81 protein-coding genes, 1 tRNA gene and 1 pseudogene are annotated in these 97527 nt (G+C 61.9%); 56 read left to right on the top strand and 27 right to left on the bottom strand.

The window, feature by feature from the left end:
- Nucleotides 1-167, top strand: a 167-nt coding sequence (locus HMPREF0307_RS13495) for an IS3 family transposase (protein WP_148139452.1), incomplete at its 5' end; no start/stop codon positions are given.
- Between the two features lie 36 nt (nt 168-203).
- Here HMPREF0307_RS13495 and HMPREF0307_RS00400 read toward each other — a convergent pair.
- Nucleotides 204-452, bottom strand: a pseudogene (locus HMPREF0307_RS00400) (transposase); the annotation flags it as partial.
- Nucleotides 453-1071: 619 nt separating this feature from the next.
- Here HMPREF0307_RS00400 and HMPREF0307_RS00395 point away from each other — a divergent pair.
- Nucleotides 1072-1305: a hypothetical protein gene (locus tag HMPREF0307_RS00395; protein ID WP_066484705.1), complete on the top strand. Its 234-nt coding sequence runs from the start codon at nt 1072-1074 to the stop codon at nt 1303-1305.
- 155 nt (nt 1306-1460) lie between these two features.
- Here HMPREF0307_RS00395 and HMPREF0307_RS00390 read toward each other — a convergent pair whose 3' ends face one another.
- From HMPREF0307_RS00390 to HMPREF0307_RS00375, 5 genes are read right to left on the bottom strand one after another with little or no spacing between them, the layout of a single operon-like run.
- Nucleotides 1461-3233 (bottom strand): ABC transporter ATP-binding protein, encoded by a 1773-nt coding sequence (locus HMPREF0307_RS00390; protein ID WP_066484702.1) that lies wholly within the window; start codon nt 3231-3233, stop codon nt 1461-1463.
- Nucleotides 3226-4974 carry an ABC transporter ATP-binding protein gene (locus tag HMPREF0307_RS00385; protein WP_066484697.1) on the bottom strand — a complete coding sequence of 583 codons (1749 nt, stop codon included), beginning with the start codon at nt 4972-4974 and terminating at the stop codon, nt 3226-3228. Before HMPREF0307_RS00385 ends, HMPREF0307_RS00390 begins: the two co-directional genes overlap by 8 nt.
- A 7-nt stretch (nt 4975-4981) precedes the next feature.
- Nucleotides 4982-6451, bottom strand: coding sequence for an ABC transporter ATP-binding protein (locus HMPREF0307_RS00380; protein WP_066484694.1), 1470 nt, complete (start codon nt 6449-6451; stop codon nt 4982-4984).
- Nucleotides 6448-7173, bottom strand: coding sequence for an energy-coupling factor transporter transmembrane component T family protein (locus tag HMPREF0307_RS12395; protein ID WP_071407493.1), 726 nt, complete (start codon nt 7171-7173; stop codon nt 6448-6450). Before HMPREF0307_RS12395 ends, HMPREF0307_RS00380 begins: the two co-directional genes overlap by 4 nt.
- Nucleotides 7170-7805 carry an MptD family putative ECF transporter S component gene (locus HMPREF0307_RS00375; protein ID WP_066484691.1) on the bottom strand — a complete coding sequence of 212 codons (636 nt, stop codon included), beginning with the start codon at nt 7803-7805 and terminating at the stop codon, nt 7170-7172. The genes HMPREF0307_RS12395 and HMPREF0307_RS00375 overlap by 4 nt, the downstream gene beginning before the upstream one ends.
- Before the next feature lie 869 nt (nt 7806-8674).
- Here HMPREF0307_RS00375 and HMPREF0307_RS00370 point away from each other — a divergent pair.
- Nucleotides 8675-9271 (top strand): GNAT family N-acetyltransferase, encoded by a 597-nt coding sequence (locus tag HMPREF0307_RS00370; RefSeq protein WP_070539562.1) that lies wholly within the window; start codon nt 8675-8677, stop codon nt 9269-9271.
- On the opposite strand, the gene HMPREF0307_RS00365 is transcribed toward HMPREF0307_RS00370, so the two are convergent.
- From HMPREF0307_RS00365 to HMPREF0307_RS00350, 4 genes are all read right to left on the bottom strand, one after another.
- Nucleotides 9268-11397, bottom strand: coding sequence for a YhgE/Pip domain-containing protein (locus HMPREF0307_RS00365; protein WP_066484686.1), 2130 nt, complete (start codon nt 11395-11397; stop codon nt 9268-9270). The genes HMPREF0307_RS00370 and HMPREF0307_RS00365 overlap by 4 nt on opposite strands.
- Nucleotides 11390-13873 (bottom strand): YhgE/Pip domain-containing protein, encoded by a 2484-nt coding sequence (locus HMPREF0307_RS00360; RefSeq protein WP_231724968.1) that lies wholly within the window; start codon nt 13871-13873, stop codon nt 11390-11392. The genes HMPREF0307_RS00365 and HMPREF0307_RS00360 overlap by 8 nt, the downstream gene beginning before the upstream one ends.
- Before the next feature lie 247 nt (nt 13874-14120).
- Nucleotides 14121-17414: a UvrD-helicase domain-containing protein gene (locus HMPREF0307_RS00355; protein WP_066484680.1), complete on the bottom strand. Its 3294-nt coding sequence runs from the start codon at nt 17412-17414 to the stop codon at nt 14121-14123.
- Complete coding sequence (locus HMPREF0307_RS00350) at nt 17415-19922, bottom strand: PD-(D/E)XK nuclease family protein (protein ID WP_066484674.1); 2508 nt, start codon at nt 19920-19922, stop codon at nt 17415-17417.
- 100 nt (nt 19923-20022) lie between these two features.
- On the opposite strand from HMPREF0307_RS00350, the gene HMPREF0307_RS12765 reads away from it, so the two are divergent.
- A complete protein-coding gene (locus tag HMPREF0307_RS12765) occupies nt 20023-22326 on the top strand; it encodes a hypothetical protein (RefSeq protein ID WP_141759146.1) in 2304 nt (767 codons plus the stop codon).
- 56 nt (nt 22327-22382) lie between these two features.
- On the opposite strand, the gene HMPREF0307_RS00335 is transcribed toward HMPREF0307_RS12765, so the two are convergent.
- Nucleotides 22383-22676 carry a hypothetical protein gene (locus HMPREF0307_RS00335; RefSeq protein ID WP_066484660.1) on the bottom strand — a complete coding sequence of 98 codons (294 nt, stop codon included), beginning with the start codon at nt 22674-22676 and terminating at the stop codon, nt 22383-22385.
- 208 nt (nt 22677-22884) lie between these two features.
- Between HMPREF0307_RS00335 and HMPREF0307_RS00330 the strand changes: the two genes are divergently transcribed.
- Both HMPREF0307_RS00330 and HMPREF0307_RS00325 read left to right on the top strand, forming a co-directional pair.
- Entirely contained in the window at nt 22885-23709 is an 825-nt protein-coding gene (locus HMPREF0307_RS00330; protein WP_066484654.1) for a chymotrypsin family serine protease, read from the top strand.
- A 10-nt stretch (nt 23710-23719) separates the two neighbouring features.
- Nucleotides 23720-24292: an HD domain-containing protein gene (locus tag HMPREF0307_RS00325; RefSeq protein WP_066484651.1), complete on the top strand. Its 573-nt coding sequence runs from the start codon at nt 23720-23722 to the stop codon at nt 24290-24292.
- Between the two features lie 6 nt (nt 24293-24298).
- Here the strand turns inward: HMPREF0307_RS00325 and HMPREF0307_RS00320 are convergent, their stop codons facing one another.
- Entirely contained in the window at nt 24299-24982 is a 684-nt protein-coding gene (locus tag HMPREF0307_RS00320) for an IclR family transcriptional regulator (protein ID WP_066484643.1), read from the bottom strand.
- Between the two features lie 50 nt (nt 24983-25032).
- Here HMPREF0307_RS00320 and leuC point away from each other — a divergent pair, with 50 nt between their 5' ends.
- The 6 genes from leuC (at nt 25033) to HMPREF0307_RS00300 (ending at nt 31877) form a co-directional block, all read left to right on the top strand.
- Nucleotides 25033-26463, top strand: a complete 1431-nt coding sequence (gene leuC / locus HMPREF0307_RS00315) for a 3-isopropylmalate dehydratase large subunit (RefSeq protein WP_066484630.1) — start codon at nt 25033-25035, stop codon at nt 26461-26463.
- 14 nt (nt 26464-26477) lie between these two features.
- Nucleotides 26478-27062, top strand: a complete 585-nt coding sequence (gene leuD, locus HMPREF0307_RS00310; protein WP_066484628.1) for a 3-isopropylmalate dehydratase small subunit — start codon at nt 26478-26480, stop codon at nt 27060-27062.
- 1252 nt (nt 27063-28314) lie between these two features.
- Nucleotides 28315-28452, top strand: coding sequence for a hypothetical protein (locus tag HMPREF0307_RS12760; RefSeq protein ID WP_154666909.1), 138 nt, complete (start codon nt 28315-28317; stop codon nt 28450-28452).
- Between the two features lie 71 nt (nt 28453-28523).
- Nucleotides 28524-29540 (top strand): ATP-grasp domain-containing protein, encoded by a 1017-nt coding sequence (locus HMPREF0307_RS12755; protein ID WP_156435887.1) that lies wholly within the window; start codon nt 28524-28526, stop codon nt 29538-29540.
- Nucleotides 29527-30576 carry a SagB/ThcOx family dehydrogenase gene (locus HMPREF0307_RS12390; protein WP_156435886.1) on the top strand — a complete coding sequence of 350 codons (1050 nt, stop codon included), beginning with the start codon at nt 29527-29529 and terminating at the stop codon, nt 30574-30576. The genes HMPREF0307_RS12755 and HMPREF0307_RS12390 overlap by 14 nt, the downstream gene beginning before the upstream one ends.
- Before the next feature lie 113 nt (nt 30577-30689).
- A complete protein-coding gene (locus tag HMPREF0307_RS00300; protein ID WP_066484621.1) occupies nt 30690-31877 on the top strand; it encodes an MFS transporter in 1188 nt (395 codons plus the stop codon).
- Here the strand turns inward: HMPREF0307_RS00300 and HMPREF0307_RS00295 are convergent.
- On the bottom strand, nt 31874-32872 hold the full coding sequence (locus tag HMPREF0307_RS00295; protein ID WP_066484618.1) for an NUDIX hydrolase: 999 nt from the start codon (nt 32870-32872) through the stop codon (nt 31874-31876). The genes HMPREF0307_RS00300 and HMPREF0307_RS00295 overlap by 4 nt on opposite strands.
- Before the next feature lie 145 nt (nt 32873-33017).
- Between HMPREF0307_RS00295 and HMPREF0307_RS00290 the strand changes: the two genes are divergently transcribed.
- The 6 genes from HMPREF0307_RS00290 (at nt 33018) to HMPREF0307_RS00265 (ending at nt 38521) form a co-directional block, all read left to right on the top strand.
- Complete coding sequence (locus tag HMPREF0307_RS00290) at nt 33018-34016, top strand: NAD(P)H-dependent glycerol-3-phosphate dehydrogenase (protein WP_066484614.1); 999 nt, start codon at nt 33018-33020, stop codon at nt 34014-34016.
- 11 nt (nt 34017-34027) lie between these two features.
- Nucleotides 34028-35107, top strand: coding sequence for a D-alanine--D-alanine ligase family protein (locus HMPREF0307_RS00285; RefSeq protein ID WP_066484610.1), 1080 nt, complete (start codon nt 34028-34030; stop codon nt 35105-35107).
- A gap of 63 nt (nt 35108-35170) precedes the next feature.
- Nucleotides 35171-36061, top strand: a complete 891-nt coding sequence (locus HMPREF0307_RS00280) for an ABC transporter ATP-binding protein (protein WP_369799401.1) — start codon at nt 35171-35173, stop codon at nt 36059-36061.
- On the top strand, nt 36062-36820 hold the full coding sequence (locus tag HMPREF0307_RS00275; RefSeq protein WP_066484599.1) for an ABC transporter permease: 759 nt from the start codon (nt 36062-36064) through the stop codon (nt 36818-36820). It abuts the gene before it with no gap.
- An 11-nt stretch (nt 36821-36831) separates the two neighbouring features.
- The gene (locus HMPREF0307_RS00270) at nt 36832-37935 is read left to right on the top strand and encodes a sensor histidine kinase (protein ID WP_141759147.1); all 1104 of its coding nucleotides are present in this window, start codon (nt 36832-36834) and stop codon (nt 37933-37935) included.
- A complete protein-coding gene (locus tag HMPREF0307_RS00265) occupies nt 37928-38521 on the top strand; it encodes a response regulator transcription factor (RefSeq protein WP_066484590.1) in 594 nt (197 codons plus the stop codon). The genes HMPREF0307_RS00270 and HMPREF0307_RS00265 overlap by 8 nt, the downstream gene beginning before the upstream one ends.
- On the opposite strand, the gene HMPREF0307_RS00260 is transcribed toward HMPREF0307_RS00265, so the two are convergent.
- Entirely contained in the window at nt 38518-39423 is a 906-nt protein-coding gene (locus HMPREF0307_RS00260; protein WP_066484587.1) for a DUF3515 domain-containing protein, read from the bottom strand. The two genes, HMPREF0307_RS00265 and HMPREF0307_RS00260, sit on opposite strands and share 4 nt — an antisense overlap.
- Nucleotides 39424-39428: 5 nt before the next feature.
- Here HMPREF0307_RS00260 and HMPREF0307_RS00255 point away from each other — a divergent pair, with 5 nt between their 5' ends.
- The 8 genes from HMPREF0307_RS00255 to HMPREF0307_RS00220 are packed head-to-tail and all read left to right on the top strand — an operon-like array spanning nt 39429 to nt 46479.
- Nucleotides 39429-40412, top strand: a complete 984-nt coding sequence (locus HMPREF0307_RS00255; protein ID WP_082723153.1) for a thiamine-phosphate kinase — start codon at nt 39429-39431, stop codon at nt 40410-40412.
- Complete coding sequence (locus tag HMPREF0307_RS00250; RefSeq protein ID WP_066484584.1) at nt 40412-41014, top strand: uracil-DNA glycosylase; 603 nt, start codon at nt 40412-40414, stop codon at nt 41012-41014. Before HMPREF0307_RS00255 ends, HMPREF0307_RS00250 begins: the two co-directional genes overlap by 1 nt.
- A gap of 11 nt (nt 41015-41025) precedes the next feature.
- Nucleotides 41026-42363 (top strand): DAK2 domain-containing protein, encoded by a 1338-nt coding sequence (locus HMPREF0307_RS00245; protein ID WP_066484578.1) that lies wholly within the window; start codon nt 41026-41028, stop codon nt 42361-42363.
- Nucleotides 42364-42367: 4 nt separating this feature from the next.
- Nucleotides 42368-44440 carry an ATP-dependent DNA helicase RecG gene (locus HMPREF0307_RS00240; protein ID WP_066484568.1) on the top strand — a complete coding sequence of 691 codons (2073 nt, stop codon included), beginning with the start codon at nt 42368-42370 and terminating at the stop codon, nt 44438-44440.
- 27 nt (nt 44441-44467) lie between these two features.
- Nucleotides 44468-44695, top strand: coding sequence for an acyl-CoA carboxylase biotin carboxyl carrier protein subunit (locus HMPREF0307_RS00235; protein ID WP_066484565.1), 228 nt, complete (start codon nt 44468-44470; stop codon nt 44693-44695).
- Nucleotides 44692-45273: a 16S rRNA (guanine(966)-N(2))-methyltransferase RsmD gene (rsmD, locus tag HMPREF0307_RS00230; RefSeq protein ID WP_066484562.1), complete on the top strand. Its 582-nt coding sequence runs from the start codon at nt 44692-44694 to the stop codon at nt 45271-45273. Before HMPREF0307_RS00235 ends, rsmD begins: the two co-directional genes overlap by 4 nt.
- Complete coding sequence (coaD, locus tag HMPREF0307_RS00225; RefSeq protein WP_066484558.1) at nt 45266-45739, top strand: pantetheine-phosphate adenylyltransferase; 474 nt, start codon at nt 45266-45268, stop codon at nt 45737-45739. The genes rsmD and coaD overlap by 8 nt, the downstream gene beginning before the upstream one ends.
- Entirely contained in the window at nt 45739-46479 is a 741-nt protein-coding gene (locus tag HMPREF0307_RS00220; RefSeq protein WP_066484555.1) for a sulfite exporter TauE/SafE family protein, read from the top strand. The genes coaD and HMPREF0307_RS00220 overlap by 1 nt, the downstream gene beginning before the upstream one ends.
- 318 nt (nt 46480-46797) lie before the next feature.
- On the opposite strand, the gene HMPREF0307_RS00215 is transcribed toward HMPREF0307_RS00220, so the two are convergent.
- The 4 genes from HMPREF0307_RS00215 to HMPREF0307_RS00200 form a co-directional block, all read right to left on the bottom strand.
- Complete coding sequence (locus HMPREF0307_RS00215) at nt 46798-47562, bottom strand: amino acid ABC transporter ATP-binding protein (RefSeq protein ID WP_066484552.1); 765 nt, start codon at nt 47560-47562, stop codon at nt 46798-46800.
- Entirely contained in the window at nt 47563-48486 is a 924-nt protein-coding gene (locus tag HMPREF0307_RS00210) for an amino acid ABC transporter permease (protein WP_066484544.1), read from the bottom strand.
- Nucleotides 48479-49360 (bottom strand): ABC transporter substrate-binding protein, encoded by an 882-nt coding sequence (locus HMPREF0307_RS00205; protein ID WP_066484539.1) that lies wholly within the window; start codon nt 49358-49360, stop codon nt 48479-48481. The genes HMPREF0307_RS00210 and HMPREF0307_RS00205 overlap by 8 nt, the downstream gene beginning before the upstream one ends.
- A 97-nt stretch (nt 49361-49457) precedes the next feature.
- The gene (locus HMPREF0307_RS00200) at nt 49458-49745 is read right to left on the bottom strand and encodes a hypothetical protein (RefSeq protein WP_066484536.1); all 288 of its coding nucleotides are present in this window, start codon (nt 49743-49745) and stop codon (nt 49458-49460) included.
- A 66-nt stretch (nt 49746-49811) separates the two neighbouring features.
- On the opposite strand from HMPREF0307_RS00200, the gene HMPREF0307_RS00195 reads away from it, so the two are divergent.
- Nucleotides 49812-51371, top strand: a complete 1560-nt coding sequence (locus HMPREF0307_RS00195; protein WP_066484527.1) for a hypothetical protein — start codon at nt 49812-49814, stop codon at nt 51369-51371.
- Here the strand turns inward: HMPREF0307_RS00195 and HMPREF0307_RS00190 are convergent.
- Both HMPREF0307_RS00190 and HMPREF0307_RS00185 read right to left on the bottom strand, forming a co-directional pair.
- Nucleotides 51368-52180 (bottom strand): DUF368 domain-containing protein, encoded by an 813-nt coding sequence (locus tag HMPREF0307_RS00190; protein ID WP_066484525.1) that lies wholly within the window; start codon nt 52178-52180, stop codon nt 51368-51370. The two genes, HMPREF0307_RS00195 and HMPREF0307_RS00190, sit on opposite strands and share 4 nt — an antisense overlap.
- A gap of 287 nt (nt 52181-52467) precedes the next feature.
- Nucleotides 52468-52541 (bottom strand) — tRNA-Leu (locus HMPREF0307_RS00185).
- Between the two features lie 99 nt (nt 52542-52640).
- Here HMPREF0307_RS00185 and polA point away from each other — a divergent pair.
- Both polA and HMPREF0307_RS00175 read left to right on the top strand, forming a co-directional pair.
- Nucleotides 52641-55316 carry a DNA polymerase I gene (gene polA, locus HMPREF0307_RS00180; RefSeq protein WP_066484518.1) on the top strand — a complete coding sequence of 892 codons (2676 nt, stop codon included), beginning with the start codon at nt 52641-52643 and terminating at the stop codon, nt 55314-55316.
- Nucleotides 55300-56235 (top strand): DNA glycosylase AlkZ-like family protein, encoded by a 936-nt coding sequence (locus HMPREF0307_RS00175; protein ID WP_066484515.1) that lies wholly within the window; start codon nt 55300-55302, stop codon nt 56233-56235. The genes polA and HMPREF0307_RS00175 overlap by 17 nt, the downstream gene beginning before the upstream one ends.
- On the opposite strand, the gene HMPREF0307_RS00170 is transcribed toward HMPREF0307_RS00175, so the two are convergent.
- Together HMPREF0307_RS00170 and HMPREF0307_RS00165 are read right to left on the bottom strand one after the other, a co-directional pair.
- Nucleotides 56232-56657: an RDD family protein gene (locus tag HMPREF0307_RS00170; protein WP_066484507.1), complete on the bottom strand. Its 426-nt coding sequence runs from the start codon at nt 56655-56657 to the stop codon at nt 56232-56234. The genes HMPREF0307_RS00175 and HMPREF0307_RS00170 overlap by 4 nt on opposite strands.
- A gap of 11 nt (nt 56658-56668) precedes the next feature.
- A complete protein-coding gene (locus HMPREF0307_RS00165; RefSeq protein WP_066484504.1) occupies nt 56669-57409 on the bottom strand; it encodes a class I SAM-dependent methyltransferase in 741 nt (246 codons plus the stop codon).
- Between the two features lie 287 nt (nt 57410-57696).
- Between HMPREF0307_RS00165 and rpsA the strand changes: the two genes are divergently transcribed.
- From rpsA to coaE, 3 genes are all read left to right on the top strand, one after another.
- A complete protein-coding gene (gene rpsA / locus HMPREF0307_RS00160; RefSeq protein ID WP_066484734.1) occupies nt 57697-59154 on the top strand; it encodes a 30S ribosomal protein S1 in 1458 nt (485 codons plus the stop codon).
- A gap of 341 nt (nt 59155-59495) precedes the next feature.
- Nucleotides 59496-61562, top strand: coding sequence for a glucose PTS transporter subunit IIA (locus HMPREF0307_RS00155; protein WP_066484727.1), 2067 nt, complete (start codon nt 59496-59498; stop codon nt 61560-61562).
- Between the two features lie 85 nt (nt 61563-61647).
- Entirely contained in the window at nt 61648-62247 is a 600-nt protein-coding gene (gene coaE, locus HMPREF0307_RS00150; RefSeq protein WP_066484502.1) for a dephospho-CoA kinase, read from the top strand.
- Nucleotides 62248-62384: 137 nt separating this feature from the next.
- Here coaE and HMPREF0307_RS00145 read toward each other — a convergent pair whose 3' ends face one another.
- A complete protein-coding gene (locus tag HMPREF0307_RS00145; RefSeq protein ID WP_066484499.1) occupies nt 62385-63770 on the bottom strand; it encodes a DUF4185 domain-containing protein in 1386 nt (461 codons plus the stop codon).
- Between the two features lie 399 nt (nt 63771-64169).
- On the opposite strand from HMPREF0307_RS00145, the gene uvrB reads away from it, so the two are divergent.
- The 3 genes from uvrB (at nt 64170) to HMPREF0307_RS00130 (ending at nt 67375) form a co-directional block, all read left to right on the top strand.
- Nucleotides 64170-66281: an excinuclease ABC subunit UvrB gene (uvrB, locus tag HMPREF0307_RS00140; RefSeq protein WP_066484494.1), complete on the top strand. Its 2112-nt coding sequence runs from the start codon at nt 64170-64172 to the stop codon at nt 66279-66281.
- A gap of 149 nt (nt 66282-66430) precedes the next feature.
- Nucleotides 66431-66874, top strand: a complete 444-nt coding sequence (locus HMPREF0307_RS00135) for a universal stress protein (RefSeq protein WP_066484488.1) — start codon at nt 66431-66433, stop codon at nt 66872-66874.
- 60 nt (nt 66875-66934) lie between these two features.
- Complete coding sequence (locus tag HMPREF0307_RS00130; RefSeq protein ID WP_066484484.1) at nt 66935-67375, top strand: universal stress protein; 441 nt, start codon at nt 66935-66937, stop codon at nt 67373-67375.
- A gap of 115 nt (nt 67376-67490) precedes the next feature.
- On the opposite strand, the gene HMPREF0307_RS00125 is transcribed toward HMPREF0307_RS00130, so the two are convergent.
- The 4 genes from HMPREF0307_RS00125 to HMPREF0307_RS00110 form a co-directional block, all read right to left on the bottom strand.
- Entirely contained in the window at nt 67491-68528 is a 1038-nt protein-coding gene (locus HMPREF0307_RS00125; protein WP_066484478.1) for an App1 family protein, read from the bottom strand.
- Between the two features lie 45 nt (nt 68529-68573).
- Nucleotides 68574-70862 carry a HelD family protein gene (locus HMPREF0307_RS00120; RefSeq protein WP_066484473.1) on the bottom strand — a complete coding sequence of 763 codons (2289 nt, stop codon included), beginning with the start codon at nt 70860-70862 and terminating at the stop codon, nt 68574-68576.
- 146 nt (nt 70863-71008) lie between these two features.
- Entirely contained in the window at nt 71009-71947 is a 939-nt protein-coding gene (locus HMPREF0307_RS00115; protein WP_066484467.1) for a DoxX family protein, read from the bottom strand.
- A 106-nt stretch (nt 71948-72053) separates the two neighbouring features.
- Nucleotides 72054-72656: an MBL fold metallo-hydrolase gene (locus HMPREF0307_RS00110; RefSeq protein ID WP_066484466.1), complete on the bottom strand. Its 603-nt coding sequence runs from the start codon at nt 72654-72656 to the stop codon at nt 72054-72056.
- A 113-nt stretch (nt 72657-72769) separates the two neighbouring features.
- On the opposite strand from HMPREF0307_RS00110, the gene uvrA reads away from it, so the two are divergent.
- The 21 genes from uvrA to tyrS all read left to right on the top strand — a co-directional run bounded on the left by uvrA (nt 72770) and on the right by tyrS (nt 97226).
- Nucleotides 72770-75613 carry an excinuclease ABC subunit UvrA gene (gene uvrA / locus HMPREF0307_RS00105; protein ID WP_066484464.1) on the top strand — a complete coding sequence of 948 codons (2844 nt, stop codon included), beginning with the start codon at nt 72770-72772 and terminating at the stop codon, nt 75611-75613.
- A 27-nt stretch (nt 75614-75640) separates the two neighbouring features.
- A complete protein-coding gene (locus tag HMPREF0307_RS00100; protein WP_066484454.1) occupies nt 75641-76684 on the top strand; it encodes a serine hydrolase in 1044 nt (347 codons plus the stop codon).
- Nucleotides 76685-76903: 219 nt separating this feature from the next.
- Nucleotides 76904-77473, top strand: a complete 570-nt coding sequence (gene infC / locus HMPREF0307_RS00095; RefSeq protein WP_141629043.1) for a translation initiation factor IF-3 — start codon at nt 76904-76906, stop codon at nt 77471-77473.
- Nucleotides 77474-77511: 38 nt separating this feature from the next.
- Entirely contained in the window at nt 77512-77706 is a 195-nt protein-coding gene (rpmI, locus tag HMPREF0307_RS00090; RefSeq protein ID WP_066484451.1) for a 50S ribosomal protein L35, read from the top strand.
- A gap of 57 nt (nt 77707-77763) precedes the next feature.
- Nucleotides 77764-78147 carry a 50S ribosomal protein L20 gene (rplT, locus tag HMPREF0307_RS00085; RefSeq protein WP_066484446.1) on the top strand — a complete coding sequence of 128 codons (384 nt, stop codon included), beginning with the start codon at nt 77764-77766 and terminating at the stop codon, nt 78145-78147.
- A 374-nt stretch (nt 78148-78521) separates the two neighbouring features.
- Nucleotides 78522-79331, top strand: a complete 810-nt coding sequence (locus HMPREF0307_RS00080; RefSeq protein WP_066484439.1) for a TrmH family RNA methyltransferase — start codon at nt 78522-78524, stop codon at nt 79329-79331.
- A 250-nt stretch (nt 79332-79581) separates the two neighbouring features.
- A complete protein-coding gene (gene pheS / locus HMPREF0307_RS00075) occupies nt 79582-80628 on the top strand; it encodes a phenylalanine--tRNA ligase subunit alpha (protein ID WP_066484436.1) in 1047 nt (348 codons plus the stop codon).
- 29 nt (nt 80629-80657) lie between these two features.
- On the top strand, nt 80658-83192 hold the full coding sequence (gene pheT / locus HMPREF0307_RS00070; RefSeq protein WP_066484428.1) for a phenylalanine--tRNA ligase subunit beta: 2535 nt from the start codon (nt 80658-80660) through the stop codon (nt 83190-83192).
- A 259-nt stretch (nt 83193-83451) separates the two neighbouring features.
- Nucleotides 83452-83931, top strand: coding sequence for a hypothetical protein (locus HMPREF0307_RS00065; protein ID WP_141629045.1), 480 nt, complete (start codon nt 83452-83454; stop codon nt 83929-83931).
- A 149-nt stretch (nt 83932-84080) separates the two neighbouring features.
- Nucleotides 84081-85127, top strand: a complete 1047-nt coding sequence (gene argC / locus HMPREF0307_RS00060; protein ID WP_066484421.1) for an N-acetyl-gamma-glutamyl-phosphate reductase — start codon at nt 84081-84083, stop codon at nt 85125-85127.
- A gap of 58 nt (nt 85128-85185) precedes the next feature.
- A complete protein-coding gene (gene argJ / locus HMPREF0307_RS00055) occupies nt 85186-86340 on the top strand; it encodes a bifunctional glutamate N-acetyltransferase/amino-acid acetyltransferase ArgJ (RefSeq protein ID WP_066484418.1) in 1155 nt (384 codons plus the stop codon).
- A 13-nt stretch (nt 86341-86353) separates the two neighbouring features.
- Nucleotides 86354-87289, top strand: coding sequence for an acetylglutamate kinase (gene argB / locus HMPREF0307_RS00050; protein ID WP_066484410.1), 936 nt, complete (start codon nt 86354-86356; stop codon nt 87287-87289).
- Nucleotides 87286-88479, top strand: coding sequence for an acetylornithine transaminase (locus HMPREF0307_RS00045; RefSeq protein WP_066484408.1), 1194 nt, complete (start codon nt 87286-87288; stop codon nt 88477-88479). The genes argB and HMPREF0307_RS00045 overlap by 4 nt, the downstream gene beginning before the upstream one ends.
- Before the next feature lie 3 nt (nt 88480-88482).
- Nucleotides 88483-89406 (top strand): ornithine carbamoyltransferase, encoded by a 924-nt coding sequence (gene argF / locus HMPREF0307_RS00040; RefSeq protein WP_066484406.1) that lies wholly within the window; start codon nt 88483-88485, stop codon nt 89404-89406.
- A 21-nt stretch (nt 89407-89427) separates the two neighbouring features.
- Complete coding sequence (locus tag HMPREF0307_RS00035; RefSeq protein WP_066484402.1) at nt 89428-89907, top strand: arginine repressor; 480 nt, start codon at nt 89428-89430, stop codon at nt 89905-89907.
- A gap of 219 nt (nt 89908-90126) precedes the next feature.
- Nucleotides 90127-91341: an argininosuccinate synthase gene (locus tag HMPREF0307_RS00030; RefSeq protein ID WP_066484400.1), complete on the top strand. Its 1215-nt coding sequence runs from the start codon at nt 90127-90129 to the stop codon at nt 91339-91341.
- A 6-nt stretch (nt 91342-91347) separates the two neighbouring features.
- On the top strand, nt 91348-92787 hold the full coding sequence (gene argH / locus HMPREF0307_RS00025; protein WP_066484398.1) for an argininosuccinate lyase: 1440 nt from the start codon (nt 91348-91350) through the stop codon (nt 92785-92787).
- Between the two features lie 219 nt (nt 92788-93006).
- Nucleotides 93007-94515 (top strand): amino acid permease, encoded by a 1509-nt coding sequence (locus HMPREF0307_RS00020; protein ID WP_066484395.1) that lies wholly within the window; start codon nt 93007-93009, stop codon nt 94513-94515.
- Nucleotides 94516-94576: 61 nt separating this feature from the next.
- Nucleotides 94577-95605, top strand: a complete 1029-nt coding sequence (locus HMPREF0307_RS00015; RefSeq protein WP_066484716.1) for an ornithine cyclodeaminase — start codon at nt 94577-94579, stop codon at nt 95603-95605.
- Nucleotides 95606-95717: 112 nt separating this feature from the next.
- On the top strand, nt 95718-95900 hold the full coding sequence (locus tag HMPREF0307_RS00010; RefSeq protein WP_066484388.1) for a Trm112 family protein: 183 nt from the start codon (nt 95718-95720) through the stop codon (nt 95898-95900).
- Nucleotides 95901-95966: 66 nt separating this feature from the next.
- Nucleotides 95967-97226, top strand: a complete 1260-nt coding sequence (gene tyrS / locus HMPREF0307_RS00005) for a tyrosine--tRNA ligase (RefSeq protein ID WP_066484386.1) — start codon at nt 95967-95969, stop codon at nt 97224-97226.
- Nucleotides 97227-97527: the final 301 nt, after the last annotated feature.

Genomic DNA, 97527 nt, shown 5'->3' with positions numbered 1-97527 from the left:
GCAAATGCCTAGGAACAAAACCCGGGGCACTTCAGTCTGTCAAAGAATTTACCGCTGCGGTAGACGCGTACATCGACTGGTACAACGCGGAAAGACTCCAGCTGGGACTTGATGGTTGCACCCCGATGAAATACCGGGATAAGGCCCTTAAGACGTTAGCCGGGTAGGATTACCCCTAGTCCAACTTTCGGGGGCAAGTTCAGTTTCAGTTCGCGGTTTTCTCGACGCAGGCGCCTGAGTTCTTCTTCCATTGTTTCGCCGCCTGAAGCGTCAGAACTATCGTGTACTGAAGCGCTGTCACGGTACCAAGCCCGCAACGTGTGGTGGGATACTCCAAGCAGCTCACCGACCTCCGTGTAGGCGCGTTGCAGTGAGCAAGACTCCAGGCGGACCATTTCGATGATCTGATGGACCGCCTTCTCCTTGAACTCGACGGAATACTTTCTAGGCATAGTTCAATCCTTCCTTAGCTGAGGTAGGAACTAAACCCAGGACGCTTCATTCATCATGCCTTCCACGCTTTCCACGAGTAAACCGTATTCCGCGGAAAATAACGCGCAGCAGCCTTTGGTGTGTGGGGCGCGGTGATTTCCGGTGCGGCAGCGGTCGGACCGCTTGCCGATGGTGCACTGACGGAATGGGTGTCCTAGTATTCGCGATTATCGAGGGCCTGGCCTAGGCTGGTGGGAGCCCCAATCCTCATTCAGCTTCTTTGGCTGGACCTGATTCGAAAACGCGGCTATTTCACCGGTTCCGCTAGGGCTCGCGATCTCGGCCGTGGGCTTCGCGCTTTTTATCAGGTCGGAAGAGCACCGCGAGCGGGGTCACCGCTCGGCGCTGTTGTATCTTGAATTGTTTTTCTTATTCCACGTTCTCGTGGGGCAATATCACCGCTGGTGCGGTAGCAATCGGCGAGTTTTCCATCATCTTCGTGTTGCCGCTGTACCTGATTAATACTTTGGACCTCTGCACGACGTGGTCTGGCCTGGTGCTGGCAGCCATGGCAATCGGTGCATTCTTCTCCGTTGCATCAGCCCTCATGTCGCGGCACGGTACGGGGCGTCTGGCACCGTGCTCATTGGGCTCGGCTTGGAAGCCGTCGGCGTCCTTAGCTTCGTCCTGCTTATGGGGCCGGATACGAATGATTGGATCATCGCCGCGCCGCTGACCCTGTACGGCTTGGGCCTGGGGTTCGCCTCCACGCAGCCGACCGGCACGATGCTGTGGGATATTCCCGTCGATGACTCCAGGCAAGCCTCCGCAACGCAAACCACCGTGCGCCTGGGGCAGTGGTGTAGACCTTAAGCGAAGGCATGGCCAACGCCGCGCAGTGGTCGCTCGTAGCCGCTACCGCATTCTTCGCTCTGAGCCTTGTCGGTGCACTTAGGGTGCTCCGTGCTGCGGGGGAGAGGGGGAGAGAAGGGTGTCCCCCGCAAACAATGCCGATCTCGGTGCCCGCGTTAATCGCGTCCCGAACTGATTTTCCACCCGCTTGCTGCTTTGCGTTGCTGCCAGAAGTGACGGTAGATACCGGGGACATCGGAAAGCTCAGAATGCGTGCCCAGCTGGCTGACTTGCCCGTGTTCATCCAAGACTACGATTTGATCAGCAGATTTGATTGTATCCAGCTTATGGGCGATGACAATAAAAGTAGATTGCTCCCGTAGCTCGTCCATCGCAGCAAGAATGTTTGCCTCATTTTCTGCATCGAGCGCGGAGGTAGCCTCATCAAAGAGTACAATCGGCGCTTGCTTGAGAAGCGCGCGAGCTACAGATACGCGCTGGCGTTCACCACCGGATAGAAGCCGCCCGCCTTCACCAACAGGAGTATGCCACCCTAGGCGGTTGGCAATAGAAGTCACGCCTGAAAGATCAGCTGCGCGGAAGACTTCCTCATCGGAGGCGTCGGGACGACCAACGCGGATATTAGCGATTAACGAGTCGTCGAAGAGGTAAACGTCCTGAAAGACCATGGACAGCCTGGACATTAACTGTTCGGTTCCAAGCTCGCGGATATCTACGCCGTCAACCATCACCGCCCCGGAATCTACATCCCAGAATCGCGAAATAAGGCGCGCAATTGTGGTCTTTCCGGAGCCAGAAGGACCGACAATGGCGGTAACGGTGCCTGGTCGAGCATGGAAAGTGACATCTACCAATACTGGCTTATCGCCGTATCCAAACGTGACATTAAGAAGCTCCACATTTCCCGAACCATCGCCTAGGCGCGGAGTAGTGGGTTCTGGCAGGGAAGGAGCATCGGTGATGAGCTCAGTTTCTGCGAGCGCGATACGGCCGGCATCTAAACCGACGAAAGAAGAACCCAGCTGCTCAAGCGTGCGGGTAAACCTCAAGCTGATTCCGATGATCGCAATTGTTTCTAGTGGCGATAGGGCGCCTTCAACGGCAAGATCCGCGGAGACCATAATGAGAGCCACAATGAAGATCTGCACTACTATGCCGTTGAGTAGCAAAGCTAATGTGGATACCCATAGCTCGCGTATTCGTGCTTTATGGTCGATTTCTAGCGCTTGCTCTAGTGGCGCAAAAACTTGTGATTGTCCTGCCGCGCGCAGGGCTGGTTGACGGTTAGCAAATTCTACGATGCGCTGGGAGAGCTCTTTACTCGGCCCCAGTGCGCGGTTCGATGCTTTCTCACGAATCCATGCAGCCAACTGCATCACCACGAGCGCCAATGGTGCGATGATAAGAAGGACCAAGCCCAGCTTCGAGTTCCAGAAACACGCTCCTACTAACAAGGTGACAAGTGCCGCGCTATCGCGGTATATCGTTCCTTGAATATGCGCAATGGTCTCGGCCGCCACCATAAAGCGATCTGAAACGAGGCGAGATAGGCCGCCGGTATTAGCCGGTACGAACCAGCCGAGCGGTAGCGTTGCTAATTTATCGCCCACAGTCGTGTGCGCGGCTCGGATGAAATCCAAGGCCGTGTGGTAAGAGGCCATGGTTGCGAAAAATCGTAGCGCAAAAGCTACGAGCGCAATTGCCAAAAGCGTCCACATCCATGGTGCGATCGTCGTATCCCCATCGAGTGCCTTTGTAAGTGGCACGAGCGTGAGAACGGCGAGGCCATCAAGCACGCCAACGATAAGCGATAGACAAGCATACCTTTTATTGAGCTTATGGCCTACAGGACTTTGCAGCTTTTTGACACTGCGAGTGAGTAGCGGATCACGAAGACGCGAACTAACAGGCGTAGTGGCATTAGACATGAGAATTATCCTTCATAGGCTTGAGGCAGATTATTTGGTCTGCTCCTTGGATGGACTCCGGCTTGTGGGCGATGACTAAGACGGTCTTGCCTCTGACGAGTGTGGCTAGAGCTGCTTGAATTTCTGCTTCGCAGTCAGGATCAGTTGCCGCAGTAGCTTCATCCAGGATCAAGATTGGGGCATTGGTAATAATTGCCCGGGCAATAGAAATGCGTTGCTGTTGTCCACCGGATAAAGAGGTGTCCTCACCAACAACGGTGTCGAGCCCAGCCGGTAAAGCGCGAATATCAGCAGCTATGTGCGCAGCCTCTGCGGCTTGCCAGATCTCTTCATCGCGGGCTTCTGGGCGTGCAAGGCGAATGTTTTCCCGAATACTCATACGCAGTAAGTGAGGGTCTTGTAAGACGAAAGCCACAATGCGGTACAAACTGTCGAAAGTGAGATCACGGATATCCACGTTGTTGATAGTGATTGTGCCCGAATCTGGATCCTGGAAACGCGCCAGCATCGTTGCTGCTGTGGATTTGCCAGACCCGGAGGGGCCAATCAATGCCGTGACAGTGCCTGCATTTAGTTGCGCAGAAAAGTCTTGGAGGACTGGTGTGTCTGGGGCGTAGCTAAAGCTGACCTTATGGAACTCCACCTCCATGTCTTGACTACTGGCATCGAGGCTCTTTTGGCCTTCTTTCACATGGGAAATTGTCATGACTTCATCAAGGCGCAACGCCGCATTGCCAGCGAGCTGGTAAGACCACATCATTTGGCCGACGGTTTGAATCGTGCCCGGGAGCACCAGCGCAATTAACGTTGTTGCGATGACTTCAGCGACCGTGACATAGCCACCAGCTATCAGCAGGGAACCGACTCCTAGATTGATAAGGATGAGGACAGGAACCGCCACCACAGACTCTGAGATTGCGGAAACACGCAGAAGCGGACGTACCCACTCGTAATAGAATTCCGCGAATTTTTGGGCAGCTTCGCGATATCGAGCGTGGGCTTTGCCAACGGTGCCGAAAGCCTTGACGACGGAAATACCTTCGGAGAACTCCACCGCAGTCGCAGAGACCTCACCCAGATAATTATCCATTTCCGCAGTTTTTGTGCCCATATCTTTCATTGAATATGCTTGGATTGCTAGGAAAATGGGCACAGTGGCAATAGAAAGTAGACCAAGGCGCCAATCCAAGATAAAGGCATAAACCAGAAGCGCGAGGGGCGTAAAGATCGCGGCGACCTTCTCTACAGGAGCATGGGCTGTCAGGGTGTGCAGAGTTAACGTATCGTCCTCGACGGCTTTGCGGACTTTGCCGGAATTAGTCTGGCTAAACCACGAGAGTGGTGCTTTCGCAATAGCGGTAATAATTCGGCGCCGGTTAATCCCCACCAGCTTTGCATCAGCGAAGTGGGTGATTACAAGGGCAAGGAAATAGAAGAATAGCTGGCCCAAAAATGCAGCAAGTAGCCATTTCACAATGGACGCGACGTCATCAGTATTGCCGTCGATTAGAGCATTTCCCAGTGCCACCAACGCGACGTAGGGTGCTACGGCGAGTACCGAGGATATAAGCGCGAGAAACTGTGCGAAGTAGATGGTTGTTTGCACTGGGGCCAGTAGTTTTTTTAGAGCGACCTGGCCGGCTTTTAGTTTTGCGCGAGCCTCTTCTTCCGGTGACGCACCGTGTGATTCTGGTGCGTGGGTTCCGCTTGATTCTGTGGAACTTTGTTTTAGTTCAGACATTTCTTTCTCAATTCTTGTTGATGTCAGTCATATCGATGATTCTGGTGACTGATTCTTGGATGAATTCGTGGTCATGGGTGATGACGATGACCACTGCTCCGCTTGCTGCAAGAGATCGAAGTAGCGCAGAGATGGATTGCAGTTGGCGCCAGCCCACGCCAGAGGTAGGTTCATCGAAGATGTAGATCGCTGCTTGCTCGGCTTGGGCTGAAGCTATGGCTAAGCGTTGCCGTTGCCCACCGGACAGAGACTGCGGATGCCGTTGGGCCATTCCTGCCAGATCGAGGCGATGGAGAATCTCATTGACATCGATGTGGTCCCGCTTCTTCTTTGCCAGTCCGAGCGTGACTTCTTCTTCGGTGGTGGCTGCGAATAATTGGCGGCCAACATCTTGCATCACCATATACGCGGCACGTCTGCGGGCAGCCGCTCCTACTCGTTTGCTGTTCAAACGGAGACTACCGCCGCGTTTGGGAGAAGCAAGACCACAAATGATCCTGGCGAGGGTGGTTTTTCCAGCGCCGTTGGGCCCGATTAAGGCGGTGACTTCGCCGCTGGGGAAAAATGCGTGGTCAATGTTTAACACCTCATGTGCGCCATAAGAAAAACAGATGTTGCTTAGCTCGAGTCCGCTCCGCTGGGGATCGGCGTTTTCGAGCGTGGGTGGTACCGGCACGCTCGCGGGCAGGGGAACATGGTGTAAGCTGCGTAGCCCCAATTGTTTGCGTTCGGGTTCGTCTAAGGCATAAAACTCCTGAGCGCGGAAACTCCGCGTTATTTTTCCCTGAGTCAAGTAAATAACTTGGTCAGCGATATCTTTTAAGAAAAAGAGACGGTGATCAGCGATAATGATCGTTGTGCCTAATTCCTTCAAGCGGTGTAGCACGCGTGCAAGAATATCGATGCTTTCCATGGAGAGATTGGACGTGGGTTCATCGAGAAGCACGAGACTGCCCGGGGACACAAGCGCGCATGCGCATGCCACGGTTTGTAACTGCCCACCGGATAATTCTTTGAATCGCCGGCCCCGAAGATCCTTAATGCCTAGTAGCTCGACCGCTGATTGAATCCTCGACTCAATTTCTTTGGGATCTACACCAAGGTTTTCTAGCCCGAAGGCCAATTCTGCATTGACGCTTTCAGTGAAAAATTGTGTCCTTGGATTCTGGAATACTGAGGCGCTGAACTCGATGGCTCGGGACAGCGGTTCTTCCGCAGGGTTAAAAGCCTGGTCATCCTTTATAATAGTGATGGTGCCTAGTAGCTCTCCTGGATTGAAATGGGGGATGAGTCCGTTGATCAACTTGAGTACCGTGGACTTTCCCGATCCGGAATCACCGGTAATCAGTAGACACTGTCCTGGAGAGACAGAAAAAGACACATCAGATACACCTTGAATGCCTGGCCGAGCGCCCAATGGATATGTAAAAGAAACGTTGTGGGCGTCTACACTGGTTGCGATACTGCGTTCGTTCATAAGTGGACCTCCGTGGGAAGCCAGACAGAGGCAACAACGAGGCCCAACCCAGCTAGTGCAGTTGCATCGACAAGCTTGAAGGAAAGATCGGCGGTGGTGGTTGGGCGTGCGGGTCCTCCCAATCCCCGGACAAGAGCAGAGGCAGCGAGCTCATCACCAGCGCGGACGACGGCACCTAATAAGGGGATGATCAACATCGCGGACGATTGTGTGGGCTGTGTGATCCAGCTTTTTACTCCAGGCTGGAGACCCCGAAGGACCATGGCATCGCGGATGGCTTTGGCTTCTGCCACGATGATCGGCAAAACGCGCAGGAATACCGCCGGTGGAATGGTGACCCAGCCTGGTAAACGCAGGTCCCGCAGTGCTGAGGTCAACGTGGATGGTGTGAGAGTGAGCAAGCCGAATGCGCCGATGGACATGCTGATGACAAAACGGCTTAGCCACGAAAAAATTGCCGCTGAAAAAGCGAAAAATGTGGAGCCAGGAAGCTGTAATAGGCCCCAATACCCTAGATAGGATAATGCAAAAGCGAACAGACATATAAGACCATAGTGTGGCTTTACTGTAGCTAGTGCGATGGAGCTGAAGGCGATAGAAATCAGCAGTGTCGGTAGGTGGCCGTGGCTGAGAGCTACCGCATTGATTACTAGAACAGAAAGCAGCACGGTCCGTGGATCGATCGAAAATCGACGAAGCACGCCCTGTTTTTGCAGGCTCACAGGAGACCAGCGCTTTCAAAGTGTTTGCGGCTGACGCGAACTCCGACCTTTCCTCCGATAAAGCCGACGATGAGCGCACAAATGGCCAGTACTCCAATGGTCCATGGCTGGAAGATATCCGACATAGCATCGGCATATTCTTGACCCATTTGGTCTGCGATATCGACGTAGTATGAGTCCGTATCCAGAATTAGCGGGAGAAAAGGCAAAGAAATCCAGACGCAGAAGACGCCGTAGGCAATAGGGAAGGACTTGGCAATACTGAGGTGGCTTTTTGTAATAATCAAATCCGCGATAAACCCAAGAATTATGCTTCCTAGCAAGGTCCAGAAGTAGTGTCCGGTGAGCATGAATGCTAATCCGTTAATACCACCGACGAGGGTGAAAGCACCCATTTTGGACGTGCGGACGGCATAAAGCGCTAGCACGATTCCGTTTGCGATTGCCGCGATAAACCATCCAATAAACATGAATTGTGGTCCTGCGAATCCAATCATTCCGCTTACAAAGGTGATTACAAAGTAAAGTGCAGCAAAGATACCAGCGTTGATGAGATCTCTGGTGTTTAAACGTGCCGTCGACCCACTGGATGAGCTTGTACTCCGTGCGGGCGTAGAGGACTGTTGGGTCATCGTAAACCTCGATTCATGAACAGCTGGAAAGGAAAGGCTTACCTAATACAGATAGTGCTGTATATAAACTATTTCTAGTTTTGATCTGAAGATTCACCCTTAATGGGGGCGAATGTAGATAAGCGGACATCAAACCATCATTGGATTTGCTGGAGACGCTGCTTCCATCCCGAAGCGTGTATCGGCTTTTAGCACCACATACCCTGCGCTGGCCGCGAGTGCGGGCACGCTCATTGCAAGGATTCCGAAGCTTCCCAAGCCGGTTCGCGAGAACGCAAGCAAAGGTGTTTATAAGCAGTGGGATTACCTCGTTAAGGAAGGCGCAACTCCCGAAAGCCTTCTCCGCCTGATGAAGGGAGGGCGGGTGAACCTCGACAAGTTAGCGGGATATCGCCAGCGGCCGGGACATGTTGCAACCCCAGCTGTGGAGTTTATGAAAGATGGCCGCGCAGGCGAGGACTATCTCAAGCTCATGCTCGTGAAGAAACGACTCGTGAGGAAGAATATTGAGCCCTCAACCCAGGTCGTGCTGCGGACGTCGGAGTGCGTTGAGGTGTGCAACCGGGCGGTGCGGCGCGTGGATGTTTTCGCTGACGGAATTGCCCACGAATCGAAAGTGGGGCCGGTGGTGCTCACGGAGTCTATTAGAAGGCAAGTCGAATCTGATGCTTACCTCATAGAAACCGGACAGATCAAAGGAGCAACGTGGCACTTTTCCCCAGCGCCGTATCAAATCAATTGGGTCCGAGCGAGCCCCTTCTCGAATTGCTCGAGAGCAAAGGGATTAAGTACAGCATCGCCTTGCCTCGCTAAACCGGCCCGCTGCTGTCCGCTGCACACGGGGGCGCTCTTCGCTATTGTCGAGACGTATGAACATTCGTGCTGTGACAGAATCCGATATTCCAGGTGCGGCTGCCGTGTTGGCGGCGGCCTTTGCGAACGACCCGTCTTTCGCGCGGGTGGTCGGAAAGCTCGAGGACCCAGAGGAAGCGCTCGACGCGTTGTTTCGGGCGCAGCTGCGCACGCAGTATATTCCGCGCGGCGTGGCGGATATCTGTGAAGACGAGGACGGGGAGGTGCTCGGGGTAGCGCTCTGGGAGCGCCCGGGCACGACGTTTGGGGCGGGGTCGTATTTGCGGCTGGCGAGCGAATTGGCGCGCGTCTTTGGCACCGGATTGGTCAAGCTCGCGGTGAGCGAAGCACAAGCGGCGAAGTACCATCCAGAATTCCCGCACTGGTACCTCTATACGCTCGTGGTAGCGCCAGGAGCGCAAGGCCAAGGCATTGGTTCTCAGCTGCTGGAGCATGGATTGACGCGCGCAGGAGACGATGCGGTGTATCTGGAAGCCACGACGCAGGGGTCGGCGCGGCTGTATACGCGGTTGGGGTTTGTTCCGCTCGGGGAGATCCCCAGCAAGGACGCAGGCCCCAACGAGCTGGCCATGTGGAAGCCGCCGGTGGTCTAGCTCGCCATGACCTTGGTGCTCGCAATCGCCGCACTGAGACGCTCGTGATAGCCGTCCATGAGGCGACGCAGCCAGAGCCCCAGGATGAGCGCGGGGATGGTGAAGAGGACCAGCAGACCGAGTTCCCGCCACAAGTCGCCCTCATAGGAACCGGAGATGGCCGCGCGCAGCGCGCTGATGGCATGCGTCGCAGGCAGCCAGGGGCTAGCTTTCTGGAAGAACTCGGGCAGCAGCGGCAGGGGGTAGGAACCGCCGGCGCCAGAGACTTGGATGACGAGGAGGACGACGGCGATGGCCTTGCCCGCGTTGTCGAAAGTGACGACGAGGGCGTAGACAAGCATCATAAACACGAGTGCGATCACCCAGCCCACGACGATGAGTTGTATGGGGTGCTGTGGGGCGATCTCGACGAAGAAGATAAGGCCCGTCGTCACGAGCGTGGACTGGATAAGTGCGATAAGCGCCAAGGTGAGAAAGCGGCCGAGGAAGATGGCGTTGCGGCTCATCGCGGTCTCGCCGCGGCGGTAGGTGCGCTCCGCGTTGGCATAGATGAACACACATGCAATGAGCGCGCCCACCCACAAAGCGAGCGTGGTGTAGAACGGCGTCATCGCCGCGCCAAAGGACTTGACAGCGAAGACAGCTTCGCGGTCCAGCCCCAGGGGCGAGGCCAAGCGGGAGGCGGTGAGCCCCGGATCGTCGCCGACGACGCGCGCGAGCTTATCCAAGTCGCCCGTCTGGCGGGCGTCATCGAGCGCGGAATTGATGCGCTCGAACTCGGCCGACTGTGCGGCGAGTTTGTCCGCGAGCGCGCCTACTTCGTCACGCGAGGATTCCAGGCGAGAGGCCAGTGAGTCTGCACCCGCGGCATTCGCGCGGGCGGCATCGAGATCGGAACGCACCGTGGCGACGTCGTCGGCGACCGCCTTGATGGACTGTGACAGCTCAGCGACCTGTGGCTTGAGATCCGTGGTGTAACTCGTGCGGGCGTCTTCGACAGCGCGCGAGGCGCGATCCACGGCGTCGCGGGCGCGTTGCGCTGCGGCCGAGGTGTCCTGTGCACCGGTCTCGAGGGCGGTGGCGGTCGTGTCCAAAGAGTCGGCCATTGCGCGAGCCTGGGCGGCGGCGGTATCGAACTGCGTGGTGGGCAGGGCCAGGCCGGCAAGCGCGCCGCGCGCGGTGTCGAGACCTTCCGCCTGGGAACGGACTTGCTTGGCAAGGTCGTGTAGCTCATTCGGATTGAGCGCGTTGGTGCCCGTCGCGTCGTCGAGGCGGGCGCTTACCGTGCCGAGGCTGGAGGAAGCAGCGGTGAGTGCGGAAGAGAGGGCATCGGCAGACTCGCGCAGCGTCGCGTCGAGATTGACGGGAGAGGATGACTGCGTGGCGGGTGCGGTGGAATCACTCGTATTGGCGCGCGCGAGCAGCGAGTCCGCGCTCGTAGCCAGGGGAATCGCGCCATCGATGAGCCCGGTGAGCGAGCGGACGGTGGCGGACGCCGAGTTGAGGCGTCCGCTGGTGGCCTGCATGCGGGTTTGGATGGTGCTCAGGGCGGACTGCGTGTTGTCCTCGTTGAGGTAGTCATCGAGCGAGGAGAGCAGGCCCAGCCCGACGTCGGACAGGACCTCGGCGAAGCTTTCGTCAATATTATTCGTCACGCCGGTGGCGACCTTGGACGTAATGGATGAGCTTAGCGCGTTCTTCTTCTGGTTTGTATAGAGGTCGAGGCGGGTGGGCTCGGCGCCGTCGAGGTAGAAGGTGAGCATGTCGTCGCTGAAGGACTCGGGTAACACGATGGAGGCGTAATAGTCGCCGGACCTCGTGCCCTCCACGGCGTCGGCGCTGTCTGTGATGACCCAGTCCACGGAGTCGTTGCGCGCGAGCTGGGAAAGCACCTGGTCGCCCAGGTTGACGTTGAGCTTGCCCACATCGGTGACGTGGCCCTTGTCGTTACTGGCCACGGCGATACGGAGATTGCCCGTGTTGCCGAAGGGATCCCAGGAGGCCAAGACGTTGAACGTCGTAAAGATGAGCGGGATGATGAGCACGCCAAAGACGATGAGCGCCGTGATGGTGTTCGTGCGGATGGCGCGCAGGTCGTCGCGCAGGATGGTCAATGCGTTACGCATGGGTATCGCCCTCCGGTAGGGATTCGGCGCGCAGATGGCGGCGCAGTTCGTTCTCTGGCAGGCGCGCGAGGTCTTCGGCGCGGGCGAGGGATTGCTTGACGTATTCGAGCGTGAGGATGACGCCGAGGGCTACGAGAGTAACGAGGAGAGAAAGCCCGAAGTAGAGCGACTTGTTGCCAGCATCGAAGTGCGCGATGACGCCGAAGGCGACGATGAGAAGGAACCCCGTCGCGATGGTGATAGTGACGACCTGCGCGTAGTGCCCGCGCACGCCGCGCCAGCGCCCGCCCAAGCCCTCGGTAAACGCCGTGCGGTCCTGGAGAACCACGAGGAGGTCTGCCAGCTTGTAGCGCGAGCCTTGCGCGTGGATTTCCTCGTTCGTGATGAGGCCGCCCGCGGCGAGTTCCTCGTTCACCATCGTGTTGACGTGTGCAAGGCGGCGACGCAGGATGACGCCCGCGATAAAGGCGAGAAGCGCCATGCCGGCGAGCGCTGCGAGGTCGCGCCAATAATGCAGGCTGTAAAAGCCGCCCACGGTCTCGCGCATCATGGAAATGCCGTAGCTAACCGGCAACCACGGGTAGAGCTCGCGGAAGAAGCTGGGCGTCATCTCGATGGGATAGAGCCCGGACGCGCCGGGGATCTGGATGAAAGCGAGCACGACGGCGATGACGCGCCCGATGTGCCCGAACGTCGAGACGAGGAAGAAAATAATGGACAGATACGCCAGCGCGATGAGCGCGGCGGTCGCCACGTAGGCGGCGGGGGAGACGGTCTCGACGCCGAAGGCGAGGTTGCCCACGGAGACGATGAGAGCCTGCGCCACGGCCATGATGCCGAGGAAGAGGTACCGCGCCGTATAGGCCTGTCGCACCGTACGCGCCCCGTCGACCTCCGAGCGGTAGATGATGAGCAGCATGAACGCGCCAATCCACAGCGCGAGGTTGGTAAACAGCGAGCTCATGCCCGAGCCATAGTGCTCGACGGGAAAGACCGAGTGGCTATCGACCTGCGCCGGCGCGGCCAGGAAGCTCGACACAGCGACGGTATCGAGACCGCGCACGGTGGTGAGCGTTTTATCGTTGTTCGCATCCTGCGTGAGCGCCAGGATATCCGTACGCGCTGTACGCAGGGTCGACTCGATGTCGCCCAGGTCCGCATCAAAGGAGGCGAGCACCTGGTCCGCGCCCTGCAGCTGCTTTCCGATGCCCCCAATTAGCTCGCCAGCCTGCCCCACCAGCTCCTCCTGTGCATCAAGCCGCGCGCTCAGGCGCGCGGTGGTGGACTCAACTCCGGCGAGCGCCGCGTCGATGCGCGCCGTGCCAACCAACCCGCCTTGGGCATCTTTCGCCTGCGCGACCGCGTCGTCGAGGGCGCTCGTCGCGGTGTCGAGCTCGTCAAGGCCGCGTTGTGCGTCGCCGCGCAGCCGGTCGATGCTGTCCACGGTCGCCGCCGCTTGGTCATGCGTCGCCCGCAGATCGCCAGCGAATTGTCCAGGCACGATTTTGAGCAGCGCGCCAGTCTGGTCGCGCAGCGTCGTGGCCGCGCGGCTTGCAGCATCAAGGCCGCCTAGCGCCCCGCGCAGTTCGCCCGTGAGCGTGCCCACCGTGGCATTCGCAGCGGCCGTGCCGTCCGCGAGCGCCTCCGTGCCTTCGGCTCGCGCGTCGGTGAGGCTGCGGCCGGTCTCGCCTGCGGTCTCCCGAATGCCTGCGGAAAGGGAGTTGACGCGGGCGAGGGAGGAACGGGCATCGGCAAGCGTGGCGTTGACATCGCGCAGGGTCTGCTGAGTTTGCGCGACCTTGGGCTGGGCCGCGGCCAGTTCGTCGCGCACGCCGGCGAGGATGCCATGCGCATTCTCCAGCGAGTCCGCAGTCTCGCCGAAGTTGCCCGCCGCGCTGTTTCCCGCATCCGTGAGCTTCGTGTTCAGCTCTCCGCCCTTGTCGCGCAGCTCCGAAGTGACGGCCTCGGCGACGGACTCCTTAAAGGTCTGGCCAATGGTCTCCTCAAGCGTCGAGGCGCCCGTGTCCGTGATTTTGGGGGCCACCGCATTGAGCTTTTCGTTAACCTCGTAGTGCAGCGTGGGCTGGTGATACTCACCCTCGAAAAGGCTCACGAAGTCTTGGCTGAACTCGGCCGGGACCGTGACGGATGCGAAGACGTCGCCGCGACGCACGGCCTCGGCCGCCTGGTCCGCGTCCATGAATTGCCAGCCCAGTTTGTGGTTGTCGTGCAGCTTGTCCACGAGCTGTCCACCCACGTTGAGGTGGCCCGTAAGCTCCGAGTCCGCGCCGCGGTCCTCGTTGACCACGGCGACCTGGAGGTGTTCCGTATTTTTATAGGGATCCCAGAACGCGCGCACGTTGAACCACGAGTAGAGCGCCGGCGTGACAAGGACGCCGATGGCGATGATCCATACCGCAGGCGTGCGCCACACACGCGCGAGATCTCTGTGGACGATTGACCAGATTGTTGACACGGCGTAAACGATAGCACTTCCTCCGCTTAAGGCCTGTCTAGGATATGGGCAATGACGATGACGTTGCAGATCGCCGTAAAGTCCTAGGCAGTCTCATGTTTGCACAGATCTTAGGCGGTATCTGGCAGGGCGTGGATCGAAATCGGCCTCCTCATCGCGGTGGGTATGATGTTTGCGGTCGTGCGGCGACGCTAAAACGACAACGCCCGCCTTCGCCGTGGGGACGAAGGCGGGGCCGTGGGCGCCGCTAAGCGCTCGGCTCGTCGCGGAAGGCGACCTCCACGATGGCGCCAGCGAGCGGCAGGTGAATGAGGATGCGGTCGCAGCGCTTTCCCGCTGCCTCGAGAGCGGCGCGATACGTCGCCATCTGGCCCAGGTAGTGCTTCTTCACGAACTCCGCCGGTTTCTGGTTGCCCGGGTTGGACTTGTGGTCGATGAGCACGACCGTGTCGTCTCCGGTGTCGAGGAGCATATCGATCCAGCCCTCGGCGACCTGGCCGTCCGCGAGGTAGCGCATGGGTACCTCGGTGAGCCGCGGCGCATCCGGGTAGTTTTCCGTGAGCCACGCATCCCAGCGCCGACCGGCCTCGACCAAGTCTTTGGCCTCAATGGCGCTCACCCCCCAGCGGCCCAAGATGGCCTCAGCGTGCGCGAGCTGCGCCGCCTCGTCGAGCGCGGTGTAACTCGTGCCGAGGTAGGTGTGGATGGCGTCGCCGACCTTGTTCCAGTCCATCTCGCCGTGCTCGACCAGACGTGCACCCAGCGTTGCGACCACCGCGGTATCCGCTCGGTCCTCCCAGCCCGCCGAGGTCACCAGCGATGCCGCGAAGCGGGCCGCCTTGCGCTCGGCCGTGCGCGTGGACTCGCCGCGCCACTCGGGGAGCAAGCGCTGCTGCTCATTGCTTACCGGTGCGCCGGACTCGTCGTCTTCGCTATAGGTGCGGAAATCCGCGGGTAGGGTGACCGGCTCGGTCGTCGCCGAAGAAATGGCGATGGTGCCCTCTGCATCGTTAGTCGACAGCACAACATTGTTCTTATCGAGAGGATCATGGCTATCCAGCCGTTTCTCAGTGGCTACGAAAACGGTGTGTTCTTTGGAACGAGTGAGGGCAACGTAGGCGAGTCGTTTGTTTTCCTCTGCGGTGCGCTCCTCCCTTTTCTTCATCAGTGGTGTCTTGAGGAAGTGCTCCTTCGACGCCTTCTGAGCAGTGAGGGTGTAGGGCCAGAACATAACGTGACGGCCCTCCAAGGGCGCCTCCAGCGTAAAGGCGCCGCTGTCGGTAGGTTCCGTCCACACATCGGGAGGAAGCTTGTCATTGCTCTTCTTCAATCCCAAGATAACGGTGTGCCAGCCCAATCCCTTGGCGCCGTGCATCGTAGTGACAAAGACGCTTCCGGCTTCTTGGCTGGAACGTGCGACAACGCCCTTGCCGTTGGTTAGACGCTGCTCCGCGTCAAAGTTGCGTAAGAAGTCGGATACTGTGGCTGCCTTGCCAATTCCCTCGCGGTCTGATTCATATATTGTTGCTTGCTCAAGGAACCCCAGTAGCGTGTCGTAGCGGCCAGCTGGAGATGGCGAGCTGGCGATTCGCGCACGCAGATCCAGCGCGTCGATGAGCTCCGTAATCGCGCGCGACGGCGTGAGCTGCCCGATGTGCCGTGCAATCTCATTGACTGCGGCGAGCGAAGGATCGTCCGCCCAGGAGTTCTTCAGCTCCGTACGAGTCTTCCTGTCTGGAGCGGAGGCGAGTTCTTTAAACCACGTTGCGTGCGCAGCATGCTCTGGCATGAGTGTGATGAGCTCAAAGAGCGAAGCTCTGTCCGACCCATCGGAGCAGTAGCGCAGACCAGCAACGAGCAGCATCGCTTCGACTTCCTCGTCGACCGACACGTCTTTGCCAGTTGCAGGAATACCTGCCTGGCGGAGTTCGGCGAGGACTTTCTCGGCGTCTGCGTTGCTACGCACCAGGACAGCAATAGACTGCTTGGGATTTTCAGCGTGCAGCTCCTGAATGCCTTTGACGATGGGTACAGTGAGTTGGAGACCGACCTTGGCTTCCGCATTTGCGTTTCTCCACACGGAGATACGGCCTTCGTGGTCGATATTGCGGCGCCGCTCGCGACGGGCCTCATTGATCTTGAGCGTTACATTCGTTTGATCAGCAAAGGCACGTGAGAAATATTCGTTGGAGAGCTTAAGTGGAATACCGGAACTGCGCCATGACATTGAAAGAGAGTCTTGTTGTCCACCGCCTTCTTCAATGGCGTGTGCGGCAGTCTGCATGAGAATTGGATCGGCGCCGCGGAACCCGTAGATGGACTGTTTCGGGTCACCAACCCAACGCACGTCACCAACGAGTGCGCCAATCTTAAGGAAGATTGCTAACTGGAGCGGGCTCGTGTCCTGGAACTCGTCTACGACCATGACATCGAAGGACTCGCGAATCCATTCGCTCGCTTCGCCATGGGGATCTTGAAGTAGCTTAAGTGCGCGTGCTTCCTGGTCCGTAAAGTCAATGAGACCCGCCTCTCGCTTAGCCTCGGTATAGGCATTCACGCAGTCTCGTGCGGCTTCAAAGGCGATGCGGATGATATCGAAAGTGTCATCACGGAAGGTTTGGAGCTTCGTGATTTCTCCCATGCCGGTGGGAAATTCGTCTGCGAACGTGGTGGTAATCGGTCCAGTCACTTTAGGACCGCCGACTAGTTCACCAGCGGTGAGCTTGAGTGCTTCGCCCCAGCTGACGGCAGCGGGGTTGGCACTTAGCCGCTGGTAGATCTTTGTGCGTTTCGCATGATTCTTTTTGAGCGATGTGACGCTAGTTTTTCTTAGCTTTTCGTCACCTAGCCATTTTTCTTCGGTCGAATCGTCGTTGATGACCTCCATGAGGGAGTCATAAGCTTCCTTCGCACGGCCAACAATCTCCTCAATATCACCTGTCTCATTTCCTAAGTCGAAGTTATCGGCGAAGGCCTGTTGGGACTTGGATATGTGTTCCTCGAGGTCGTTTCGATCGTTGACATCGACGGCGTTAGCGCGTAGTGCTTGTGAGAGCTTCTTCACGGAGTCAGTCCACACACCTTGACCCTCAGTGAGGCCCCCATGAACAGTGCGGCGTCCCGCATAACCTACACGCTTGATCAGGTCACGATGGGCTTCCCAGTATGCTGCGAGTACTTCGTCGCATGCAGTGTCAAATGCTAGTTTTTCGGCATTCTCACTTAGCACAGCAAGCTCCGGCGAGATTTCATTGTGCAGTGCGAACCGACGCACGAGAGCATCAGTGATCGAGTTGACAGTGCCGACGAGAGCCGAGTCGATTTCTTGCGCAGCGACCACTTTTCCCTTCTCGACGAGCTTGACGCTGATGCGGCCAGCCAATTCGGCGGCGGCGTCCTTCGTAAAGGTCGTCGCGATGATGCGTGATGGATCCTTGCCCTCGTCGATGGCCTGAGCCAGGTCCTCAGTGATGCGGAAAGTTTTTCCCGAACCAGCGCTCGCCTGGACGAGAGTGTAATGGGAGTAATTGCCCGTGCTCATTTAGTAGTTTCCCTTCAATCCAGTCAAAACGTCATAGTCGCGGTAGGTGACTTCATCAGGGAAGAAGAACTCTTCGCCTAGTTCAGCCCGTACTTCCGCGGTCAATTTATCGAGCTTGGTTTCGGGGTCCCTGAGTCTTTGATGTGCCTCATCAACCACGGACCCCGCAGCGATGTCGGTGAGTCGTTTAGACAAAAGAAGGAGCGCACGGTTATAGAGCGCCTCAGTGGTTTCCTTATCTTTGCCATCGATGACGATGTGTTTGCGGAATTCCCAATATCCAGTGAAGTCAACGTTGGCGAATCCCACTGACCATGCATAAATCGCAAGCTGCAATGCTTCGTTCTTCTTAACGACGTCTTCGAACTTATTCTTAGACGTCGTGTACTTTGCGTCGAGGACCGAGCGACGTCCCGTTTTCGAATCACTCACGTCGATGTCACGCGAACCATTGAAAGACTCGATAGTCCACTTTCCTCCCGGCACGCCTTCCACGGTGACGTCGAGCGGGATGGAGAACTTGGCTTCGGCCGCGTCGAACTTCCAGCCTTTCTCAACGAGCTTGTCGCGGAACGAGAGGATCGAAAGCACACCGAGGGCGTGGAGTTCTTGTCGACGGGAAGCTTGGCCGGGTGCGTTGAGTTCCACAGCGACTTCACCAATCGCGCGTTCAAGAGCCGCAGAAACTGAATCCTCGGTCCACGTATTGTGGTCTATGGTTTGAAGCAGCTCCAAGGCCCTGTGGAACATGGTGCCGACCATGGCATTGCCTGTTGATGGCCCGCGACGACGGCCCTCGGAAATTCCGAGAGGCTTCGCCAAGATCCACTCCAACGGGCGTGCCAGCAACGTCGCCAATTGCGAGTAGGACATGTGAGTAGGAAGTAGCTGAGTCCCGGGGACAAAGTTCACCTGGGTGAGATCTGGCTGTGAGGGCCAGAGCTGCTTCTCAACAGGGGCGAGTGCGCCCTCAAGGAGGGGCGAAGCGCTTTTAAAGCGTTCGTCAAAGCTCTTGCCTGCCGCGACCTCTTTGGCGACGAGCTGCGCTAGGAGCTGATGTGGGCGAGTGCCTTTTTCTCCGACTACTTGCTTTTGAACGACAGCCACGAGTGAGCGCGCACTGCGCAGCGCCTTTAACTGCCCGCTGGTTCGAAGTCGAGTGATGTCTTTTAGCGACAGCACTCGGCCGTCGAATCCTTCATGCTCTTTCTGAGACCAGGTGTCAATTCCAGAGGCATTATCCGCGAGCGCTCCCCACCACAAAACGGTCGCGCCGGAACGAATATGCGCGGGATCGCCAATGACCTCGAAGTCGTGACTTGCGGCTGGTCGAATGCTCCAGGAGCCTACTCGCCGAGAGACCGCGTCGACGAGATGCTCGAGTTCCCGCTTCGAAATGGCGGAGTAATGAGACAGCATTTTTTCCAGCTGTTTGGCTGCAGTACTGAGTGCTTCGCCATGAGCATTCTGCGCAAACCACATGAGGGCTTCGCGCAATGTATCGATATTGATTTCATCCACGGGTGCGCGAAGCGCAAGGTATCTGTCGATGCCTTTAGCTACTGCCCTTGCCTCGCCCTCGAGCTCGGCTAGGGCTTTGTCCCAATGGTCGACGCTATAGCCGTAGTCGCGGCCGAGCGCCTTTAGAAGCGCTTTACTTGCGTCGGCGTTAAATAGTGCATGCCCGTCGATACGCATGAGCAGTAGGTCGATGATCTCGGGGACCGCGCCAGCGGTCGTCGCTGCAGTTACGAACGCGGAAAGAGCTTGGGCACCACCTCGATTTGAGGACTTGCCTACTGGTGCGAAGCCAGCACGCAGCAGTTCAGCATCAAGGAAGGGCGTGTCTGCAGTGACTAGTAGCTGCGGCACCACGCCAGCAGCACGTTCCTTGCGCAGTTCGCTCACGATGACGTCCGCAGCTTCGAAGTCGTTTTGTGCGGTAACGAAAACCTTCGAGGCGAGTGTTTCGCTTTGCTCTGGTTCCTCAACAACGATGTCGCCAAGTGATCTCAGAATGGATTTCCACACTGGGGGCAAAGCGTCGAGCTTGTCGCGCAGCACGATGCGTTCAATGCCGAGTTTAAGCCCCGGATTCTTGCCCAAAGCACGCGCGACGGCAGGAATGAGATCAGCTTCGCCGGCGATGGGCATGGGACGTTCAGCGGCCTTGAGCGCATCGACTCGTTGTGAGATGTCATCGGCGAGATCACGCGGGTCAATACCTGCAGTGACGAGTTCGTCACGCCAGGTAAGCAGTTGGTTGGCCACTGCCCATGCATCAACTTCGAAGGACGGACGAAGCCACGCTTGATCGTGCTTGAGAAGCTCAGCTAAGCGGTCGCGATAGGCGATGATGCGTTCCGGTTTGTCCAGAACCGGTATCGTCACGCCTAAGCGCGTGGCTAACACGCGGGCTAATCCCGCGGGCCCTACGGTCAATTCCCCGAGGCCTGAGGAGGGTGTCCAGGCCGCCCCGTCCAAGCCGAATCCGAATGTGATCTTCATAATGGCATGGTAAGTGCGTTCTGAGTTTTGTGCAGTTTAAATTGCAAGAATTTTCTTTCTAACCCAGCAAGGATAAGGCGTTGGCGATAGGCTAACGAACATGACTACAAGCTTGCGCGCCGGAACCAACTCGAGACTGCATTTTGGACTCTTTGGTGCTTCATTGAATTTGCCTGATTGCTATTCAGCTACCCAAGCTCCAGATTGGCGTGCGGTTCATTTCTCGGTGGCGCTGCCATTGCCCTATGTCGTTGACCAAGATCTTGGCGATGATTGGTTTCAGGGAAGATTCAACGGAATCAAGCGAATTGAAATTGGCCGAGAGTCCCAGCATGGTGCGCACCTTGAGCGCCCAAAGCTTCGCGACAACGAGGTATTTCGTTCAGAAACATATTACAAATACGCGCCGCACTCATTCCATAAGCAAGCAGGACATCAATTTCAGGCGCCGTTCCGTGACTCGGTGGGAGCGAATGTCGTTGATGGCCCGGCGGCAGGCCACCGGATCGACGATGAAAATACGAGGGCTCTGCGTGTTGATGCCTATAAGTACAAGTTTGCTCCGGATATTACGCGACTAGACGAAGAAGGTTGGATCCCGGATTTTGCGCCGCAGGCTCGTATTGAGCATCCTTCCTCAGAACCGGAAGACTCATTGGAATCCGTCTGGGGAAGTGAGCCAGCGCAGGGGGAGGGGCTGGATATTATCCGGCTTGATGATGACGAAGCGCACCCTTACAGCCAAGCACGTCTCTTGTGCTCCGAGCTCGTTACTTTTCAAGATCCTGAACATCATGTCTCGCATGACTCAAGCTCTGAGAATACCGCCACGACCTTCCTAATTCTGCACTTGGTGGTCGAGAATTGCTCGGCCGCAATGCTCGAAAAGGCCTCACAGTCGATCGCAAAGGTACGAAACCGCGTCAATATTGTGAAATCAGACGCCAAACGGTTAGTCATTCCTGAGAATAAGAAGATGCATGTTGTGCGCGGGACTCATGATAATGATTCGGAGCAGACTTATTCGATCAATCTGTTGAATTACTTTTTTGATCTTACGTTGTCAGTTTTGCCTGCCGCAGAGCGCGGACTGAAGATGGAAAAAGGAGGATACCTTCGCAGGGATAAGTGGCGGTTCAAGGAAGTAACGGACGCGAAGGATAAGGAATTAGAGTTATTACAAGAAGAGTCTGATAGGCGACAGCGTAGCGGCGATAAAGTTGCTCGATTTACGACCGTATGCGCCATTCCTGGTCGCGATATTGCGGAAGTTCCGATGTTGCTAGGAGGGGCTCCGGAAACTGATGAAGATTTGCCGGCGCATCAACGCGAAGATATTCGGCGAGAAATGTGCGAACGTGATGCGTTAGAAAACGGACATCGTTGGCTGCCATCCGATTTGTGGGGTTGGCAGTTGGCGCGTGGTGCCGACAGCTACCATATCGGACTTCCCGCACTCGAGGTTGCGCCGGAAAAGCTCGGCAGGATTGGACTCTATAAGAACTGGAATATTCATTCCTCTCCTGAAGGAATTGCAGTTGTGCGTCGCAGTGCAATTTCCAGAGAGGACCCGGCATTGTGGATGATTACGGGAACTCGTTTTATGGATCTGGCGCTTTTAGTGGCGAGAGCTGCAAAGTATCTTTCGTCCATCAGTAACCGACTTCGTGAGATGAAGTTCGAGGGACTCGATGGCGTGCATACAGAAACAATGAATCTGCAACAACTACGCGGCGCGAGTGACAAATTGCAGCGGCAATTGGACCGATTCCAAGACATCCAACGCGATTTTGTTGTCTTCCGTGATCAGCTGTGGTTTGAAACAGTCCCAGGACGTGAATTGTACACACGGGTGCTCAACGCAATTCAGGATTCAACGGGAGCGCGTCATCTGTATGACGATATCGCCGGTGAGCTTGATATTCGCAAAGAGGTGTACACGACCCGTTTCCAAACCCTGCGTCTGCAAATTGAAGGTGAGATGGGACGTCTGCAGGCTGACCGAGATGAGGAAGCCAAGCAACGCGATGCAGCTGCGAAGCAAAGAGAAATCGAAGACGATAAGCGACGAGAGGATGAACGCGAAGCTCGGGAACAAGAACGTGAGGCTGAACGTTTAGCCCGTGAAGAGGCGAAAGAAGAAGAGGAGAAGAAATATCGACGTGAATCCGAGGAGCGAAGTAAGGCTAACGAGACCTTGAACCAATCGTTGGCATTTGTCGCGGCGATTCTGGCCTTTCCTGCGCTGTTCGACATGATTCCTGGCTGGTCTGATGGAGGCAAGTTCGTGTTGACAGTAGTCGTGGTTGTGGCACTGATCGCCTTTTGGGCAATCCGAACATGGATGAAGTCTCACGCCAAATCAGATCTGGCAGACTCGGAGCCTCTCGACAAGTCCAAGTAACGACAAAAAGGCCTTGTTCCACCTCATGGTGGGACAAGGCCGTGTTTGCTCGAGGATTAGTGCTCGTCGTAGTGGTCGCCGTGTGCGGCGTGGCGGTGGCCATCGTGGATGTAGTCGACGTGGTCGCCGTGGGGGATGGCGACGTGGCCGCAGCCCTCGCCGTGGACGTGGCCAGCGTGGTCCTCAGCGGCGACGTGCTCGGAGGTCTCGCACTCGTCCCAGTAACCCTCGTGCAGGCGGTGGATGTGGCCCTCGTGGGCGTAGTCGGTGTGGTCGCCGTGCTGGAAAGCAACGTGGCCGCAGCCAGCGCCGTGGGTGTGGGTGTGAGCTTCGTGAACTGCATGAGTCATGACGTGACTCCTTATCTTTGGTGCGCCGAAGCGGCGTTGGGGCAGGAAAGGTGGGCGCCCTGCCTGCGTGTTTTCATTACGCTTTCAGTAAACCCCATTTTCATTCCGTTTTCAATTGCGGGGGAGCGAGATTAAGTGTGGCGTTTGTCACAGTTCAGGTGGGGGTGACAGCGAGACCATGTGTAGGCCATGCACTAGGGTCACAGGGGTGAAGATTTCTCGTCGCCTCAAGACCCTGTCCGTCTCCGCTGCTGCTGTTCTCGTCGGCACGCTAGGGGTCGCGCCGCTCGCCAACGCTGCGGCGCCCGCTATTGCCACGCAGGGCCACATCGTTCAAACCTCCGAAGGCACGACGTGCACCATCGGCTACGTCGAAGGCAACCGTGCGTGGACGGCCGCCCACTGTGGTGTCAACGGCCAGGCTGTCTACAACGAGTATGGCTCGCACATCGGTACGCTGCGCTACTTCCGTGAGGAGGGTGCGACCGGCCAGGATATTGCCTATATACAGTTTGCGGCGGGCACGGTCTCTGGTGGCAACCCGGTCTCGGGTGACGGTATCGGATTCAAGCCAGCGGATGGCAACGGCATTTGCGTTACTGGTCGCAACTCGCCGGAGAACTGCGGCACGGTCGTGCGGCGCCCCATGCAGACGGCGGGAATTTACTCGTCGACGGAGCTCTTCAAACAGCATGGTGACTCTGGCGCGGGCGCGTACGTGAAGGGTCAGCCGGGTGTGGTGGGTATCTACTCGGGTACCGCGACGTTTATCCAGGGCGGCAAGCGTCGTGCGTACGAAGACATTGCGTACTTCCCGTCGCCGCAGGAGCGCGCCGGGCTGCCGCAGGGCTACGTGCCGCGCAAGCCTGACCTCGTGCGCCGGGCCAACACGATCCTCGACGTTCCGGCGCTCTACTTCCGCGCGTACCTCGAGCCGGCGGAGGCCATCCTCGCGCTCATCATGGGCGGTTTCAGCCCGGCGGACTTCCGTGGCCTCATGGCAACGCTCGGCATTACTGGCGTGACGATTTAGGGCGGGCTGCATGGAGGCGCTCACCCCGCGTCTTATGCAGGCGCTTAACGTTGCCACGCGTGCCCACGATGGGCACTACCGCAAGGCGACGGATATTCCGTACGCCTCGCATCTTTTTGGCGTCATGTACCTGGCGAGCAAACAGGGGCTTTCGGCAGACGTGGAGGAAGACGTGCTCATCGCATGTTTGCTGCACGACACGCTGGAGGATGTCCCGGAGAAATACACGGCCGAGCAGATGGAAGCCGATTTCGGCCCGCGGGTGCTCGACATTGTGCTGGGCGTGACGAAGGATGACACGCTGGGGGACTGGCAGGAGCGCTCGGATGCGTACCTTGCGCACTTGCGTGAGGCCTCGTATGAGTCGGTTGTCGTGTCGGCGTGCGACAAGCTGCATAACTTGAGCTCCATCCTTGCTGACCATGAGGTCCTTGGGGACGAGCTGTGGCCGCGCTTCAACTCGGGTAAGGAGCGCCAGCAGTGGTGGTACCGCGCGGTGCTCGAGGTTGTCGAGCAGCGCGCACCGGAGCTGCCCTTGCTCGTGGAGTATCGCGCGAAGGTGGCGCGGCTCGCCGCGCTCTAAACACCGTTAGAGCAGCGCGCCGAGCCGCTGGGCGGCATCGGAAAGCAAGGTGGCGTATTTATCCGCAGGGGAGGGGCGGAAGCGCTCGGCCGAGCCGGAGATGGAGAGCACGGCCATGAGCGTGCCCGCGGCGTTGAGGACGGGCGCGGAGATGGAGGCGAGGCCGGCCTCGCGTTCCTCGATGGACTCGGAGTAGCCAAGCTCGCGGGCCTTATCGACGTCGGCTTGGCTATAGAGGGCATCGGGAATCTCAATGTCCTCAAACGCCGCGATAATGCGCGCCGCGGAACCGGAGTTCAGTGGCAGCTGGCGGCCGACCGGCACGACGTTGTGGAGGCCGTGCGAGGGTTCCTTGGACGCAATGCACGTACGTGTATCGCCGGTGTGCTGATACAGCTGGATGGATTCACCGGTGGTTTCGAGCAGCTGCTCCATGATGGGGGTAGCTGCCTCGATGAGGTGGTCGCGGTTACCGGGCAGGGCGGGGCCGGCGGTCCAGTGCCCGTCTGCGGTGCGCGTCAAAATACGGTGCGCCTCCAGTGCGGTGGCCAAACGGTGTGCGGTGGCGCGGGGCAGGCCCGTCTCTTCACACAGGTCGCTGAGCGATGAGGGGCGATTGGTGGCGGCCATCATGATGGCCACTGCTCGATCCAATACCTTAATTCCAGAAACTGCGCTATACTCTCCCATATAGTGAAATTTACGTCCCAATTAATGAGATTTCAAGTGGAGTGATTGAAATGTCGGAAAAGCTGACGCTCGCAGAGAAGGTATGGCGCGATCATATCGTGACCAAGGGTGAGAACGGCGCACCGGATCTCATCTATATCGACTTCCAGCTCCTGCACGAGGTAACCAGCCCTCAGGCCTTCGACGGCCTGCGCATGGCCGGTCGAAAGATGCGCCACCCCGAGCTTCACCTGGCCACCGAGGACCACAACGTCCCGACCATTGGGATTAAGACGGGCAACGTGCTCGAAATCAAGGACGAGACCTCCCGTACGCAGGTCTCCACGCTGCGCAAGAACTGTGAAGAGTTCGGCGTGCGCCTCCACTCGATGGGCGACGAGCAGCAGGGAATTGTCCACACTGTGGGACCGCAGCTGGGCATCACCCAGCCGGGCATGACCATCGTGTGCGGCGACTCGCACACCTCGACGCACGGTGCCTTCGGTTCCATCGCCATGGGTATCGGCACCTCCGAGGTCGAGCACGTCATGGCCACGCAGACGCTGTCACTCAAGCCGTTTAAGACGATGGCCATCGAGGTTTCCGGCGAGTTGGCCGAGGGGGTTTCCGCCAAGGACCTCATCCTGGCGATCATCGCCAAGATCGGCACCGGCGGTGGCCAGGGGCACATCATCGAGTACCGCGGCGAGGCCATTCGCAAGCTGTCCATGGAAGCCCGCATGACCATCTGCAACATGTCGATCGAGGCTGGCGCCCGTGCCGGCATGGTCGCTCCAGACGAGACGACCTTCGATTATGTCAAGGGCCGCGAGTTCGCCCCGCAGGGCGCCGACTGGGACGCCGCCGTCGAGTACTGGAAAACCCTGCCCACGGACGAGGGCGCGGAGTTTGACACCGTCGTCCACATCGACGGTTCCTCTTTGACGCCGTTCGTCACCTGGGGCACGAACCCCGGCCAGGGTGCCCCGCTTGCCGATGCCGTCCCGGACCCGGCGTCCGCACCCGACGACAACGCCAAGGCCGCCCTCGAGAAGGCGCTCACGTACATGGATCTGGAGCCGGGTACGCCGCTGCGTGACATCAAGATCGACACGGTCTTCCTGGGCTCCTGCACCAACGCCCGTATTGAGGACCTCCGCGCAGCCGCTGGCGTGCTCAAGGGCCGTCACATCGCTCCGAACACCCGCATGCTGGTCGTCCCGTCCTCCGCGCTTGTCATGAAGCAGGCGGAGGAGGAAGGTCTCGATCGGATCTTCCGCGACTTCGGCGCCGAGTGGCGCACCGCCGGCTGTTCGATGTGCCTGGGTATGAACCCGGACCAGCTCAAGCCAGGCGAGCGCTCCGCGTCCACGTCGAACCGTAACTTCGAAGGCCGCCAGGGCCCGGGCGGCCGCACGCACCTCGTCTCGCCGCTTGTTGCTGCCGCGACCGCCGTGACCGGGCACCTGTCCTCGCCCGCTGATTTGCCCGCCGCCAACTAAAAGGAGAAAGCATCATGGAAAAGTTCGTTACCCACACCGGCACCGGCGTCCCGCTGCGCTACTCCGACGTCGACACGGACCAGATCATCCCGGCTGTCTACCTCAAGCGCGTCACGCGCAGCGGCTTCGACGATGGCCTCTTCGCGAACTGGCGAAAGGACGAGAACTTCATCCTCAACCAGGAACCCTTCAAGCACGGCTCCGTGCTCTTCGCTGGCCCGGACTTTGGTACCGGGTCCTCGCGTGAGCACGCCGTCTGGGCACTCAACGACTACGGCTTCAAGGCCGTGTTCTCGCCGCGCTTCGCGGACATCTTCCGCGGCAACTCCGGCAAGGCCGGCCTGCTCACCGGTATCATGAGCCAGGAAGACATCGAGCTTATCTGGAAGCAGCTGGAGGCCGGCGACACCGAGGTCACCGTCGACCTCGAGGCCCGCACCGTCACCGTGGGCGGCAACGTCTACACCTTCGAAGTGGATGATTACGTCCGCTGGCGTCTCATGGAGGGCCTCGACGACATCGGATTGACCTTGCGCGACGAGCAGGCGATCACTGACTACGAGGCCACGCGCCCGGCGTTCAAGCCGGCGGTGCACTAGACACCGCCCGCCGTCGCGTAATATAGAGGACGGTCATGAACTGCGCCCCGTTTTCCTGACTGGGTTAATTCTAAATGGTTTGGGTCTTTGCAAGGGACTGGTTCCGATATTGCATCGGGGCCAGGTCCTTGAATTGTTCCTGCTGGCTGGTCGCGTTGTATTACGCTCAACATCGGGTCCCGCCGGCATAGGAAACATCCTTCCGTTACTTCGTGCCCTCCATCAAACCCGGGCTAGCTCAGCATACAGTGTGCGTGCCATGTAGACGCAAAAACTCTGTGTGAACAGTCTTTGCAGGTAGTCCATGAGAATCCTGTCGCGTATCTCCATTCAGCCCTGGCTGGTGCGAAGATAGGTAATATCCCCGCATAGCCCAGTGGTGCTGAGCGTGGCTTGTTGGTAGGGGTGTTGTGGAACGGTGGTAGGGCTGGATTCCGACTAGGCGGTAGGGCCGGGCAGCTGGCCTCGTCGGGGCCAGCTGCCGGGCCTCTAATCCGATCGACTACTCGTTGGCGCCATGTGTGGCGCTTGCCAGGTGTTGGCACATGTCGTAGTCGCCGAGTTCGGTGCGCTGTCCGGCCTCAACACCGAAACACCAGTCGCCCAAGTGGCATAAACACTAAATTAACGAGTTTCCCGTCCACAAAACTTGACACAGCCCAAACGAGCTGAACCGCGTCTATGTAGTGTCTGGCGGCTTAGATGGAAAGTATGATTCCGGTGATCGGAAAGCATGCGCTGCGGGGACTGCAGCGGGGGTGATTTTCTTGTAGTCGACGGGCGTCCCAGTGAGTACGGGGCGTCCGCATCGACCACGAAAGGGGTCCGTTGATGTCAACGGATTACCGCGCGATCATGCTCGCGCTTTTACACGAGTAAACTTACGCCGCAATCTCTGCGCGACTGAGATGCTCATCGAAGACAATTCGCCAAGTCCGCTCGGTCTTGGATGTCCACGGCTTCAGTGTTGATGACGTTGCCGGCTTGTCCGACGGGCAACTGGAACCAAGCGCTAAACACTCGCAACAACCAGCTCAAATGTAAAGGTGGGACACAGCCAATTATGCGAAACCCGGGCTATCAGCTATGCCGTTTTGGAGGTAGGTTAGTAGTGCAGATTGAGGTTGACCTGGTTGGCGGCCACTTCATTGTTGATTATAAATCATAAAAGCCTTCCAAAGTGATTCAGTTCACTGTAGTATGTTGCTTGGGTCACAAAAGTGGCCAAGGTCAATTGAAGGAGGGAACGAATATGATTCCGCAGATGTCTGATATTGCGCAACAAATTCTTGAGGAAAATGTTGAGCCAGCTACCGAATCTCAGCTGGGGGATTTTGTCGACGAATACCGTATCCAGAATGCCGCGTGGGAGCACAAGAAGGATTTTTAATCTTTTACTTGTTTGTTTCCTGACGCTGGGCGGGCCCTCAGGGCCCGCCCAGCCCTTTGGATGGAGTTTGTATGCAGTACCTGATTGACCATGGCTTGAAACTTAATTTGACAGGAAAATCTCGCGACTTTCAAACGGCGTATCGCAATACGTTCGACTGTCGTGAAGAGGGATTGGGCGATTACATTCTTATTTTGACGCGCCACGACGATTCTGAAGTCGATCAGCTGTCCTTGTCTCTGGCCGCACTGGGAATCCCGATGGTGCGGTTAAATTCTGATGATGTCAAGGCTGTTACTACAACGGAGGTGTTTATGGATGGAACCATGTCATTGAATGGTTACCATGGACGTCCACGGTTGGTGTGGCGTAGGCACTTTGCACCAGAGGGGATACCAGTGTCGCAGGGGGTTGATCAACTAGAACGAATTTATGTTCAGAATCAGGTGGAAGCGCTAGGCGATACTTTGACTGAAGTGATCGAACGCTCGATAAACGGTGATACTACTGCTCGAACGCGGCTGAATCAGCTAAGGGTAGCACCGGAATGCGGATTTGAAGTCTTATCCAGTTGGATTGGGTTGCAACCTTCGACTCCACTTGGAGCAGCTATTGCAAAGCCAATCGGAACGCATTGGGTCGAATATCCTTCACATGAATTGACGGGAGTAATGCCCAAGGTTGTTGGTGACGGTTTCTGTGCCAATCTGGAGAAAGTACCAGTTCTGCTCCAAGAATACCTTGAGATCGAGTTTGAATTACGAGTCTTTGTTGCGGGTGAAAAAATGGTCGCAATTTCAATTTGGAACTGTGCTGATGCTAGATCCCTTTGGTTGGATAATTCGGGCCTCGAGATGCGGGAGGAAGAGTTAGATCCAAAATTGGAATCGCTTATACGAAACTATTGCGAACGAACCAAAACGGAACTTTGTGCTATCGATTTCGTTGTTAGTGATGGATACTATTATTTTTTAGAAGCCAATGTGCTTTTTGATTGGGTTTTTTATGAGCGTTTGATTGAGGCGAACGTGATCTCGGAGCTGTTTTTGCATTGGATAGCAAAGGAGTTTGCCCTTGTTAATTCCTAGCAACTTTGGTTTTTTGGTGCTTCGCTCGGACGGCTTTATCTGGGATGACCCATTATATAAAGTTCAAACTCCAATTTCGGTTGAGGATTTAGACTTGCTGCGGTCTTATCAAGAGGATCGCTTACTCGGGAAGCTGCCTGATGATTCAGCGCTTGGGTACAGAAAATACGAGAAATTGGTGAATCTTAATGTACTTGTGTTAGTGAATTCGGAGCGTTTTGCTGACGAGAGTAAAGTCATGGATTCTTGGGGCCAGTTGCCTAACCTGTTGAGGAACTACGTCGCTGCGAGCAGGGTTACTTCAGGGTCGGCGCGGATTTCAAAGCAAGCCCATGACTCAGCTTTGTACGAAGATGCTGAGTATTTTGGCATTCCTAAACATTGTTGGGAACTTTCAGACGAGTGGAGCTTGGAGACTGGCCCCGCTGTTTCGTTGAGTGAACCCTTCGGGAATAGGGAGCAAGAGATTCTTTCTCAAATTTCTAGACGGCGACGTTCGGAACGTTTTTTCAACGGCCCTTATGTTCTTAGCTGGGGCCAGTTGTCCACGATTCTTCGGTTCGCCGCGGGCTATCATGACATTCCCGGGATTGGTGGGGAACATGTTCATTTTGGCACGGTTTTTCGGAACGCTCCATCTGCCGGTGGTCGAGGTTCCACCGAGGTTTTTGTGAGGATTGGCCCAGGCATCGACATTGAACCCGGCTATTATCTTTACAATCCAAGACGTGATCAACTTATTTTTCAAGCCGAAATTGACACCCCGGAAGAATGGGAAGTGGCATTGTCGGGACAGAATTGGGTGACGGATGCGCCAGTGCATCTCATATTAGCTGGTGATCCACAACTAATTTCATGGAAGTATAAGTCTCTAAATGCGTTGAAGGGGCTTCTGCTAGACATCGGTCATGTTAGTCAGTTGGTTCTACTAATGGCTGAATGCCTCGGAGTCAGAACTCGTCCTGTTGGCTTATTCCTTGAAGATCGGTTAGAGAAGATTCTTTCTATTGAGCCATCGAGGTTTGTTTTGGTGTGATAATTGCCTTGGGAAAACCTCATTCCAAAGTTTGATTAATTAGAGCAGTGACGGCTTCTGATTGGCCCAAATTTGGGTCTGTGAATTCCGCTTTCTTAGGAAAGGAATTATTTTTGAAAACTCTCGATTTCCGCCTCTACTGGCTTTCCGATGTCCTCGCCCAAATCACCGGCGTTGCGGCCGGACTCGCGGTCCCGCTTGTCGTGTTTCGGCACACGCAGGACATGGTGGCCACGGGCATCGTGAGCACGGCCTCCGGCATCGCGTCGATGGCGGGCGCCATCGTGGGCGGGACGATCGCCGATAAGTACGCGCGCAAGCCGGTCATCATTGGCTCGAATCTCCTCGCCGGCTTTCTCGCATTCGGACTCGCGTGGACGGCGCTGCCGGGGAATTTTAGCGTCGGGCTTTTTGGCACGCTGCTGTGCGCCTTCATGTTCTGCTATTCCATCGGCCAGGCCTGCGCGGATCCGTCTCTGCCACAGCTTGTCGCCGAGGAGGATATTGCTGCGGCGCAGGGCTTCATCCAAGCTCGTATGCAATTCGCTGGGCTCATTGGCCCTCTCCTCGGCGGCGTGCTCATCGACGTTGGGGAGTGGGTGCCATTCGCGGCGGCGGGCACGGGCTGCCTCGTCGCGGGAGCGTGCTTCCTCTTCATCCGCGCCGACCTTAACCCCGAGTCGCGCGCCACGGAGAATTTCTTTGCCGCGACCGCGAAAGGTTTTGCCATCGTGGGCGCAAGCCCCGTGCTGCGATCGCTCATTACCATGCAGGTCTTCGCCAACGCGGCGCTCAGCGGCGCACTCTTCTTAGCCGTCGTGTCGCTTGAAAATGCCGGATTCACCGGCGTGGTCATCGGCATCGCGCGCTCGGCCATCGGTGTCATCGGCATCCTCGGCGCGCTGGCCACGCGCTTTATTCAGCGGACCTTAGCTTTCCGCACCCTCATGCTCGTCAACACGGGCTTCCTCGCCGCGGCGTTGGCGTGTGCGGCGCTCGTGCATGATTCGCTCGCCGTCGTCGTCCCGCTGGGCATCGCGGTGCTCTTCGCGCCGGCGGCGGGCGCAGTCATCTACGCCAAGCTCGTCGAGCTTATCGACGAACACGCCTTCGGCCGCGTGACCACCATCCAGTCGACGACGGTGACCACGCTCAGCGGTGTGTGGAACACCCCGCTCGGGTACATCACGAGCGCGTGGTCCTTCCTTGCCGGCTTCTGGGCCTGCGCGGGGCTCGCGGTGCTGGGCTTTGCCACCACCTTCTTGTTCAACTCGGCGGTGGCGCGCAGCGAGACTCGTTAACGCACCGGCAGCGGACTCGGCAGGTAGTCAGCGCCCGTGAGCTCGCCCTCGTTGAAGGAGAGCACCCACACGGAGGCCTTCTTCGCCTTGAGGTCGTCGAGGGCGTCCTGCATGAACTTAGGGTTGAGCTTGCGGATGACCGCGGGGATGGTCTCGCCCTGGCTTACGACCACGGAGACACCGCCGCGGTCGATGATCTTCTCGAAGGCCTTGAACGCGGCCTTCTTATCGTCGAGCCAGGCCTCGTCGCCGAGGAGCACGTCGCGGTGGATAGGCAGGTTAAGCTCGGCCGCGAGTGGTGCGGCGGTCTGCTCGCAACGGTCGGGCTTCGCGGAGTAGATGGCGGTGGGGTGGTAGGGCAGCAGCATGGGCACGAGCATCTCGGCCTGGCGGCGGCCTTTCTTATCCAACGGGCGCAAGTTATCGTCGCCGTGCCACTTGCTGCGCTCGTGGGCGCGAGCGTGGCGCACGTAGAGGATGCGCGTGGTCGGCGCGTGCTTCAAACGCTTCTCCGCCTTGTCGAGCACCTGCGTGTCCACCTCGTAGGTGAGCAGCTCGCGGGCTTCCTTGAAGGAGAGCCAGCGGATCTCGTCGACCTCGTCGTTCTTTTCGAACTCGCCGCCGATTACTTGGCCCATCCAGTAGTAGACGACCTTCGTACGGCCCTGCACCGGGTAGGTCACCTTGCCGATGAGCTTGCCCAGCTTGACTTCATAGCCGGTTTCTTCCCAGATTTCGCGCGCGGCGGTGGCGGTGAGGGACTCGCCCGGGTCGACCTTGCCCTTGGCCAGGGACCAGTCGTCGTAGTGCGGGCGGTGAATGACGGCGACTTCCGCGTTGTCGCGCTCGCCGCGCCAGAGCACCGCGCCGGCGGCGAGTGTCGTGCGCTTGAACTCGGCGGCGGGGTCGCGGGGAACGGCCTGGTAGCGGCCAGTGATGAGCATCTCCGAGGCCAGGTCCTTGTCGTCTTCGTGCATCTTCTTTTCAGAGACCATGCCCGTTGCTCCTCCACTAGGGTTGGGTAAATCTTTTAGCGTCTAACGCCTTCTATTTTTACTCACGCCCGGCGCGCACGCAGAACTGCCCCGCCCACGTGTCCTAGGATATGAGGGCAACGTACGTACAATGAGAGGGGAAACAATGGTCAACGTCGCGGTCATGGGCGCCGGTTCCTGGGGCACCACGCTGGCGAAGGTCTTCGCTGACGCCGGCAATGAGGTGCGCCTGTGGGTTCGCCGCCCCGAGCTCGCGGAGACCATCGCGACCACCCGCCGCAACGCGGACTACCTGCCGGACGTAGAGCTTCCGGCCGGCGTGACCCCGCTTACCGATGCCGCCGCGGCGCTCAGCGCCGCCGACGTCGTAGTCTTTGGCATTCCCTCTCAGTCCCTGCGTCCCAACCTTGAGGCGTGGGCCCCGCTCCTGCCGGAGGATGCGACACTCGTGTCCATCTCCAAGGGCGTGGAAACCGCGACCCTGAAAAGGATGAGCGAAGTCATCGTGGACGCGACGGGTGCACGGACAAGCCGGGTGGCCGTCTTGTCCGGGCCGAACCTGGCGAAGGAAATCGCGCAGGAGCAACCCGCCGCGACCGTCATCGCGTGCACGGACGAGGAGCGCGCGAAAGCCGTGCAGGAGGCCATCGCGACGTGGTACCTGCGCCCGTATACGAATACGGACGTCGTGGGCGCGGAGGTGGGCGGCGCGTGTAAGAACGTTATCGCGCTGGCGTGCGGTATGGCCACCGGCCGGGGGCTAGGCACCAATACGCTGGCGACGCTTATTACGCGAGGCCTGGCGGAAATCACGCGCCTGGGCGTCCAACTCGGCGCGGACCCGCGCACCTTCGCGGGACTCGCGGGCCTGGGCGACCTGGTCGCGACGTGCTCCTCGGAGCTGTCGCGTAACCGCACCTTCGGCTTCCGCCTGGGCCAGGGCGGCACGCTGGAGGAAGCCAAGGCCGCGACCAACGGCCAGGTCGCGGAAGGCGTGACCTCGTCCGAGTCCATTTTCCGGCTGGCGCAGGCCGTCGGCGTGGAGATGCCCATCACGCAGGCGGTCTATGGCGTGTGCCACCGCGGCGTGCCCGTATCCGACATGGTCGTGGCCCTCATGGGTCGCACCACGAAGCCGGAGTAAGATTCCACCCCATGACGAATAAGACCCGCGTCGCCGTTGTCTATGGCGGCCGCAGCACCGAACACTCCATCTCCTGCGTCTCTGCCGGCGCCATCATGGCGAACCTGGATCCGGAGCTCTACGACGTCGTGCCGGTGGGCATCACCCGTTCCGGCGCGTGGACCCCGGGTTCGCGCGAGGGCCTGAAGATTGAGGGCGAGACGCTGCCCGAGGTCGTCATGGGCGATGAGCTTACGCTCTCGCTCAACCCGGCGACGCGCGGCCAGATCCACAACGTGACGACCGGCGAGCTCTATGCCACCGTCGACGTCGTCTTCCCGGTTCTCCACGGCCCCTACGGCGAGGACGGCACCGTCCAGGGCCTGCTTGAGCTCACCGGCCTGCCCTATGTCGGCCCGGGCGTGCTCGCCTCCGCGGCCGGCATGGACAAGGAGTTCACGAAGAAGCTCGCCGTCGCCGAGGGCCTGCCCGCCACCCCCGAGGTCATCCTGCGTCGCGGCCGCTCCGAGCTTACCGAGGCCGAGAAAGCCACCCTCGGCCTGCCGGTCTTCGTCAAGCCCGCGCGCGGCGGCTCGTCCATCGGCATCTCCAAGGTCTCGGACTGGTCCGAGCTGCCCGCCGCCGTGCAACTCGCCTACGACAACGACACGCAGGGCGACCCCAAGGTCATCGTCGAGGCCGAAATCGTCGGCTCCGAGGTCGAGGTGGGTGTTCTCGAATACCCGGACGGCTCCCTGCGCGCGTCCGTGCCGGCGAAGCTCAACGGCATCGAGGACTCGGACGAGGGCTTCTACGGTTTTGAGACAAAGTACCTCGACGATGTGGTCTCCGCGCAGATTCCCGCTGACTTTGAGCCTGCGATCATCCAGCAGCTCCAGGAGCTCGCCGTCGCGACCTTCCGCGCCTGCGACTGCAAGGGCCTGTCCCGCGTCGACTTCTTCGTTACGGAGGACGGTCCGGTGCTCAACGAGATCAACACCATGCCGGGCTTTACCCCGATTTCCATGTACCCGCAGGTCTTCGCCGCGGTGGACGTGGATTACCCGACGCTGCTGCACACCCTCGTGCAAACGGCGCTTGCGCACGCGTGATGACATTTGTCATCTCGAAGTGATGACGTAACGCTCTGTTGAGCTTGCCCGCGCGCGGCGATGATAGTCAGCATGAACATCATCGACGTCCGCGGGCTTTCGCGTACTTATAAGAAATTCACGGCAGTAGACAGCATAAACTTTTCCGTCGCACCGGGTGAGTGCTACGGACTGCTTGGCACCAACGGCGCGGGCAAGACCTCGACGCTCGAGGTTCTCGAAGGGCTAGCTGCCCCTTCTGCTGGCACCGTCGAGGTCCTCGGCGGCGACCCGCGTCGCGACCGCGTCACACTACGCCCGCGCATGGGCATCATGCTTCAGCGTGGCGGCCTGCCCAGCGGGCTCACGGTCCGCGAGACCATGAAGCTATGGGCGGGCACCTGCTCCAACCCCCAGCCTGCCGATGCCGTCTTGGACCAGGTTGACCTCCTCCATAAGGCCGACACGAAGGTCGGGGCGCTCTCCGGCGGCGAGCAGCGCCGCCTGGATCTCGCGTGCGCCCTGCTCGGCGGGTCTGAGCTTATCTTCCTCGACGAGCCGACCACAGGTCTTGACCCAGAGTCGCGCCGCAACGTCTGGCGCCTGCTGCGTGAGCTCAAGGAATCCGGCGTGACGATGGTTCTCACCACGCACTACCTCGAGGAGGCCGAGTACCTCTGCGACCGCCTGTGCATCTTGCACCGGGGCCGCATCGAGCTCGAGGGCACGCTCGCGGAGCTCGTCGAGACGCGCGCGTCTGAAATCGTCCTCGAGCCGGCCCTCGTGCCGGAGACCCACGCCAGCCAAGCGATCTACGAAGGGGACCGCGTCATCGTCCACACGAACAACCTGGTGACCGATACCCACGGGATCCTTGCCTGGGCACAGGACAATGGCGTGACCTACACGCATTTTGCTGCCCGCCCCGCCACCTTGGAAGACGTCTTCCTCTCTATCGCCGAAGGAGTGAAGTAGATGACCACCCTCATCTCGCCCCGCCGTGCCGTCGCCTTGTCCCGCGCAGAATCCACGCTGTTCCTTCGCAATCCCACGCTCATGGTCATGGCCCTGTTCATGCCCCCATCCATGGCGCTTATCATGTACGGCATTTATGACAGCCAAACCGGAATTGAGCCGCGGTTGGCGGCCGGGTTCGCCTCCGAGATTTTTGTCCTGGCCGCGCTCATGTTCGTGCAGTTCTACTCGGTGCTCTCCGCCATCACGGCCCGGCGCGATGAGGGCGTGCTCAAGCGCCTGCGCACCGGCGAGGCCACCGATGCCGAGATTCTCTCCGCCGTCGCCGTGCCCGGCGCGCTGATTACCATCGTGAGCACCCTGGTCGTATCAGTAGTGCTCAGCGGACTCGCTGGTGGCACGCCTACCGATGTCTTGCGGCTGGTGCTTGCCGTTGGCTTTGGACTTGCGCTCTCGACCGCATTCGCTTTCGTCACCTCCATCTACACCCGCAGCGTTGAGTCCGCACAGGTGACCTCACTGCCGGTTATGGCCATGGCGATGCTCTCCCAGTCCGGCATTCGCGAGATGATGCCCGAGCGCCTCCGTGAACTTGTTGACTACACGCCGTTCGCCGTGATTTCTGACTTCTCGCTGTCCTCCTGGACTACGGAGCCGGTCGGCATGGGGGTAATCCAGGGCGTGCTCATTCTGCTGGTGTGGACCCTCGCCCTGGGGTACTGGGCCTATTCCTGCATGCGCTGGGACTCCCACCGCTAAAGTATCCAGACGTGAGCTTCTTACCGGCCCCGGGAGCGCCGCGCTTTGTGTGGTGGTCCCGTTTGGGGCTGCACATGATCAATGCTGTGCTCGTGGTAGTCGGTGCCAGGAACTGGGGAAGCCTCACCACGCTCCCCGGTGCGGGAGCAGTCGCCGCGTTGGTCTGCACCGCGGCCACCGCCACCGTCGTCATTGAGCGCCTGCCCGAATACAACCTTGCTCCACGCCGCCCGGTCGACGCGTGGCTGCATCTTAATTACTACGGCGGCCTAGGGATCGTCGCAGGTTGCCTTGCCGTGGTCACGGTCGGCCCAGCGGAGTGGGCGCAGGCCGCCGCGGGCACGGCCGTGATTGTTGCCTCGATTATTGCCGGTTCTTCGCTGCCGCGCTTTCCGGCGGCGTGGCTCCACGCCGTGGTGCTCACCGTCATTATGTGGCTGTTCCTGGGCTCTGCCCTCGCGGCGCCTCTGTTGATTCTGCCCGCGCTGTGCTACGCCTCCGCCGTGCTTACCCTGTGGTACGTGGGCAGCCTCAAGACCTCGGAGCGCGCCCGGCACCTCGAAGCCGCGCTCAAGGTCAGCGACGAGCGCTTGCGGTTTGCCCAGGAGCTGCATGACACGCTGGGGCAGAACCTCGCCGCGCTGTCTATCAAAGCGGAGCTGGCCCGTGCACTCGTCCGCCGCGGCGACCCACGTCTCGACGAGGAGCTGGAAGAAATCCAGCGCCTCACCAAAGTCTCCATGACGGATATGCGCGCCGTCGTCGATGGCTACCGCCGTGCCTCGCTCGACACGGAGCTAGCAGGTGCCCGCCAACTGCTCGAGGCCGCTGACATTCGCGTCGCGGTTACTGGCGAGATCGCAGACGTCCCGCCGCAGCACCGCGAGCGCGCCGGATGGTTCGTGCGCGAGGCCGCGACAAACGTGCTCAAGCACGCCCGAGCCACGTACGTTGACATCGAAGTACAGCCCAACGCCATCAGCCTGCGCAACGATGGTGCCCACGGGGAGGCTGGCGAAGAAGCCGGGCTGGCCGCCCTGCGCCGCCGCGGCACGGATATCCACACCCATCACGCTAACGAGACCTTCACGGTCGAAATGAGGTTTCATGATTAAGGTCGCCATTGCGGACGACGAAGCGCTCGTCGCGCAATCCCTGGCCACGCTGCTCGGGCTCGAAGACGACATCGAGGTCGTTCGCACCGCCTGCTCGGGTCGCGAGCTCATCGATTGGTGCGCGGTGCACCCCATCGATGTGGCGGTCCTCGACTTGCAGATGCCCGGTCTCGACGGAATTGATACGGCCGCCCAGCTGTCCGATGCCGCCGTCCTCATCGTTACCTCCCATCCGCGCCCGCAGGCGCTTAAGAGGGCCCTAGCCGCAAACGTACTGGGATTCGTGCCCAAGACATCCTCGGCCGAACAGTTCGCTCTAGCGATCCGGACGGTCGCGCAGGGAAAGCGATTCCTCGACCCGGAAGTCGCGGCGCTGGCAATCTCGGCAGGCGAGTCACCGCTCACCGACAGTGAGGCGCGTGTCCTCGACGCCGCGGGTACGGGTGCCTCGGTCGCAGACATCGCCGCGCAGGTTTGTTTGGCGGCGGGCACGACGCGCAACTACCTTTCCTCGGCGATGGCAAAGACGGGCGCGCAGAACCGCTTCGAGGCTTATACCGTCGCCCGCGAGCGCGGCTGGATTTAGTTCGCGACCTGCTTCGTGGACTTTGTCAACGCGTCGCTGATGTCCACCAAGGCATCTGCGGCGACGTCCTGCGGCACGGACAACGCCACGTTGACGTCGCGGCCCAACGCGAACCACGTTGAGGCGGTCGTGCCGCCGGCCAGCGTCGTGTCCTCGAACCACGGCACGTCGTTGACCTGCTGGAGCTGCGCGCCAGCCTGGTAGCCGGGGGCGTCCTCGACGCCGCAGCGTAGCTCGATGGGCTCGCGGCCGTCCGCGGTCCAGACAAGCGTGTTCTTCGCGGTGCCCTCGGGCAGCTGGTCGAGGCGCGTGTAGTCGCCGAGCTCGCGCGGGGCGGCCTTGAGGAAGGCGGCGCATTCGCCGGGGCCAGTCTTCAGCGAGGCGAGGGCCGCGGGGAAGCGTTCCGGGGCATCACCGGTGAGCGCGCCGAGGTCAAGCCCCGTGGGCTCCTGGTCGTCGAAGGTCGTCACAGCGACGACGGGGGAGCGGTCCGCCGTGTACCACGAGGTGAGGTTCGAGCCCGGCGTCATGTCGCGGACCTTGAGCCACGTCGTGCCATCCACGTCAGTGGTGTGCGCGTACGGGGTGTACTGATAAGGCATGGGCACGCCGCAGCGCAGCGTCACCGCCTCGCCGGAGTTCGTGGACCATGCAGCCACGCCCTCGGGCACGGGGTCGGCGACGCTCGCGCGCGGGTGCCCCATGAACTTCTCGGGCAGCGCGTCGATAAGGGCGGCGCACTCCGCGGAGCCAGACTCGGGCGAGTCGACTGGCGACATGGCGACGGGGGCGCGTTCGATATTCTCGAAGACATACTTCGAGCCAAAGATGACTCCAAAGATCAGCGCCAGCGCGAGTGCAAGAGAAACGTAGATGGCGGTGCGGTTAAATAGTGGGGTCATACCCCATGAGTCTAGAGACGAAAGAAGAACGCGTGAAACTCACCCCGACGCTGGCGGAAATTGGTGAAAAGCGGGTCATCGAGGCGATCACCTCGGTAGCACCAAGCTCCATCAATGGCGATGACGCGGCAGTCCTCCACACGCCCGTTCCCAACCGTCGCACGGTGGCGACCACGGACCTCCTCGTCGAGGGACGCCACTTCCGGCTCGACTGGTCCACGCCGGAAGAAGTGGGCCACAAGGCCATTGTCCAGAACTTCGCAGACATCGAGGCCATGGGCGCGCGTCCGGCCGCAGCCCTCCTCGGCCTTGCCGCGCCTGCCGACACGCCCATTTCCATCGTCCAAGGCATCGCGCGCGGCATCGCGGAGGCGTCCTCGCACTACAACACGGAGCTCGTGGGTGGCGACGTCACCCAGGCCGGCGAGCTCGTCGTGTCCATTACCGCCATCGGCGCGCTGGGCGGCGACCGCCAGGCGCTCACGCTCGACCGCGCGCGCCCCGGCCAACAGGTCGTCGCGCACGGCAAGATTGGTTGGTCCGCTGCCGGCCTCGCGCTGCTCGAGCGCTTCGGCCGTGCGCTGCCCGAAGAGCATTCCGAGCTCTGGCCGCTCATCGACGCCCACTGCGCGCCGTGGATTACCCCCGGCCGCGGCCAAGTCGCCCGCGCCACCGGGGTGACGGCGATGACCGATAACTCGGATGGCCTCATCCCGGACCTCAGCACCATCGCCGCGCGCTCCGGGGTAAGCATCGACCTCTTCGCCGACGCCATCAAGCCGGATCCTCTGCTCGTTCAGGCCGGCGCGCTGCTGGGCCGCGACCCGCTCGAGTGGGTCCACGCCGGCGGCGAGGATCACACGCTGCTCGCCACGACGGCCAAGCCGGCCCCCAGCGGCTTTCGCGTCATCGGCGAGGTCGTGCGCGGCGAGAGTGTGACCGTCGACGGCCGACCGTCCCCCTATACGAAAGGCTGGGCCTCCTTCTAATGCACCCCACCTGGGAAAATATCCTTCACGACGTCCCGCGCCCCCACATCGACGGCGAGTTCCTGCCGCCCGCAGCTGACGTCTACCGCGCCTTCGACATGCCGCAGCCCGACGTCAAGGTGCTCATCGTCGGCCAGGACCCGTATCCCACGCCCGGCCACGCCATGGGTCTGGCATTCTCCACCGCAGCAGGCGTGAAACCCCCGCGCTCGCTCGTCAACATCTATAAGGAACTCTACGACGACCTCGGCATCGACGCGCCGCACGACGGGGATCTGACGAAGTGGACCGAGCAAGGCGTCCTGCTGCTCAACCGCGTGCTCACCACCGCGCCGGGTCAGGCGGGCGCGCACCGTCGCCAGGGCTGGGAGGCCGTGACCGAGGCCGCCATCCGCTCGCTCAACCGGAAGCCCATGGTCGCCATCCTCTGGGGCAAAGACGCCCAAGCCTGCGCGCGGTTTATCCCGGATGTCCCGCGCATCGAGTCGCCGCACCCGTCGCCGCTGTCCGCGCGCCGGGGCTTTTTCGGCTCACGGCCGTTCTCCCGTGCGAATCAACTTCTGGCGGACCAAGGTGCCGCCCCCGTGGACTGGCGCTTGTAAGATACGTGACTATGTCTCAACCGGAATCCTTAGACGCGGACGGCCTCTACCACTGGGCGCAGCGCGCCGTGGCGGAGCTCGCCCGGCACCGCGCCGATATCAACGCACTCAACGTGTTTCCGGTCCCGGACGCTGACACCGGCTCCAATATGGCGCACACCATGGAGGCTGCGCTCGCGCAGGCCGACCGTGGCGGTGACGTCGCCGAGGCCCTCGCCGTCGGCTCCGTGCGTGGCGCCCGCGGCAACTCCGGCATGGTCTTGTCCCAGGTCCTGCGCGCGCTCGCAGACTCCACCACGGACTCCCGCGTGGACGCCGCCGCGCTTGCCGATGCCCTCTCGCTCGCCGTCGAGCTCGTCGACCGCGCCATCGCCGACCCTGTCGAAGGCACCATCGTCACCGTCTTGCGCGCGGCCGCCGCTGCTGCCGATGCCGCCCTCGCCGAGGGCATAGCTCTCTACCCGCTGCTCCAGCGCGTGCTCGCCGCGGCACAGGAAGCCCTCGATGCGACGCCGTCCCAGCTGCCTGCCCTGCGCGAGGCGGGCGTCGTCGATGCCGGCGGCGCGGGCCTGCTCGTGCTGCTCGATGCGCTGCGCGCGGAGCTCGACGGCGCGCAGCTCACCGAGGCCGCCGTACCCGCCGAGTCCACCGGCGAGCTCGAAGTCATCTTCTACTTCGAAGGCGACGTCGACGCGCTCACGGCCGACATCGCGCCGCGGGGCAATTCGCTCGTCGTCGCCCGCGATGGCGAGCGCGCCGCCCGCGTGCACATTCATACGACCGAGGCCGGACCGCTCGTCGAACTCGCGTTTGCGCGCGGCGCCGTGTCGAACCTGCGCCTGGAGGCGCTGCCGGGCGTGCCGGAGGGGGCATCGGAAAGCGTGGGGCGCACGGTGTGGGCTGCGGCTCCGGCCGGTCCCTTGGCCGAGCTCTTCGCGGGCGCGGGCGCAGAGGTCGTTGAACCCGGCCGCGCCGTCGAGGCGAACCCCGGCGATATCTTCCTGGTCAACGGCTCGAAGGGCGACGCCGGGGAAGCGCGCGTCGTGCCCACAGATTCCTACGTCGCGGGCATCGCGGCGCTGTCGGTCTACGATCCCACGAACGCGGACACCGATGCCGTGGTGTCGACCATGCGCGATGCGGCGCGGTCCATGCGGGTCGTGCGCCCGGCGGCGGTGACCTTTGATGCGCTCGTCGTGGCGACGCGCCGTCTGCTCGCCGAGGGCGGGGAACAGGTGACGATCCTCTCCGCGCGCGCCGTGGACGCGACGGCGCTAACATCGAAGCTCGGGGTGGAAGTCATGGCGCTCACGGCCCCGGGGATCGAAACGGAAATCGGAGTGGAGTAGGCACATGTTGGGGTGGCGTGACGACCGGCCGTTGGCAGACGTCTTGCCTGCGGAGGCCGTAAAAACCCTGCGGAAGTCCTTTAAGTTTTCCACGTGTGGCGACCTACTCGCGCACTATCCGCGCACATACCTGCGCGGCTCGACGGATGTCGGGGCCGGCGGGGCCATCGAGGGCGAGTACGTCACCGTCACCGCGTCCGTCGTCAACGTCACTCAGTCCGAGACGCGCACGGGCAAGCGGGTTATCAACGTGGCGCTCGACAACGGCTTCCAGGCCGCGTTCTTCGGCCAAATGTGGGTCTTCCGCGTGCTGCGGCCGGGCGCGCGCGTGATCATCGCCGGCAAGCTGAAATTTTTCCGGCATACGCCGCAGTTGCAGAACCCCAAGTTCATGCTGCTGGGCAAGGATGCGAAGAAGGCCCAGGGGACGAAGGAGTTTCGGGAGCTGGCGATGTTCGGCTCGCTCGCCGAGCTGCTCGCGGACCGGCCGTGGATTCCCATCTACCCGGCGACGGACAAGGTGAGCTCGTGGTTCCTGCTCGGTGCCATTCACCAGGTGCTCGAGTCGCTGCCGGAGATCCCGGAGCCCCTCGACTACGAGGTGCCGCTGAGCTATGACCAGGCGCTGCGCCAGGTCCACGAGCCGCCCTTCGAGGGCCCGTATATGGCAATCCACCGCTTGAAGTACAACGAGGCGTTAACGGTAGGGCTCGTCATGGCGCTGCGCCGCCGCGATGCGCTGGGCCACGTCGCCCCGGCCTTGCCGCCGCGCGAGGACGGCCTGCGCGCGGCGCTGCTGTCCTCGCTGCCGTTCGAGCTCACCCAGGGGCAGCGCGACGTGCTCGGCGAAATCTCGCACGATATCTCGCAAGTCTTCCCCATGCAACGCCTGCTCCAGGGCGAGGTCGGCTCGGGTAAGACGATGGTCGCGCTGCTTGCGATGCTTCAGGCCGCGGACTGCGGCTACCAGTCCGCGCTGCTCGCGCCCACGGAGGTCCTGGCCGCGCAGCATTTCGCGTCGATTTCCGCGCAGGCTCCGGCGGGGGTCAACGTCGTGCTGCTTACCGGCTCGATGAAGACGGCGGCCAAGCGCCAGGCGTTGCTCGATATCGTCAGCGGCGAGGCCGACATCGTGATCGGAACGCACGCGATCATCCAGGACACCGTGGAGTTCTACGACCTGGGTCTCGTGGTCGTCGACGAGCAGCACCGTTTCGGCGTCGAGCAGCGCGACACGCTGCGCGGCAAGGCACAGCAGTATCCGCACATGCTCGTGATGACGGCGACGCCCATTCCGCGCACGATCGCCATGACGGTCTTTGGCGACCTGTCCGTCTCGACGCTGCGCGAGCTGCCCGGCGGACGCAAGCCCATCCAGTCCTTCGTCGTGCCGGAGTCCAACGAGGCGTGGGTCGCGCGCGGTTGGGCGCGCATCCGCGAGGAAGTCGCCAAGGGCCACCAGGCGTATATCGTGGCGCCGCGCATCGAGAAGGCCGGCGGCGTTAAAAAGCTCATGGAGGAACTTGAATTCGGGCCGCTGCGGGGGCTGCGCTTGGCGATGCTCCACGGCAAGATGTCCGATAAAGACGAGGTTATGGCCGCCTTCGCACGCGGGGAGTACGACGTGCTCGTCGCCACGACCGTCATCGAGGTCGGCGTCGACGTGCCGAATGCGACCATCATGCTCATTCGCGAGTCCGAGAACTTCGGTGTCTCCCAGCTCCACCAGCTGCGCGGCCGTGTGGGCCGTGGCGGCAACGCCTCGCTGTGTCTCTTCCACACGCTCGCCGCGCCCGGGTCGGCGTCGTTCCAGCGCGTGAACGCCATTGCTCAGACGAGCTCCGGCTTCGACTTAGCCGAGCTCGACCTCGCCAACCGCAAGGAGGGTGACATCCTGGGCACGCTGCAGTCCGGCGAGCACCGCACGCTGCGGTTGCTCAACCTGCTTACCGACGGCGAGACCATCTCGCGGGCCAGCTTCGACGCCACCGGGCTCGTGGCGCGCAACGAGCAGCTTGCGCGAGAACTCGTTGCGGAGCTCACGGAGGACGAGCAAGCGTATCTCGACAAGTCCTAGCGGAAGCCGTGCGCTAAGGTGTTACGCATGAATATTTGCGCGCCCTTTGCTGGTATCGTGCGCTACCACGTCGCCGCGGGCCAAGCCGTCGAGGCCGGGCAGGTCATCGCCACGGTCGAGGCCACGAAGCTTGAGTCTCCCGTCGCTACGCCTGGGCCCGGCGTCGTCACGTCCTTGGCACACGCGGACTTTGATGACGTCCATGGGGGAGACGTTCTGGCCGTCGTGGGGGCATTGGAAGCAGGTGCGGCATGACGCGCATTATCGCAGGCGAAGCGCGCGGACGCCGGCTCAAGGTGCCCGAGGAAGGCACCCGGCCGACCTCGGACCGTGCGCGCGAGGGCCTGTTTTCTTCGCTCACCATGCGCTGGGGCTTTGAGGGATCGCGCGTGCTCGACCTCTTTGCGGGCTCCGGCGCGTTGGGACTCGAGGCCGCCAGCCGCGGTGCCGACGAGGTCGTGCTCGTCGAGCAGTCTTCCGCTGCCGCCCGCGTCATCCGCCATAACATCGGGGTGGTCAAGCATCCAGGCGTGACGCTCAAGGAAATGAAGGTGGGCACGTATTTGGCGACGGCGCCGCGCGGGTACTTCGACATGGTGCTCGCGGACCCGCCCTATGCGTTTGATGACGTGGACGGGCTCGTGGCCGCCATTGAGCCGGTGCTTGAGGACCGCGCCATCGTGGTCATCGAGCGGCCCGTGGACTCGGCGCCGACGGTCTGGCCTGCCGGGTTTACGGAGACGGGCCAGAAGTTGAAGAAGCGCACGTTTGGTATCGCGCGCATGGATATGGCGATTTTCGACCGAAGCGAACTGGAGGCGAGCAATGACTAAGAAGGCCGTGTGCCCGGGGTCCTTTGACCCGATGACGATGGGGCACCTGGACATTTTCACCCGCGCGAGCCACCTCTTCGATGAGGTGACAGTGCTCGTGACAGGTAACCCGGATAAGCCGTCAGGGCTGTTCACGGTAGAGGAGCGCGTCGCGCTTATCCGCGAGGTCGTGCCGGAGAATATCAAGGTCGATTTCTGGTCGGGCTTGCTCGTGGACTACACCTCGGAGCACCACATCGACACGATCGTAAAGGGGCTGCGTTCCTCGCTCGACTACGAGTACGAGCTGCCCATGGCGCAGATGAACCGTCGTCTCACCGGCGTAGAGACCACTTTCTTGCTCACGGATGAGAAGTACGGCTACATCTCGTCCTCGCTGGCCAAGCAGGTCGCGCAGTTCGGCGGCGACGTCACCGGGCTCTTCCCAGAGCCCGTCCATCGAGCAGTCGTGGAAAAATTCGCGTAATGCTCGTCGCTCTGGGTGTTTTTGTCTCTATCTTCCTCGGCTCCTGTCTTCAGCGCGTGTCTGGCATGGGTATGGGACTCGTGGGCGGGCCGCTGCTCATGCTCTTGCTCGGTCCGGTGCAAGGCATCATGGTCATTAACGTGTTGGCGTGTATCAACGCGGCGATGCTCACCTACACCGCGCGCGAACGCGTGGACTGGCGCAAGTTCGGTGCCATTGCCTCCGTCATGGTCTTTGGCTCCATCCCGGCGGCGTTCCTCATTCGCTCCATCGATACCGCACCGTTGCTCGTCATCGCGGGCGCGGCGCTGCTCATCGCGCTCGGCGTGGTGACCTTTGGCAAGAAGTATGTGCCGCACCTGCACGGCCTGGGTCCCATGCTTTCGGCCGGCGTGCTGGGCGGCTTTACGAATACGCTCGCGGGCATCGCGGGCCCCGTCATCACGGTCTACGCGCAGGCGGCGCGCTGGGAGCACTCCATGTACACGGCGACGCTTCAGCCCATCTTCATGGTCGGCGGCGCCATCTCTGTGACGGCAAAACTCGTCACGGGTGCGGGATCGCTCTCACACGCCTCGTGGCTCGTATGGCCGGCGGGCATCCTGGGCATGATTCTGGGCATCGCCATCGGCACGCGCCTGGCTGGGCGCATTCCGCGCGACAAGGCGCACATGCTCTCGCTCGCCGTGGCCGCAGCGGGTGCCGCCGTGGCGATGTTCCGTGGTGTGGGTCAGCTCTAGCTGTTCGCGAATTCCTCCTCGAGCAGTTGCCTTTCTTCTTCCACCCACGCCGCTCTAAGACCCCGCGACCATCCATCTCGTTGACGGCGTTGTGATAGTGGCACGCAATCGTAAGTTTCTCCGACTCGGTCAAGCCGCGTACCTCGTCTGCGATGTCGAGCCCCGGGCCAACAGGCTGGCCAGCTTCCCCATAATGGTCGTGCACCATACACTCAAACGAACGCAGTCCTCCGGCAAGCGGAGGACTGCACATTTTTTGTGGAACCCAAAAGATACTGGGGCACAAGCTGCGCGAACGGGGTCGCGGCGGCGATAACTTTACAGCAGGGAGGACAGGAAAGACTTCGTGCGATCGTGCTGCGGGTGGTCGAAGACCTGTTCCGGAGTTCCGTGCTCGAGGACGCGGCCGCCGTCCATGAAGTAGACGGTATCGGCGACCTCGCGGGCAAAGCCCATCTCGTGAGTGACAACGAGCATGGTCATGCCGCCGGCGGCGAGGTCCTTCATGACACGCAGGACTTCGCCCACGAGCTCGGGATCGAGGGCAGAAGTCGGCTCGTCGAAGAGCATGAGCTTCGGATCCATGGCGACGGCGCGGGCAATAGCCACGCGCTGCTGCTGGCCGCCGGAGAGCTGGACGGGGTAGGCATCCGCCTTGTGGGCGAGGCCTACTTGGTCGAGGAGCTCCATGGCGCGCTTTGTGGCGGCATCGGCAGGCTGCTTTTTGACCTGGACGGGAGCCTCGATGATGTTCTCGAGGACCGTGCGGTGGCTAAAGAGGTTGAAGGACTGGAAGACCATGCCGATGTCCTGGCGCTGGCGGGCGGCTTCCTTCTCCGAGATCTCGTAGAGGACGCCGTCGCGCTCCTTGTAGCCGATGATCTCGCCGTCGATGTAGAGGCGGCCAGCGGTGACCTTCTCCAGGTGGTTGCAGCAGCGCAGGAAAGTGGACTTGCCGGAGCCGGAGGGGCCGAGGAGGACTGCAACTTCGCCGGGCTGGACGGTGAGATCGATGCCCTTCAAGACCTCGAGCTGGCCGAAGGCCTTGTGGACGTTAACCGCCTCAATCATGGGAGTAGTCATTTACTTGCCCTCCTGGGTGTCGGGGATGACGGAGATATTGCGGGGGATGGTGCCTTCGGCGTCGGCGAGGGAGGCCAGCTGGCGGGCAGTGAGCTCGCGGGTGGCGCCGCGCTCGAAGTAGCGCTCGAGGTAGTGCTGGCCAACCATGAGGATGGACGTGATGACCAGGTACCAGGTCGCGGCGACGAGGAGGAGCGGGATGGGCTCGAAAAGAGCGGCCGAGATATCCGTGGCGCGGCCAAAGATTTCGTGAGTGTAAGGGATGGCGACAACGAGAGACGATGTCTTGAGCAGAGAGATGAACTCGTTGCCGGTCGGCGGGATGATGATGCGCATGGCCTGGGGGAGGACGGTACGGCGCATGGTCATGGCCCAGCCCATGCCGAGGGCCTTGGAGGCTTCCTTCTGGCCCTCGGGGACGGAGGAGATGCCAGAGCGGACGATTTCGGACATGTACGCGGCCTCGTTAAGACCGAGGCCGAGGACGGCGAGTACAAAGGCGTTGGTCAGCACGCCCTCGAGGGAAATCTCGGCGAAGCCCAGGTTAATGGACTGGTAGAGCGCGGAGAGCAGGCCCCAGAAGACGAGCTGGACGTAGACTGGGGTGCCCCGGAAGATCCACAGGAAGACCCAGGCGACGGCGCTTAAAACCGGGTTGGGCGAGAGACGCAGGACGGCGAGGAGCACGCCGCCGACGACGCCGATGATCATCGCCAGCAAGGTAATGGCGATAGTGTGCAGCGAGGCCACTGCGATGCGCGTGTCGAAGAGGTACTGGAAGTACGTGCCCCAACCGTAGGCCTCGTTGCGGGCAGCGTCGATGATAAACCACGCGGCGAGGACGACGAGGAGGACGGCGAAGCACACGCGCCACGGATGGCGCAGCGGGCGCGCCTCGATCTTTTCAGGAGCTGAATTAGGCATTGATCGGCCTTTCGTTAATCATGGCGTGCTCGACGAGTCCTTCGTCGATGCCCCATTGGTGGAGAATCTCGGCGTAGACGCCGGTGTCGATGAGATGTTGGAGAGCCGCTGCGGCGGCGGGGCCGAGCGAAGAGTCCTTGGGAACTGCGAAGCCGTAGGGGGCGGCATCGAAAATTTCGCCGGTGGTCTCCATCTTGCCGTCCGCACGGTTGACAGCCCAGGCGGCGACAGGGGAGTCGGCAGACAGGGCGTCGGCGCGGCCGGTGAGCACGGCGAGCGCCGCGTTGTCGGCCGTGTCGTAGGACAGGATGGTGATTTCGTCCTTGCCCTGCGCGAGGCATTCCTCGCTCTTCGGGCGAACGTCGTCGGTTTCGGAGACCGTCGTGCGCTGCACAGCGACGGTCAAGCCGCAGGCATTGTTGGGATCGACCGGATTATCCGGGCGTTGGACCCACTGGATGCCGGCGTAGAGGTAGTCGATGAAGTCGTAGTTCTTACGGCGTTCCTCGTTGTCCGTAAAACCGGAGCCGCCCATATCGGTCTGCCCGGAGGAAATGGCCGGCAGGATCATGGAGAAGTCCTGCTGCACCGGCTTGAATTCGAGGCCCATGGTTTGGGCCACGGCGCGGGCGAGATCCATCTCGAAGCCCACGATGTTGCCCTCGGAGTCCTTGAATTGGAAAGGCGCGAAGGGCGGGTTGGTGCCGACGGACAGGATGCCGTCAGAGTCGGAGACCATCGCGGCGATCTCGGGGACCGCCTTGACGTCGATCTGCTGCCAGCCGTCGGGGACGGCGGGCTCGACGTTGGTCACGCAGCCTGTCAGCGCGAAAGCGCTCAGCAGAACCGCGGCCAGCGGAAGCGTGTGTTTCATATGTGCAGCCCTTGTCGAAGCTCAAAGTGGAATCCGGCCGCAATGAATGAATTGCGGTGGGATGTATTATTTCCAAATTAGCACGGGGCTGCCGAAACTAAGGGATCAGGCGCATGATTTCGCCGACGATGGAGCCGACGACCACGAAACCGAGAAGCGCGAAGGCGCCGTCGACGAGCACCTGGAGGAATTTATTGGTGGCCTCGTTGTCCGTGGGCGAGACGTTTTCGTCGAGCCACTTGATGTAGGACGAGCCCTTGAGGTTGGACTCGCTGGAGGCGTCCGACTGGGATACCTGAGACGAGGATTGGTCAGCGGCGATGGCCTGCAGCGGGGCGAGGGTGACCGTGGCGGCGGTAGCGATGGCGACGAGAGTGCGGCGCATGGAAACTCCTTGGGGTAAAGCGTCTACAGTCTGGGGTCTAACCCTAGCACCGGAGGAGGCGAACGTATGAGGACGTGGATCCTCGTTGCCCTGGGACTCGCCGCGCACGCGGCGCTGGCCGCGGGCGGATGGTTCTACTGGGACGACTTCACACTGCAGGCGCAGGCGCGTGAGACCGGCTGGTGGGAGCTCATGTGGACGCCGCATGACGGGCACCTTATGCCGGCGGGCTGGATCGTGGTTAAGGTGCTGGCGCACGCGGCGTATCTGTCGTGGCCGGCGGCGCTGGCGGCGTTGCTCGTTCTCCAGGCAGGAGCGGCGGTGGCGGTGTTCGCAGGGTTGCGCGAGGTCGTGCGGCTCACGGATGGTCCGACGTGGCGCGTCGATACGGGGCTCGCGGTGTATTTCCTGTTGCCGGTGGGCTGGCCCGCGGCGGCGTGGTTCGCGGCGGGGCTTGCGTCGCTGCCGGTGCAGGCGGGCCTGGGCCTGGCGATGTGGGCCGCAGCGCGGTGGGTGCGCACGGGCCGGGAACTGTGGATCGTGCCCGCGGCCGTACTGGGTGCGGCGGCGTTCTCGGAGAAGGCCTTGCTTATCGCGCCGGTGGTGGTCGCGGTTCTGCTGCTCGCGCGGCGGCCGTGGTGGCCCGTGGCCGTGGCCGGCGGCGTGCCGACGCTTGTGTGGGGCGCGCTCTACCTGTGGCTCGTGCGCCGGGAGACAGAGCCGGTGGGCGGACTGCTGGGCTTCGTGGCGGAAGGCTACCTGCGGGCGGCCGTGCCGGGCATAAGTGGGACCGCTTGGCAGTGGCAGCGCTGGCATCCGGGCCCGCCGTTCCTTGATGCTGCGTGGTGGTCCCTCGCGGCGGGTGTCGCGGTACTCGCGTACGCCGCGTGGCGGCTGCGCCGCTGGGCGTTGCTGCCGCTGCTTTATCCGATCGTGCCGCTCGTGGCGCTCTACCTCGCGCGTTCGAATGCAGAGGCAGGAGTAGAGCAGGCTATGGCGCTGCGCCAGTTCGCGGAAGGCGCGGTGGTCGCGGCGTTCGCGGTGGCGGCGGGCTGGCGGCCGGTCCGCCATGCGGCGTACACAACGGTGCACAAGGCGGTGGGGGCGGTGCTCGCGGCGAGCGCGCTCGTGGGCCTCGTGGCCTTCGGCGCGCGGTGGTGGGACCAGCCCGCCCGCGCGTACGTGGCCAACCTGCGCGCGGCCGAGGGCCCGGTCCTCGACCAGGACGTGGATTGGAACGTGCTCAGCCCGGCGGTCGCGCCGTACAACACGGTGGCGGCCCTGGCTCCGGAGAAGGTGGCGCCGGCCGTCGAGCGACTCCAGCGCGTCCAGCCTGATGGGACGGTGAGGGAGGCGGAGATGTGGAATATGAGGGCATCGGAAAGCTCCTGCGCGGGGGAGCTGGCCCTCGATGGGCCCTTGATGGACCGCGAGTGGACGGTGCGTCTGAATTATCTCGCGCCTGCGGAGGGGGACATCGCGGTGGCGCTGGACGGCGCGGCCACGACCTTCACGGGGAAGGAGGGTCTGCACCAGATGTATCTGCACGTCACCGGCGGCGGCTCAACCCTGCGGGTGAGCGCGCCGGCGGGCACGTGCTTCGGCGTGAGCCAGATTGGGCTTTAATTCTGCGCCATGCGGCGGTCGATGAGGATGAAAGCACCGACGATGGCGATACCCGCCGCCATGGCGAGCACAATGCTTCCGATGCCCGCATCCTGGCCTTCGCCGAAGGGCCACAGCGCGCGCAGGGAGCCGAGCATAAAGCCGGACATCGCCATCAGCGTCGGCGCGCGGTGGTTATCGAGCAGGTAATTGAGGAGCTTGACGAAGCCCGCGAGGCCGCACAACGCGCCCGCCATGAAGACAAGCAACGTGAGAATGTGGCGGTCCGAGACTGCGCCGATGATGGGGGCGTAGAGGCCCATCGTAAGCAGGATGAGCGAGCCGGATACGCCCGGCAGGATGAGCGCGCACACCGCGATGGCGGCGGCGAAGAAGACGATGATGAGGCTCGGGTCCTCGTGCGGGGCGGAGGTGAAGCCGGTGACGAAGAAAGTGGCGACGGCCGCGACGATGAGCGCAATCCAGCCCGAGGGCTTCTTCTTTTCTTCCGCGCCGAGCATGGACAGCGGCACGATAATGGAGATGGCGACCATGCCGAAGAAGAGCGCGTTGGACACCGACACCTGGGACTCGACGAAATTGTGGAGGATCGTGGAGAACCCAAAGACGGCGGCGAGCATGCCCACTGCGACCGAGATGAGGAAGCCCCATTCGATTTTCTTGAACTTGCACGAGAAAATGAAGTTGGCGTTGTGCAGGGCGCGCTCGTAGATGCCGACGATGAGCGCCACCGTGCCGCCCGAAATGCCCGGGACGAGCTCGGCCATGCCGATGAGAGCGCCGCGCACGGCGTTGAGTATGTAATGCATGCGCCTCAAGATATAGGGGACAGGTGCACGAAGGGGACTGCCGCGCGGGTGAGTACTGGTGAAACCACCAGGGCGATCTGAAATGCTGCGTCGCGCGGATCCGGTCAGCGCAACCGTGGAGGAGGCGCCGTCTGCTCGTCCTTTGCGTTGATGATAACCGAGCGTACACGGGCTGATATTTCTCCCCAGCGGTTCGCTGGCGGGAGGATTTCTTGGGACATTGAGTCGATTCGTGCGCTATGCATGTACAATCGCCGGCCAGAAATTTCTCTGACCGGCGATGATTGTGCCCCTGGTGAGACTCGAACTCACACTGAACGGGTTTTGAATCCGTTGCCTCTGCCAATTGGGCTACAGGGGCGCACGCGTCCTTCAACGCTGGGACATACTTTAGCGGAATTCGATCCTTGCGTCCTAATCGGTACACCCATCCGGCGGGCAGCAGCCCATGGCCTCTAGGATGGGCCAGGTGACTGACTCAACGACGCCTCGCCTTTTGCTCATCGACGGCCACTCCATGGCTTTCCGCGCGTTCTACGCGCTGCCGGCGGAGAACTTCTCTACGACTGGCGGCCAGCACACCAACGCGGTCTACGGATTTTTGTCCATGCTGGCCAATATCGTGGCCGAGGAGAAACCGGATTCTATGGCCGTGGCCTTCGACGTGGGACGCAAGACGTTCCGCACGGAGATGTTCCCGGAGTACAAGGCGCAGCGCGAGGCCGCGCCGGAGGAGTTCCGCGGCCAGGTTGAGCTCATCCGTGAGGTCCTGCAGACGCTGGGCATTACGACGCTCTCGCGCGAGAACTTTGAGGCCGACGACATCGTGGCCACGCTCGCAACGGAGGCGACGAACTACGACACACTCATCGTCACCGGCGACCGTGACTATCTGCAGCTCGTCAACGACACGACGACGGTGCTCTATCCTATGCGCGGCGTGTCGACGCTGCATCGCTTTACGCCCGCCGCGGTGGAGGAGAAGTACCAGCTCACCCCGGCGCAATACCCGGACTTCGCGGCGCTGCGCGGCGACCCGTCGGATAACCTGCCGGGCGTGCCTAAGGTCGGCGAGAAGACCGCCACCAAGTGGATCCTCCAGTACGGTTCGCTCGACGAGCTCGTCGCCCACGCGGATGAGATTAAGGGCGTGGCGGGCCAGAACTTCCGCGACCGCATCGAGCAGGTGAAGATGAACCGCACGCTCACGCAGATGATCACGGACATGGACCTTGAGGTCGGCCCGGACGATCTCGCATTTAGGGGCGCGGCTGTCGCCGAGGTCGCCGCGAAGTTCGATGAGCTCGAGTTCGGTACTAACCTGCGTGAGCGCGTGTTGGCCGCTATCCCCAACGACGGCGGCAGCGCGCCGGAGGCGCAGCCGGCCGACGCGCCGACAGTGACTGTGGATGAGCTCAACCCCGGCGAACTGGCCAGCTGGCTCACCGGCTCCGCCGGCGAGCGAAAGAGTGGAGTCGCCGTCTACCTCCAAGGCAACGGTCAGCCCGGTCGTGGCGATGCGTCGGCCCTTGCGCTCGTCGATGCGGAACATCACGGCATCCAGCTCGAGCTCGCGGACTTGGATGCCGCGGACGATAAGGCGCTCAAGGCCTGGCTTGAAGACGAAGAAGCGCAGAAGTATCTGCACGACTCCAAGGCGGCGTACCACATGCTGCTGGGCCGCGGCATTGAACTGGCGGGCGTCGCGCACGACACGGCGCTGGCCGCGTACCTGCTGCGCCCGGGTCAACGCACTTACGAGCTCTCGGACGTGTACCAGCGCCACCTGCAGCGCACGTTGGGCACGCCCAGCGATCAACTCTCGCTGCTAGAGGACACCTCGCTCGTCGATTCGGCGCTCGCCATCGCGGAGCTGGCCGTGGCGCTCACGGCGGACCTCGAGGAGATCGACTCGCTCGAACTCTACGCCGACCTCGAGCTGCCGCTCGCGGGCATCCTCGCGCGCATGGAGGCCACCGGCATCGCGGTGGACATGAGTCGCCTGGAGGACCAACTCGAGCTCTTTGCCGAGCAGGTCGCGCAGCAGGAGCAGGCCGCGCGCGAGATTGCTGAAGACGACAAGCTCAACCTCAATTCGCCCAAGCAGCTTCAGGTCGTCCTCTTCGAGACGCTCGATCTGCCGAAGACGAAGAAGACAAAGACCGGCTACTCCACGGCCGCGAAGGAAATCGAGCAGCTTGCCGCGGAGCACCCGCATCCGTTCCTCGACTACCTCCTCGCGCACCGCGAGTACCAAAAGCTCAAGGTCACCCTCGAGGGCCTTATCAAGACGGTGCAGCCGGACGGGCGCATTCACACGACGTTCAACCAGACAGTTGCCTCGACCGGTCGACTCTCGTCCGCCGAGCCGAACCTGCAGAATATCCCGGTGCGCACGGAGGCCGGTCGCAAGATTCGCTCCGCCTTCATCGTCGGCGAGGGCTACGAGACGCTGCTTACCGCGGACTATTCACAGATCGAGATGCGCGTCATGGCTCACCTGTCGGACGACCCGGGGCTCATCGAGGCTTACCGCGAGGGCGAGGACCTCCACAATTACGTCGGTTCGAAGGTCTTCGACGTCCCCGTCGACGAGGTCACGCCCGAGCTGCGCCGCCGCGTCAAGGCTATGTCCTATGGTCTCGTCTACGGTTTGTCCGCCTTCGGCCTGTCCCAGCAGCTGGGCATCCCGGCTGGCGAGGCGAGGACCATCATGGAGGCGTACTTCGACCGCTTCGGCGGCGTGAAGCGCTACCTCTCCGAGGTCGTCGAGCAGGCCCGCAAGGACGGCTACACCGCGACCATTTTCGGCCGCCGCCGTTACCTGCCGGAGCTCAACTCGGATAACCGCCTGGCCCGCGAGAACGCTGAGCGCGCCGCACTCAACGCGCCGATCCAGGGCACGGCGGCGGACATTATCAAGATCGCCATGATCCGCGTCGACCGTGAGCTGCGCGGCATGAAGTCCCGCGTGTTGCTGCAGGTTCACGACGAATTGGTCGTCGAGGTCGCGTCGGGCGAGCGCGACGAGGTCAAGGCCATCCTCGAGCGCGAGATGGATTCCGCCATCGAGCTCAAGGTTCCGCTCGAGGTCTCCACCGGCGAGGGCACGGACTGGGATGCCGCAGGCCACTAACCGCGCGCTCGGCCGCGCCCGCCTCGCCACCCAAGGCCTGAGCACTCGCCGTTGGGCCTCGCCTGCCGATGCCGCCTCCGCCTTCGGTCTCATGCAAGGCCAAGACGTCGCCTCGGCGTTGCTCTCGCTGGAGCTGCGTGGCGGTCAGCTCACCGATGCGGACTGGGCCGAGCTGGTGCGCGGTTATCCCATGCGCAACACGTTGTTCGTGGGGACGCGCGCGGACATGGGCTGGATGACGGACCTCTGCGCGCGGCCGTTCAAGGAACACGTCGGGCAATTCCGCGACGTCCTCGAAGAGATTCCAGAATCCGGTTTTAGCCGCGCCGAGTTTAAGGCCCTGGCCACGCGCCTTCATCCGGAGCTGCCGCAGTACCGGGTGCTGCGCACGCTCATGGAGGAAAACCTCGTCTATTACACGGGGCGGGAGCAGCTCGTCACGCGGTTGCGCCTGCCGGGTCTCGCCGAGGTCTTCGGCGAGACGGAGGCCGCGCGCCGGGCGGCCGTCACGGAGCTCGCCACGCGCTACTTCCGGACGCATGCGCCGGCGACGCTCGATGACTTCGCGTGGTGGTCGAAGCTACCCAAGCGCACCATCGCCGCGGCCGCGCGCGACCTGCCGGATGACCTCGAAGTGCGTGATGGTCAGGTCATCGCCCTTGACGCGCCCGCACCCACTCCGCGCACGGCCTTCCTTCTCGGTGGTTTCGACGAATACATCCTTGGCTACCAGGACCGTCTCTTCGCGATGGACGTGCAGACTCACGAGGTCCTCGTGCCCGGCAACCGCGGGGTGTTCCGTCGGCCCGTCGTCGTCGACGGCCAGGTGCGCGGCATGTGGACGAAGGCAGGCATCGAGGACCGTGGCATCCCGGCTTACGCGCAGCCGAAGCTCCGCCGCGCCTTTAAAGCACTCTAGGAGTGTCGTTCGACCATCGCGCCCGCGAGCAGGTCGAAGGGAGTCTGGCCCACGGCAAGCACGCTGAGCGCCAGGACCGCGACAATGATCTCGGTCGTGTACTGCGCCCAGCCCGCGCCGGTGAGGGTGAGCAGCGGCAGGAGGAGGTATGCGTTGCGCAGCGCCGCGCCCACGACGCCGCGGCGTGTTGCGAGGATCTCGAGTCGCAGAGACCACTTGCCTAGCGAGGTGTTCTTCCACCCCTCGAGGCCTACGCGGTAGGCGAAGAAGACCAGGGGAGTGAGCAGCGCCTCGACGTTGAAGGCCGGGTCGGCGAGTGCAAGCCAGGCCGCGCGCACCGCGATGACAACGACGGCGACGAGGAGGCCGTCGATCCACCACGCCAGTCCGCGGCGCACGAGCAAGAGGGCATTATCACGCATGGTGGATAAGCCTAGCGTTTCTCGTTCACGCAGCAGAAGATGGCGGTTCCGGGGAAGATCTCCCCGCGCAGCGGCGACCACTGGCCCCACGTCGTGGTGAGATCCTCGGGCCACTCCGGCTCGATGAGGTCCACGATGCGGAACGGCCCGTCGGTCTGGAGGGCACGCAGCCACTGGCCCATGGTGCGGTGGAACTCGGCGTAGGTGAGCTCGCCGTCGGGCGAGTGCTCGAGGTAGGCGCCGTCGAAGTAACTCATCTCGGCGGTAAGCGCCTGCGGGTCGTCCGGGAAAATCCAACGCATGGGGTGGGGGACTGCGGCGACGAAGCGGCCTGCGGGGCGCAGGACGCGGGCGGCATCGGCAAGCGCAGCGTCGAGATTTTCAATAAAGGGGAGCGCGCCGAAGGCGGAGAAGACAACGTCGAAGGTGTTGTCGGCGAAGGGGAGGACGAGCCCGTCGGCCTGGACGAGGGGAGCGCCTTCCGGGGCACGGTCCAACATGGCGCGCGAGATATCCATGCCGATGGCGTAGGCGCCTTCGCCACGCAACCATGCGGTACACGGCGCGGAACCGCAGCCGAGCTCCAGGACGCGCTTGCCTCGGACGTCGCCTAACAGGTGGGCGTCGCGCTCGTGCAGCATCTCCGGGCACCAATAGAAACTTGAGAGATACTCAGGATGTTCCGAGTGGTATCGGGCGGCGTCCTGGTCCCAAAATGTCCGATTTGCCTGCGATGGCGTCCGAATAGGCATTGTTTCTCCGATTGTTATTGTCGCGAGCCGCGCTGGCCGCGCGTAGCGTCGATTGTGTGCGGTGGGCGCGTCACCATTGTGTAGTGAGCTGCGAGTATGTAAGATGTTAAAGGCGTGTCTATGCCGCGCGCGCTTCCCGGCTACCGTAGGAGAGTCTCGAAGGGTGCAGCGACGGGATCAAAACCATCCTCCAACTAGTGCAGCTTTGCGCTGGTCGCGGGACGTTTTGAGATGACACGTAAATGTCCATTTACGACCTCCTACACCACATTCGGAGCATTTCTTACATGCCTACTTCTAACACCCCTCAGGTTGCGATCAACGATATCGGAACCGCTGAGGACTTCCTCGCCGCCGTCGACGCGACCATCAAGTACTTCAACGATGGTGACATCGTTGAGGGCACCGTCGTCAAGGTCGACCACGACGAGGTTCTGCTTGACATCGGATACAAGACCGAGGGCGTTATCCCGTCCCGCGAGCTGTCCATCAAGCACGACGTTGACCCGGACGAGGTCGTCGAGGTCGGTGACACCATCGACGCACTTGTTCTTACCAAGGAGGACAAGGAAGGCCGCCTGATCCTGTCCAAGAAGCGTGCTCAGTACGAGCGTGCCTGGGGCGCTATCGAGGATCTGCAGGCCAAGGACGAGCCGGTTACCGGTACCGTCATCGAGGTCGTCAAGGGCGGCCTCATCCTCGACATCGGCCTGCGCGGCTTCCTGCCGGCATCGCTCGTCGAGATGCGTCGCGTCCGCGACCTGGAGCCGTACATCGGCCAGGAGCTGGAAGCCAAGATCATCGAGCTCGACAAGCAGCGTAACAACGTTGTTCTGTCCCGCCGTGCATACCTCGAGCAGACCCAGTCTGAGGTCCGCTCCGAGTTCCTGCACCAGCTGCAGAAGGGCCAGGTCCGCAAGGGCGTCGTGTCCTCCATCGTCAACTTCGGCGCCTTCGTCGATCTCGGCGGTGTCGACGGCCTGGTTCACGTGTCCGAGCTGTCCTGGAAGCACATCGACCACCCGTCTGAGGTCGTCACCGTTGGCGACGAGGTCACTGTTGAGGTTCTCGACGTCGATCTCGACCGCGAGCGCGTCTCCCTGTCCCTGAAGGCTACCCAGGAAGATCCGTGGCGCGTCTTCGCCCGCACCCACGCTGTGGGCCAGATCGTCCCGGGCAAGGTCACCAAGCTCGTTCCGTTCGGTGCGTTCGTTCGCGTCGAAGAGGGCATCGAGGGCCTCGTTCACATCTCCGAGCTGGCTCAGCGCCACGTGGAGGTTCCGGACCAGGTCGTCACCGTTGGCCAGGAAGTCATGGTCAAGGTCATCGACATCGATCTCGAGCGTCGTCGTATCTCCCTGTCTGTTAAGCAGGCAGACGAGGACTACACCGACGAGTTCGATCCGTCGAAGTACGGCATGGCCGACTCCTACGACGAGCAGGGCAACTACGTCTTCCCCGAGGGCTTCGATCCGGAGACCAACGAGTGGAAGGAAGGCTTCGACGAGCAGCGTCAGGCTTGGGAGGCTCGCTACGCCGAGTCCGAGCGTCGCTTCAACCTGCACACCGCTCAGATCGAGCGCAACCGTGCAGCTGCCGCCGAGGCTGCCCAGCAGTCCGAGGCTTCGAACTACTCCTCCGAGTCCGCCGATGCAGCTCCGGCATCGAACGACAACGAGACTCACGGTTCGCTGGCTTCCGATGAGCAGCTCGCTGCTCTGCGCGACAAGCTCGCTGGCAACTAAAGGCTTTACGCCTTTCGCTCGTGCCGGTGTCTAACGCACCGTGCATGAACGAGGCCGCCGTCTGATTGAGGAATCAATCAGGCGGCGGCCTTCGCGCGTCTTGCTATGGCTCGCCACGCGTGAGAAATGCAACGCGCTGCTGTGATCTTTAAGACGCCCACGCGGGGCATAGGCACGTTTGTTCAATAGTGACCTTGCCTTTTGTCTCTGTTAAGCGTGCGTTAAGGCACAATCGGGCGTCTACGGTCTTTTGATCATGCCCGGATTAGAGTAATCTTCACAATGATATAGCCGCACACTGAGTGGTTATCACCATACGTCTCAATGAAGAGGAGTACGCCGTGGCATCGACCAAAGATACCGCGCAGCACATCATCAAAAATATTGGTGGCGCTGACAACATTACGTCTCTGACGCACTGCGCAACGCGCTTGCGTTTTCAGCTTGCTGACCCATCCAAGATTGACGAGAAGACTCTCGAATCTGACAAAGCCGTTCTCGGCACCGTGCACCAAGGCGAGCACGGATACCAGGTCGTCATGGGCGGCGGCGTCGCTGACTACTATCGGGCAATCATTAAGGAGCCAGGCGTCGATCCGTCGGGCGAGCACAAGGGCAACGCACGCGGCCCGAAGATCGGTGCCGACGGCAAGAAGGAGTACGGCGGCATCCGCAAGACCGGGTGGGTCGACTACTGCTTCGAGTTCCTGTCTGACACCTTCCGCCCCATCCTGTGGGCGCTGCTCGGTGCCTCGCTGATTATCACCTTGCTCATTCTGGCCGATACTTTCGGCCTGCAGGACTTCCGCGCCGACATGGAAGACCAGCCGGCGGGCTACCAGCTCATGCATGCGATGTGGAGGTCAGTCTTCTACTTCCTGCCCATCATGATTGGCGCCACGGCGTCGAAGAAGCTGGGCGCGAACGAGTGGGTTGGCGCTGCTATTCCGGCCGCGTTGCTCACCCCGGAATTCATGGGTCTGTCCAATATCGCAGAGACGACCACGTTCCTGGGTGGCGACGCACAGAAGGTCGAGATCTTCGGCCTGCCGCTCATTCTCAACGACTACTCGTCCCAGGTCTTCCCGCCGCTGCTCGCTGCTATCGGTCTGTATTGGGTGGAAAAGGGCCTGAAGAAGATCATCCCGAGCTCTCTGCACATGGTGTTCGTGCCGTTCTTCTCCCTGCTCATCATGATCCCGCTCACGGCCTTCCTGCTCGGCCCGTTCGGCATTGGTATCGGCAACGGCATCTCCAACTTCCTGGCCGCCGTCAATAATTTCTCGCCGTTCGTCCTCGCTATCGTCATTCCGCTGCTGTACCCGTTCCTCGTCCCGCTTGGCCTGCACTGGCCGCTCAACGCGATTATGGTGCAAAACCTCGCCACGCTGGGTTACGACTTCATTCAGGGGCCGATGGGTGCCTGGAACTTTGCCTGCTTCGGTCTCGTCGCCGGCGTCCTCGTTGTCTCCATCAAGGAGCACAACAAGGCCATGCGCCAGGTCGCCACGGGTGGCCTCGCCGCAGGTCTGCTTGGTGGTGTTTCCGAGCCGTCCCTGTACGGTATCGTTCTGCGCTTTAAGAAGACCTACCCGCGCTTGCTGCCGGGCTGCTTCGCTGGCGGTGTCGTCATGGGTATCTTCAACATTAAGGCCAACGCCTTCGTCTTTACCTCGCTGCTTACTATCCCGGCCATGACCCCGGCTCTGGGTTACCTGCTCGGTGTCGCCGTCGCATTCTTCGTGTCCTTCTTCCTCGTCCTCTTCTTCGACTACCGTTCCCCGGAGGAGCGCGACGAAATCCGCGCCCAGATTGCGGCCGAGCGCGAGGCTGAGGGCAAGGAGCCGGTCGAGGTTCTCACTCCGGCTGCCGATGCCGCCCCTGCCGCAGCCGCCGCTGCAGCCCCGGCCGCCGTAGCCGTTGCCGCTCCGGCTTCCGAGGCCATCAATCTCGACTCGCCGCTCGAAGGCGAAGCTGTAGAACTGTCCGAGGTTCCGGACCCAATTTTTGCTGGCGCCAAGCTCGGCGAGGGCATGGCCATCAAGCCGACCGGCAACACGGTCTACGCTCCGGCTGACGGCAAGATCCTCACGGTCCAGAAGTCTGGCCACGCGGTCGGCCTGAGCCTCGATAGCGGCGTCCAGCTGCTCATCCACGTCGGTCTCGACACCGTCGAGCTGGCCGGCGAGGGCTTTACCGTCCACGTCGAGAAGAAGCAGCGCGTCTCTGCAGGCGACAAACTCATCACCTTCGACCATGAGTTCATCGAGTCCAAGGGCTACAACCTCATCACCCCGGTTGTCGTCACGAATACCTCCAAGTTCTTCTCCATCGAGGGCAAGGCCGGCGCGGTGACCCCGTCTGACCAGCTGCTCACGGTCACGCCGAAGGCAAAGTCCGAAGAGTAATCAGCTCGCTTCGCCGCCGCGCTCGTCGCGGCGGCGTTCGCGTTTTTCCTGCCGGTGGCCCGCAGCTGTCGTAGGCTTGAACACCATGAAGCTCATTGGACTCACTGGCGGTATTGGCAGCGGCAAGTCGACGGTCGCGAGGCTGCTCGCGGAACGCGGGTGGAGCGTCGTGGACGCTGACCAGATAGCGCGCGAGATCGTGGAACCGGGGGAGCCGGCCCTCGCGGAACTCGTGGAGGCCTTCGGTGCAGACATCCTCGACGAGGCGGGCACGCTTCAGCGTGCCGAGCTCGCCCGCCGCGCCTTCGTCGACGCTGAGCACACTGCGAAACTCAACGCTATTACCCACCCGCGCATCCAGGAGCGCACACAGGAGCGCTTCGCCGAGGCGCGCGTCGCCGGCGTGGAGTACTGCGTCTACGATATGCCGCTGCTCGTGGACAATGGGCTCGATAGGGACATGGACGAGGTCCTTGTGGTCAACGTCGACGTGGAGGAGCGCGTGCGGCGTCTCGTCGCCCACCGCGGACTCGACGAGGCCGACGCCCGCCGCCGCATCGCGCAGCAGGTGCCCGACGAGGTGCGCCTGGCCGCGGCGACCTACGTCATCGACAACAACGGCGTGCTCGAGGACTTGGCACTCCAGGTCGATCGCGTCGCCGCCGCCATCGAGAAGGCCGAGTAACGCACCCGCATTGCTGCCCGACGAGTCTCGCTGCCGCGGCCGATCCTTGTCCCCTCCGCTGCGAAAAATGCGGCAACCGCGCGCCTCAGTCCGAGGACCGGCGGCGTGCGGTGTGCGCGTGAAGAAGCGAAGAAAGGCTACTTGCCTTCAGCGACGACGTCGCCGACGACCTTGACGCTGATATCCGCCGATGGGTTGTTCACGGCGTAATCGAGGTCGGTACGCATGACGTAGGTGTTGTAGTCGCCCCACGTCGACAGGACGTAGTAGAGGTTCTGGTCGTCGAGCTTCGGCAGAATGAAACCGCCGTAGAGCTGCGGGACATCGTGGCCGGAGATGAGCTCACGCGGCGCGGACCATTCGCCCTCGGGCGTATCGGCGGTGCGCATGACGAGTGCGTACTTGGCGGAGTCTAAGTACAGCGCCACGTACTTGTTGATGTACTTGTTGTAGACAACGGACATCTCGCCGAGCTTGCCAGGGTTCGAAGGACCGAAGACCGGCTCCAGGTCGCGGCGATCGGAGCTCCAGCTGTGGCCGTCCCAGTACTCGAAAGCAGACTCGGACGGGAACTCGCTTTCCTTGGCGCGGGAGAGATACGCGGTGCCCGCGCGGCCGTTCGGGGTGGAGTAGCGGTAGACGTAGCCGTCCTTGTCCGGGGTCTGGAGGAACGCGGACATCTGGAGCTTCTCGTTGCCGGTGTCGTAGCCCTTGCGGCCCGGCAGGATGATGTCGTTTGTGGCGTGCTCGTTGACGCGGGTGGAGTCACCGACGACGGACCAGGTGCGGCCGTCGTCCGTGGATTTCATGGTCGCAGCGTAGTTGGTGACCCACGGTGCATCTTTCGGCCATTTCTTGACGGACATGTAGTCGATGTAGTGGGTGCCGTTGATTTCGATGCCGGCGGTGGGGATGGTGGTGTGCTCGACGCCTGGGTTCTTCTCCGAGGAGATGAACTCGCGGGCCGTGCCGGAGCTCTGCCAGCCGTCGGAGGTGAGCGCCTGGTGGAGGCTCACGCCGTCGCCGTAGTTGAAGTCGCGGGTGCGCAGCAAGACATTGGAGCGCCAGCCGTTGCCCGAGCCGCTGCAGGAGAAGGTGTCGCCAAAGGCGAGGTACATGCGCGGCGTATTTTCTTCCGAGTCATCGAGGTAGGCGATGCCCAAGTCCGTGCTTGTGATACCCCACTTGCGGTCCGTGCGGTCCGGAGAGGAGGGGCCGGTGAGGAAGTGCATGGAGCGCGTTGGGCCCTCAGCCGTGATGAGCTGCTTGGCGACGCCCGTGGACGTTGCTTGCTTGACGGCGTCGGCCTGGGCGGGGCTGAGCGAGGAACCGCCGAAAGAGGAGCCGGCGAAGGAACCGAGGAGATCGGCAGCAGCATTGGCCTTGGGGCTTCCCACCTGGGAGGTGGACTGGGACGTGCACTGCTCCGCCTGCGCGACCGGAGTGGGTGCAAGGGTAGTAAACGGCAAGATGGCAATCGCTGCCGCGGTCGTAGACAGCTTGAGGAGAGAGGACTTCTTCATGGAGCCTTAGTCTAAACGTTTTGCGGCGCGAATGTTCATGTTGCCGCTGTGAGTTGTTCGCTGTGAGTTGTTCATTGTGGGGGATGAAGGTCCAGGGCCAGAGGAACGTGGGATTGTGGGCTTTTCAATAATCACACGGCCGTCGAGCTGCTCTCCGCCCTGCGCACCGGGACCTTTTGCCTCGCGGACTTTTGGCGCTCGTGCGTGCCGGTGGGTGAGGCGGCATCGGAAAGCTGGTGCATGGATGGGGAAGTCGAGGCCTGTGTGGCGCTCGGGGCGCACGCGAGCCAGCCGGTGGCGGATCGACGCCGTGTGGGAAGCCACAGGCGAGGCGGAGCGCTGGCCGCGGGCGATGCTATCGGCTAAGCCTGAAGGTGCGCGGGCGCTAGACTGGGCGGCATGGCTTTTGCTGCTGAACACCCCCTGCTTCCCGAATCCGAGCACCGCGTCGTTGGCGACATCGAGCGCAGAGAGAAGAAATTCGAGGTCGTCTCCGAATACAACCCGTCGGGCGACCAGCCCGCGGCGATTGCGGAGCTCGACGAGCGCCTGAGCCGCGGCGAGCGCGACGTCGTCCTCATGGGTGCGACCGGTACCGGTAAGTCGGCGACGGCCGCGTGGCTCATCGAGAAGCAGCAGCGCCCGACGCTCATCATGGCGCCGAATAAGACGCTCGCCGCGCAGCTGGCCAACGAACTGCGCCAGTTGCTACCGAATAACGCGGTGGAGTACTTCGTCTCGTACTACGACTACTACCAGCCGGAGGCGTATATCGCGCAGACGGATACCTACATCGAGAAGGACTCTTCGATTAATGAGGACGTGGAGCGTCTGCGCCACTCGGCGACCTCGGCGCTGCTTTCGCGGCGTGACGTCGTGGTCGTCTCCTCGGTGTCCTGTATCTATGGCTTGGGTACGCCGCAGTCCTACTTGGACCGCTCGGTGGTGCTCGATGTCGACGATGAGGTGGATCGCGACCGCTTCCTGCGCCTACTCGTGGATATTCAGTACGAGCGCAATGACGTTGGTTTTACCCGCGGCACGTTCCGCGTTAAGGGCGACACCGTGGATATCATTCCGGCCTACGAGGAGCGCGCAGTGCGCATCGAGTTCTTTGGCGATGACATCGACGGTCTCTACTACATCCACCCGCTCACCGGCGACGTCATCGAGCAGGTCAACGAGGTCCGCATCTTCCCCGCGACGCACTACGTGGCGGGCCCGGAGCGCATGGCGCGCGCGGTCGAGGACATCAAGGCGGAGCTCAAGGAACGCCTTGAAGACCTAGAAAACCGCGGCAAGTTGCTCGAGGCCCAGCGCCTGCGCATGCGCACGGAGTACGACCTCGAGATGATCGAGCAAGTCGGCTTCTGCTCCGGCATCGAGAACTACTCGCGACACATCGATGGCCGCCCCGCGGGCTCGGCGCCAGCGACGCTGCTCGATTACTTCCCAGAAGACTTCCTTACGATCATCGATGAGTCCCACGTCACCGTGCCGCAGATTGGCGGCATGTTCGAAGGCGATATGTCGCGTAAGCGCAACCTTGTGGAGTTCGGCTTCCGCCTGCCTTCGGCGGTGGATAACCGGCCGCTCACCTTCGACGAGTTCGAGGAACGCGTGGGACAGACCGTCTATATGTCGGCGACGCCGGGCAACTTCGAGCTCACCGCATCCGACGGCGAGTACGTGGAGCAGGTCATTCGCCCGACCGGCCTCATCGACCCGAAGGTCACGGTGCGCCCGACCAAGGGCCAGATCGACGACCTCATTGACGAAATCCGCACCCGCACGGAGAAGAAGGAGCGCGTGTTGGTCACGACGCTCACTAAGCGCATGGCCGAGGACCTCACGGACTACCTGCTCGAGCACGGCATTAAGGTACGCTACCTGCACTCCGATATCGATACGCTCCAGCGCGTCGAGCTCCTGCGTCAGCTGCGCATGGGCGAATACGACGTGCTCGTGGGCATCAACCTTCTGCGTGAGGGCCTCGACCTCCCGGAGGTCTCGCTCGTGGCTATCCTCGACGCGGATAAGGAAGGCTTCCTGCGTTCCACGACGTCGCTCATCCAGACCATCGGTCGCGCCGCGCGTAACGTCTCCGGCGAGGTCATCATGTACGCGGATAAGGTCACTGACTCCATGGCCGAGGCCATCGAGGAGACGGAGCGCCGCCGCGAGAAGCAGATTGCGTACAACAGGGAACACGGTATCGACCCGCAGCCGCTGCGCAAGAAGATCGCGGACATCCTTGACCAGGTCTACGAGAACGCGGATGCTGCCGATGCCGCCGAGGGCGCGGCGGCCGCGTCCGACCCGGCGTCCATGGTGGAGCGTCCGGATGTTTCGTCCATGGCGACGGAGGAGGTCCAGAAACTCATCGACGACCTCACGGCGCAGATGGGCGAGGCAGCGCGCGAGCTCAAGTTCGAACTTGCCGGCCGCCTGCGCGATGAGATCATGGATTTGAAGAAGGAGCTGCGCGGTCTCAAGGAGGCGGGCATCTAGCGACGGATGTCGCGCGCGGCAGCTGGCGCGGCAAAAGCTCGCCGCGGGTTCGTGCGCGCGTTTATACTCAACAGTAGTGTGTGACGAATCGCACCATGAGTGGGGCGCCGTCACTTTTTCTCAAGTGTTGATGTGAAAGGAATTCTCTCATGCGGTATAAGACTATTGCGGTGGGAACGGACGGCTCTGATACCTCGCTGCGTGCCGTGCGCACCGCTGCGTCGATGGCGGCGGCGTACGACGCGGAGCTCATCATTGTCTCCGCGTTCGGCAGCCACGAAAACGTGGGCACGCGCTCGGGCGGAACTGCGGAAACGCCGATTATCTCCGAAGACATGTCGCAGACCTTCCTTAAGTCTGCCCAGGATGTTGCCGCGGAGGAGGGCGCGAGCAAGGTGCGCATTATCGCGAAGTCCGGCGACCCGGTGGCGACGATGCTCGAGGTGGGCAAGTATCACCGGGTTGACCTGCTCGTGGTGGGCAACAAGGGGCGCAATTCTGTGCGCGACCGCGTCATGGGGTCCGTGGCGACGGAGCTGATGCGCAAGGCATACGTCGATGTCGTTGTGGCGCACACAACGGAGGATCGCTAAACCTGCCAAATGGGGCTAGACTGGAACATCGACTGAGATCCCCCTCTATGAAAGGCCGCCATGAGCGATTACAACAAGATTGTCGTCGGTACCGATGGTTCCAAGTCCTCCCTGCTTGCAGTGGAGCGCGCAGCCAAGATGGCTGCCGCTTTCGATGCCACGCTGATTATCGGCTGCGCGTACTACGAGAACAAGGAAGAGGCGTCCAAGACCCTGCGTCAGGACTCCGTAACCATTCTGGGTGACGACAAGGCGAAGGCAAACCTTTCCGCAGGTCGCGAGCATGCAGAGAAGTTCGGTGTGAAGAGCATCGAGACCGCCGTGCGCCCGGGCACCCCGGTGCAGGCCCTCATGGCCATCGTTAACGAGTTCGGTGCCGACCTCCTCGTTGTGGGTAACCGCGGCATCAACTCCCTGACCGGTCGTCTGCTGGGCTCCGTCCCGGCCGACGTTGCTCGCCAGTCCGACTGCGACGTGATGATCGTCCACACTGTCAACTAAGACGGTGGCCGCGCCGAGCGCGCCGCGAACAGAAAGCCGGCCGGACTGAATTTTCGTTCAGTCCGGCCGGCTTCGTCGTGTCCGGTTTTAGAAACCAAGGTGGAGAAACACCGGTTTAGAATTCCCTCGCGCGGTAGGCCTCGAGGAGTTTGTTGCCGTCCGCGCCCTGGATGAAGGGGAGGGGGCCGAGCGCGGAGTCGCGTTCGTCCACGAGCGGGGTGAGCGAACCGTGGGAGAGCAGCTGCTCGCCCGGGGTGAGATTGCGGATAGCGATGGCTCGGACGCGGTCTGGGTGCTCCTCGGCTGCGTCACCGTACGTGAGCGGGTCGTGTTGGCCGTCGTCGCCGACGAGAATCCACTTAATCTGCGGGAACGCAATGAACAGGTTGCGCAGCTGGACGCGCTTGTGTTCCTTGCCGCTGCGGAACAAGCCAGTGGGCGTGGGCCCCCAGTCCGTGAGCAGCATGGGGCCCTTGGGCAGGCCATTGTGCTCCAGGAAAGTCTCGAGGGTATCGAAGGTGTTCCAGGCACCGGTCGACAGGTAGATGACGGGCGCGTTGGGGTGGTCTTCGCGTAGCTTCTCGTAGAAGCGCGCCATGCCCGGTACCGGCTGGCGGGTATTTGTGCGCTTGACCCAGGAGTTCCAGGCGGCGGTCATGGCGCGAGGCAGCCAGGTGATGAGCACCGTGTCATCGATATCGCTTACAATGCCGACATCCTGGTCGTCGCCGACGATGAGAACCTCCGCCGTCGTGGGCGGCTGGTCAGTGGGGATACCAGCGTTGGGATCTGCGAGGACCTCGATGGTCACGTCGTGCCAGCCGGGTGTGAGTCCGTGCCCATGGAGCTGGACGTCCACGTAGCCCTGGGCCGTGGAGTGCGTCGTGGCGGAGGCCTCGCCCGCGGTCACGCGGACGGGGATGCCGGGGGCTTGGACAGTGAAGAACTGCCGGTAGCCGCGCTGTGCCCACGCCTCGTTCTCGGGGGCTGCGGGATCGCCGTAAAGCATGCGGCCCAGCACGTGGACAGTCTCTTCGGAGCCATAGCCCTTGTAGGCAGTGACCTGAGGAAGCCAGCCACGCGCGGCGCTGCGCCGCACGTTGTAGTCGTTGATGGTGCGTTCAGCCTTACGGACGATATCTGAGAGTGCCATGGCCCCAGACTACGGAATCTCGCCCGACCGTGTCCCTCGGCTGCGTTAGCTTTCGGGGACCTCGGCGGGCAGCGGGCCGACGACGGTGAGCGTCTGCGTCGCGCGGGTTACGGCGACGTAGAGGTTCTGCCAGCCCTGTGGCGAGGCCTCGACAATGGCCCGCGGCTCGACGACGGTGACGTGGTCGAACTCGAGGCCCTTGACTGACTCCGCGGTGGCGGCGGTGACCACGGCGTGAAGGCGGCCTTCGGAATCGGTGAATGAAACTGTCTCGGAGCCCACCGCGTCTCGCGCGGCGTCGAGCGCGGCGGCGGTCTCGGCGTCGAGTTCGTCGGCGCCCGCGAGGAAGCGTACTGGCTCGCCGTCGCGGACGGCTTGGGCCGGGGTGGCGTCGGGGTCGATGACGGCGAGCAGGCGATTGGCAACCTCGGTGACGGGCTCGGGCGTGCGGTAATTGACCGTGAGCGCGTGGTGGCGGAACCGGGTGCCGACGAAGGCTTCGAGGGTTTCGGCCCAGGAGTCGACGCCTGCGGGGGAGCCGGTCTGCGCGGTGTCGCCGACGAGCGTCATCCAACGCGAGGGGCTGCGGCGGAAGACCATGCGCCACTCCATGGGCGTGAGCTCCTGGGCTTCGTCGATGATGACGTGGCCGTAGGCCCACGTGTGGTCAGCCTGGGCGCGCTGCGCCGTCGTGCGGTGGTCGCGGACCTCCTGGCGGCGGGCGAGGTGCTCAGCGTCGATGACGTCGGCAGCGGAGAGGATTTCCGCGTCAAACATGTCGTCGTCGTTATCTGTGGAATCTGACGAGGACAGGATGTCGAGGGCGTCCTCGGCGTCCGCGATCTGCTCGCGCCACGCGCGGTCTTCGGCCTCCTGCTGTTGCTGAGGGGCGGGCATGCCGATGAGGACGGCGAGCTCGTCGAGGAGTGCAGCATCGGAGGCGCTCCACGCCTCCGCGTCGGCGCGGTAGAGCGCCTCGCGCGTCTCGTCGTCGTAGTCGCCCGCGGCGAAGTCGATGGCGTCGCGGTCGCCGAGGAGCTCCGCGAGGACCTGCGTGGGCGTAAGCTCCGGCCAGTGCTCGTCAATGAAGTCAGTGACGACGCGGGTCTCCGCGAGATCGTCGTGGAGCTGATCGATGTCCGCCTGGCCGAGGAGGTTCTCGCCGCCGAGCGGGTCAGCACCGATCTTGTCTGCGAGTTGGCGGGCGAGCTGATCGATAAGGTGTTCCGCGAAGGCGCCGCGCGCGTCATTGTGCGGGCGGCGCGAGCGCCGTGCGCGGGTGCGCGCGGCCTTGACCATCGCCGGTGTCACAGTGAGGTCGAGGTTATCCACGCGCAGGGTCGCGGCTGATTCGGGGGGCGTTTGGTAGGCGCGCACCGCGTTTGTGAGAATTTCAACCATGGCCTCCGAGCCTTTTACTTCGCGGGCGTCGAGCGACTCGGGTTGCGTGCCCTCCACGCCGGGGAACATCGAGCCCACGGTGGCGAGCACGACGCCGGTCTCGCCGAGCTCGGGCAGGACGCGCGAAATGTAATCGAGGAACGTCGGGTTCGGCCCGATGATGAGCACGCCGGTGCTAGCGAGCAGATCGCGGTGGTTGTAGAGGAGGTAGGCCACGCGGTGGAGCGCGACGGCGGTTTTGCCGGTGCCGGGGCCGCCCTCGACGACCATGACGCCGCGTGTGGCGTCACGAATGATCTCGTCCTGCTCGCGTTGGATGGTCTCGACGATGGAGGCCATGTGGCCCGTGCGGGCGCGCTGCAGTGCGGCGTGGAGGGCGGACTCTCCAGCGACGTCGCTGGAGGCGGCACGGCCAAGCTCGGCGCCGGAGAGCACCTCGTCGTTGATGCCGGTGACGGTGCGACCCTTCGTCCGAATGTGGCGGCGGATGGTAACACCCTCGGGCTGGGCCGTGGTCGCGAGGTAAAAGGGGCGGGCCATGGGCGCGCGCCAGTCGAGCAGCAGCGTACGGTAGTCGTCCTCGCGGTCGTCCAGGCCCATGCGACCGATGTAGCGGCGGTCGAGGCCTTCGGGCGTTGGGTTATCGCCTGGGGCGTCGATATCGATGCGGCCGAAGACGAGGCCGAGCTGCGCGAGGTTGAGCTTGTCCAGCTTGCCCTGGAGGGCGTGGTACTCCGTCTCGCGGCGCACGAGGGCGTCCGAGTCCGGGTTCTGCGGATCGACGTCGAGCATGACCTTGCGCAGGCGCTCGTTGGAGGCGGCGACTTCGTCGTCAAGGCGTTGGAACAGGCCGTCGACATACGCCTGCTCGGCGCCGATGGCGTGGGTGGTGGCGTCGAGATGCTGGGAAGAATCTGGGGATGAATTCGGCATGAGGCAGACTCCTTGGCGTGACGCGGACATAGGCGGCGCGAGTGCGCCGGCATAAGAAATGCAGACGGATAAGCATACGCCTGTGCGAAGAAAAACGCGGCACGCGGCGAACGACGTGGTGTCGTTCGCCGCGTGGGAGCGGGAGACTAGATGCGGTCGCCCAGCTTCTTCAGGGCCTTAGCGATAGCCTTGTCAGCCTTGGCCTGCAGCTGGTCGGCCTTCTTTGCTGCCTTGCGCTGGTTGCGGGCAACGTCGATCTGGGAGACGGCCTTATCGGCGCGGGCCTGTGCCTTGGAGGCGTTCTTCACCAGAGCCTTGCGGGCGGTCTTCGAGTTGTCCTGGGCAGCGGCGAGGAAGTCCTGGCCCTGCTTCTTCCAGTCATCCGCGTTGTCATCGATGAAGCCCTCTACGGCCTCACGTGCGTCCTCGACGTAGGACTTGGCGGTGTCGAGGAAGTTACGGCCGGCCTTCTCCCAGTCGTCGCGGTTGTCGTCGACGTAGGCCTGAGCCTTCTCCGAGGTCTCGGTGAACCAATCCTGGGCCTGGGAGGAGAACTCCTGGGCGCGGTTGGAGACGTTGTCTGCGAACTTCTCGGACTCGGACTTGGTGGGTAGCGCCGCCTGAACCTTCTTAGAGGTGCGCTTGGTGACATCCTGTGCGCGCCAGCGCAGGGACGGGTTGCCCTCCGTGTCCTGGGTGAGGATGGCCAGGGCGCCGAGGAGCGCGGCGTTGGTGACGAAACCGTTGCGCTGGGATTCCTTCTCGGCCTTATCCTTGGCCTCCCAGAAAGCATTGCGTCCCAGGAGGGTCGCCAGCTGGGTAGCAGCGAGGATACCGGCCGAGGTGCGCGGGGCCTTGCCGAGGGCGAAGAGGGAACCAGCGCCGACCTTAGCGCTGCCCAGCCCGCGGGCAACGAGCACCGGGTCGTTGGGGATGTAGCCCTTGTACTGGGCCGGCACGACCGTGCGGATCTTCTTGAGCAGCGACTCGGTCTCCTTGACGTGGTCCGAGGTGTTGCGCAGCGTGTCGACACCGTCCCAGACGAATACGGAAGCCAGCGCGGGGCGAGCAATCTTGCGGATCATGCCTAATTTCTCCTTGCGGTTTATTGGATTACTAACTAGTGCCTAGAGTACGCGGGATTACTGCGTGACGGGGCGAAAAACACAGGGGTGGGGTGAACCGAATGGCCTACCAGCGGCGCTCCCACCACTCAGGCAGGTGCGGGCGCTCGTCGCCCAACGTTGTGGGTTTGCCGTGGCCAGGGTGCACGATGGTCTCGTCCGGGTAAACATCAAAAAGACGCTCGGTTACATCTTTATAAAGACGAACGAAATCATTCTCCGAATTGGTCTTGCCTACGCCACCCGGGAAGAGGCTGTCGCCCACAAAGAGGTTGGTCATGCCGTCTATCGATGCCGCCAGCGCCGCGCCGCCTGGCGTGTGGCCGCGCAGAATAATAATGGGCAGCTCCTCGCCGGCGAAGTCGATGTGGTCGCCGTGCTGCAGCTCGACGTCGACGGGCGCGGGCAGGGCGGGAGAGTCGAGGAAGGCCGCGTAATGCGTGGCGCCGGTCTCGCGGAGGATCTCCTCGAGTGCGCGGACGTGATCCCAGTGGCGGTGGGTGGTGAGGACGGCCTCGATGGTCACGCCGGTATCGCGCGCCATCTGGAGGATGGCCGGGGCGTCATCGGCGGCGTCGATGAGGAGGCCGTGTGTACCGTCGTGAAGCAGGTAGCAGTTGTTGTCCATCTCACTGACGGAAATATGTTCTAATTTCAGTGCGTTAGTCATAGTGACAACCCTACGGGTATTTTTAAAGTTCGGAGCACAACCCAACCGGGCCGCCCCTTCTCGCGTCGCGCGGGAACGGGATGACGCGCCCGCTAAGAAGGGAAAGAAAACTAGTGGCAGATCGCCTCATCGTCCGCGGCGCCCGCGAGCACAACCTCAAAGGCGTCGACATCGACATCCCCCGCGACAAGATGGTCGTCTTTACTGGCTTGTCCGGTTCGGGAAAGTCCTCACTCGCGTTTGACACCATCTTCGCGGAGGGCCAGCGCCGCTACGTCGAGTCGCTGAGCTCCTATGCGCGCATGTTTTTGGGCCAGATGGACAAGCCGGACGTGGAATTTATCGACGGTCTCTCGCCGGCGGTGTCCATCGACCAGAAGTCGACGAACCACAACCCGCGTTCGACGGTGGGCACGATTACGGAGGTCTACGACTATCTGCGCCTGCTTTTCTCTCGTGCGGGCACGCCGCACTGCCCGGTGTGTGACGCCGTCATCGAGCGTCAGACCCCGCAGCAGATCGTTGATACCGTGCTGGAGAACGAGGAGAAGCTCAAGTTCCAGGTCCTCGCGCCCGTGGTGCGCAAGCGCAAAGGCGAATTCGTCGACCTCTTCGCGGACCTGTCCGCGCAAGGTTTCTCCCGCGTCCGCGTGGACGGCGAGATCCACCAGCTCACGGATCCGCCGAAGCTGAAGAAGCAGATCAAGCACACTATCGATGTGGTCGTCGACCGCCTGCAGGTCAAGGCCTCGGCGAAGCAGCGCCTCACGGACTCCGTGGAGACCGCGCTCAAGCTGGCCGATGGCCTCGTGACCATCGATTACGTGGACAACGAGGAGCTCACTCACACGTACTCGGAGAAGACCTCGTGCCCCAACGGGCACACACTCACCATCGAGGAATACGAGCCGCGCGCGTTCTCCTTCAACGCGCCCTTCGGCTCCTGCCCGGCCTGCGACGGCCTGGGCACGCGCCTCGAGGTGGACACGGAGTTGCTCATCCCGGACCCGGACGCTCCTGCCACGGAGGCCATTCAGCCGTGGCATTCCTCGCCGAACTCCCGCTATTTCGTAAAACTTGTCGAAGGCCTGGGCAAGACGCTTGGCTTCGACCCGCAGACCCCGGTGAGTGAACTTACCGAGGAGCAGCGCCACGCGCTCATCTATGGCACGGACGTGGAAGTCAACGTCCGGTATAAGAACCGCTACGGCCGCACCCGCAACTGGACCGCGCCCTTCGAAGGCGCCGTGGGCTTCCTCGAGCGCAAGCTCGAGACCGCGGATTCCGACTCGCAGAAGGACCGCCTCCTGCAGTACACGCGCCGCGTCGCCTGCCCGACCTGTGGCGGCACGCGTCTCAAGCCGGAAATTCTCGCGGTGCGCCTGGAATCCACCGCGCATGGCGAGCAGTCCATCGCGGGTCTCACGGCGCTGTCCATCGAGGACGCCGCGGAGTTTCTCGACTCGCTCGTGCTCGGATCCCGCGAGGAAATCATCGCTGGCGCCGTCCTTAAGGAAATCCAGGCCCGCCTGCGCTTCCTCCTCGATGTGGGGCTCAACTACTTGACGCTCGACCGCGGCGCTTCCACGCTGTCTGGCGGCGAGGCCCAGCGTATCCGCCTCGCCACGCAGATTGGCTCCGGCCTCGCCGGCGTCCTCTACGTCCTCGATGAGCCGTCCATCGGCCTGCACCAGCGCGATAACCAGCGCCTCATTAAGACCCTCAAGCGCCTGCGCGACATCGGCAACACGCTCATCGTCGTCGAGCACGACGAGGACACTATCCGCGAAGCCGACTGGCTTGTGGACGTCGGTCCGCGCGCCGGCGAATACGGCGGCGAGATCGTCTACCAGGGCGAGCCGGCCGGCATTGAGAAGGTCGAGGACTCGCTCACAGGCGCCTACCTCTCCGGCCGCCGCGAGCTCGCCGTGCCGGATCACCGCCGTGAGATCGATAAGGACCGCACGCTCAAGGTCGTCGGCGCCCGCGAGAATAACCTCAAGGGCATCAACGTGGAAATACCGCTGGGGGTCATGGTGTGCATCACCGGCGTCTCGGGTTCGGGCAAGTCCACCGTCGTCAACCAGATTTTGGCGAAGACCCTGGCCAATAAGCTCAACCGCGCCCGCCAGGTGCCGGGCCGCGCCAAGCGCGTCGAAGGCATCGAGCACCTGGACAAGCTCGTCCAGGTCGATCAGTCGCCCATCGGCCGCACGCCGCGCTCCAACCCGGCGACGTACACGGGAGTCTTCGACAAGATCCGCAACCTCTTCGCCGAAACCCAGGAGGCGAAGGTGCGCGGCTACAAGCCGGGACGCTTCTCCTTCAACGTCAAGGGCGGCCGCTGTGAGGCCTGCCACGGCGACGGCACGCTCAAGATCGAGATGAACTTCCTGCCGGACGTCTACGTGCCGTGCGAAGTCTGCGGCGGTGCGCGCTACAACCGCGAGACGCTCGAGGTTCACTACAAGGGCAAGAACATAGCCGAGGTCCTCGACATGCCGATTTCCGAGGCCGCCGAGTTCTTCGAGCCGATTACCTCCATCCACCGTTACCTCGCCACGCTCGTTGACGTGGGCCTCGGCTACGTGCGCCTGGGCCAGGCCGCGACCACGCTCTCCGGCGGCGAGGCCCAGCGCGTCAAGCTTGCTTCCGAGCTGCAGAAGCGCACCAACGGCCGCACTATCTACATCCTCGACGAGCCAACCACCGGCCTGCACTTCGAGGACATCCGCAAGCTCATGCTCGTCATCCAGGGGCTCGTGGACAAGGGCAACTCGGTGGTCATCATCGAGCACAACCTGGACGTTATCAAGGCTGCAGACTGGATTGTCGACATGGGGCCGGAGGGTGGCGCCGGCGGCGGCACCGTCGTGGCGCAAGGCACGCCGGAAGACGTCGCGAAGGTGGAAGGGTCCTACACGGGACAATTCCTCAAGGAGTTGCTGCCGCACTAGCCCGCGGCGTGCTTTAGACTCATGCGAATGAAAAAGTCGTTTCTGTGCGCAGGACTCATCCTCCCGCTCGCCGCATGCTCGCCAGCGCAGGAGCAGCCTTCCGATGCCCCCGCAGCCGCCGCTGGTGCCTCCGCCGCGGCGTCTGCGTCGGGCGAGTCAGGCCGCGCGGGGATTGAACGGCGTCTCGACGGCCTCGTGGCCGACCTCGTTAAAGAACACCACGGTGCAGAGGTGGGCATCGCGCTCGCGGATGCGCAGGGCACGCTCGCCGCGGGCGCGCCCGGCAAGGGGCCGGCATGGTCGACCATCAAGGTGCCCATCGCTATCACGGCACTGCGTGACGGCGGATCGGCGGACCTCGTCGACGCGGCGATCACAGAGTCCGATAACGACGCGGCCTACGCACTGTGGTCCAAGGTGAAGTGGAGCGAGGACAACGCCACCGCCGCCATCGACGAAGTGCTCGCCGAGGGCGGCTCGAAAGCCACGTGGCAAAAGCCGGACGCGAACGGCGACGTGAGTTTTGGTTATGCCGAATGGCTCCTCAAGGATCAGGCGACCTTTGCGGCGCACCTCAACTGCGTGGCCGATCACAAGCAGGTCTCACGCGCAATGGGCGATATCGTCGAGTGGCAGCAGTATGGTCTCACCGCACTGGACAACACGCGTGCGAAGGGCGGCTGGGGCTTCGACGAGGACAGCGGACGCTATACCCAGCGTCAGTTCGGTGTCCTTGACGTGGGGGACACGAAGTCAGACGCGCATGGCTCCATCGGTATAGCGCTCACCGTGGTCTACAACGATATGGATGACTTCGGTTCCGAGCAGGACGCCTACGACGACGCGGTCAAGGCCCTTGACGACGCAGCGGGCGACCTCAAGGACATGATTTCCGAGGGTATCGACGACGGAACGCTCACCCCAGTTCACGACTGCGACGGCTTGCCGCGTGCACATGCAACCTCTGCGCCGGAGCACGCCTCGGAGAAAGGGGCATCGGCAAGCGCGGCGACGAGTTCCGAACCTGCCAGCTCGAGTCGTAGGCCAGCGGCGAACTCGGCGCGGAACTAGGCGGCGTGGCGAATTTGGTTCCGCGGGCCGGTGGTGTTAGTCTTAGTTCCACTACCGCCCGCAGAACCTTCCAGGAGGTCTCGGGTCACAAGCGGAGTTTCTCCCACCTGATGCCGCGCCTCGCGCGTTGGCTCAAGGTAAAAGGGTCACCAGGCTTTCGGGTCTGGCAATTCTTTCGAGAGCTCCCGGCTGTGCACGCACAGACCGGGATTTTCGTTTGTGGTCGAGGTAGGCACACTACGAATCATCTTTATCAAGGAGACCACAATCAGCGCTGAAGCTCGCATTAATGAGCGTATCCGAGTGCCCGAGGTCCGACTCGTCGGCCCGGGCGGTGAACAGGTGGGCATCGTCCGTACCGATGATGCTCGCAAGCTCGCTTATGAAGCAGACCTAGATCTGGTCGAGGTTGCACCGAAGGCCAAGCCGCCGGTCGCCAAGATCATGGACTACGGCAAGTACAAGTACGAGCAGGCCCAGAAGGCTCGCGAGGCTCGCAAGAACCAGCAGCAGACTGTGGTGAAGGAACAGAAGTTCCGTCCGAAGATCGATGAACACGACTACGAGACCAAGAAGTCGAACGTGGTGCGCTTCCTGGAGAAGGGTTCCAAGGTCAAGGTGACCATCATGTTCCGTGGCCGCGAGCAGTCGCGTCCGGAGCTGGGTTTCCGCCTGCTGGAGCGTCTCGCCGAGGACGTCCAAGAAGTTGGCGTCGTCGAGTCGCGCCCCAAGCAGGATGGTCGCAACATGACCATGGTTTTGGGACCAGTCCGCAAGGGCAAGAAGTAGAACGAACAGAACTTTCGGGAATTAAGGACTTAACTCTCATGAAGCAGAAGACCCACAAGGGCATGGCCAAGCGTATTAAGGTGACCGGTTCCGGCAAGCTGCGCCGTGAGCAGGCTGGTCGTCGCCACCTGCTCGAGGGCAAGCCCTCCAAGCAGACCCGTCGCCTCAAGGGCGAGAAGGATGTCGCTCAGAACGACATCAAGCGCGTTAAGCGCCTGCTCGGCCGCTCCTAATAGCGCCGAATCAACCCACACTCAATAAACCACTAGATTTTTTAAGGAAGTATTACTGTGGCACGAGTCAAGCGCTCCGTTAACGCTAAGAAGAAGCGTCGCGCAATCCTCAAGTCCGCTAAGGGCTACCGCGGCCAGCGTTCCCGCCTTTACCGTAAGGCCAAGGAGCAGTGGCTGCACTCCATGACCTACGCTTACCGCGATCGTCGCGCCCGTAAGTCTGAGTTCCGCAAGCTGTGGATCCAGCGCATCAACGCTGCTGCCCGCATGAACGACATCACCTACAACCGTCTCATCCACGGCCTGCGCCTGGCTGAGATCGAGGTTGACCGCAAGATCCTCGCTGACCTTGCCGTTAACGACTTCGAGGCATTCTCCGCTCTCTGCGAGGCCGCTAAGGCTGCGCTGCCGGAGGACGTCAACGCTCCGAAGGCTGCCTAATTACTTAGGCTGAAGCTTCTTATGCCTCCTTCCACGTTTCTCGTGGAAGGAGGCGTTTGCGTTGTCTAAGCAGGCTTGTAAGGAAACACGCATGAAGGCAAAGAGTTGGATGGGGGCATTGCTCGGAGCGTGGGGCGGATTCGCTGGCGCGCCCGTGTGCTTTTAAGGCGTTGCGTTGGAACACTCAACCGATGCGGCTCGCAGCTTTGGGTTTATGGCGCCTTGGGGCCTCCGTTTGGGCCTGAGGCGCCATAAAACCAAAGTTGGCGTCGTGTGGCAGTAGCGCGCTATGTCTGGCTCGGGGTTGCGCCCGGCGCGGCTCCGCGAGCGAGGAGGTTGGAAGGGGCTCTGGCGTGGCTGATAGATTTGGGGGCATGAACCTCGACTTCGATAATGCCTTTACTGAGCGCACCCCGCGCATCGTCAACGCCGCCAAGCTGCACCGTTCCAAGGAGCGCAAGAAGGCAGGAAAGTTCATTATCGAGGGCGAAAATGCCGTCGACGCAGCAGTGTCGACCGGCGCCGCCACGGATATCTTTGTCTCCGAGGCCGCCGCGCAGCGCTTTGACTATATCTTGACGGCCGCTGGCTACATGGACGTCTACGTCCACCCGATTACGGATAAGGCGGCGAGGCACCTGTCCGATACCGCAACGACCACGGGCCTCTTCGCGCTGTGCAAGCCCGTGTTGTGGTCCGCCGGCAAGATCCTCGCTGGCAAGCCGCGGCTGGTCTCCGTGCCCGTGCTGACCTCCGAGCCAGGCAATGCGGGCACGCTCATCCGTACCTCGGACGCGATGGGCGCGGACGGCGTCATCTTCGCGGGGGAGACGGTGGACCCTCTGGGCTGTAAGGTGGCGAGGGCATCGGCAGGCTCGCTGTTCCATGTCCCCGTCGCGCGCGAGCAGAACATTAAGGACGTGCTGGGACAGCTGCGAAAGTCCGGCATGCAGATCCTCGCTACGGCGGCCGATGGGGAAGTAGACCTTGCGGAGGCTGACCTCACCCAACCCACCGCTTGGCTCTTTGGCAATGAGGCCCACGGCTTGGGTGAGCTGCTCGAGGAAGCTGACGTGCGCGTGCGCATTCCCATCCGGGGCCGCGCTGAGTCCCTCAACCTCGCGACGGCGGCATCGATTTGCCTGTACGAGTCTGCGCAAGCGCTGAATTCTTCAGGCGCCTAACGCGTCGCTTGTGCGCCGTGCGCTTGCTCTTGACAACCCCCAAGTCGCTGGGGCGGGAGCCGTGACCCTCTGCGTCATTGCCGCGGAAGTAGCTGGTGGCTATGTGTGGCGGAAGATGACGTACCACGCCCGCCGGGACCGTTCTACTATGCCTGTGCACGGGGCGCCTATCCCGGTTGCCTGTCGGACTATTGAACTGCGCTAAGATAGCGGGCGTTAGTTTTCGCGCAAGAAGAAGGTTTTAAGGCACGTGTCCGACACTCCTCAGATCGAATTGACCGAAGCTGCGCTGGGCGCGGCTGCCGAATCCGCCATCGCGGCCTTCGACGCCGCTACGACGCTCGATGAGCTCAACGCCGCTCGCCGCGAGCACCTGGGTGACCAGGGCTATATCCCGCGGGCCCGCATGTCGCTGGGGCAGCTGCCGAAGAACGAGCGCAAGGACGCCGGCAAGGCCGTCAACATGGCCCGCGGCCGCATGGAAAAGCGCTTCGCACAGGTCAAGGAGGTGCTCGAGGCGCAGGCGCGTGAGGCACAGCTCAAGGCCGAGACCGTTGACGTTACGGTACCGACCACTCGCGCACAGACCGGTGCGCTGCACCCGATTACGACGCTGTCCGAGCGCATCGCCGACATCTTCATCGGCATGGGCTGGGAGATCGCGGACGGTCCCGAGGTCGAGGCCGAGTACTTCAACTTCGACGCGCTGAACTTCAAGCCGGACCACCCGGCCCGTACCCTGCAGGACACTTTCCACGTCTCGACGGCAGGATCCAAGCAGGTTTTGCGCACGCACACCTCGCCGGTGCAGGTGCGTACGATGCTCTCGCGCGACGTTCCGCTGTACATCGCCTGCCCGGGCCGCGTGTTCCGCACGGATGAGCTCGACGCGACGCACACTCCGGTCTTCCACCAGGTTGAGGGTCTTGCCGTGGACAAGGGTCTGACCATGGCGCACTTGCGCGGCACGCTCGACCACCTGGCCAAGGTCCTCTTTGGTCCGGAGACGAAGACGCGCATGCGCACCAACTACTTCCCGTTCACCGAGCCCTCGGCCGAGGTCGACGTCTGGTTCCCGAACAAGAAGGGCGGCGCCGGCTGGATCGAGTGGGGTGGCTGCGGCATGGTCAACCCCAACGTGCTCCGCGCCGTGGGTGTGGATCCGGAGGAGTACACCGGCTTCGCGTTCGGCATGGGCCTGGAGCGCACCCTCCAGTTCCGTAACGGCCTTACTGACATGCGCGACATGGTCGAAGGCGACGTTCGTTTCACCCTGCCGTTCGGCGTGCAGGCATAACCAAGAACCCAGAAAGGAAGAAAAGAACAATGCTTATTTCCCAGAGCTGGGTCACCCGCCTGCTGGATGCAAAGAACCCGGGCTGGTCCGTTACCGCCGAGGCCCTCGACGCTGGCTACGTCCGCGTCGGCTTCGAGACCGAGGGCTACGAGCACCTGCCCGAAATCAAGGGCCCGCTCGTCATCGGCCGCGTCGAGTCCTTCGAGGAGCTCGAGGGCTTCAAGAAGCCCATCCGCTACTGCCAGGTCAACGTGGGCGACGCCAACGGCACGGGTGAGTTGCAGGGCATTATCTGTGGCGCCCGCAACTTCCGTCTCGGCGACTACGTCGTCGTCTCGCTTCCGGGCGCGGAGCTGCCCGGCGGCTTCAAGATCGCTGCGCGCAAGACCTACGACCACATCTCCAATGGCATGATGTGCTCGGCCGCGGAGCTCGGCATGTCCGAGAACTCCGCGGGCATTATCACCTTGGGCGAGGAGGTCGCTGACCTCGTGGGCCAGGACGCCCGTCCGGTTATCGGACTCGACGACACCGTCTTCGACGTCAACATCACGCCGGACCGTGGTTACGCGCTTTCGTTGCGTGGCCTCGGCAGCGAGGTTGCCTCTGCCTTCGGCCTCGAGTACGCCTGCCCGGCCGAAGATCCCTCCGTCGTGGGCATCGATGTCTCCGGCGTTCCGGCACCGAGCGGTGAGCTCATCGATGTCGACCTCAAACCGGAGACCAAGGCCGTGCGCTTTGGCCTGCGTAAGGTCACCGGCATCGACCCGAACGCCCGCACGCCGTTCTGGATGGAGCGCGAGCTCATGCTGTGCGGTCAGCGCCCAGTCAACCCGGCGACGGACGTGACCAACTACGTCATGCTCCTGCTCGGCCAGCCCATGCACGCTTTCGACGCGAACGCCATCGAGGGTAACCTCGTCGTGCGTAACGCGCAGGCGGGCGAGAAGTTCGAGACCCTCGACCATGTGAAGCGCGAGCTTGACGCAGAAGACGTCGTCATCTGCGATGACAATGGCATCCAGTCCCTCGCGGGCGTCATGGGCGGTACCAAGTCCGAGATCGCGGACGACACCACGGACGTCTATTTCGAGGCCGCGAACTGGGATCCGATCACCGTGGCGCGCACCTCGCGCCGCCACAAGCTGTCCTCTGAGGCGTCGCGCCGCTTTGAGCGCGGCGTGGACCCGGCCATCGTCGAGGCTGCCCTCGATATCGCCTGCGCGCTGCTGGTGCAGATCGCCGGCGGCACCATCGAGTCCGGCCGTACGCTCGTGGGCGAGGTTCCTGCGCGCGAGCAGATCACGCTGCGCGCCGCGAAGCCGGCCGAGTACGCGGGCGTTGACTACTCGCGTGAGACCGTCATGAGCCGTCTCTACGAGGTGGGGTGCGAGATCGAGCAGTCTGGTGAGAACCTCCTGGTCACCCCGCCGACGTGGCGCTCTGACATCACGATGGACGTCGACCTCATCGAGGAAATCCTGCGCCTCGGGGGTCTGGAGGATATCCCGACCATCCTGCCGACCCCGGTGGGCGGCCGCGGTCTCACCCCGGCTCAGAAGCGTCGCCGCGCCATAGGCCACGGCCTGGCCTACGCGGGCTACGCCGAGGTCATCCCGGCGCCGTTCGTCCGCAACGACACCTTCGACGTGTGGGGCCTGGACGCTGATGACGAGCGCCGCAAGACCGTCGAGGTCCAGAACCCGCTCGAGGCCGACAAGGCGATCCTGTCCACGACGCTGCTGCCGAACCTCCTCGAGGCCATCGCTCGCAACGTCGCTCGCGGCCGCACGGATCTGGCCCTTTACGGCCTGCAGCAGGTCTCCTTCAAGCGTGCGGATGCTTCGCCGATGCCGTCGGTCGAGTCCCGTCCGTCCGAGTCCACGGTCGAGGAGCTGCTGGGCACCCTTCCGTACCAGCCGCTACACGTCGCGACGGTCGCTTCCGGCAACATTGAACACGAGGGCCCCTGGGGCCAAGGCCGCGCGTACACCTACGCCGATTCCATCGAGTCCGCACGCCTCGTCGCGCGCGCCGCTGGCCTGGACCTGGCCGTTGAGTCGGCCTCCGAGCTGCCGTGGCACCCGGGCCGTTGCGCCGCCCTCAAGGTCGCGAACGCGGACGGCACGGTTGCTGCCGATGCCCCCATCGTCGGCTACGCCGGCGAGCTCCACCCACAGGTCGTTGAGGCCTTGGGCCTTCCGGCCCGTACCTGCGCCATGGAGCTCGACGTCACGGCGCTGCCGCTCGAGGAGCGCTTCCCGGCGCCGGTGCTCTCCGCTTTCCCGGCGCTGCACCAGGACATCGCCCTTGTCGTCGACGAAGCGACACCGGCCGAGGACGTGCGTCGCGTGATTGAAGAGGGCGCGGGCGACTTGCTCGAAAACGCTGCGCTCTTCGACGTCTTCCGCGGAGCGCAGCTGGGCGAGGGTAAGAAGTCTCTGGCCTTCACGCTGCTTTTCCGCGCGGGCGACCGCACGCTCACCGATGAAGAGGCCAACGAGCACCGCCTCGCCGCGGCCGAGCTGGCCAAGGAGCGTCTCGGCGCTGAGATGCGCGCGTAGTTACGTTTGCGTCTGAGGAACGGCACGACCATGTCGATGGTCGTGCCGTTTGCCTGTCGTGGGCGGGGCCGAGCGTACGCGCCTGTGGTCGACCATGGCACCGGAGCGCGGGCGGAGTGCGTTGCGCTGTCTGTGCTGACGGAATGTTGTGTGCCACGGAGCGGTGTCCAGTGAGGTGTTCGACGAAGTAATGTTGCACACAGGGTGATGCGGATCATATTTTGGGAGTGGAATTGTTTCCCAAACTCAAGGACCTATCATGACCCATCGCTTCTTTTCCTCTTTGGCCCGCAGGGCAGCCGCCGTCCTCGGCGGTACCGTGCTGGCCAGTGCGCTGTTGGGAGCCCCGGCTGCTCAGGCGCAGAATCTGCGCGGCCTGTCGAACGCGGACGGCACCATTCAGTGTGAATACGGCGACGTGGGTGGCACGTACATCCGCTGCCACAGCCCGGGCGCACGCGCCACGCGCACTGAGTGCAATCCACCCAACTATCTCGTTCCGCGCGTTCAGTATTCCAACGGTGAGTCGTGGGCGGACTGCTTCAATCAGGGGCTGTCGGTGACGAACTTTAAGAAGCTGCGCCCGGGCGAGGTATTCCAGTTCAAGGAGCTTGCGGTCATCGCTGACCTGCAGGGTGGCCTGCACCTGGTGAGCCCTAGTGGTTACGCCGGTTACGTGGGCAAGACGGCTATTGATGATGCCTCCGGCATGGGCAAGGTGTCTTCCCGCGCTGTCTAAGGAAGCGCATCGGGCCGACACCGCGCCGCTTCGAGTGACGCCGCGTGCGACTCGGGGCGGTGCGTCGTGCGGCGTGGGGGATTCGGTCGGGGGAAAGAAATAGCTCCTGCATAATTTACAGTCGATTGCATATTTGCTAGGATGTCTCCATGGCTATCACAGTTGCAGTTGCAGGCGCCTCCGGTTACGCCGGTGGCGAAGTCTTGCGCCTTCTTTTGAATCACCCGGCGTACCTGTCGGGTGAGCTCGAGATTGGCGCCCTGACCGGACACTCCACCGCGGGGGAGTCCGTGGGCGCGCTTATGCCGCACCTTCCGCAGCTGCGCGAGCGACGTATCGTCGATACGACTGTCGAGAACCTCGCCGGCCACGACGTTGTCTTCTTGGGTCTGCCGCACGGCCACTCCGCGGAGATCGCCAAGACGCTGGGGGAGGAGGTTCTCGTCATCGACTGTGCCGCGGACTTCCGTTTGAAGGATAAGGCGGCCTGGGACGCCTACTACGACGGCGAGTACGCGGGCAGCTGGCCCTACGGCATCCCGGAGATGCCGGGGCACAGGGAAGCCATCGCGCAATCCAAGCGCGTGGCCGTGGCCGGATGTTTCCCCACGACCACAACGCTGGGTGCGTTGCCGGCCGTCGCCAAGGGGCTCATCGAGCCGGACATCTCGGTAATCGCCGTGACCGGCGTGTCCGGCGCGGGCAAGAAGGCCTCCGTGGCGCAACTGGGCGCAGAGACGATGGGCAACGTGCGCGCGTACAAACCGGGCGGCTCGCACCGCCACACGCCGGAGATGGTGCAGAACCTCTCCGAGTACTCGCAGCAGGGTCCAGTCGCCGTGAGCTTTACGCCTGTGCTGGCGCCCATGTCGCGCGGCATCCTTGCGACGATCACGGCCAAGCTTGCCCCAGGCGTGGACGCTGCGGCGGTGCGCGCAGCATACGAAGAGTTCTACGCAGACGAACCGTTCTGCCTCGTGCTGCCGGAAGGCCAGCAGCCGGAGACCCAAAACGTGGTGGGGTCCAACATGGTCCACATCCAGGCGCACGTCGATGACATCACGGGTCGCCTCATCGTCACGGCAGCGCTCGACAACTTGTGCAAGGGTACCGCCGGTGGCGCGGTGCAGTGCATGAACCTGGCGCTCGGCCTGCCGGAGACCGCAGGGCTGCCGCAGGCGGCGGTGGCCCCCTAAAGGGGCGGATTGACGATATTGAGCCAACTAGATGCAGGGTGAAGAGGAAAATAGAAACATGACTATCGGTGTACTCGCAGCGCAGGGTTTCGCGGCCGGCGCGACGACGGCAGGAATCAAGCCGTCCGGAAAATCAGACATGGCGCTCGTGGTCAATGAGGGCCCGGAATTCAACGCCGCCGGCGTCTTTACGCGCAACCGCGTCAAGGCCGCACCCGTGAAGTGGTCGCAGAAGATTATTGCTGATGGATCGCTCCACGCGCTCGTCATCAACGCAGGCAACGCGAATGCGTGCAACGGCGCTCAAGGTGACGAGGACGCGCAGGCGATGGCCGAGGCCACGGCGCAGGCGCTAGGCGTTGATGGCACGGACGTCGCGGTGTGCTCGACGGGCCTCATCGGCGAGCCCATGCCTATGGACAAGGTGCTCGCGGGTATCGAGTCCGTAACAAAGCTCGGCGCGGCGGGCAACGACGCCGCGATGGCAATTATGACGACGGATACGGTCTCTAAGGAAGTCGGTGTCGAAGGCAACGGGTGGACCCTCGGCGGCATGGGCAAGGGCGTGGGCATGATGGCGCCAAACCTCGCCACCATGCTCGTGTGTCTCACCACGGACGCGAAGGTGACGCCGAAGGCTCTGCGTGCGGCGCTGGAGGCGGCATCGGCAGTAACGTTCAATACCTTGGACGTGGACGGCTCGACGTCGACGAACGACACCGTCATCATCATGGCCAACGGTGCGTCCGGCGTGGAACCTACCCAGGAGGAGCTCAACGCGGCGGTACTCGAGGCCTGTGCCGGCCTAGCCGACATGATGCAGGCCGATGCCGAGGGCGTGACCAAGCGCGTGAAGATCACCGTCGAGGGCGCCGATTCGGACGCCGAGGCGCTCAACGCCGCGCGCACCATTGGCCGCGACAACCTGTTTAAGTGCGCGATGTTTGGCTCAGATCCGAACTGGGGCCGCGTACTCGCAGCCGTGGGCATGGCGGATGCCGCCATGGAACCGGAGAAGATTTCCGTCTTCTTCAATGACCAGCCGGTGTGCGTGAACTCCACTAGCGCGCCTGGTGCCCGCGATGTGGACCTCTCCGGCGAGGATATCGACGTGCGCGTCGACCTCGGCACCGGCGGACCGGGCTCCGCCTTCGTGCGCACGACTGACCTCTCCCACGCCTACGTCGAGATCAACTCGGCGTACAGCTCCTAAGGCGGCCGATACCATGATGAAAGGTCTTACCGATCAGGATCGTGCGACAGTCCTCTCTGAGGCACTGCCGTGGCTTCAACACTTCCGCGACAAGATCGTCGTCGTGAAGTACGGCGGCAACGCGATGGTGGACGACTCGTTGCGGGAAGCATTCGCCAAAGACATGGTTTTCCTGCGCACCGTGGGCGTCAAGCCCGTGGTCGTTCACGGCGGCGGGCCTCAGATTTCCCAGATGCTGGCACGCACGGGCCTGGAAGGCGAGTTCAAAGGTGGCTTTCGCGTCACCACTCCCGAGGTTCTTGAGGTCGTACGGATGGTGCTCTTTGGAAAGGTGGGCCGCGAACTCGTGGGGCTCATCAATTCCTACGGCCCCTATGCGGTGGGCACCTCCGGCGAGGATGCCGGGCTCTTTACCGCCGAAAAACGACTGGTAGAAGTCGACGGGACTCCCACGGATATCGGCCAAGTCGGCGATATCGTTGACGTTAATCCAGCAGCCTTGATGGATATCATCGATGCGGGCCGGATTCCGGTGGTCTCGACGATTGCGCCGGGCACCGACGGCGAGGTTTACAACATCAACGCTGACACCGCAGCGGGTGCGCTGGCCCAAGCAATCGGCGCGGAGCGCCTGCTCATCCTCACCAATGTTGAGGGCCTCTATACCGACTGGCCAGACCGCGATTCCTTGGTGTCCAAGATTGAAGCGGCGCAACTCGCGTCCCTGCTGCCGCGGCTCGATTCGGGCATGATCCCCAAGATGGAGTCGTGCCTGCGGGCCGTCGAAGGTGGCGTCGCCGCTGCCCACGTCATCGACGGCCGTTCGGCCCACGCCGTGCTCCTTGAGCTGCTTACCCCCGGCGGCATCGGCACGATGGTGTTGCCCGATGGCTACAACCGCAACGAATACCCCGACGGAACCATCTTCAGGAAGGACGATCGCGCATGAGCGACAACAACAAGCGCCTCGTAGCCCGGTGGGGCGACAACCTCATGGACAACTACGGCACGCCGCCCATTGGCATTGTCTCCGGCTACGGCTCCATCCTCGTAGGCGAAGACGGCAAGGAATACATCGACTTACTCGCCGGCATTGCCGTCAATGCGCTGGGACAGGCACACCCCAAGGTCGTTGAGGCCGTCACGGAACAGATCTCTACGTTGGGTCACGTGTCTAACCTCTTCGCGTCGCAGCCGGCTATCGACGTGGCGGAAAAACTGCGGGCTCGTGTCGGAGATACTTCTGCCCGCGTTATCTTTGCCAACTCCGGCGCCGAAGCCAATGAGGCGGCCTTCAAACTCGCGCGTCTGACTGGCCGCCGGCGCATACTGGCCGCTGAACACGGTTTCCATGGCCGCACGATGGGCTCGCTCGCGATGACGGGGCAGCCCAGCAAGCGGAAGGCCTTTGAACCGATGCCCGGTGGAGTGGAGTTTTATCCCTACGGGGATATCGACTACTTGCGAAAGCTCGTAGAGATGAACCCCTCGGACACCGCAGCTATCATCCTGGAACCGATTCAGGGCGAAACCGGGGTCATCCCGGCGCCGGAGGGCTTTCTCCAGGGGGTGCGCGCTCTCTGTGATGAAAATGGGATGCTCATGATCGTCGACGAGGTGCAGACCGGAGTCGGCCGTACGGGCGAATTTTTTGCGCACACGGCGGCCGGGGTTAAGCCCGATGTCATCACTATGGCGAAAGGGCTCGGCGCCGGGTTACCTGTTGGCGCGTGTATAGCACGGGGAGCGGCAGCGAAACTATTCACGCCGGGATCGCACGGTACGACATTCGGCGGAAACCCGGTAGTCTGCGCAGCGGCCAACGTTGTACTGGACTTATTGGACGAGGACTTCTTGGCAGAGGTAGCGCGCAAGGGCGAGCTATTTGTGCGTGAGCTGAGCATAATACCGTATATTATGCAGATCCGCGGACGAGGGCTTATGCTGGGAGCCGTATTAAATGCACCCGTGGCCAAGCAGATTGTCGCGAAGGGGCTTGAGCACGGACTCATCCTCAACGCGCCGGCAGCTGACGTTATTCGTTTGACGCCGCCGCTCATCATCACCGACGAGGAAATTACTCGGGCAGCCGCGGGACTGGCAGCCGTTGTCGAGGAGATTGAAAAGGAGGAAGCCTAGACCATGCGCCATTTTCTCGTAGACGATGATCTGTCGCCGGCGGAGCAAGCAGAGGTGCTCGACCTTGCTGCACAGATGAAGGTGGACCGCTTTGCGCACCGCCCTCTCGAAGGCCCGCAGTCGGTTGCCGTGCTCTTCGATAAGACATCGACGCGCACTCGCTTCTCCTTTGAAGCAGGTATCGCGGAGCTGGGCGGCCACGCTGTTGTGACCAACACTGGATCGACGCAAATGGGCAAAGGAGAGACGCTGCAAGACACGGCGGCGGTGCTCTCCCGTTATGTTTCGGCCATTGTGTGGCGCACCTATGACCACGCCAATTTTGCGGCTATGGCGGAGACTACGCGCGTGCCGCTCATCAACGCGCTGTCTGAGGATTTCCATCCGTGCCAGATCCTCGCCGACTTGCAGACGATCCGTGAGAGCTTTGGAGCCACCCAAGGGTTAAAGGCGGTCTACCTCGGCGATGGCGGCAACAACATGGCCAACTCGTACATGATTGGTTTCGCCACCGCCGGTATGGACATCGCTATTGTCGCGCCACCGGAGTTCCAACCCCGCGCAGAGTACGTGCAGCGCGCCGAAGCGCGAGCGGAGCTTACGGGGGCGACCGTGACGGTTACGGAGTCGCTTGACGCCGTTGCAGGTGCCAATGTTGTGATCACTGATACCTGGGTGTCGATGGGACACGAAAATGACGGGATCGACCGCCGGACGCCGTTCCTGCCGTACCAGGTCAACGGCGCTGTCATGGACCGTGCGGCGGAAAACGCCATCTTCCTGCATTGCCTTCCGGCGTACCGCGGCAATGAGGTGGCGGCCAGTGTCATCGACGGCCCGCAGTCGCGGGTATTCGACGAAGCAGAAAATCGCCTGCACGCGCAAAAAGCCGTGCTTGCGTGGCTGCTTCGCCACCAAAACGATTAACAAACGAGGAGATCAACCCCCATGCCCACCAACCCGGCCAATCGCAACGCGCGCCAAGCAAAGATTTTGGAAATCCTTGATCGCTCGCGCGTGACGAGCCAGGTGCAGTTGTCTGAAATGCTGCTCGAAGAAGGCATCGACATCACGCAGGCCACGCTGTCGCGTGACTTAGATGAGCTGGGGGCCAAGAAGGTCAAGCGGGACGGTGGTCGCTCGTTTTACATGGTGGGTGGTGAGCTCGAGCAGTTCGATGACCAGGTCAATGGACCGCGGGAGAAATTGCGTCGCATGCTCGATGAGCTCGTCACCACCACGGATCACTCAGGCAATATCGGCATGCTGCGCACACCCGCGGGCGCGGCGCAATACCTGGCGTCCTATATCGACCGTGCTGGGATTCCAGATGTTGTGGGCTGTATTGCTGGCGATGACACGATCTTCATCCTGGCTCGAGATCCGATCACTGGTGAGGAATTGGTGCGCAATTTGGTGCGTAATTAGTTGATGTTTTAGCCCTGCTCCCGCGCTGCGTCGCTGTCCGGCTCCCGCGGGTGGCAGGGCATGAGTGCCTCCACCGTCATAGACCATTTTCCGCGGTCAGGCGGTTGCACAGTGCGCGCGCAGTCATCATCGAAAGGGAGTGTTTTACATCCCGCATACGTTTCGTATATTATCGAGTCTATTGTATTATTTCCACAATCTCGCAAGGAGATAGAAACCATGACTGCACGCGTTGTGCTCGCGTACTCCGGTGGCCTGGATACCTCGGTCGCCATTCCGTACCTCGCTAAGATGACCGGCGGCGAGGTCATTGCCGTCTCGCTCGACCTAGGCCAGGGTGGCGAGGATATGGAGTCCGTGCGTCAGCGCGCACTGGACTGTGGCGCCGTGGAGTCCATCGTCGTGGACGCCAAGGACGAGTTCGCAGACAACTACTGCCTGCCGGCCATCCAGGCCAATGCCATGTACATGAAGCAGTACCCGCTGGTCTCTGCTATTTCCCGCCCGCTCATCGTCAAGCACCTCGTTGAAGCTGCCCAGGAGCACGGCGGCACGCATGTCTCCCACGGCTGCACCGGTAAGGGCAATGACCAGGTCCGCTTCGAGGTCTCCTTCCGCGCCCTCGACCCGTCCCTGGAGATCATTGCACCGGCGCGTGACTACGCCTGGACTCGTGATAAGGCGATTGCCTTCGCTGAGGAAATCAAGCTGCCCATCGAGCAGTCTGCGTCCTCGCCGTTCTCTATCGACCAGAACGTCTGGGGCCGTGCCGTCGAGACCGGCTTCCTCGAGGACCTGTGGAACCCGCCCACGAAGGATCTCTACGCCTACACCGAGGATCCTGCCCTGGGCAACGCCCCGGACGAGGTCGTCATTTCCTTCGAGGAAGGCAAGCCTGTCGCCATCGACGGCAAGAAGATGACCGTCCTGCAGATTATCGAGGAACTCAACCGCCGCGCCGGCGCTCAGGGCATCGGCCGCCTCGACATGGTCGAGGACCGCCTCGTGGGCATTAAGTCCCGCGAGATTTACGAGGCACCGGGCGCCATCGTCCTCATCAAGGCCCACGAGGCCCTCGAAGACGTCACCGTGGAGCGCGAGCTCGGCCGCTACAAGCGCCTCGTCGACTCCCGCTGGTCCGAGGAGGTCTACGACGGTCTGTGGTTCAGCCCGCTCAAGCGCTCCCTCGACGCCTTCATTGGCGAGACCCAGAAGACCGTCTCGGGCGATATCCGCATGGTTCTGCACGCGGGTACCGCCACCGTCAACGGCCGCCGCTCCTCCCAGTCGCTGTACTCCTACGATCTGGCCACCTACGACACGGGCGACACCTTCGACCAGACCGCAGCCAAGGGCTTTGTCCAGCTTCACGGCCTGTCCACCCAGATCTCCAACCAGCGTGACCGCGAGGGCGGTTTCCCCACCGGAAAGTAGGTTCACATGGAGCAGCACAAGACGAACGAAGGCGCGCTGTGGGGCGGCCGCTTCTCCGGCGGCCCGTCTGAGGCCATGTTTGCCCTGTCCGTGTCCACGCATTTCGACTGGGTGCTCGCTCCCTATGACGTGCTGGCCTCCAAGGCCCACGCCAAGGTCCTGCACAACGCCGGTCTGCTCACGGACGAGGATTTTGCCACCATGCTCAACGGGCTCACGCAGCTCGGCGAGAAGGTCGCTTCGGGCGAGTTCCGCCCGCTGCCCACAGACGAGGACGTCCACGGCGCCATGGAGCGCGGCCTCATCGATATCGTTGGCCCCGAGGTCGGCGGCCGCCTGCGCGCGGGCCGTTCCCGCAACGACCAGGTCGCCACCCTCTTCCGCATGTGGGTCCGCGACGCCGTGCGCGACATCGCCATCCAGGTCACTGAGCTTGTCGATGCCCTCTCGGCCCAGGCCGCAGCCCACCCCGATGCCATCATGCCGGGCAAGACCCACTCCCAGGCCGCCCAGCCCGTCCTGCTTGCACACCAGCTGCTCGCGCACGCGCAGCCGCTGCTGCGTGACTGCGAGCGTATCCAGGATCTTGACAAACGCCTGGCCATCTCGCCCTATGGCTCGGGTGCCCTGGCGGGTTCCTCGCTGCACCTGGACCCGGAAGCCATTGCGGAGGAGCTCGGCTTCGACTCCGCTGCGGAGAACTCCCTTGACGGTACGTCCTCGCGTGACTTCGCGTCCGAGACGGCCTTCGTCCTGGCTCAGATTGCGATCGACATGTCGCGTCTGGCGGAGGAGATCGTCTACTGGTGCACGCCGGAGTACGGCTATGTGACTCTCGACGACGCATGGTCGACGGGCTCGTCAATTATGCCGCAGAAGAAGAACCCGGACGTCGCCGAGCTCACGCGCGGCAAGACCGGCCGCCTCATCGGAAACCTCACCGGCCTTCTGGCAACCCTGAAGGCGCAGCCACTCGCGTATAACCGCGATTTGCAGGAGGACAAGGAGCCCATCGTGGACTCCGTGGCGAACCTCAACCTGCTGCTGCCCGCGTTGACCGGCCTAGTCTCTACGTTGACCTTCCACGAGGACCGCATGCGCGAACTGGCCCCTCGTGGTTACACCTTGGCCACTGACTTGGCCGAGTGGATGGTGCGCCAAGGGGTGCCGTTCCGTGAGGCACATGAGGCATCGGGAGCATGCGTGCGCATCGCCGAGTCCCGTGGCGTTGACCTTATCGAGCTGACCGATGAGGAGCTCGCCAGTGTCGACGCGCGACTGACACCGGCTGTACGCGAGGTACTTACTATCGACGGTGCGGTTGCGTCGCGCTCAACGAAGGGCGGCACCGCCGGTGTCCGCGTCGCCGAGCAGCGAGCCAATGTCGATGAACTTGCCGCCGACTTTCGGTCGTGGGCCGCCACCCCGGTGATACCCCACAAGTAAACGGCATATCCCCCGGACGTGGGGGTTAACGATAGTCCTATTGAAAATGGCCCAGCACGTAGTGTGCTGGGCTTTTTTGTGTCTCGCTACTCTGTGTCAAGTGAGACACGACTTAAAATAAGTGAAACCAGTCACTGAAAAGCGTGCTTTTCGTTACTCTTCTATGTCGGCGAAGGTTTTCGCGAAGAAATTTACTAACTGTCTGTGAAGGTACACCGCATGTCTATAACTTCTCGTCCGGCGCCCTCAGAAGAGGGACGCGCGGTCTTTGACGCTGAGGATCATGGTCTTCAGCAGGGAATGGGCAAGCGCCAGCTGCAGATGATTGCCATCGGCTCCGCCATCGGCACAGGTCTTTTGCTTGGCTCAGGTAGCCGTCTGCAAACTGCTGGCCCCTCGCTCGCCATCCTTTATCTCATTTGTGGCTTCTTTGGCTACATCATTCTCCGGGCCCTCGGCGAACTTATTGTCTACCGCCCGAGCTCTGGTTCCTTCGTTTCTTACGCTCGTGAGTTCTATGGAGAAAAGGCCGCCTTCGTCACGGGGTGGCTCTATTGGGGCAACTGGGCTATGACCCTCGTTGCCGACGCAACGGCGGTCGCGATTTACATCAAGTGGTTTGGCCAGTACACCACGTGGCTTGATGGAATTCCCCAGTGGACACTCGCCCTCGTCGTGGTCGGTTTCATCTTCTTCTTCAACATGCTCTCCGTCGCTATCTTCGGCAAGCTCGAGTATTGGTTCTCGATGATCAAGGTCGTTGCACTGGTGATCTTCATGCTCATTGCCATCGGCGTCCTCATTCTCGGCCACCCAGAGGGGACTCCCACCGGCTTTAGCCTCATTACGGACAACGGCGGATGGATGCCGAACGGCCTGCTGCCCGCAGTGATCGTAATTCAGGGCGTCGTGTTCGCCTACGCCGGCATCGAGCTCGTTGGCACCACCTCGGGTGAGACTGAGGACGTGCAAAAGCACATCCCGTCGGCCGTGAACTCGGTTCTCTTCCGCATCGTGGTGTTCTACTTCGGTTCTATCCTGTTGCTCACGCTCGTTCTTCCCTACACGGCATACGCCTCGGATACCTCACCGTTCGTCGTATTCTTCGAGTCACTCGGCATCCCGTACGCTGCCGCTATCTTCCAGTTGGTCGTGATTACCGCCGCCATCTCGTCGCTCAACGCCGGGCTGTATTCGACTGGGCGCATCATGTACAACATGTCGCAGGCTGGCTCCGGCCCTGCCTTTGGCAAGCGCATGTCAGACTCCGGCGTGCCCTACGGCGGCATCGTCATGGCTGTGCTCGTCGCACTAGCTGGAGTTTTCCTCAACTACGTGGTGCCCGAAATGGCCTTCGAAATCGTCTTGAACCTCGCAGCTCTTGGCACCCTCGCGTCGTGGGTCGCCATCGTTTTGGCACACCAGCGCTTTGTTCGTCTAGCCGCGCGCGGGAAGTTTACCCGCCCGGATTATCGCTCGCCCTTTGGCGTCGTTGGGGATTGGGTGACGGTGATCTTCGTAGGCATCGTCCTCGTGCTCATGGCCTTCGACTATCCCATCGGCTCCTATACGCTGCTCGCGACCATCGGCCTCATTCCCGTCTTCGTTGGCCTGTGGTTCTTGTGGCGTGACCGCATCAACGCCATCGCGGAGGAGCGCAAGCGCACGCATCTGCCAAGCTTCCGCTTTACGGCGGATCCGCACCAAGATCTGCACCCGAAGCGGTAACATCTTGCTTCGGCCACGCTGAACACATTTTGACTTTGAGAAAGGACTCATTTCCCCAATGATGATTAAGTTTGTCGACGTGACCAATATGGCCCGCTGGATCCAGCGTGATGGAGTTGAAAACATCATCACCGGCATGGTCGACTACCTCGAGCGCGACTACAAGCGCTGGGCTCGTTTCGACAAGATCCCGCGAGTAGCTTCGCATACGCCCTTTGGCGTAATCGAGCTCATGCCGACGTCCGACGGCGAGGAATACTCGTTCAAATATGTCAACGGCCATCCCTCCAACCCCGCACGCGGTTTCCAGACCGTGACTGCTTTTGGAGTTCTTGCGGACGTAGATAACGGTTATCCGACCTTCGAAGCGGAGATGACCCTTCTCACTGCCTTGCGCACTGCTGCAACGTCCGCGATGGTGGCAAAACACCTCGCCCGCCCGGATTCCAAGCGCATGGCCATGATCGGCGCTGGCTCTCAATCCGAGTTCCAGGCCTTGGGCTTCCGCGGTGTCCTCGGCATTGAGGATCTCACCATCTATGACATTGACCCAGCGGCGGTAGAGAAATTCAAGCGCAACCTCGAGCCGCTTGGCTTCAACATCACGGTGTGCTCGAGTGTTGATGAAGCAGTGGTAGGTGCCGACATCATCACCACATGCACGGCCGACAAAGCGCAAAACCAGATCTTGGCCGAGCGTCACGTCGCCCCCGGCGTGCACCTCAACGCGGTGGGCGGTGACTGCCCAGGAAAGACGGAGCTCGAGGAAAAGATCCTTGATATGTCGAAGGTGTTCGTCGAGTTCCCCGAGCAGACCCGTATCGAGGGCGAAATCCAGCAAAAGCCAGCAGACTTCCCAGTCGTCGAGTTCTGGAAGGTGCTTACCGGCGAAGAGACAGGTCGCGATAATCCTGAGCAGATTACGTTGTTCGATGACGTCGGATTTGCCATCAATGATTTCTCTGCGCTGCGCTATGTGCGCGATGCAGTTGCGGGGACGGATCTAGAATCTGAGATCGACATCATCGCTAATCCCGACGACCCAAAGGATCTCTTCTCACTCGTTGCCCACGTCCCAGCTCCGCTCTGATCTGGTCTGACCCGGGTCGTACCGGATGACTGGTGCGACCGCTCGAGGGGGTGAGTACGCCGCGCGTGCCTGACGCAGTCTGCGCGCGGCGTCCCGTGTACCCTATGAAGTTATGAGTCTCGATCCGAAGTTGCTAGAGGTCCTTGTTTGCCCGCAGGACAAGGGCCCTTTGACGTATCTGGAGGACAAGCAGGTGCTTGTCAATGAGCGCAAGGGGATTGCCTATCCCATCGAAGATGGCATCCCTGTCATGCTCGTCGATTCCGCCATGGCCTGGCCACCGGACGCCGCCTAGGCGCGAAATTTTCCACACGTCACAGCCGCGCACAGCGGCTACTTCGAAGAGAAAGATCACACTTCCATGAACATCATTGATGAGCTGCAGTGGCGCGGCCTCATTAATCAGTCCACCGACCTTGATACGCTCCGTGAAGCGTGCGAGAACCCCATCACGCTTTACTGTGGGTTCGACCCGACGGGCGATTCCTTGCACGCCGGCCACCTTGTCCCAATGATCATGTTGCGGCGTTTCCAAAAAGCTGGACACCACCCGCTGGCGCTGGCTGGTGGCGCAACCGGCTTCATTGGTGATCCCCGCGACGTGGGGGAGCGCTCCATGCTCTCCGAAGAAACCATTCAGCACAATCTCGAGGCCATTAAGAAGCAGCTGCGCCGCTTCGTCGACTTCGACGGTGAGAACCCCGCCGAGATGGTCAACAACGCTGATTGGACTGCGAACATGTCCGTCATCACCTTCCTGCGCGACGTGGGTAAGAACTTCTCGCTCAACACCATGCTCGACCGTGACACGGTCAAGCGCCGCCTGGAGTCCGACGGCATTTCCTACACGGAGTTTTCCTACATGCTGCTCCAGGCCAACGACTTCCTCACGCTGCACCGCGAGAAGGGTTGCGACCTGCAGATCGGCGGCGGCGACCAGTGGGGAAATATCGTCTCCGGTGTCGACCTTATCCGTCGCGTGGACGGCGACAAGGCCCACGCCCTGACCGTTCCTCTTGTCACCGACGCGCAAGGCCAGAAGTTCGGCAAGTCCACCGGTGGCGGCAAGTTGTGGCTCGATGCGGAGAAGACCTCCCCGTACGCCTGGTACCAGTACTTCCTCAACGCCGGTGATTCCGTGGTCATCGACTACCTGCGTTGGTTCACCTTCCTCACCCAGGAAGAAATCGCCGAGTACGAGGAGAAGGTCGCCAACGAGCCCTTCCGCCGCGAAGCCCAGCGCCGCCTGGCACAGGAGATGACGAACCTCGTTCACGGCGAGGATGCCACCAAGGCTGTAGAGCTCGCCGCCCAGGCTCTCTTCGGCAAGGCCGAACTCACCGAGTTGGACGAGGCCACCCTTGCCGGTGCTCTCCAAGAGACCACCGTCGCCGAGATCGCCGCTGGTGAACAGCGCACCATCGTCGATCTGCTCGTCGCCTCCGGTCTCGCCGACTCTAAGGGTGCGGCTCGCCGCACCATTAAGGAAGGCGGTGCCTACGTGAACAATGCACGCATTGAGTCCGAGGACTGGGAGCCGGCCGACGAGGATCTGCTCCACGGTTCCTGGCTCGTGCTGCGCCGCGGTAAGAAGAACTTCGCTGGTGCGAAGCTTGCCTAGCTAGCACAGCTGCAAGGTCGTTGGCTGTGGTTTCCACAGATTCACCGCCCTAAGTTCGTCCCCCTCGCCCTCGTGACGTGGGGGACTTCGTCTTTAACCTGCAGATTTGTGGGAAACAACGGAGCTGTGTAGATTATTCCAAGTCGCCGCGGAAACGAGGTGACAACGACATGAACTGCAGGTTGACAAGCCTTAAAGACTTGCACTACAGTGAGTGTTCGACTGCTTCGAGAAGGGGTATCCCGATAGGATGAAACTTTTTGAGTGCGGATGATGTTTGAGAACTCAATAGTGTGCCAAT

The sequence above is a fragment of the Corynebacterium sp. DNF00584 genome (assembly GCF_001552965.1).
Classification (GTDB): Bacteria; Actinomycetota; Actinomycetes; order Mycobacteriales; family Mycobacteriaceae; genus Corynebacterium; species Corynebacterium phoceense.
The sequence above is the reverse complement of the archived record's forward strand: the minus strand, read 5'-3'. Positions and strand labels throughout refer to the sequence as shown.

Coding starts and splice junctions, on each gene's coding strand:
- HMPREF0307_RS00325 (WP_066484651.1), top strand. CDS start 23,720: ATGGAGGCGCTCACCCCGCGTCTTATGCAGGCGCTTAACGTTGCCACG.
- HMPREF0307_RS00115 (WP_066484467.1), bottom strand. CDS start 71,947: ATGATCCGCAAGATTGCTCGCCCCGCGCTGGCTTCCGTATTCGTCTGG.
- argB (WP_066484410.1), top strand. CDS start 86,354: ATGATGAAAGGTCTTACCGATCAGGATCGTGCGACAGTCCTCTCTGAG.
- HMPREF0307_RS00010 (WP_066484388.1), top strand. CDS start 95,718: ATGAGTCTCGATCCGAAGTTGCTAGAGGTCCTTGTTTGCCCGCAGGAC.
- pheT (WP_066484428.1), top strand. CDS start 80,658: ATGCTTATTTCCCAGAGCTGGGTCACCCGCCTGCTGGATGCAAAGAAC.
- HMPREF0307_RS00290 (WP_066484614.1), top strand. CDS start 33,018: ATGGTCAACGTCGCGGTCATGGGCGCCGGTTCCTGGGGCACCACGCTG.
- argH (WP_066484398.1), top strand. CDS start 91,348: ATGGAGCAGCACAAGACGAACGAAGGCGCGCTGTGGGGCGGCCGCTTC.
- HMPREF0307_RS00265 (WP_066484590.1), top strand. CDS start 37,928: ATGATTAAGGTCGCCATTGCGGACGACGAAGCGCTCGTCGCGCAATCC.
- HMPREF0307_RS00240 (WP_066484568.1), top strand. CDS start 42,368: ATGTTGGGGTGGCGTGACGACCGGCCGTTGGCAGACGTCTTGCCTGCG.
- rsmD (WP_066484562.1), top strand. CDS start 44,692: ATGACGCGCATTATCGCAGGCGAAGCGCGCGGACGCCGGCTCAAGGTG.
- HMPREF0307_RS00175 (WP_066484515.1), top strand. CDS start 55,300: ATGCCGCAGGCCACTAACCGCGCGCTCGGCCGCGCCCGCCTCGCCACC.
- HMPREF0307_RS00135 (WP_066484488.1), top strand. CDS start 66,431: ATGCGGTATAAGACTATTGCGGTGGGAACGGACGGCTCTGATACCTCG.
- rpsA (WP_066484734.1), top strand. CDS start 57,697: ATGCCTACTTCTAACACCCCTCAGGTTGCGATCAACGATATCGGAACC.
- coaE (WP_066484502.1), top strand. CDS start 61,648: ATGAAGCTCATTGGACTCACTGGCGGTATTGGCAGCGGCAAGTCGACG.
- HMPREF0307_RS00195 (WP_066484527.1), top strand. CDS start 49,812: ATGAGGACGTGGATCCTCGTTGCCCTGGGACTCGCCGCGCACGCGGCG.
- HMPREF0307_RS00165 (WP_066484504.1), bottom strand. CDS start 57,409: ATGCCTATTCGGACGCCATCGCAGGCAAATCGGACATTTTGGGACCAG.
- tyrS (WP_066484386.1), top strand. CDS start 95,967: ATGAACATCATTGATGAGCTGCAGTGGCGCGGCCTCATTAATCAGTCC.
- HMPREF0307_RS00385 (WP_066484697.1), bottom strand. CDS start 4,974: ATGTCTGAACTAAAACAAAGTTCCACAGAATCAAGCGGAACCCACGCA.
- HMPREF0307_RS00190 (WP_066484525.1), bottom strand. CDS start 52,180: ATGCATTACATACTCAACGCCGTGCGCGGCGCTCTCATCGGCATGGCC.
- HMPREF0307_RS00030 (WP_066484400.1), top strand. CDS start 90,127: ATGACTGCACGCGTTGTGCTCGCGTACTCCGGTGGCCTGGATACCTCG.
- HMPREF0307_RS12760 (WP_154666909.1), top strand. CDS start 28,315: ATGATTCCGCAGATGTCTGATATTGCGCAACAAATTCTTGAGGAAAAT.
- HMPREF0307_RS12765 (WP_141759146.1), top strand. CDS start 20,023: ATGACTACAAGCTTGCGCGCCGGAACCAACTCGAGACTGCATTTTGGA.
- HMPREF0307_RS00250 (WP_066484584.1), top strand. CDS start 40,412: ATGCACCCCACCTGGGAAAATATCCTTCACGACGTCCCGCGCCCCCAC.
- HMPREF0307_RS00390 (WP_066484702.1), bottom strand. CDS start 3,233: ATGTCTAATGCCACTACGCCTGTTAGTTCGCGTCTTCGTGATCCGCTA.
- HMPREF0307_RS00110 (WP_066484466.1), bottom strand. CDS start 72,656: ATGACTAACGCACTGAAATTAGAACATATTTCCGTCAGTGAGATGGAC.
- HMPREF0307_RS00210 (WP_066484544.1), bottom strand. CDS start 48,486: ATGCCTAATTCAGCTCCTGAAAAGATCGAGGCGCGCCCGCTGCGCCAT.
- HMPREF0307_RS00145 (WP_066484499.1), bottom strand. CDS start 63,770: ATGAAGAAGTCCTCTCTCCTCAAGCTGTCTACGACCGCGGCAGCGATT.
- HMPREF0307_RS00285 (WP_066484610.1), top strand. CDS start 34,028: ATGACGAATAAGACCCGCGTCGCCGTTGTCTATGGCGGCCGCAGCACC.
- HMPREF0307_RS00320 (WP_066484643.1), bottom strand. CDS start 24,982: ATGGGAGAGTATAGCGCAGTTTCTGGAATTAAGGTATTGGATCGAGCA.
- argF (WP_066484406.1), top strand. CDS start 88,483: ATGCGCCATTTTCTCGTAGACGATGATCTGTCGCCGGCGGAGCAAGCA.
- leuC (WP_066484630.1), top strand. CDS start 25,033: ATGTCGGAAAAGCTGACGCTCGCAGAGAAGGTATGGCGCGATCATATC.
- HMPREF0307_RS00035 (WP_066484402.1), top strand. CDS start 89,428: ATGCCCACCAACCCGGCCAATCGCAACGCGCGCCAAGCAAAGATTTTG.
- HMPREF0307_RS00335 (WP_066484660.1), bottom strand. CDS start 22,676: ATGACTCATGCAGTTCACGAAGCTCACACCCACACCCACGGCGCTGGC.
- HMPREF0307_RS00235 (WP_066484565.1), top strand. CDS start 44,468: ATGAATATTTGCGCGCCCTTTGCTGGTATCGTGCGCTACCACGTCGCC.
- HMPREF0307_RS00295 (WP_066484618.1), bottom strand. CDS start 32,872: ATGGTCTCTGAAAAGAAGATGCACGAAGACGACAAGGACCTGGCCTCG.
- HMPREF0307_RS00350 (WP_066484674.1), bottom strand. CDS start 19,922: ATGAAGATCACATTCGGATTCGGCTTGGACGGGGCGGCCTGGACACCC.
- HMPREF0307_RS00380 (WP_066484694.1), bottom strand. CDS start 6,451: ATGAACGAACGCAGTATCGCAACCAGTGTAGACGCCCACAACGTTTCT.
- HMPREF0307_RS12755 (WP_156435887.1), top strand. CDS start 28,524: ATGCAGTACCTGATTGACCATGGCTTGAAACTTAATTTGACAGGAAAA.
- HMPREF0307_RS00170 (WP_066484507.1), bottom strand. CDS start 56,657: ATGCGTGATAATGCCCTCTTGCTCGTGCGCCGCGGACTGGCGTGGTGG.
- HMPREF0307_RS00045 (WP_066484408.1), top strand. CDS start 87,286: ATGAGCGACAACAACAAGCGCCTCGTAGCCCGGTGGGGCGACAACCTC.
- HMPREF0307_RS00255 (WP_082723153.1), top strand. CDS start 39,429: ATGAGTCTAGAGACGAAAGAAGAACGCGTGAAACTCACCCCGACGCTG.
- HMPREF0307_RS00020 (WP_066484395.1), top strand. CDS start 93,007: ATGTCTATAACTTCTCGTCCGGCGCCCTCAGAAGAGGGACGCGCGGTC.
- HMPREF0307_RS00275 (WP_066484599.1), top strand. CDS start 36,062: ATGACCACCCTCATCTCGCCCCGCCGTGCCGTCGCCTTGTCCCGCGCA.
- HMPREF0307_RS00200 (WP_066484536.1), bottom strand. CDS start 49,745: ATGCGCCGCACTCTCGTCGCCATCGCTACCGCCGCCACGGTCACCCTC.
- HMPREF0307_RS00205 (WP_066484539.1), bottom strand. CDS start 49,360: ATGAAACACACGCTTCCGCTGGCCGCGGTTCTGCTGAGCGCTTTCGCG.
- HMPREF0307_RS00130 (WP_066484484.1), top strand. CDS start 66,935: ATGAGCGATTACAACAAGATTGTCGTCGGTACCGATGGTTCCAAGTCC.
- rpmI (WP_066484451.1), top strand. CDS start 77,512: ATGAAGCAGAAGACCCACAAGGGCATGGCCAAGCGTATTAAGGTGACC.
- HMPREF0307_RS00015 (WP_066484716.1), top strand. CDS start 94,577: ATGATTAAGTTTGTCGACGTGACCAATATGGCCCGCTGGATCCAGCGT.
- HMPREF0307_RS00260 (WP_066484587.1), bottom strand. CDS start 39,423: ATGACCCCACTATTTAACCGCACCGCCATCTACGTTTCTCTTGCACTC.
- HMPREF0307_RS00120 (WP_066484473.1), bottom strand. CDS start 70,862: ATGCCGAATTCATCCCCAGATTCTTCCCAGCATCTCGACGCCACCACC.
- polA (WP_066484518.1), top strand. CDS start 52,641: ATGGGCCAGGTGACTGACTCAACGACGCCTCGCCTTTTGCTCATCGAC.
- HMPREF0307_RS00215 (WP_066484552.1), bottom strand. CDS start 47,562: ATGACTACTCCCATGATTGAGGCGGTTAACGTCCACAAGGCCTTCGGC.
- HMPREF0307_RS00375 (WP_066484691.1), bottom strand. CDS start 7,805: ATGACCCAACAGTCCTCTACGCCCGCACGGAGTACAAGCTCATCCAGT.
- argC (WP_066484421.1), top strand. CDS start 84,081: ATGGCTATCACAGTTGCAGTTGCAGGCGCCTCCGGTTACGCCGGTGGC.
- HMPREF0307_RS00370 (WP_070539562.1), top strand. CDS start 8,675: ATGAACATTCGTGCTGTGACAGAATCCGATATTCCAGGTGCGGCTGCC.
- HMPREF0307_RS00100 (WP_066484454.1), top strand. CDS start 75,641: ATGAAAAAGTCGTTTCTGTGCGCAGGACTCATCCTCCCGCTCGCCGCA.
- HMPREF0307_RS00365 (WP_066484686.1), bottom strand. CDS start 11,397: ATGCGTAACGCATTGACCATCCTGCGCGACGACCTGCGCGCCATCCGC.
- leuD (WP_066484628.1), top strand. CDS start 26,478: ATGGAAAAGTTCGTTACCCACACCGGCACCGGCGTCCCGCTGCGCTAC.
- HMPREF0307_RS00065 (WP_141629045.1), top strand. CDS start 83,452: ATGACCCATCGCTTCTTTTCCTCTTTGGCCCGCAGGGCAGCCGCCGTC.
- uvrB (WP_066484494.1), top strand. CDS start 64,170: ATGGCTTTTGCTGCTGAACACCCCCTGCTTCCCGAATCCGAGCACCGC.
- HMPREF0307_RS00355 (WP_066484680.1), bottom strand. CDS start 17,414: ATGAGCACGGGCAATTACTCCCATTACACTCTCGTCCAGGCGAGCGCT.
- argJ (WP_066484418.1), top strand. CDS start 85,186: ATGACTATCGGTGTACTCGCAGCGCAGGGTTTCGCGGCCGGCGCGACG.
- HMPREF0307_RS00080 (WP_066484439.1), top strand. CDS start 78,522: ATGAACCTCGACTTCGATAATGCCTTTACTGAGCGCACCCCGCGCATC.
- coaD (WP_066484558.1), top strand. CDS start 45,266: ATGACTAAGAAGGCCGTGTGCCCGGGGTCCTTTGACCCGATGACGATG.
- HMPREF0307_RS00125 (WP_066484478.1), bottom strand. CDS start 68,528: ATGGCACTCTCAGATATCGTCCGTAAGGCTGAACGCACCATCAACGAC.
- HMPREF0307_RS00245 (WP_066484578.1), top strand. CDS start 41,026: ATGTCTCAACCGGAATCCTTAGACGCGGACGGCCTCTACCACTGGGCG.
- HMPREF0307_RS00220 (WP_066484555.1), top strand. CDS start 45,739: ATGCTCGTCGCTCTGGGTGTTTTTGTCTCTATCTTCCTCGGCTCCTGT.